This window comes from Variovorax boronicumulans, from assembly GCF_040544675.1.
Lineage (GTDB): Bacteria > Pseudomonadota > Gammaproteobacteria > Burkholderiales > Burkholderiaceae_C > Variovorax > Variovorax boronicumulans_D.
Genome location: NZ_JBEPKK010000002.1, coordinates 501,954 through 598,931 on the forward strand (window position 1 = coordinate 501,954; position 96,978 = coordinate 598,931).

A 96,978-nucleotide genomic window follows, 5' to 3' on the forward strand; every position below is an offset into this window, starting at 1 on the left:
TGATCACTCGCTGATCTCTCCGGTACTGACAGACATGGCCAAGATTTTTTGTGTTGCCAACCAAAAGGGCGGGGTCGGCAAGACCACCACCACCGTCAACCTTGCAGCCGGTCTGGCCAAGGTGGGCCAACGGGTGCTGATGATCGACCTGGATCCCCAGGGCAATGCGACCATGGGTTCGGGTATCGACAAGCGCGAACTGGAGCTCACGGTGTACGACGTGCTGCTCGAATCGGCCTCGGTGGCCGAAGCGCGCGTCAAGTCGGACAAGCTGATCGAAGGCGGTTGCAGCTACGACGTGCTGGGCGCCAACCGCGAGCTGGCCGGCGCTGAAGTCGAAATGGTCGCGCTCGACCGCCGCGAAAAGCGCCTGCGCACCGCACTGGCGGCCGTCGGCGCCGAGTACGACTTCGTGCTGATCGACTGCCCGCCGAGCCTGAGCCTGCTCACCCTCAACGGCCTGTGCGCCGCCCATGGCGTGATCGTGCCGATGCAGTGCGAGTACTTTGCGCTCGAAGGGCTGACCGACCTGGTCAACACCATCAAGCAGGTGCACGCCAACCTCAACAAGAACCTGCAGATCATCGGCCTGCTGCGCGTGATGTTCGATCCGCGCATCACGCTGCAGCAGCAGGTGAGCGAGCAGCTCAAGTCCCACTTCGGCGACAAGGTGTTCGACACCGTGATCCCGCGCAATGTGCGGCTGGCCGAGGCGCCGAGCTACGGCCTGCCGGGCGTGGTGTTCGACCCGGCCGCTCGCGGCAGCCAGGCTTTCATTGCGTTCGCGCAGGAGCTGGTCGAGAAGATGCCGCCGGCCAGTGCTTTCGCGACCGGCGCGGTGGCGCCGCCGATTGCGCCGGTCGAACGCATCGCGCCGGATCTGGCGATTCCCCAGGATGTGCTGGCGCCCGCGCCAGGCTCCACCAGTGAAAACAGCGCCTGACGCCTGCCTTGGCTTGGCCGGGCGCTATCAAGTTCGTAGCAAATGACAGTTTCTCGCATCCTGCTGCTGCCGGGTTGGCAGAACAGCGGCCCCGGCCATTGGCAAACCATCTGGGAGTCGACACACGGCGACCGCCGCGTCGAGCAGCATGAATGGATGCGGCCGCTGCGCGGCGACTGGTCCGCGCGCCTCGAAGAAGAAGTGCTGGCCGCGCCCGGCCCGGTGGTCTTTGCGGCGCACAGCCTCGGCTGCATCCTCGTCGCCGCCTGGGCTGCGCATTCGCGCAACACGCACAAGGTGCGCGGCGCACTGCTGGTGGCGCCCGGAGACCTGGAGCGAGACGACCTGCGGCAACTGATTCCCGGCTGGGCACCGATCGTGCGTCAGCCGCTGCCATTCCCGGCCGTGCTGGTCGCCGCCAACGACGATCCGTATTGCGACGCGTCGCGCTCGCAGCAGCTGGCGAAGGACTGGGGCGCCCGCTTCGTCGATGCCGGCACGGGCGGCCACCTGAACGCCGAATCCGGCCTGGGCGACTGGCCCGAGGGCCGGCAACTCCTGAACGACATTTCGAAAGACAAGAACTGATGGCGACCAAGAAACCCAAGGGCCTGGGCCGCGGCCTCGAGGCGCTGCTCGGCCCGACGGCCGCACCCGCCGCCGACCACGGCAACGCTTCAGCAGAAGAGGGCGGCGCGTCGCCAAATCCGACCACGCTGATGCTCGACCAGATGGTGGCCGGCGTCTATCAGCCGCGCACCCGCATGGACGAGGGCGCGCTCTACGAGCTGGCCGAAAGCATCAAGGTGCAGGGCATCATGCAGCCGATCCTGGTGCGCCGGCTCGATGCCGAATCGGCCGCCGCCAAGAACGCCGAATACGAAATCATCGCGGGCGAGCGGCGCTTTCGTGCCGCCAGGCTCGCGGGCCTGGACAGCGTGCCGGTGCTGGTGCGCGACGTGCCCAACGAGGCCGCGGCGGCCATGTCGCTGATCGAAAACATCCAGCGCGAAGACCTCAACCCGCTCGAAGAAGCCCAAGGCCTGCAACGCCTGGTCGCCGAGTTTGGGCTCACTCACGAAATGGCCGCGCAGGCCGTGGGCCGCTCCCGCAGCGCAGCCAGCAACCTGCTGCGCCTGCTGAACCTGGCCGAGCCGGCGCAGCTGATGCTGATGGCCGGCGACATCGACATGGGCCACGCCCGCGCGCTGCTCTCGCTGGACCGCGGCACGCAGATCACGGCGGCCAACCAGATCGCCGCCAGGAAGATGTCGGTGCGCGAAGCCGAGGCGCTGGTGAAGAAGCTGGCGGCCGAGTTCACCCTCACGCCGTCCCGCCGCGGCAACGCCGGCGAGAAGTCGCGCGACCTGCAGCGCGTGGAAGAAGAGCTGGCCGACCTGCTCACCGCCGAAGTCGAAGTGCGCATCAAGAAGCGCACGAAGCGTGGCGAAAGCGGCGAACTGGCGATCCACTTCGGCTCCATCGAAGCGCTCAATGGATTGATCGAGCGCATCCGCCGAACAGCCTAGTTTTGAAATCCGCCCATGTCATTCGTTTGATTGATTGCTGCAATCCTTTGCGCGTATCCTTCGGCTGGATTTTTGCTAACCAATATCTCTGACAAAGAGGGAGTCCGCTCATGAAGTTCACCAAGTTCCCGCTCGCGGCCGTCGCCGTCGGCGCGTTCCTCCTCACCGGCTGTGCGACCACCGACATGCAGATGGGCAGCCAGTCGGCCAAGACCATGGCCACCGGCAGCGCCGCAGGCTCGGCCACCGCCGGCGAAAGCAGCCAGCTGGAGCGCTGCGAATCGCCGCTCGGCACGGTGTCCCTCATCGAGAACGTCAACTCCGGCTGGTACACCATCCTGACCGGCGAGTACCGCCTTCCGCCTACTGCAAACCTGTTGCGTTTGCTGGTGCAGCAGTCGAACTGCTTCATCGTGGTCGAGCGCGGCGCGGCCGGCATGAACGCCATGACGCGTGAACGCGCGCTGCAGCAGTCGGGTGAAATGCGCGGCGGCAGCAACTTCGGCCGTGGCCAGATGGTCGCCTCCGACTACGGCCTGTCGCCCGAGATCGTGTTCAGCAACAGCGATGCCGGCGGCATCGGCGGCGCGCTCGGCGGCCTGGTGGGCGGCGGCCGTGGCCGCGCACTCGCCGCCATCGGCGGCAGCATGCAGACCAAGGAAGCCAGCGCGCTCCTGACCCTCATCGACAACCGCTCGGGCGTGCAGGTCGCGGCCTCCGAGGGCAGCGCCTCCAAGACCGACTTCGGCGCCTTCGGCGGGCTGGCCGGTCGCAGCGGCGCCGGTGGCCTGGGCGGCTACACCAACACGGCACAGGGCAAGGTGATTGCCGCCGCGTTCATGGACGCCTTCAACCAGATGGTTCGTTCGCTGCGCAACTACAAGGCGCAGACGGTTCGCGGCCAGGGCCTGGGCGGCGGTGGCCGGCTGGGCGTGGACGGCGGCGCCGCACCGTCGCAGACCTTCGTGCCGGCGGAGCAGGCACCGGCGCGTCGCCGCAGGTAAGTCGACAACGTCGGCCTTCGGGCCACGAAAAAGCCCGGGGCTCTTGCGAGCCACCGGGCTTTTTCTTGGGGTGCGCCTGAAAGGGACCGGCGCGCGATCAGAGCGCGAAGATCTTGCCGGGATTCATGATGTTCTTCGGGTCCAGCGCGCGCTTGATGGTGCGCATCATGTCGATGGCGCCCACACCGGCTTCGGTCACCAGGAAGTCCATCTTGTGCAGGCCCACGCCGTGTTCGCCGGTGCAGGTGCCTTCCAGCGCCAGCGCGCGGCTGACCAGGGCATGGTTCAGCGCCTCGGCCTTCACCCGCTCTTCGGGAATGTTGGGGTCCAGCAGATAGCCGAAGTGGAAATTGCCGTCGCCCACGTGGCCGACGAGGAAGTAGGGGATGCCGCTGGCATCGGCTTCGGCCACCGAGTCGAGCAGGCAATCGGCCAGGCGCGAGATCGGCACGCAGGTGTCGGTGGAGATCACGCGGCAGCCCGGGCGCGACTGCACCGCCGCAAAGTAGCTGTTGTGCCGCGCGGTCCACAGCCGCGTGCGTTCTTCCGGCGTGCTGGCCCATTCGAAGGCGTTGCCGCCGTGGCCGCTCGCGAGCTCCTGCACCGTCTCGGCCTGTTCCTTCACACCGGCCGGCGAGCCGTGGAACTCCATCAGCAGCATCGGCTCTTCGCGCAGGTTCAGCTTGGCGTAGGCATTCACCATGCGCACCGTGTTCACGTCGATCAGTTCCACGCGCGCGATCGGCACGCCCAACTGGATGGTTTCGATGGTGGTGCGCACCGCGGCCTCGATGCTCGGGAAGGAGCAGATGGCCGCCGACACCGCCTCGGGCAGCGGGTAGATGCGCAGCGTGACTTCGGTAATGACGCCCAGCGTGCCTTCGCTGCCCACCATGAGGCGCGTGAGGTCGTAGCCGGCCGAAGACTTCTTCGCGCGCGTGCCGGTGCGAATGACTTCACCGGCCGCGGTAACCACTTCGAGCGCCAGCACGTTTTCGCGCATGGTGCCGTAGCGCACCGCGTTCGTGCCGCTCGCGCGCGTGGCGGCCATGCCGCCGATGGACGCGTCGGCGCCCGGGTCGATGGGGAAGAAGAGGCCGGTGCTCTTGATCTCTTCGTTGAGCTGCTTGCGCGTGACGCCCGGCTGCACCGTCACCGTGAGGTCGTCGGCGTTGACCGAGACCACCTTGTTCATCCGCGACACGTCGATGCTGATGCCGCCCTGCACCGCCAGCAGGTGGCCTTCGAGCGAAGACCCGACGCCGAAGGGAATGACCGGCACGCTGTGCGCGCTCGCGAGCTTCACGGCATCGGCCACGTCCTGCGTGCTCTCGGCGAACACCACGGCCGAGGGCGGCGGTGCGTCGAACGAGGACTCGTCGCGACCGTGCTGCGTGCGCACCGCCATCGCCGTGGAACAGTTGTCGCCGAAGCGCGCCTTGAGGCCATCGATCAGGCTGGCAGGCACATCGCGCAGATGAAGCGCCGGCATCAGGTGCGAGGTTTGGGTGGGGGCGTTCATCGGGCATCTCCTGGGAGGCAACGGGGCGGGGCGGGAACGGGCATTTTACGGAGCGGGCACCATAATGCGCTTCGGCAAAAACATGAACCCTACGACCCTCAGTGCCCTGGTGGCCTTTCCGTCGCAACTGGAGGCCCACTACGCGGCCATTCCCGAAGCCTTCAGGCATTGGGCCCCGCCCTCGTGGGAGGGCGTGCCCAGCGAAGCCTTCACCGCCATCGAGCAGCTCTGCCATGTGCGGGACATCGAGATCGAGGGCTACCACGTTCGCTTTCGCCGCACGCTCGCGGAAAGCCGCCCGACGCTGGCATCGATCGACAGCGAGCCCCTGGCCATCGAACGCAACTACGGCGCTGCCGATGCGAAGAAGGTGCTGGCCGACTTCCGCCTTGCACGCGCGCAGACGATGGAGATCGTCTCGTCGCTCACCGATGCGCAACTCGCGCGCACGGCGGTGTTCGAGGGCTACGGCCCGCTCACGATGCGCAGCCTTATTCATTACCTCTGCAGCCACGACCAGCAGCATCTGGCAGGCCTGCAATGGCTGGCCGGCAAGATCGACGCATCGACCGTCGCGCAGTAAACACACAGGAGCGCCCATGGGCAACCGACTTTCACAGATCGCCACCCGCACCGGCGACGACGGCACCACCGGCCTCGGCGACAACACCCGCGTGCCCAAGGACCATCTGCGCGTGCATGCGATGGGTGACGTGGACGAACTCAACTCGCAGATCGGCGTGCTGCTGTGCGAGCCCATGCCCGAGGCGGTGCGCGAGCTGCTGGTCGACGTGCAGCACCAGCTCTTCAACCTGGGCGGCGAACTGTCGATGCCGGGTTTCACGCTGCTCAAGCCCGAGGCGCTGCTGCAGCTGGACAACGCACTGGCCGATCACAACGCCGCCTTGCCGCGCTTGGCCGAGTTCATCCTGCCGGCCGGCACGCGCGCGGCCTCGCTCGCGCATGTGTGCCGCACCGTGGCGCGGCGGGCCGAGCGCGCGGTGGTGGCCCTCGGCGCGACGGCGGAACTCAACGACGCCCTGCGCCAGTACCTCAACCGGCTCAGCGACCTGCTGTTCGTGCTTGCGCGCGTGCTCAACCGCATGGACGGCGGGGACGACGTGTACTGGAAGAGCGAGCGCATGGCGCGTGCGGCGGCACAAGCCGATGCCGACGCCAACGACGACGAAGGAAGCCCGTCATGAAGAAGATGCACATCCACACGTTGGCACTCGCGGCAGCGTGCCTCCTGCTGCCCACCGCCGCCGTCCACGCGCAGAGCGCAGACAACCCGCCCAAGGCACAGCCCGCCCACACGCTCAAGGCGCCGCCGCAGGGCAGCAAGGTCGTGAGCGGCGTGCAGCGCGGCACCAATGCAGCGGGCCGGGGCATCGACCGCGCGGACAACGCCACGCGGCGCGGTGTCAACAACGTCTCGGCCCGCGCGAGCCGGCCAGTGCGCAACGTGGGCGAGGCCTTCGGTCGCAAGCTCGCGCCGGGCTCCAGCGGGCGTGCCGCACCGCCTCCTGTGGGGCCGCAAGGTAGCGCGCCCTGAGGCTTGCTTTGCTCAGGGTGGCGGCTTGCCACCTCTGCTTCAGCGCCAGCCCGCGGCCTTGAACTGGTCGGCGAGCTGCTGCGCGACCTGGGCATAGCCCTGCGCATTGGCATGGATGCGGTCCGAGCGCAGCGATGCATCCGACAGCACGCTCGAATACACATTGGCCACCAGCAGCGCCTGCCCCGACTTCGCCACCTCTTCATAGAACGGCGCATCGCTCAGCGAACCGACGACCGCGCGCATCGCGTCGGGCGCGGGCGTGGCCAGCAGCGCGACATACGGCGTGTGTTCGCGCGCCTGGCTCACAAGGGCTGCGACGTTGTCGCGCGTGGCCGCCGGCGACACGCCGCGCAGCATGTCGTTGCCGCCGATGCCGATCAGGATCGCGTCATAGCTGCCCGCGCCCAGCAGTGACGGCAGGCGCTCCAGCGCACCGGCCGATGTGTCGCCGTTGACGCCCGCGTTCTCGATCTGCCAGCCGGTCAGCTCAGCCAGTTTCGCGGGCCAGGAAGCGTCGGGCGGCGCGCCGTAGCCGAAGGTGAGGCTGTCGCCCAGCGCCAGCACGCGGGCATCGGATTTCAGCGCGGCGGTGGATGCCTTGCGCTTGCCGCAGGCTGCGAGGGCGGCAGCAGCCGGCACGCTGCAGATCAGTTGGAGGAGGTGTCGTCGGTTCATGGGCGCGCAGCTTAAACGCGGGCGGCGTGCACGCCGGCATTGACCCCTTGTCGGCTCGGAGGACTGTGGCCCTAATTCACGGGCGCGCGGCTGACGGACAACGCGCCGCCCGGATACCGGTGCTTACCTGATTTCACCTGACCGCGACCTGAAGTGCCCGGGCTAGACACATGCGCGGCACACAATGGACTCGTCATCAACGCAAGAAGGAGTTCCAGATGATCATCAATTCGAAGAGCATGGCCGTCGCTGCTGCGGCGCTCGCGATGTGCATGAGCGCGGGAAGCGCCTTCGCGCAGCACAACACCGGACGCCCGGGCAATCCGATCTACGAGCAGGGCGCTCGTGGCGGCCCCGCGCGTGGCGGCCCCGTCGTCGCGCCACCTCGCGGCGGCCGTGACCACGGCGCTCGAGGCGACAACGGACACCGTGGCGGTCGCGACGTCAACCGTGGCTACCGCGGCAACCAGGACTTCCGCGATGGCCGCCATGTCGACCGCCGCGGCTTCCCGCAGCCGCGCACCGAATGGCGCCGTGGCGGCCGGGTCCCGGCCGAGTACCGTGGGCGCAACTATGTGGTGAACGACTACCGCGCCTACCGCCTGCAGCAGCCCCCGCGCGGCTACCAATGGGTGGGTGTGGGCGGAGACTACGTGCTCGCAGCCATTGCCACGGGCCTGATCGCGCAGATCATCGCGGGCCAGTAAGCCCGCAGTCGCCTTGGCGACAACGCAAAGCCGCCGCAGGTCACTGCGGCGGCTTTGTTTTTGGGATAAGGGCTTTCTAGACCAGCGCCGTGGGCGCCGACTGGGCGCACACATTGCGCCCGGTGATGGTGAGCCGCAGGCCGCCACCGTGCCACTCGAGCCAGTTGAGGCCGACATACGCGTCGATGTCGCTGTCGTCGATGCGGTCGGCCTGGCGGCTCTGCAGGAGCTCCACCGTGGCGGGCAGTGCCCGTTTCAACCGCTCCCGCTGTTGCGCTGCATTGGCCGCCTTGAGGGCGGCCCTGGTTTGCTGTTGCTGCTGCTGCGGGGTCGATGCCATTGCTGTTCCGTTCCGGAAGCCAAGGAATTAACCCGAATGTACGCCGGCTGTGTGAAGCCGCATGCTTCTTTTTGATCTTTCGCCTACCGGCAGTACATCCAGCGCAACAGTCCTAGATTTCGTAGTGCGAGGCCTTGGCATCGTCTCCCAGAGCGGTTTCGACGATGGCGCGAGTCAGCGTCGGTGCAAACGATTCGATGAAGGCATACACGTACTTGCGCAGGTAGTTGCCGCGCCGCACCGCGAGCTTGGTGAGGTTGATGCCGAACAGGCGCCCCGCATCGACGGCGCGCAATTGCGTGTCGCGCTCCGCTTCGTAGGCCACGCCGGCCACGATGCCGACGCCCAGGCCCAGATGCACATAGGTCTTGATCACGTCGGCATCCATGGCGGCGAGCACGATGTTGGGCTGAAGCCCGCGCTGCGCGAAGGCTTCGTCGATGCGCGAGCGGCCGGTAAAGCCCGTGTCGTAGGTGATCAGCGGATAGCGGGTGAGCGCCTCCAGCGACAGCGGCGCGTCCAGCAGCGGATGGCCCGGCGGCACGATCACCGAATGCGTCCAGCGGTAGCAGGGCAGGGCGACCAGCTGCGGGTAGTCGCCCAACGCCTCGGTGGCGATGCCCACGTCGGCCTCGCCGTCGATCAGCATCTGCGCGATCTGCTTGGGCGAGCCTTGATGCAGGCGCAGTTTCACGTGCGGAAACTGCACCCGGAATTCCTGCACCGCCACCGGCATCGCATAGCGCGCCTGCGAGTGCGTGGCCGCGATCGACAAGAGCCCGCTCTGCTGCGCGACGAACTCCTGCCCGGCCTGCCGCAGGTTGCTGCTCTCCATCAGCATGCGCTCGATGATCGGCAGCACATGTCCACCCGGCTCGGTGAGTCCGGTCAGCCGCTTGCCGGCGCGCACGAAGAGCTCGATGCCCAGTTCTTCCTCGAGTTCGCGGATCTGCCGGCTCACGCCGGGCTGGGAGGTGTGAAGGGTGTGTGCAACTTCGGTCAGGTTGAAGCCGCAACGAACGGCCTCGCGAACCGAGCGCAGTTGTTGGAAGTTCATCTGGCGCCGAGGTGTCATCCGGACCCTGAAGTGGGCCCGACCGGCGATTCTCCGCAGAAGCGCTGATGCAGGGAACGATGCGTTTGTTGGTTCCACATGAGCAAAACATCTGTGAGACCTCGCGATGCCCAAGCATTTGCAATTTCGCACGACTGTGCTAAAGTTTGCCGCATGGACGCCAAGACACAGAAAAGCGAGCTCACCCGCACCGCCATCGTCGGCGCGGCGATGGACCTTGCCCTGGTCGAAGGCCTGGACGCCATCACGCTGCAGGCCGTGGCGAGCCGGCTGGGGCTCTCCAAGAGCGGCGTGTTCTCGCGGGTGGGCTCGCGCGAGGCGCTGCAGAAGGCGGTCATCGAGGAATACGGCCGCGGCTTCCTGGCCGACGTGTTCGTGCCCGCCATGCAGAAGCCCAAGGGCCTTGCCCGCCTGAACGACATCGTCGCCCGCTGGATCGCCCGCACCCGCGACGTCGAGGTGCAGAACGGCTGCCTCTACGTGGCCGGTGCCTTCGAGTTCGACGATCGCGAAGGCGAGCTGCGGCAGGTGCTCCTGGACGAAATCACCCGCTGGCGCGCCGCGTTGCGCCGCACTGTGCTCCAGGCCGTGGAAACCGGCGAGCTCAAGCCCGACACCGAGCCCGCCCAACTCGTCAGCGAGGTCAGCGGGATCATGATGAACCAGCTGCACGACGCGCGCTTCCTGCGCGACCCGCACGCCGCCGACCGGGCCGCGCAGACCTGGCAGCGCCTTCTTTCAAGCTACCTCGCCTGAGCCGTGAAACACGGCTGATTCCTCTCGTCCTTGTTTGTCAAAATTTCGCACACGCGTGCGATAAATAGGAGAAGCACCATGCTGATCATTGCCCTGTGCCTTGCCGTCTATGCCGTCGCCATCGGCGTCGAAGCCACCCGCGACACACTGCGCGGCCTGCCCCGCAGCAACCAGGACTGGGTCTGGTACTGAGCCGCCAGGAGCCCCCGCACATGACGAGCACCCCCGCCCCCACGAACTACTACGGCGCCAGCCGGCTGATGCGCGCGATGCGCTTCGGCCTCGGTGCATCGCAGCGCCTCTGGCCCGCGCTGGGCGTGCGCGCGGCGTACCGCGTGTTCGGCACGCCGCTGCCGCCCAAGTGGCTGTACCGCGGCCAGCACCCCGGTGCCGACTGGCGCCACGAGGCGTGGTCCTTCGAGGACGCGAGCGTCGGCATCTACCACCTGGCGGCGCAGGACTCGGGCGCCGAATCCGCGCCGCTCGTGCTGCTGGTGCACGGCTGGGGCGGGCATGCGGGCCAGCTGCTGCCGCTTGCGCAGGCGTTGGCCGCGGCGGGCCTGCGCCCGGTGCTGCTGGAACTGCCTGCGCACGGCCGCAGCGAAGGCACGGCCACCAACGGCGCGCAATTTGCGCGCGCCATCGATTACGTCACTGCTCGCCTCGCTGCAGACGGCCGTGCGTTGCGCGCGGTGGTCGCGCACTCGCTGGGCGCCAATGCGCTGGCGTATGCCGCGGGGCGCGGCTTGCCGGCCGAGCGCATCGTGCTGCTCGCACCACCCGCTTCGCCGCGCGAATACACGCGCTACTTCGCGCATGCCTTCGGCCTCAGTGAGCAGACACGCGCCGCGATGCAGCGGATGTTCGAGGCGCGCGAAGGCGTGCTGATGCCGCAGTTCGAGCCCGCGCTGGCCGGCCCGCGCATCGCGCAGCCGACGCTGATCGTGCATGACCGCGACGACCGCGTGAATCGCTTCGCCGATGCCGAGGCTTACCGCGATGCGATTGCCGGCGCCCGGCTCTTTCCGACGCAGGGCTGGGGCCACCGCCGCATCCTCAAGGAGCAGGCCGTGCTCGCGCAAATCACGCAGTTCCTGATGCAGCCGCCGGCGGTCATGTGAGCGTGAGAGGGCGCCTCTAAACTGGGCGCCACCCGTGGCCTTCGCCATGGACGACACACGCACCGACCACACATGGGCAATCGTTCCTGGCTCTATCTCGAACACAGTCTTTCCAACACCGGCGATGGCGCTGACAGCGAAGAGGCATCGGCCAACGAAATCGCCGAAGCCAACAACAACTTTCCCGTGCTTTGGCAGCTCCTGCTGACCGACGGGGCAGCCAGCGACGCCATCGACGACCAGCGCGTCTTTGGCGACGCTGAAACCGAGAACCTTGCCAGCGACGCGCATGCCGCGCTCGCGCGCATCCGGCAGCTGCAGGCCTTTGTGGAACGGCATCCGATGCTGCACACGCTGCCGCAGATCGCGCTGCAGTTCGAGGCGCTGGCGCTGCACCTGGCCGAGCTGATCGACGAGACGCCGGACGATAGCGCGCCGCGCTTTTCCGCCAACCTGGACGAGCTGTCCTGGCTGGGCAACGATGCGGACGGCGAGGGCTTCATCGAACGCAGCCGCCGCGAGTGCAACGCGCGATGGGCCGAGGTGCGGCGCTGCATCGACAGCGGAAACCACCCCGGCGTGGACGCGGCGCTCGGCATCCAGCGCTTCGCGGACTGGGAGGCCTGGGCCTGGCAGTTCGGCTTCGGCGGCCTCTCGCATCCTTATTTCGACGGCTACGAGGTGCCGCGCGACGAGCGCTTTGCCGATTTCGAGCCGGAAGACGACCACAACGAAGACGATGATGAACGCCCCGACTGGGACGACCATCTGGGCGGCGAACTCTGGCGTTTCGAGGCCGACGGCCGCTGGGGCGTGATGCGCATCGCGCACGACGACGACGAAAGCAGCAGCCATCGCACCACCGTGGTCGAGCCTGCATGGGACGACATCCGCTGCGCCGGCGCGAGCGATCCGCGCCTGCTCTGGATCTCGCAGGGTGAACGCTCCGGCCTGCTGCTCGCCGACGCCGAGGCGCCGCGCGTGCTGCTCGATCCGCAGCTCGACGAGGTCTGGGCCTTCGAGGACGACATCGCCACGGCCCTGGTCGGCGACCACATCGGCCTGCTCCGCACCGACGGCAGCTGGCTGCTGGCGCCCTCGGTCGACGAGGTCTGGAGCTTTGTCGAAGGCCGGGTGCGCGCCCGCGTGGGCGAGCGCATCGGGTACATCGACCCGCAGGGTCAATGGGCCATTGCGCCGCGGTTCGAAGAGGCCGAAGACTTCACGCCCTTCGGCCTCGCTCCCGTGCGCGGCGACGAGGGCGGCTGGGGGCTGGTGCGCGCCGGCGGCGACTGGGCCGTGCCGCCGGGATTCGAAAGCCTTCAGTGGCGCCACGACTGGGAGGCCTTCGAAGCGACGCGCGACGGCAAGGCCGGGCTCCTCGATGCGCAGGGCCGCGTCGTGATCGAGCCGGTGTACGCGCAGGTCGACCTGCTCGAGGAATATCCCATCGAGCACCTGACGACCGAGGACAACGACCCGGCGAACGAGCGCGGCGCCCAGGCCCGGCCGAAGCGCTTTGCCGTGGAACGCGCAGACGGCCTGTGCGGCCTGATCGATGGGCAGGGCCGAGTGCTCGTGCCCTTCGACTACGGCCGCTTCGAAACCCTGGAGCCGCTGACCGGCCGGGAGCGCGCCCACGCCATGGTCCGGCGCGACCTGGTGCGCGTGGCGTCCAAGGGCGGGCGCACGGCGAAGAACGCGCCGTGGCTGCGCGGCATCTACGACGTGGCGGCCGGCCGCGAGCTGGTGCCCTGCCGGCACCGCACGCTCCTGCCGCTGGCTTGGGGCACGCAGGACATCGGCTGGCTGGTCGCCGATCCGGCGCCGCGCGGTGCGAAGGTCGAGAAGGGGCAACTCGCCGTGGGCGTCCTGCGCGCCGACGGCACGGTGCTGCACCCGCAGGCCTATCCGTGGATCTCCGCTGCGGCGTCGGTCGCCGACAGCTGGCTTGCCGCGGTGGTCTGCTCGGCGTTGTGCAAGTGCTGGAGCGCCGGCGAGCCGGTGAAGGCTGTGCGCAACGACACCGGCCTGTACGTCTGGCTGCATGCCGACGGCCGCGAGCAGGCGCACGCCGAGCACATGGCCGCGCGCAATGCCGCCGGCAACCTGCAGGCCGCCTACGAGCTGGCCAGCCATCTGCGCGACGGCGAGGGCATCGAGGCCGACCCGCGCGAAGCCCTGCGCTGGATGGCGCGCGCCGCCGGCGTGCGCGAGCCCGGCGACGCCCCCGCGACCGCGTCACCCGACGGCCTGCCCGCAGCGATGTGCGAACTCTCGAAGATGCTGCGCTGGGACACCGCGGGCCTCGGCGCCGACGCCCCTCTGGGGCGCGCGTGGCTGCTGCACGCCATCGCCCATGGCGGCGGGGACGACGCCGCCGCGCAGGCCCAGCTCGGCTACATGCTGTGCGAAGGCGAGGGTGGCGCGCGCGACCTGGAAGCCGGCATGCGGCACTACGAACTGGCCGCCGAGCAGAACAACACGATGGCGCTCTACAACCTCGGTCTGGCGCACAAGCTCGGCGAACCCGGGGAGCCCGACCTGGCGCGCGCGATCGGCTACTTTCGCCGTGGCCACGAGGCCGGCGACACCAGCGCCACGATGCAGCTCGGCCGCACGCTGTGCCAGCACGCAGGGGCGCTGGCCGAACAGGGCCATGGAGAAGCGGAGGTCAACGTCCTGTATGCCGAAGCCCTCTACGCGCTGCAGAAGGTGGCGGAAGACAGCACCCAGCGCCAGCAGGGCTGGGCCTGTCACGAACTGGGCTGGATGCGCTTTCAGGGCCAGGGCGCACCGGAAGACGCGGCGGCCGCGGAGCGCTGGCTGCTCACCGGCGCCGCGCTCGACGACTGCGAAGAAAACCTGGAGAGCCAGCGCGCCTGCATCGAGGTTCTGGCGCATACCTTCTACGGTGACCCCGACAGTCCGCTCTTCGACGAGGACAAGGCCCGCGCGTGGACGCAACGCCTGCTGGCGCTGCCCGCTGCCGCGCCGGACGCAACGGCGTGAACGCCGCCGGTGTGCCGTCGCTTCTTTCCTACCGGACAGGCGTCGGGTCGGGCAGCTCGATCTTGATGTCGAGCACTTCGAGGTTGTCCTGGGTTTCCAGGTGCACCTTGATGTCGTCGGGGTTGATCGACACGTACTTGGAAATCACCGCCACCAGCTCGCGCTGGAGTTCGGGCAGATAGTCGGGGCGCTTCTTGCCGCTGAGGCTGGAGCGCTCGTGCGCGAGGATGATCTGCAGGCGTTCTTTGGCGACGCTTGCAGTCTTCTTCTTCTCGCCGAGCAGGAACGAGAGAAACGACATGCCTACTTGCCTCCGAAGATCCGCTTGAAGAAGCCCGGCTTCTCGGCATCGACGAAGCGCATCGGCTTGTCTTCGCCCAGAAAGCGCGCCACCACGTCGGTGTAGGCCTGGGCCACGTCGGTGTCCTTGTCGTGGATCGCGGGCACGCCCTGGTTGGAGGCATGCAGCACGCTTTCGGACTCGGGGATCACGCCGATGAGCTTGATGCGCAGGATGTCCTGGATGTCTTCCAGCGAGAGCATCTGGCCGCCCGCCACCCGGTTAGGGTTGTAGCGGGTGATGAGCAGATGCTCCTTGATCGGCTCGCCGCCGTCCTTGGCGCGCTTGGTCTTGCTGCTGAGCATGCCCAGGATGCGGTCCGAGTCGCGCACCGAGGAGACTTCGGGGTTGGTCACCACCAGCGCCTCGTCGGCGAAGTACATCGCCATCATCGCGCCGGTCTCGATGCCGGCCGGCGAGTCGCAGATGATGTAGTCGAACTCCATCGCGGCCAGGTCGGTCAGGATCTTCTCGACGCCCTCTTGCGTGAGCGCTTCCTTGTCGCGGGTCTGCGAGGCGGCCAGCACGAACAGGTTGTCGCACTGCTTGTCCTTGATGAGCGCCTGGCTCAGGTTGGCCTCGCCCTGGATGACGTTGATCAGGTCATACACCACGCGGCGTTCGCAGCCCATGATCAGGTCGAGGTTGCGCAGGCCCACGTCGAAGTCGATCACGGCCGTTTTCTTGCCCGCAAGCGCGAGGCCCGATGCGAAGCTGGCGCTCGTGGTCGTCTTGCCGACGCCACCCTTGCCTGAGGTCACCACCACAATTTTGGCCATGGCCATTCCTTCTTGTTTCGATTCTGTTGTTGGTTTCAGAGCGCCGCGTCCGTCAGGGGATCGCGTCGATCACTAGCTTTTTGCCGTCGAGCCGCACCTGGGCGGACTTTCCGAGCACCGCATCCGGCAGCGGCACCTCGTTGGTGCGGTAGATGCCGGCGATGGCCACGAGCTGCGCTTCCATGCAGGTCGAGAAGATCCGCGCTTCGGTGTTGCCGCGCGCGCCTGCAATCGCCTTGCCGCGCAGCGGCGCGTACACATGCACGTTGCCGTCGGCGATGACCTCGGCACCAAAGCTCACCACCGCCGTCACCACCACGTCGCCGCCGCGAGCGTAGACCTGCTGGCCCGAGCGCAGCGGCTTGTCGATCAGCAGGGTGCCGTTGGCCGGCACCGGCACTTCGCGCACGATCTGCGGGGCTTGCGTCGCGGCCGGGGCCTCGGCCGGCGGGGCTGGCGGCCGGGGCGCGGGGGCCGAAGGCATGGCCGCCAACGAGAGGCCGGCGGCGCGCGCCGCGGCATTCTGCGAGGCATTGCCGCCGCGCACCGCGATCGGCTGGGTCTGGTGGCGCGCCAGGAGGCTGCGCAGGGCCGCGAAGTCCAGGTCGGGGGTGGCTTCGCCGTCCTCGTCCTGCTCGGGCAGCTGCGACAGGTCGATCACCACCGGCTCCTGCTCGAAAAAATCGGGCGAGTCGGCCAACTGGGCGTCGAGCGCCTCGGTCAGCACGTCCAGGTTGGACGTCTTCAGGATCACTGCAATCAGCGGCAGCGTGGCGCTCTTGAATTCGAAAACCGCCTTGGTGCGCGCGGCGGAGACATCGGCCATTGGAAAACGTCGGTGCGAAAAGCGTTGAAGTCTAACGGGCGTGGGCTTCGGGCCGGTCACCGGGCCCCGCTTGAGCCGCTCCAGACAACACTTCTTGCACCAGGTTTCACTTTTCAAAGGCTCAGGCGTTGCGCGATCTGCCCAGCAGTGCGTAGAGGATGATCGCGCCGAACGTCGCGGTCCCGATGCCGCCCAGCGCGAAGTCGCCGAACTTCAGCGTGAAGTCGCCGGTGCCGATGATCAGCGTGATCGCAGCCACGATCAGGTTCTTGTTCTGCGAGAAATCGACCTTGTTGTCGACCCAGATCTTGGCGCCCGCCACGGCGATCAGCCCGAACACCACGATGCTCACGCCGCCCATCACCGGCAGCGGAATCGCCTGGATCAGCGCGCCGAACTTGGGGCTGAAGCCCAGCACCAGCGCAATGACGGCCGCCACCACGAACACCGCCGTCGAGTAGATGCGCGTGGCCGCCATCACGCCGATGTTCTCGGCATAGGTGGTCACGCCCGTGCCGCCCGCCGCGCCGCTCACCACCGTGGCGATGCCGTCGCCGATGAAGGCGCGGCCCATGTAGGGATCGAGGTTGCGGCCGGTCATGGCCGTCACCGCCTTCAGGTGGCCGAGGTTTTCCGCCACCAGGATGATCGCCACGGGCGCGATCAGCAGCATCGCGTTGGCGGTGAACACCGGCGTGGTGAAGCTCGGCAGGCCGAACCAGGCCGCATTGGCGATGCCGCTCAGGTCCACCGGCTTGCCCATGCCCAGAAGGTTCGTGAGCACCGCGTAGACGATGGTGGCCAGGATCAGCCCCACCAGGATCAAAAGCCGCTGCAGCATGCCGCGCGCGAACACCGCCACCAGGCCCACGCAGAGAAAGGTCACGGCCTGCATCCACGCATCGAAGTTGCCGGCCGCCATGTTCTTGATCGGCACGTTGGCCAGGTTCAGCCCGATCACCGCCACCACCGAGCCGGTGACCACCGGCGGCATGAAGCGCTCGATCCAGCCCGTGCCGATGGCCTGCACCAGCGCCCCGATCAGGATGTAGACCACCCCGCAGGCCACGATGCCGCCCAGCGCCACCGCGATGTTGGCGTTGGGCCCCTTGCCCGCATAGCCGCTGGCCGCGATCACCACGCCGATGAACGCGAAGCTCGACCCCAGGTAGCTGGGCACCTTGCCGCCGGTGACGAAGTAGAAGATGAGCGTGCCGATGCCGCTCATCAGGATCGCGATGTTGGGGCTGAAGCCCATGAGGATCGGCGCCAGCACCGTGGCGCCGAACATCGCGATCACGTGCTGGATGCCCATCGCGCCGGTCTGCAGCCAGGGCAGGCGCTCGTCGGGGCCGATGACGGCGCCGTTGGCCAGCGCGGACGCGGGCCTTTCTGTCCAGGTGAACATTTCTTCGTCTCCTCTTGTGGGTTGTGGCGGCGCGCCCCGGCGCACGCTGGGGCGTGATTGTGGTCGATGAACCGCCCCGGGGCCTCAGCGCGGCTGCAGCACCGCCATCGTGATCCGCGACACGCAGGTCAGCTCGCCCGCTTCGTTCGTCATCTCGATCTGCCACACCTGGGTGCTGCGCCCCCGGTGCACTGGCCGCGCGGTGCCGATGACCCAGCCGCCGGTGACCGAGCGGATGTGGTTCGCGTTGATGTCCAGCCCCACGGCGCGGTCGCCTTCGGGGGCCGAGTAGTGCGCGCCGCAGGAGCCCAGCGTCTCGGCCAGCACCACCGACACGCCGCCGTGCAGGATGCCGTAGGGCTGGCGGGTGCGTTCGTCGACCGGCACGCGGGCGCGGATGAAGTCGTCGCCCACCTCCAGGAACTCCATGCCCAGCGTGGACACGGCCGTGCCGACGTGGTTGCGGGTCAGTTCTTCAACCGAGATGTCTTTCTTCCAGATACGCATTCGTTTGTCTCCGGTACAGGGGGTGCGGGAAACTATAGCGACGGCGGCTGACAACCGCAGTCGCCTTTGCGTGCTAACTTGGGCCGATGAAGCATCCCGTTCGACGTTGGCTCCTCGGCATTGCCGCAGCCCTGCTGCTGGGCGCCGGCGCGCTGGTGCTGTTGGTGAGCGCGCGCCTGCCCAGCGACGACGAAGTGGCCGCGCGGATCTCCGAGACCTTCGAGAAGCGCTTCGGCGTCGGCCTGAAGGTCGGCAACGCCGACTGGTCGCTGCTGCCGACGCCCATGCTCGTGCTCTCCGACATCGCGACCGACCAGCCGCGCCCCATCACCCTGCGCCGCGTGAAGGTGCAGCTGCAACTCGCGCCGCTGTTGCGCCGCGTGGTCGCCGTCGACGCGCTCGAGGTCGACAGCCTGGTGCTGCCGCGCGAGTCGGTGAGCGCCTTCCGCGGCAAGGGCCCCAAGCCGCATGAAGGCGCCAACGTCGTCGCGTTGCCCGCACCCTGGACGCTGGCGCCCGTGCCGCTGGAACAGGTGCGCTGGCGCGACGTGGTCTGGATCGACCGGCGCGACATCGCGCTCGCCTACGACGGCGAGATCGCCTTCGACACCGGCTGGCGCCCGCGCCAGGCCCGCATCGAGCGTGCCGGCCTTGCGCCCGGGTTGCCCCCCGCGCGCCTGCGCCTGGACCGCGAAGCCGGGCAAGACAGCTGGCGCACCCTCATCGACGTGGGCGGCGGCACGTGGAACGGCGTCACCCGCTTCGAGATGCCCGCCGAAGGCAAGCTTCGGTTCTCGGCCGAACTGGAGCCGCGCGAGGTCGATATCCAGCAACTGGTGCAGTCCTTCGGCCGCAACGCGTCGGTGGCCGGCAAGGTCTCGGGCCGTTCCATGCTCGTGGCCGAGACCGAGGAGGTGGGCGCACTCATGAACAGCCTGCGCACCCGCACCACCTTCACCGTCAGGCCCGCCACGCTCACCAAGCTGGACATCGCCAAGGCCGTGAGCACCGCCGGCCTCAGCCGCGGCGGCACCACGCCACTGGACGAGCTCTCGGGCACCCTGGACACCCAGGGCACCAAGGACGGCGTCGTGATGCGCTACACCAACCTCAAGGCGCGCTCGGGCGTGCTCACCGCCAGCGGCAACCTGCGGCTCTTCAACCGCGCGATGGACGGCGACATTGCGGTGGACATCGTCGACGGCGTGGTCGGCGTGCCGCTGAAGATCGGCGGCACCGTGAGCGATCCCGTGGTGTCGCTCACCGGCGGCGCGCTGGCGGGCGCGGCCGTCGGCAGCGCGGTGCTGCCGGGCGTGGGCACCGCCATCGGCGCGCGCATCGGGCAGCAGGTGGAAAAGATCTTCGGCGGCGGCGAGCCCGAGAAAAAACCGGCACCCAAGCCCTCCGCACCGCAGCGCTGAGGGCGCGCGTCAGATGGAGTCGGGCTCCGCTTCACCCGCGGGTTCGACGAGGGCAACGGTCTCGGCTTCGTGCCCCCGCGGCACCGGCCGCTCGCCGATCTGCTGGCGCCACATCGCGTAGTACAACCCCTTTCCTTCGACGAGCGCCGCATGCGTGCCGCTCTCCACGATGCGCCCCTTCTCCAGCACATGGATGGTGCCCGCATGCATGATCGTCGAGAGCCGGTGCGCGATGAGGATGGTGATCTGCGTGCTGCGCGCCGAGATCTCGCGCACCGTGGCGGTGATCTGCTCTTCGGTCAGCGAGTCCAGCGCCGAGGTGGCCTCGTCGAAGATCAGCAAGCGCGGCTCCCGCACCAGTGCCCGCGCGATCGACAGCCGCTGCTTCTCGCCGCCCGACAGCTTCATTCCGCGCTCGCCGATGGCCGTGTCCAGCCCCTCGGGCGACTGCTCGGCGAGGTAAGCGCACGAGGCCTGGCGCATGGCGGCGAGGATCTCTTCATCGGTGGCTTCTGGCTTCACCAGCTGCAGGTTCTCGCGGATCGTGCCCGCGAACAGGTGCGTTTCCTGCGTCACGAAGCCGATCTGCCGGCGTGCCTGGTTGTAGCGCAGGTCGCGCGTGGAAATGTCGTTGTAGAACACCTCGCCGCTCGCAGGCGTGTACAGCCCCACCAGCAGTTTCACCAGCGTGGACTTGCCCGAACCCGAGGGGCCGACGAAAGCAACGGTGTCGCCCAGGCCCGCCTCGAAAGACACCTCGTCCAGCGCGTTGTCCGCCGCGCCTTTGTGGCGAAAGCTCACGTCCGCAAAGCGCAGGTGCGTGACCGGCCCGATGTCGATCGGCGACTCCGGCCGCCGCTCGATGGGCTTCTGCATCAGCGCCTCGAAGTTCAGCAGCGATGCCTCGGCCTCGCGGTACGCCACGATGATGTTGCCCAGCTCCTGCAGCGGCGCGAAGATCGCGACCGAGATGAACTGCATCGCGATCAGCTCGCCCGTGGTCAGCACGTCGCGAAAGATCAGCCACAGCAGCGCGAACAGCACCGCCAGCTTCAAGAGGCTCAGCGTGGTGCCCTGCAGAAACGACAGCAGCCGGATGCGCTTCACCTTCTGCATCTCCAGCGCAAAGATGCGCGTGGTCTGCGCCTGCAGCCGCCGTATCTCGGGGAAGGTCAGCCCCAGGCTCTTGATGAGCTCGATGTTGCGCAGCGACTCGGTGATGAAGCCGGAGTTGCGGTTGGTCTCGCGCGTGATCGAGCGCTGCTGGCTCTTGATCTCGCGGCTCAGCAAACCGGTGAGCCCGCCCAGCACCAGCACGCCGATCAGGAAGACCGGCACCAGCAGCCAGTGCTTGGTCACCGCGTACCAGACCAGGAAGCCGATGCCCACGATGGCCGCGAACGCGGTGTTGATGAAGGCGTTGATGAAGCGCTCGCTGTCCGCGCGCACCTTCTGCAGCATCGAGAGTGTTTCGCCGCTGCGCAGGTCCTCGAACTCGGGAAACTTCAGGCGCAGCACCTGCCGCAGGCCGTCGTTGAAGATCTGCGTGCCGAATTTCTGCACCACCAGCCGCGTCACGTATTCCTGCATCGCCTTGGCCAGGCGCGACGCAATGGCCACAGCCACGGCGAGCGCCAGCAGGCGCAGCACGCCGGAGACCAGCTCTTCTTCTGTCTTGCCGCCGCGGTGGATGGCGTACTGGTCGATGATCTTGCCGAAGATGATCGGGTCGACCAGCGCCAGCACCTGGCTGATGCCAGCCAGCAGCAGGGCGAGCAGTGCGAGGCGCGCATGGGGGCGCAGGTAGGTCCAGAGGATGTGCATGGCGCCAGTATGCGGCGCTAATCTTCAGCTTGGATTCGACACAGGTTTCACGCGGGTTGCGCTTCAATGTCGGCGCGATGGCCGGTCCGCGCTTCGCACGCGCTTCATCCCTTGAAGTTGCCGTGCCGCCCCGCGCCGCCGGCAAAGCGCGCGGCGCCGGCTTCGCCTTCGGCAAAGACGATGGGCACGCCCTGCATGCCTTCGCGCCGCAGTGCGTCGGCCAGCGGCAGGTCCCACTGTTCGTAGGCGGAGCGGCGGTCGGCCAGCGTGCATTGCTGCGGAAACGCGGCGATCTGCAAGGCCAGTTCCTGCGCCGCGGCCAGCGCCCCGCCCGGCGGCGTCACGCGGTTGACCAGGCCCATCGCCAGCGCCTCGGTCGCGGAGACGGGCCGTCCGGTGAGGATCATGTCCAGCGCCCGCCCCATGCCCACGAGGCGCGGCAGTCGCACCGTGCCGCCGTCGATCAGCGGCACGCCCCAGCGGCGGCAGAACACGCCGAACACCGCGTCGTCGTCGGCCACGCGCAGGTCCGCGAGCAGCGCGAGTTCGAGGCCGCCCGCCACCGCATAGCCGTTCACAGCCGCGATCAAAGGCTTGGACAACGCCATGCGCGTCGGTCCCATCGGCCCGCTGCCGCCGCCTTCGGGGTCGAGTTCGTTGCGCTCGTCCGGGTTGCCGACTGCGCCCAGGTCGGCGCCGGCGCAGAAGTGTCCGCCCGCGCCCGTGAGGATCGCCACGCGCAGCGCGTCGTCGGCCTCGAAGCGCTCGAAGGCCTCGCGCAACTCGGCGGCCACGATGCCGTCGACCGCGTTGCGCTTGTCCGGGCGGTTCAGCGTGATGGTGCAGACCGAGCGGTCTGCAGTGATGGTCACGTGGTGCAGGGTCATGGCGCGGATTCCTTTCGCGGCCAAGTTACAGGGTTCGGCCGGCGCTGGCAATCGCTGCCCTGACCGAGCCGCCCCGATCAAGCGCGCAGGCGCAGCACCTGCAAGTCGTCGTCGGCGCCGTCATGCAGCCGCGCCACATCGGCCGCGCGGCGCGTGAGCACCGCGCGCTGGTTGATGTAGCCCTTGTCGGTGATCTCGCCCGCGTCCAGGCTGGGCGGCTCGGCCAGCACCAGCGCGCGGGCCGGGCATTGGGAGGAGCCCGCGCCTTCGTCGCGCAGCGCGCGCAGCACGCCGGCGATGCGCTCGGCGAGGGCTTCGGGCGCAAGCGCCGCGGCTTGCGGGCCGGGAAACACGAGCATGCCGATCTCGTCGCGGTCGTGGCCGGTGAGCACCACGTCCTGCACATGCGGCGCGAGCATCGACACCAGCTTGACGCGCAGCGTGCCCACCGACACCCAGGTGCCGGTCGAGAGCTTGAAGTCTTCGGCCACGCGGCCGTTGAAGATCACGCCGCGCGCCGGCTGTGTCGCATCGGCAAGAAAGCCGGCATCGCCGATGCGGTAGTAGCCTTCTTCATCGAACGCCTCCGCCGTTTCGCGCGGTGCATCGCGGTAGCCCGGGAACACCGAGACGCCCTTGACCCGCATCTCCAGCTTCTGGCCGTTGGGCACGAACTTGAGTTCGAGCCCCGGCAGCGGCGCGCCGATGCAGCCGGCACCGTCGAGTTGCCAGTGCGCGGAGGTGATGGCGGGCGAGGTTTCCGTCGCGCCCCAGGAGGTGGTGAGCCACAGCGGGCGCGTGGGCCGCACGCGCCGGGCCACCGCCTCCAGCCGTTGCCATGTCGATGGCGCGAGCGCCGCTGCCGCATAGAAGGCCAGCCGCAGCCGCGAGAACACCTCCGTCGCCAGCGCGTCGTCAGCCTCGAGAAAGGGCAGCAGCATGTCGAAACCGCGCGGCACGTTGAACAGCAGCGTGGGCTTGACCTCGCGCAGGTTGCGCACCGTCTTGTCGATCAGGCCGGGCGCGGGCCGGCCCTCGTCGATGTAGAGCGCGCCGCCATGGCACAGCACCATGTGCAGGTTGTGGTTCGCGCCGAAGGTGTGGCTCCACGGGAGCCAGTCGACCAGCACCGGCTTCTCGTGCGCGAGAAAGCGCCAGGTCTGCGCCATCATCTGCTGGTTGGCGCAGAGCATGCGGTGCGTGTTGATCACCACCTTGGGCTTGCCGGTGGAGCCGGAGGTCAGCAGGTACTTGGCGTGGGTGTCGGGGAGGATGGTGGCGAAAGCTTCCATCACCGCCGGCGTTTCCCTGGCCGCAAGCAATCGGTCGAAGGCCATCGCATCCGGATGCACGTCGGCATTGCGGCTGAACACCGTGACGGCCTCGACACCGCAGCCCGCCAGCGCGCCGCCGTACACCTTGGCGTCCGATGCGTAGATCAGCGAAGGCCCGAGCGCCTTCAGCATGCCGTGCAGCCGCGACGGGTCCTTGGCCATGCGCGAGTACGCGCTCGACAGCGAGCAGGCGGTGCGGCCGATGTGCATCGCCGCGAGCATCAGCACCGCGTGGTCAATCGCGTTGTCCGAGAGGATCACGATGGGCTGGGTCGGCGGCAGCTTCAGGTCGAGCAGGCCCTGCGCCACCGCACCGACAGCATGGCGCAGCGCGCGGTAGTCCAGCTTGCGCCAGCCTTCGCCGCTCTCGTCGCGCTCCGCGAAGGCCAGTGCGTTGGGTGTTTCACGTGCCCAGCGCTCGATCCATTCGCCGATGCAGCGCGCATAGGGCTTCAGCGTCTGCGGCGAGCGCAGCGCGAAGGAGCCGTCGTCGAAGTCGATGCGCACCGTGCGGGGCCGGGCGATCAAGCTTTCGTCATTGAGGAAATCGGTCATATGTGGTCGCTGCCGGCCCGCCCCAAAGCGAACCACGCCTCACCCATGGGGGGTGGCGAAGCACACGAAGTGGCAAGCCGGGGGGCAGTCATTTCAGTCGAGTTTGCCGGTGTCGGACTTGGCGCGAATCAGGTTTAACAGCAGGGTGTCGCGTGCGGCTTCGAGGTCGGCCGTGCGGCGCGCGCCCAGTTCCTCCGCGACGCCCTCGGTCACCTTCCGCTTGAGCTCGGCCGTCATCGCCGGCGCACCCAAATCCTTCCACCAGTCCTCGATCGGCCCGCCCAGATGCGCGAGCACATGCTCGATGCCGCCCGCGCCGCCCGAGAGGTGCAGGTTCATGAACGGCCCCATCACCGCCCAGCGCAGGCCGGGGCCGTGCGCGATGGCGGTATCGATGTCCGCCACGCTCGCCACGCCTTCGTTGACGAGGTGGAAGGCCTCGCGCCACAGGGCAGCCTGCAGGCGGTTCGCGATGTGGCCCTTGACCTCCCGCTTCACGTGGATCGGCCGCTTGCCGATGGCGGCATAGAACGCCATCGTGCGTTCGATGGCGTCGGCGGATGTCTGTTCGCCGCCGATCACCTCCACCAGAGGAATCAGGTGCGGCGGATTGAAGGGATGCCCCAGCACCACACGCTGCGGATGCGCGCAGCCCGACTGCACGCCGCTGATCGCGAGGCCCGACGAGCTCGACGCAAGGATGGTCTCCGGCGGCGCGGCCGCGTCCATGCGGCGGAACAGGTCGATCTTGAAGTCCATGCGCTCGGGCCCGTTCTCCTGCACGAAGTCGGCCACGGACACCGCATCTTCCAGGCTGTCGTGAAAGCGCAGCCGGTCCACCGAGGCACCTTCGGCAAGGCCGAAACGCTGGAGCGTGGGCCAGTGCTGCGCCACCGCGTCGCGCAGCCGGCCTTCGGCGCCGGGCGATGGATCGGTCGCGTTCACATCGAGCCCGTGCGCGAGGAAGTACGCGGCCCAGCTCGCGCCGATCACGCCGGTGCCGACGACCGCGACACGCTTCACATCCACGATGGCATTGCTCATGACTTCCACCGCGCGCAGCGGCTCTCGGCCTTCGTCGTCCATGCGGCCTCGCCGCGGATGGGCTCCACCACCTTGTAGTAGTCCCACGGCTCCTTCGACTCGTCGGGCGTCTTCACCTGCATCAGCTGCATGTCGTGAACCATGAGGCCGTCGTCGCGCAGCCAGCCGCCTTTGACGAACATGTCATTGAACTTCGTCTTGCGCAGTTGCGCCATGACCTTGTCTGCATCGTCGCTGCCGGCCGCCTTGACCGCCTGCAGGTATTGCAGCGCGGCCGAGTAGTCGCCGGCATGGAAGGAGGAGGGCATGCGCTTGTGCTTGTCGAAGAAGCGCCGCGCCCAGGTGCGCGCCTCGGGGCTCTGGTTCCAGTACCAGCTGTCGGTGAGGTACATGCCCTGCGAGCTCTTGAGGCCCAGCGCATGCACGTCGTTGATGGTGATGATCATGCCGGCCAGCTTCATGTTCTTGCTGATGCCGAACTCGGCCGCCGACTTGATGGCGTTGACCGTGTCGCCGCCCGCATTGGCCAGCGCCAGCACCTGCGCCTTGGAGCCTTGCGCCTGCAGCATGAACGACGAGAAATCGCTCGCGCCCAGCGGGTGCTTCACCGAGCCGGCCACCGTGCCCCCGCTGGCGTTGATGACCTTGGTTGCATCGTTTTGCAGCGCGGCGCCGAAGGCGTAGTCGGCTGCGACGAAGTACCAGCTCTTTCCTCCCGCCTTGACCACCGCGCTCGCGGTGCCGCGCGCCATGGCCACCGTGTCGTAGGCGTAATGCACCGTGTAGGGCGAGCAGTACTCGTTGGTGAGGCTCGATGCGCCCGAGCCCACCACGAAGTACGGCTTCTTCTTGTCGGCCGCGACGCCCGCCATGGCAATGGCCGCGCCGGAGTTGACGCCACCGATCAGCATGTCGACCTTCTGCACGTCGAACCATTCGCGTGCCTTGGCCGCGGCGATGTCGGGCTTGTTCTGGTGGTCGGCGGTGACCAGTTCGATCTTCTTGCCGTCGATGGCGCCGCCCATGTCGGCGATCGCCATGCGAATCGCTTCCGCGCCGGCGGGGCCGTCGTAGTCGCGGTAGATGCCCGACATGTCGCTGATGAAGCCGATGCGGATGGTGTCGTCCGACACCTGCGCCGAGGCGCCGGTGGTGGCAAAGGCCGCGCCGAGTGCGATGGCCAGCGCGGTGCGCGAGAGGTGGTGGGTGTTCATGGTCTTGTCTCCTTCGTTGTCGTTTGTTCGTTCGATCAGCCCAGCGCGAACTCGGGCCGCGGGCCGCCCACGCGCGGCAGCCCCATCATCTGCCGTGCCTCGGCGGGCGTGGCCACTTCCATGTCCAGCTCGCGGATCACGCGAACGATGCGCTCGGTGAGCTGCACATTGGTGGCCAGTTCGCCCTGGCGGAAGTAGAGGTTGTCTTCGAGCCCCACGCGCGCATGGCCGCCCAGCAGCAGCGCCGCCACGTTGGCTTCCAGCTGCGACACGCCGATGCCGCTCACGCCGAAGATGGCGCCCTTGGGCAAGGTGTCGACCATCATCTGCAGGTTGCGCGGCGAATACGGCATCGCGTTCTGGAAGTTGCGGTGCACGTTCATCACCAGGTTGATGAAGTAGGGCTCGTCGTCGTGGCCCTCGCCGATCAGCGTGGCCGTGTCCTGCAGGATGTGCGTGGGGCTGAACACTTCCCACTCGGGCTTGATGCCGCGCGCCTTCATGCCGGCGGCGAGCTCGCGGCCCTTGGTGATCGGCGTGTCCATCAGGATCTGCTTGCCCTCGAAACTCAGGTTGAGCGTGGTCGCGTCCAGCGTGCACATCTCGGCGCCGGCGTCCATGCCCTTGATGCGCTCTTCCCACGCGATCTCCCAGCGATCGCCGGCCAGCGGCTTGACCATGTCGCCGTGCACGCCGCCGCCGGTGGAGTTGTTGATGACGATGTCGCTGCCGCCCGCGCGGATGCGGCTGTTGATGTCGCGGTACACCTGGGCATCGCAGGTGGCGCCGTCGTCGGGCCGGCGCGCATGGATCGCCACCACGCTCGCGCCGGCGTTCCAGCAGCGCAGCACGTCGGCGGCGATCTCGGCGGGCTGGGTGGGAAGGTGGGGGTTCTGCGACTTGTGCGCCATGCCGCCGGTGGGGGCGATGGTCACGATCACTTTGCGCTTGGACGACATGGGATGTTCCTGGTGTCTTGCATGAGGGGCGCGCTATTATTTTTGGCAGCGCAGGCACACTCAGTCATCGCGACGACATTTGGGCTCAGGGTTTACGCACCCGGGCCTCCAGGAGCTTTCATTCCATGCCCACCAAGAAGGCGGAGCCGGCCATCCAGGCGGCATCGCTGACGATCCCGCAACTGCTGCAAGGCTCTGCCTGGTTTCCGCTGCTCGACGCGGCAGCGGGCGAGCGCGTGCTCGACGAGATGCGCGAGGTCCATGTGGCTGCCGGCGCCGCGCTGTGCCGGCGCGGCGACACGCCGCTGCACTGGTACGGCACGTTGGAAGGGCTGCTCAAGTGGTCGATGACTTCCAGCGACGGCCGCTCGGTGACCTTCGGCGGCCTCTCGGTCGGCAGCTGGTTCGGCGAGGGCACGCTGCTGCGCGCGGTGCCGCGCTCGGCCGACATCATTGCGCTGCGCGCGAGCCGCGTGGCGCAACTGCCGCTGGAAACTTTCGAATGGCTGCACCGCACGCAGCGCGGCTTCGATCATTTCCTGCTGCAGCAGATCAACGAGCGGCTGCACTGGTTCATGGGCAACTACGCGGCGCACCGGCTGCTCGACGCCGACAGCCAGGTGGCGAGGGCGCTCGCGGGGCTGTTCCATCCGTGGCTGCATCCTGGGAGCGAGCCGCATCTGCAGACCTCGCAGGAAGAGATTGCGAACCTCTCGGGCGTGTCGCGGCAAAGGTGCAATGCGGCGTTGAACCGGTTGAAGGACGCGGGGTTTCTGCGGATCGAATATGGGGGGATCACCGTGATCGATCTGGAAGGGCTGCGGCGGTTCATCGAATAGGCCGCAGCCCTTGTCTTCACTGCGGCTTTTTCACGCCCTCCGCCAGCCGCTTGCGGTACTCGGTGGTCGTCACCCCCGCGAACCCCCAGTCGTCCGTATCGATCTCCTCGATCACGATGTGCGTCCACTCCGGCGGCTTCTTCAGCACGCGTTCCAACACTTCGGTGAACTCGGCGATGACCTGGGTCTTCTGCTCGCGCGTGACGCCGTCGCGGGTGATCTTCAGATTGATGAAAGGCATGGTGTGCTCCTTGGTGGTGTGAACGAACGAGGCGATTACCAGGTGCCGGCGCTCGCGCCGCCGTCCACTGGCAGCACCACGCCCGACGTGAAGCGGGCGCCCGTGAGGTAGAGCACCGCGTCGGTGATCTCGCGCACGGTCGCGATGCGGCCGGCGGGCGCCAGGCCGCTGAGAAAGCCGTGCGTCTCGGACGGGTGCATCGGCGTGTCCACGATGCCGGGCGCCACCGCATTCACCTGGATGTTGTGCGGCGAGAGTTCCAGCGCCAGCGCGCGCGTCGCGGCGTTGATGCCGCCCTTGACCAGCACCGGCACCAGGGCCGGCACCTTCAGGTTCGGCTGCAGCGCGATGCCCGCGGTGATGTTCACGATGTGGCCCTTGCGGCGCGGGATCATGTGCCTTGCGGCGGCCTGCGAGGCGTAGACAAAACCCTTGAGGTTGGTGGCCACCAGCAGGTCGAGTTCTTCCTCGGTGTAGTCGACGAAGGGCTTGGCGTTGAAGATGCCCGCGTTGTTGATGAGCACGTCGACATGGCCGAAGCGCTCCACGGCGCGGTCGATGAGCTGCTGCGCGGCTGCGCGCTGGCCGATGTCGCCCGCGACGCCGAGAAAGCGCGCCGGGTTGCCCAGTTGCTTCGCGGCAGCGGCGAGCCGCTCGTCGGTGCGGGCACCGGCGACCACGTTGAAGCCGCGTTCGAGGTACGCCTGCGCAAGGCCCAGGCCGATGCCGCTCGAGGCGCCGGTGATGACGACGGTGGATGAATTGCTGTCTTGCATGTCGGTTCTCCAGAAAAAAAGTTGATGACGTGGGGAGAACTGTATTGATGACACGGCGACAGATAAATCACTAGACTCGTACTTCACTTGATACGCAAGGTAATCAATCCATGCAACGGCAGTTCGGCGACATCCTTCTCGGCAGCATCGAACTCTTCTGTCTCGCGGCGGAGACGGGCGGCTTCACTTCGGCGGCACTCGCGGCGGGCGTGACGCCGGCGGCCGTGAGCCGCTCGATCTCGCGGCTGGAGAAGCGGCTGGGCCTTCGCCTGTTCGTGCGCACCACGCGCAGCGTGCGGCTCACCGATGCGGGCCGCTCGTACTTCGCGCAATGCCGCCAGGCGCTCACCCAGCTGGCCGAAGCCGAGCGCGAAGTGATGGGCCAGCAGGCGCAGCCTTCAGGCACGTTGCGCATCAGCGTGCCGACCACCTATGGCCATCACCGCATCCTGCCGATGCTGCCCGCGTTCCGCGAACGCTTCCCCGACATCCGGCTGCATGTGCACCTGAGCAACCGCAACATCGATTTCGTGGAAGAGGGCTACGACATGGCTGTGCGCGTGCGCGCCCAGCCCGACTCCACGTTGATCGCGCGGCACCTGGAAGACGCGGCGCTGGTGGTAGTCGCAACGCGTAATTACCTGAAGAAGGCGGGCACGCCGAGAACGCCCGACGACCTGGCCGGGCACGAGTGCATCCAGTTCGAACTGCCCAGCAGCGGCCGCCGCATCTCGTGGCTCTTCAAGGAAGACGGCCAGGACCGCGAGGTCTTCGCGGACAGCGCCTACAGCTGCTCGGACGATGTGCTCGGCGGCGTCACGCTCGCCAGGAGCGGCGCCGGACTGTTCCAGACCTACCGCTTCGTGGTGGAGAAAGAGATCGCCGACGGCACCCTGGTCGAGGTGCTCAAGCCGTTCGCAGGTCGCTCGCGGCCGTACACGCTGCTGTACCCGGACGGGCGGCATGTGCCGCTGCGCATGCGGGTGTTCATCGATTTCCTGATGGCGCAGCGGGCTGCTGCGTAAGCCTCACACCCCCAGCAGCTCTTCCAACGCCTGCGGCTCCGCCAGCAGATCGGCCGAGGCCCCATGCCGCACGATCTGCCCCTTTTCCATCACCACCGCGAGGTCGGTGTGCGCGAGCACCTTGCGGTAGTCGCGGTCCACGATCAGCGTGGCGATGCCGGTGCTGCGGATCTCGCCGATCACGCGCCAGATCTCGGCCACGATCAGCGGTGCGAGGCCTTCGGTCGCTTCGTCGAGGATGAGCAAGCGCGGGTTGGTCATCAGCGCGCGGCCGATGGAGAGCATCTGCTGCTCGCCGCCCGAGAGCTGCTGCCCGCCGTGCGAGAGCCGCTCGGCCAGCCGCGGAAAGGTGGTCATCACGCGGTCGAAGGTCCAGGCGCGCTGTCCGTCGACGCCCGCGCGCTCGCTCATCACGAGGTTCTCGCGCACGGAAAGATTCGGGAAGATGCCGCGGCCCTCGGGCACGTAGCCGATGCCCAGGCGCGCCATCTTCTCCGGCGGCCAGCCGGTGACGGTGCGGCCGTCGACCTGCACTTCGCCGGAGGCGGGACGCACGTAGCCCATCATGGTGCGGATCAGCGTGGTCTTGCCCATGCCGTTGCGCCCGAGCAGGCCCACCGACGTGGCCGTCGGAATGCCGGCATGCACGCCGCGCAGGATGTGGCTGTTGCCGTAGTAGGTGTTGAGGTCGCGGACGATGAGCATCAGTGGTCTTCTCCGAGATAGGCTGTACGCACCTCCGGGTTCTCGCGAATCGACGTCGGGTCGCCGGTGGCGATGACGGTGCCGTTCACCATCACCGTGATGCGATCGGCGATTCGGAAGACCGCGTCCATGTCGTGCTCCACCAAGAGGATCGCGTGCGTGGCCTTCAGCCGCGCGAGCAGCGTGAGCATGCGGTCGGTTTCCTCGGCGCCCATGCCGGCGAGCGGCTCGTCGAGCAGCAGCACGCGCGGGTTCGTGGCCAGGCACATCGCCACTTCGAGCTGGCGCTGTGCGCCGTGGCTCAGCGTGCCGGCGATGCGCAGTGCCTCGTTCGACAGGCCTGCGGCTTCGAGCGCCGCATCGGCCGCCGCGTTGCTGGTGGCGCAGCGCTGCGACGACTGCCAGATTGCCCATGGCCGCGCGGTGGCGGCCTGCGCCGCGAGCCGGCAGTTCTCGTGCACGCTGAACTCCGGAAAGATCGTCGTGCGCTGGTAGCTGCGGCCCACGCCGTCGCGCGCGCGCTTCGATTGCGCGCGCTGCGTGATGTCGATGCCGTCGAGCGCGATGCGGCCTTCGGAGGCCTCGATCTCGCCCGAGAGCATGTTAATGAGCGTGGACTTGCCCGCGCCGTTGGTGCCGATCACTGCGTGGACTTCGCCGATGTGCAGGTCGAGCGTGACGGCGTTGACGGCGGTGAGGCCGCCGAAGCGGCGGGTGAGGCCTTGGACGGAAAGCAGTGCGGTGGTGTTCATGGCATTGCTCCTTCCCCTTCCGGGGGAAGGTTGGGATGGGGGCTCGCGGCGCCGGGGGAGGCGCTGCTTGTGCAAAGGCCGCGTGCCCCCACCCCAGCCCTCCCCCAGAGGGGGAGGGAGGAAGACAGCCGGAACATCTGCAGTTGCTGCATTTGTATTGCTCCTTCCCCCTTTGGGGGAAGGCTGGGATGGGGGCAAGCGACGCTGGCGGAGGCGCTGCTTGTGCGAAGGCCGCGAGCCCCCACCCCAGCCCTCCCCCGGGAGGGGAGGGAGGAAGAAGACAGGGTGCGGGTCATGCAGCCTCCTTCGGCGAGATGCGCTTCACGAGGCCGATGAGCCCCTTGGGCAACCACGCCACGAACACGATGATCGCGATGCCCAGCGTCAGCTGCCAGTGGTCCGCGAGCGGCCCCATCACCGCGTGCGTCGAGAAGATTTCCTTGAGCAGCGTGAATGCAATGGCACCGATCACCGCGCCGCGCAGGTGGCCCAGGCCGCCCAGGATCACCATCAGCAGCACCTCGCCCGAGTTGTGCCAGGCCATCAGTTCAGGATTGACCACGCCGTCGCGCGAGGCGAGCAGGAAGCCCGCGAGCCCCGACAGCGCGCCCGCCAGCACGAAGGCCGCGAGCTTGTAGCCATACACCGGAAACCCCGCCGCCCGCATGCGCTGCTCGTTCACGCGGATGCCCGCGAGCGCCGCGCCGAAGCGGGAGCGCCGGATCAGCGCGAGCAGCCCGTAGGTGAACACCAGCGACGCGAGCACCACGTAGAACAGTACCGTGCGGTTCTCCATGTCGAGCGCGCCGATGGCCGGCCGCACGTACATATAGATGCCGTCGCTGCCGCCACCCACCTTGGTGTCGTGAAACACGAAGAAGGCCATTTGCGCAAAGGCCAGCGTGACCATGATGAAGTACACGCCGCGCGTGCGCAGGCTGAGTGCGCCCACGAACAACGCATAGAGCGCCGCAGCCCCCATGGCCATCGGCAGCAGCAGCGCGAAGTTGCCGCCCTCGCTGCCCGAAGCCAGCACCGTCACGTAGGCACCGATGCCGTAGAACGCCGCATGGCCCAGGCTCACGAGGCCGGTCATGCCGACCAGCAGTTCCAGGCTCAGCGCGAAGATCGAGAGGATCATCACCTTCACGACGAAGTCCGAGGCGTAGTTGCCCATCAACGGGCCCGCAATGCCGATGAGCACCGCGCAGGCCACGGGCACGAGGAATGCACCCTTTTTCATGGCCGTCTCCCCATCAGCCCTTCAGGCTTCCATATCAGCACGATGGCCATCAAGAGGTAGATGCCGATGCCGCTCAGGTCCGCGAAAAAGACCTTGCCGAAGGTGTCGACAAAACCCACCAGCAGCGAGGCCAGCAGCGCACCGGTGATCGAGCCGATGCCGCCGATCACCACCAGCACGAAGCAGATGATGAGCACGCTCGCGCCCATGTTCGGGTACACCGAGGACATCGGCGCCGCGATCATTCCGGCCAGTGCCGCGAGCGCCACGCCGGCCGCGAACACGATGCGGTAGAGCCGTTTCACGTCGATGCCCAGGCCCCGCACCATGTCGCGGTTGCTCGCGCCGGCGCGGATCATCATGCCCAGGCGTGTGCGGTTGACCACCCAGTACAAGCCCACCGCGAGCACGATGCACGCGGCCGAGGCGAAGAGGCGATACCAGGGGTAGCTCATGACGTTGCCCAGCGCGAAGCTGCCGTCCAGCCACGCGGGCACCTTCACGCCGTGCACGTCGTTGCCCACGAAGATGGAGCGCAGTTCCTCGAACACCAGGATGAGCCCGTAGGTCATCAGCACCTGCTGCAGGTGGTCGCGCTGGTAGAGGTAGCTGAAGAAGGCCCATTCGAGCAGGTAGCCGAAGATGGCCGCAAGCACCACGCCCGCCACCAGCATCAGCAGGAACTGATCGCCGAACAGCGGCGAGAGCGTGAACGCCATGTAGGCGCCGATCATGTAGAAGCTGCCGTGGGCGAGGTTGATCACGCCCATGATCCCGAAGATCAGCGTAAGGCCCGACGCCACCAGGAAAAGCAGGAGTCCGTACTGAACGGAGTTCAGGCACTGGACGAGGAAGGTTCCGAAATCCACTGTGGGAGATCCCAGTTGGTCCATGCGCCGTTCGCCCTGAGCCTGTCGAAGGGCCTGCGTGCATTGCGCACCGGCTTCGACAGGCTCAGCCCGAACGGTCCATGAGGAGAGAGAAAAAGAAAGCGAGCCTGGTGAAAGGCTTACATGCGGCAACCGCGAGCCGGATCGGCAAGGCCCTTGATCGCCGTGCTCACCAGCTTGTTCTCCTTGCCCTCCACCTTGCGCAGATAGATGTCCTGCACCGGGTTGTGCGACTTGCTCATCGTGAAGGTGCCGCGCGGGCTGTCGATCTTCGCCTTCTCGATGGCGGCGGTGAACTCGGCCTTCTTGCCCATGTCGCCCTTGGCGGCGGCCAGGCCCACGCCCAGCATCTGCGCGGCGTCGTAGCCCTGCACCGCATACACGTCGGGCTGCAGCTTGAACGACTTGGCATACGCCACGCGGAACGCGTTGTCGCGCGCGGTGTTCAGGCCGTCCGCGTAGTGCAGCGTGGTCAGCATGCCTTGGGCGGCTTCGCCCTGTGCATCGAGCGTGCCGTCGGTCAGGAAGCCGGGGCCGTAGAGCGGAATGGTCTTGTTCAGGCCCGCGGCCTGGTAGTCCTTGACGAACTTCACCGCGCCGCCGCCCGCGAAGAAGGCATACACCGCATCGGGCTTGGCCGCCGCGATCTCGGTCAACAGCGCCTGGAATTCCACGTTGGGGAAGGGCAGGGTGAGTTGCTTGTCGACCTTGCCGCCGGCCTTCTCGAAGCCTTCCTTGAAGCCGTTGACCGACTCTTCGCCGGCCGCGTACTTCCAGGTGATGGTCATGATCTTCTTCTTGCCCTGCTGCTTGGCCGCGACCTCGCCCATGGCGTAGGCGGGCTGCCAGTTGCTGAACGAGCTGCGGAAGATGTTGGGCGCGCACATCGGGCCCGTGACGGCATCGGCGCCGGCATTGGGCACGATCAGCACGGTGCCGCTTTCCTTGGCGGCCTTGGCCATGGCCATCGCAACACCCGAATGCACGGTGCCCACGATCACATCGACGTTGTCGCGCTTGATGAGCTTGTTGACGTTGTCGGTCGCCTTGGCGGGATCGGATTCGTCGTCGACCTTGAAGTATTCGATCTCGCGGCCCGAGAGCTTGCCGCCCTGTTCGTCGACGTAGAGCTTGAAGCCGTTCTCGATGGCGACGCCCAGCGCGGTGAAGGTGCCGCTGTAGGGCAGCATCAGCCCGACCTTGAGCTTGCCGGTGCCCTGGGCGCCGGCGGCCGTCGCGAAGGCGGCAAAGGCAATGGCCGTGAGCGCAAGGCGCGCTGTGTGGATGGTCGTCATGGTGTCTGTCTCCTGTTGTTGGTGATGAAAGAAGCGGTAGCGACGGTGACACGTTCCGGCTGATCGCGATGTGGGGAATGCCCGCATTCAGGGATTTCGAGCAGCTCGCAACCACCGACGCGCGCCGCGATACCGCGGACCTGCGCGAGCGTGCCGTACTCGTCGTCGATGCCCTGGATGGCGAGCACCGGGCAGCGGATGGCATCGAGCTCGGCCTCGATGTTCCAGTCGCGAAAGGGCGGGTGCAGCCAGATGCGGTTCCAGCCCCAGAAGGCGGAGTCGGCGCTGTCGTGGTAGCGGCCCAGCTTCTTCGGCAGGTCGGTCGAGAGGTAGGCGGTGCGCGCCAGCTCGATGTTCGCGACGGTGATGTCTTCCACGAAGATGTGCGGGGCCAGCACCACGAGCCCGGCCACGCGATCGGGAAAGCGCGAGGCATACAGCAGCGAGATCGAGCCGCCGTCGCTGTGGCCGAAGAGCCAGGGCTTTTCATCGTCGAGATTCAGGGCGGAGAAGAGGGCGGGCAGCACCTCGTGCGCCTGGCGGTGCATGAAGTCGACGTCCCAGATCTCGTCGTCGCCGCGCGGTGTGGAGCGGCCATAGGCGGGGCGCGAGAACACCAGGCCGCGGGCGTTGGCGGCTTCGCAGACTTGCGCGGGGAAGTCCTTCCACATCGCGACGGAGCCCAGGCCTTCGTGGAGGAAGACGATGAGCGGTGCGTGAGTGCGCTCCGGGGCTATCCACGCGCACTCGATCTGCACGGCGCGGCCGCGCCAGTCGATGGTGGCGAAGTCGGTGCTCATCGCATTGCTCCTTCCCCCTTTGGGGGAAGGTTGGGATGGGGGCAAGCGGCGTTGGCAGAGGCGGTACTTTTGCGAAGGCCGCGTGCCCCCACCCCAACCCTCCCCCAGAGGGGGAGGGAGCAAGAGAAAGATGCGCGGTGGCTCATGCTTGCTTCTCTCTCTCGCGCAGCCTGAACCGCTGAATCTTCCCCGTCGCCGTCTTCGGCAGCTCACTCACGAACTCCAGAAACCGCGGGTACTTGTACGGCGCCAGGCGCTCCTTCACGAAGGCCTTGAGCTCGTCCTCGGTCGCCGTGCTCCCGTCCTTCAGCACGACGAAGGCCTTGGTCTTGGTCAACCCTTCGGCATCTTCCTTGCCGATCACCGCAGCCTCGAGCACCGAAGGATGCTGCATCAGCGTCGCCTCGACCTCGAACGGCGACACATAGATCCCGCTCACCTTCAGCATGTCGTCGCTGCGCCCGGCATAGGTGAAGTAGCCGTCGGCATCGCGCGTGTACTTGTCGCCGCTCTTGGTCCAGCCACCCTGGAAGGTGTCGCGCGACTTCTCGCGGTTGGTCCAGTACATGAGGGCCGAACTCGGCCCGCGGATGTAGAGATCGCCCACTTCGCCGTCGGGCACCGGGCGGCCGTCTTCGCCGCGCAGCTCGACCTCGTAGCCGTCCACCGGCTTGCCGGTGGTGCCGTACCGGATGTCGCCGGGGCGGTTGGAGATGAAGATGTGGAGCATCTCGGTCGAGCCGATGCCGTCGATGATCTCGCAGCCGTAGTGGACCTTGAAGCGCTGGGCGATCTCGCCGGGCAGTGCTTCGCCGGCCGACGAGCACATGCGCAATGCGACCGCGTCGCGCGCCGGCAACTTCGGCGAGGCGAGCATGCCGGCAAAGCCGGTGGGTGCGCCGAAGAACACCGTCGGCTTGTGCTCTGTCCAACGGCGGAAGGTGGCATCGGGCGTGGGCCGCTCGGCCATCAGCACGACCGTCGCGCCAACACTGAGCGGAAAGGTCAGCGCGTTGCCCAGGCCATACGCGAAGTACAGCTTGGCGGCCGAGAAGCACACGTCGTCTTCGGTGAGCGCGAGCACCGGCTTGCCGTAGAGCTCGGCCGTCCACCAGAGGTTGGCGTGCGTGTGCACCGTGCCCTTGGGCTTGCCGGTGGAGCCGGAGGAATAGAGCCAGAAGCCGGGGTCGTCGGACGCGGTGCTGACCGGCGCGGCCAGGGGCTCGACGCTGGCGAGCGCGGCATCGAACGCTTGCGCGTTCTGCGGCAGCGGGCCGGTGGGTTGCGAGACGATCAGCGCTTGCAGCTCGTGCGCCCCGCGCCCCATCGCATCCTGCAAGGTCGGCAGCAACGCGCCCGACACCAGCGCGGCCTGCGCGCGGCTGTGGTCGAGCATGTAGGCGTAGTCGTCGGGCGTGAGCAGCGTGTTGACGGCGACGGGAACGATGCCGGCGTAGAGGCAGCCGAGAAAGCTCACGGGCCAGTCGCTGCTGTCCAGCATCAGCAGCAGCACGCGCTCTTCGCGGCGCACGCCAGCGGCCTTGAGCGCGGCGGCCAGGCGGCGCGCGCGGTCTTCGAGCTGGCCGTAGCTCAGCGTGCCGCGGTCGTCGATGTAGGCGGTGCGATCGGCCCGGCCGCGGTTGAGGGCGAACAGGTGTTCGGCGAAATTGAAGCGTGCGGGCAGGCTCATCGTGGTGTCTCCTGGGGCCTGTTGTTCTTCTAGAGTCCGAGGGCGGCGAGCACGCCGGGGCTCGCCTGCACCGCGCTCTTGCGGTGATAGAAATCGAGTGCGCGCAGGCCGCCCAGTTCGGCGCCGCCGCCCGCGCGGCCGGGACCGCCGTGCATCGACATCGGCATCACGTTGCCGTGGCCGGTATGGGCCTGTGCGACCTCGGGCGTGATCACATGGACGCGGCCGTGGCTCGGTGCGACGGCGAGCGCGGCCTGCGCGAGCGCTGCGTCGTCGCTGCCATACAAGGACGTGACGAGCGAACCCTGGCCACGGTGCGCCAGCGCGATGCCGTGCGCCAGATCGCGGTACGGCAGCAGCGTGGCGACCGGCCCGAACACCTCCACGTCATGCACGCGCTGCGCCGCATCGGCATCGCGCGCGCCCAGCAGCACCGGGCCGATGCAGGCGGCAATGGCTGGGTCCGCATCGATCAGCGGCTTGTTGCGGCTGTCGTGCAGCACGGTGGTTTGCGCGGCGAGCGCATCGAGTCCGTCGCGCACGGCGTTGAGCTGCGCGCGGCTCACGAGCGAACCCATGCGCACGCCCTCGTTGCGCGGATTGCCGACGGTGACGCCCGCGAGCTTGGCGCCGATGGCTTCGGCGGCAGCGTCGTACACCCCGGCCGGCACCAGGATGCGGCGGATCGCGGTGCACTTCTGGCCCGACTTGACCGTCATCTCGCGCACCACTTCGCGCACGAGCAGGTTGAAGGCCTCGCCGCCGGGCGCGGCGCCGGGCAGGAGCAGGGCGCTGTTGAGGCTGTCGGCCTCGATGTTCGCGCGCACCGAGCGCGCGGCCACGGCCGGGTGCGAGCGGATCACCGCCGCCGTCTCGGCCGAACCGGTGAACGAGACCACGTCGAATGGCTGCAGCTGGTCCATCAGCCCGGCCGAGCTGCCGCAGATGACCGAGAGCGCGCCGGCAGGCAGCACGCCCGCATCGACCACGTCCTTCACCATGCGCTGCGTGAGCCAGGCGGTGGCTGTCGCGGGCTTCACGATCACCGGCACGCCCGAGAGCAATGCCGGTGCCGCCTTTTCCCACAAGCCCCACGACGGGAAGTTGAAGGCATTGATGAACAGCGCCACGCCGTGCGTCGGCACCTGCAGGTGCTGCGACAGGAACACCGGCTCCTTGCCGAGCTTGACCGCATCGCCGTCGCGCAACGCACGCACGTCGCCGAGCGCATCGCCCCACCTGGCGTACTGGCCGAGCGTGAAGATCGCGCCGTCGATGTCGACGGCCGAATCGTTCTTCACCGTGCCGGAGTTCGCGGTGGCGATCTCGTAATAGGCATCGCGGTGGGCCTGCAGCACCTTCACGATGGCGCCGAGCAGCCCGGCGCGTTGGCGGTAGGTGAGGGCGCGCAGCGCGTTGCCGCCCTGTTCGCGTGCGAAGGAAAAAGCTTCGGGCAGGTCGAGCCCGGTGGCATCGACGCGCGCGAGCTCGGTGCCCAGCACCGGATCGAAGAGCGGCGTGCCGGCGCCCGAGCCGCTTTGCCAGCGGCCGGCGACGTGATTGGAAAGGAGTTCGGTCATGCGGTGAACTTGATCTGCCCTTCGGGCAGCAGGTAGAGAACGAGCGCGCGGCCTTGCGCGACGGTCGGGCGGTGCGCGGTGCCGGGTCCGTAGACGCACCAGCCTGCGGGCCGGCTGTCGAAGGTGGCGCCGGGGCTGTCGTCCAGCGGCATGATCAGGTCGATCTCGCCGTTCGGATGGGTGTGGTGGGGGCCTGCGATGTCCTGCATGTCGACCACGTCGACCGAAAAGCGGTGCAGCGCGTCTTCGGGCTTGAACACGCGGCCGTACTTGATGCCGCCACCTTCGCGCTCGCACAGCCACCCTTCGGCAACGCCGCCGATGCAGGCCTGGCGCAACTGTTCGAAGCTGGCGCTGCCGGCGCCGTGGGTGGCGTTGAGCCACTGGTCGAGTTGCGCGTCCAGCGGCCTGCCTGCGATTTCGGCGGTCAGGCCGGCGATCAACTGGTGAAATGCTTCCTTGCTGGACATCGTGGCGGGCTTTCTGCGTGGGGGCTGGCTGGCATGCTGGCCGCAGCGAACTTATGAACTACCTTGCAGGAATACTTCGCGTGCAGTATCTTGCTTGTGATCGAACAATAAGCACCACGTCATTGGGTGTCAAGCAATATAGTGCATATATGGTGTTTACCCTGAGCGCGCACAATCCCGCACAAGAACGAGGACTTGCATGAACGAGCACGTAGACGCGGTGCTGGCCACCGCGCCAGAAAACACCGCCACCGCACCGGCCGGGGAGGCCAGAAATCCGCTGCTGGCCGCACTGGGCGACCGCGTGCGCAACCTGCGCGCGCAGCGCGGGCTCACGCGCAAGGCGGTGGCCGTTTCGGCCGATGTGTCGGAGCGGCACCTGGCCAATCTGGAGTACGGCATCGGCAACGCGTCGATCCTGGTGCTGCAGCAGGTGGCCGGCGCTTTGCATTGCTCGCTGGCCGAGCTGGTCGGCGACGTCACCACCAGTTCGCCCGAGTGGCTGCTGATCCGCGAGCTGCTCGAGAACCGCAGCGAAACCGACCTGCGCCGCGTGCGCGTGGCACTGGGCGAGCTGCTGGGCACCGCCTCGGTCGATCCGGCGCGGCACCGCCGCATCGCGCTCGTGGGGCTGCGCGGTGCGGGCAAGTCGACGCTGGGGCAGATGCTGGCCGAAGACCTCGAGCTGCCCTTCATCGAACTGAGCCGCGAGATCGAGAAGCTCGCGGGCTGCAGCGTGCGCGAGATCCACGACCTGTATGGCACCAACGCCTACCGCCGCTACGAGCGCCGCGCGCTCGAAGAAGCCGTGCAGATCTACAGCGAGGTGGTGATCGCCACGCCGGGCGGCATCGTGTCCGACCCCGCCACCTTCAACGAGCTGTTGGCCCATTGCACCACCGTGTGGCTGCAGGCCGCGCCCGAAGAACACATGGGCCGCGTGGCTGCGCAGGGCGACACCCGCCCGATGGCCGCCAGCAAGGAAGCCATGGAAGACCTGCGCCGCATCCTGAACGGCCGCGCCGCCTTCTATTCGAAGGCCGATCTGTCGGTGGACACCAGCGGCAAGACGCTGGCACAGAGCTTCCAGGCCCTGCGTGGGGTAACCCGGCAGTCGATGGGCCTGGGCGCCTGAGCTGACATCTGAAAAAAAGCACAACAGGCATTGACTTGCCTGTATGCATGCAGCATGATGCATGTCATCGGAGCAAGAGAGTGCATTATCTTTCCTGTTCACGGTTTCCGAACACAGCCCCCCAGGAGACTTCTGCATGACCGACACCACCACGCTCCAGACGCCGCCCCGCGTCGACTACCGCACCGAACCCGGCCAGTACCGCCATTGGTCCCTGAGCTTCGACGGCGCCATCGCCCGCCTGGTGCTTGACATTGCGGAAGACGGCGGCATCCGCCCCGGCTACAAGTTGAAGCTCAACAGCTACGACCTGGGCGTGGACATCGAACTGAACGACGCGCTCAACCGCGTGCGTTTCGAGCATCCCGAAGTGCGCAGCGTGATCGTCACCAGCGGCAAGGACCGCATCTTCTGCTCGGGCGCCAACATCTTCATGCTGGGCGTCTCGGGCCATGCCTGGAAGGTGAACTTCTGCAAGTTCACCAACGAGACCCGCAACGGCATCGAAGACTCGTCGAAGCACTCGGGCCTGAAGTTCCTCGCGGCCGTGAACGGCGCCTGCGCCGGCGGCGGCTACGAGCTGGCGCTGGCCTGCGACGAGATCCTGCTGGTGGACGACCGCTCCTCGGCCGTCTCGCTGCCCGAAGTGCCGCTGCTCGGCGTGCTGCCCGGCACCGGCGGCCTGACGCGCGTGACCGACAAGCGCCATGTGCGCCATGACCTCGCCGACATCTTCTGCACCAGCGTCGAAGGCGTGCGCGGCCAGCGCGCCGTCGACTGGCGCCTGGTCGACGCCGTGGCCAAGCCCGCGCAGTTTCCCGCCGCCGTGCAGGAGCGTGCCTCGCAACTCGCCGCAGGCAGCGACCGCCCCGCCAACGGCAAGGGCGTGGCGCTCACGCGCCTCGAACGCACCGACAGCGCCGACGGCATCAGCTACTCGCACGTCGACATCCAGATCGACCGCAGCAAGCGCACCGCGACCATCACCGTGAAGGCGCCCACCGGCGCGCAGCCGGCCGACATCGCCGCCATCGAAGCCGCGGGCGCCGCCTGGTGGCCGCTCGCGATGTGCCGCGAACTCGACGACGCGATCCTCAACCTGCGCACCAATGAGCTCGACGTGGGCACCTGGCTGCTCAAGACCGAAGGCGATGCCGCTGCCGTGCTCGCCTCCGACGCCGTGATGTTCGCCAACAAGGACCACTGGCTGGTGCGCGAAACCATCGGCGCGTTGCGCCGCACGCTGGCGCGCCTGGATGTGTCGTCGCGCAGCCTGTTCGCGCTGGTCGAAGCCGGTTCGTGCTTCGCCGGCACGCTGGCTGAGTTGGCCTTCGCCGCCGACCGCACCTACATGCTCGCGCTGCCCGACGATGCCGAGCGCGCACCGAAGCTCGTGCTGAACGAATTCAACTTCGGCTTCTTCCCGATGGTGAACGACCAGAGCCGCCTGCAACGCCGCTTCTACGAAGAAGCTGCGCCGCTGGAGGCTGCACGCGCGGCAGCCGGCAAGCCGCTCGACGCGGACGAGGCACTCAAGCTCGGCCTGGTCACCGCCGCGCCGGACGACATCGACTGGGAAGACGAGATCCGCATCGCCATCGAAGAGCGCGCAGCCATGTCGCCCGACGCGCTCACCGGCCTGGAAGCCAACCTGCGCTTCGCGAGCAAGGAGAACATGGCCACCCGCATCTTCGGCCGGCTCACCGCCTGGCAGAACTGGATCTTCAACCGCCCCAACGCCGTCGGCGAAAAGGGTGCGCTCAAGGTCTACGGCACCGGCGAGAAAGCCGGCTTCGACATGAACCGCGTCTGATAACCGCAGCCCGTACAACCCAAGGAACAACGATGAGCACGATCAACTACAGCGAGAAGATCCCCAACAACGTCAACCTCGGCGAAGACCGCACGCTGCAGCGCGCGCTCGAAGGCTGGCAGCCCAACTTCATCAACTGGTGGGACGACGTGGGCCCCGAGGGCTCGACCAACCACGACGTGTACCTGCGCACCGCAGTGAGCGTCGATCCGCAGGGCTGGGCGCAGTTCGGCCACGTGAAGATGCGCGACTACCGCTGGGGCATTTTCCTGAACCCGGGCGATGCCAACCGCGAGATCCACTTCGGCGACCACAAGGGCGAGAAGGCCTGGCAGGACGTGCCCGGCGAACACCGCGCCAACCTGCGCCGCATCATCGTGACGCAGGGCGACACCGAGCCGGCGTCGGTCGAGCAGCAGCGCCACCTGGGTCTCACGGCGCCGTCGATGTACGACCTGCGCAACCTGTTCCAGATCAACGTGGAAGAAGGCCGCCACCTGTGGGCCATGGTCTACCTGCTGCAGAAGCACTTCGGCCGCGATGGCCGCGAAGAGGCCGATGCACTGCTGCAGCGCACCTCGGGCGACGAGAACAACCCGCGCATCCTGGGTGCGTTCAACGAGAAGACGCCCGACTGGCTCGCGTTCTTCATGTTCACCTACTTCACCGACCGCGACGGCAAGTTCCAGCTGGCCGCGCTGGCCGAAAGCGCCTTCGATCCGCTGGCGCGCACCACCAAGTTCATGCTGACCGAAGAGGCGCACCACATGTTCGTGGGCGAGAGCGGCGTCTCGCGCGTCATTGCCCGCACCGCGCAGGTCATGAACGAGCTGAAGACCGACGACGCGCAGAAGATCCGCGCCGCGGGCTGCATCGACCTGGGCACCATCCAGCGCTACCTGAACTTCCACTACAGCGTGACCATCGACCTGTTCGGCGCCGACCAGTCGAGCAACGCCGCCATCTTCTACAGCTCGGGCCTGAAGGGCCGCTACGAAGAAGGCAAGCGCACGGACGACCACATCCTCAAGGGCCAGACCTACAAGGTGCTGGAAGTGAAGGACGGCCAGCTCGTCGAGAAGGACGTGCCGATGCTCAACGCGCTCAACGAAGTGCTGCGCGACGACTTCATCAAGGACTCGGTGGCCGGCGTCGGCCGCTGGAACAAGGTGCTCGAGAAGGCCGGCATCCCGACCCGCCTGGCCGTGCCGCACAAGGCCTTCAACCGCCAGATCGGCGCGCTCGCCGGCATCAAGATGTCGCCCGAAGGCCGCGTGGTGAACGACGTGGAATGGGCCGCCAAGCGCGATGAGTGGCTGCCCAGTTCCGAAGACTTCGCTTTCGTGGCATCGTTGATGGGCCGCGTGGTGGAGCCGGGCAAGTTTGCCGGCTGGATTTCGCCGCCGGTGATGGGCATCAATCGCCAGCCCGTCGATTTCGAATACGTGCGCTTCGGCTGAGCGCCTGGATATGAATCCCTCGCCCCCACGGCGAGGGGATGGAGAACAACATGGACATGGCCGTTGAAGCCGGAGTCATCAAGCAGCACCTGATCGACCCCGAGATCTGCATCCGCTGCAACACCTGCGAGGCCACCTGCCCCGTCAACGCGATCACGCACGACGACAACAACTACGTCGTGCGGGCCGATGTCTGCAATGGCTGCATGGCCTGCATCTCGCCTTGCCCGACGGGCTCCATCGACAACTGGCGCACGATGCCGCTGGTGCGCGCGTACACCATCGAAGAACAGCTCACCTGGGAAGAGCTGCCTGCGGAGCTGACGCCCGAAGAGCTCGAAGCGGCGGGCGTTTCCGCCGACGCGGGCGATGAAGCCGGCGTTGCCGCGGCACCTGCGCTGACGCAAGCGCAAGCGGCTGCCGAGTCCATCGAGGCCGTCTTCAATTCCGCGCAGTACGGCGCCACCGTGCCGCCGTGGTCGGCCGCACACGCCTACACCAACCTGTTCCCGCCGAAGACCCCGACCACCGCCACGGTGGTCGGCAACTTCAACTGCACCGAAGCGGGCTTCGACAGCGAAACGCATCACATCGTGCTCGACTTCGGCGTGGTGCCGTTCCCGGTGCTCGAAGGCCAGTCCATCGGCATCGTGCCGCCGGGCGTCGATGCCATTGGCAAGCGCCACCATGCGCGCCAGTACTCGGTGGCGAGCCCGCGCAATGGCGAGCGGCCCGGCTACAACAACGTCTCGCTCACCGTGAAGCGGGTGACCGAAGACCACCAGGGCGACCCGGTGCTCGGCGTGTGCTCCAACTATGTGTGCGACCTGAAGGTGGGCGACACGGTGCAGGTGGTGGGGCCCTTCGGCGCCTCGTTCCTGATGCCGAACCATCCCAAGTCGCACATCGTGATGATCTGCACCGGCACCGGCAGCGCACCGATGCGCGCAATGACCGAATGGCGTCGGCGCCTGCGCAAGAGCGGCAAGTTCGAAGGCGGCAAGCTGATGCTGTTCTTCGGCGCGCGCACGCAGCAGGAGCTGCCGTACTTCGGCCCGCTGCAGTCGCTGCCCAAGGACTTCATCGACATCAACCTCGCGTTCTCGCGCACGCCGGGGCAGCCTAAGCGCTACGTGCAGGACCTGATGCGCGAGCGCGCTGCCGACCTGGCCGCACTGCTCAAGGACGGATCGAGCCACTTCTACGTGTGCGGCCTCAAGAGCATGGAGGAGGGCGTGGTGCTCGCGCTGCGCGACGTGGCCACCGAAGCGGGGCTCGACTGGGACACCGTCGGCGCTTCGCTCAAGCGCGAAGGCCGTCTGCACCTGGAAACCTACTGAGCCGGGGCGAATGAAGTTCGCCGACTTCCATGCGGGCCAGGTCATCGAGGCCGGACCCTATGTGCTCAGCGAAGCCGAGCTGGTGCAGTTCGCGAACGCGTACGACCCGCAGTGGTTCCACACCGACGCCGAAGCGGCCGCGGAGAGCGCCTTCGGCGGACTGATCGCGAGCGGCTGGCAAACCTGCGCGATCGCGATGCGCCTTGTGGTCGATGCGGCATTGAAGGGCTCGGAGTCGTTCGCTTCGCCGGGGCTCGAACATGTGCGCTGGCCCAACCCCGTGCGGCCCGGCGATGCCCTGCGGCTGGTAGCTGACGTGATCGAGGTGCGGCGCTCCGAGAAGCGCCCCACGCTGGGCATCCTGCGCTGGCGCTGGCGGCTGTTCAACCAGCGCGAGCAGATGGTCCTCGACGTCGACGTGACCAGCCTGTTCAGGCTCGAAGCGCCGCACTCACACGCGTAAAAAAGCCCGCAACGCTTGAGCGCTGCGGGCTCTCGGGGGCAAAGCCTTACTTCGTGATGTTGACTGCGCCCGAACCCTGGGCCTTGCCGTCGGCCTTGGCGCCCACACCACCGGTGGACGGCTTCAATGCACTGCCTGCCGAGCCCGCGGCACCGGTCGCGCTGTTCAGCGTGCCGCCCACCGTGTTCGTGAGCCCGCCTGCCGCGCCGCCCGCTGCACCCGTCGTGCCCTTCACGGCACCGGTGGCCCCGCCGACCGTGCTGGTCGCGTTGCCCACGGCGCCTGTCGCGCCGCCGACCACACCACCCACTGTGTTGCCCAGGCCGCCTGCTGCGTTGCCGACACCGCCGTTGGCCGATGTGCCTGCACCCGCCGCGGCGCCAGTATTTGCACCGGCGCTGCCTTGCGCCGGTGCGGCCTTGACCGTGCCCGATGTATTGACATCGGCATTCACGCCCACGCCGACCCCCACGCCCTGTGCCTGAGCGAAGCCGCTCAATGCAAGAAGGCCTGCGAGCAAGGCGCCGGCGAAGATGGATTTGTTTTGTTGTTGCTTCATGGGTGACTGTTCCTTTCGTTTGAATGGTCACTGACTGACAAGAACCGGCTTGGGGCCAGTTCGGTGCTCACCGTGACCACCTTCTTGCATGTCGCCGTGTGCGCGGCCGTCGGACGTGTGCGTAGGACAGCGCCGACGTGCGGAGCGCCGCGATGTGCCGCGGCGGCGCGTGAAACAGTGGGCCGGAAACCTCTTGGGCGGCAGGGTCAAGAAACCCGTCGACGGCCTCCGGGATTTCACGCAACTAATAATGTTGCATGAAAAGAGACAGCAAGCTTTCAGGCGTTCTCCATGTGCTGCTGCACATGGCCGAGATGGACGGGCCCATCACTTCCGAGTCGCTCGCGGCGGCGATGCACACCAATCCCGTCGTGGTGCGGCGGCTCATGGCGGGCCTGCGCCAGGCCGGCTTCGTGAGTTCGGCCAAGGGCCATGGCGGCGGCTGGGTGCTGTCGTGCTCGCTGTCGCGCGTGACGCTGGGCGACATCCACAACGCGGTCGGCGCGCCCGCGCTGCTGGCCATGGGCAACCGCACCGAGAGCCCGGGCTGCGTGGTCGAGCAGGCGGTGAACGCAGCGCTCGATGGTGCGTTCCAGGAGGCCGAGGCCCTGCTGCTCAAGCGCTTCAACAGCATCACGCTGGCGGATCTCTCCAAGGACTTTCACCGCCGCATGACGCACGGCGGCTTCACACAGAAGGACATCGAACATGCGCTATGACGCTCTTGTCGTGGGCGGCAGCTTTGCCGGCCTTTCCGCTGCCATGCAGCTCGCGCGCGCACGAAAGAACGTGTGCGTGGTCGATGCGGGCGCGCCGCGCAACCGCTTCGCCGCCGCGGCGCACGGCTTCTTCGGCCAGGACGGCGTGCCGCCGTTGAAGATGATTGCCGACGCGCGCGCCAAGCTGATGGCCTATCCGAGCGTCACCTTCATCGAAGGCCGCGTGGTCAGCGCCCGTGCCGACGAAAGCGGTGGCTTCATCGCGTCGCTCGACGGCGACCGGCAACTGTTGGCCGGCAAGCTCCTGCTGGCCTTCGGCGTGCAGGACGGTTTTCCGGACGGCATTGCCGGCGTGCGCGAGCGCTGGGGCACCAGCGTGCTGCACTGCCCCTATTGCCACGGCTACGAATTCAGCGGCCGCAGGCTGGGCGTTCTGGTCGAGGCCCCGCATCCGCCGACGCACGCGATGCTGATCGCCGAATGGGGGCCGGTCACGCTCTTCCTCAACGGCAACAACACCGTGGACGACGAGGCGCGCGCCAGGCTGCAGGCGTGCGGCGTGGCCATCGAGCCGGGCCGCATCGTGGCGCTGGAGGGGCCGGGGCAGGATCTCTCGGGCGTGCGTTTGCAAGACGGCCGTGTCGTGCCGGTCAACGCGCTGTTCATGGTTCCGCGCACGCGTCCCGGCAGCCCCATCGCCGAGCAACTGGGGTGCGCGTTCGACGACGGTCCGGCAGGCCCGGTGATTCGCATCGACGCGATGAAGATGACCACCGTGCCCGGCGTGTACGCGGCGGGCGACGCGGCCATGCCGATGCACAACGCCACGCTGGCCTCGGCCGATGGCGTGATGGCCGGCACGTCCATGCACCGCGCGATGGTGTTTGGCGCTTGACCCCACTTTTTTCTCGGACCTGGAGAAAACGGGCTCCGAGCCCCCTATAATTCGACGCTCGAAATGCGGGAATAGCTCAGTTGGTAGAGCGCAACCTTGCCAAGGTTGAGGTCGAGAGTTCGAGACTCTTTTCCCGCTCCACATTTCATGCAAAAGGCCACCTCACCGGTGGCCTTTTCTTTTGGAACGCGGATTCAGCCCTTCGCCGGCAACACCGTTCCGCGGCTCTCGCCGAATCCGATGCGCGCATGCCCCGGCTTCTCGCACCAGCCGCGCAGCAGCACCGCGTCGCCGTCTTCCAGGAACCCGCGCTGCTCGCCGTTGGCCAGCGTGACCGGGCTCTGCCCCGCGCGCGTCAGCTCGATGATCGCGCCCGCTTCACCCGGACCCGGCCCCGAGATCGTGCCGCTGCCGAACAGGTCGCCCGCGTTCAGCTGGCAGCCGCCCATGGTGTGGTGCGCCACCATCTGCGCCACGCTCCAGTACTGGTGCCTGAAGCTTGTGCGCGACAGGCGCGAAGGGCCGCTCTTGTCATCGCGTGCCTTCCCGCTTTCGAGCCACACCTCCAGGCTGATGTCGATGGCACCGCTCTCGCGGTTCGCCTGGCTCTCCAGGTAGTCGAGCGGCTGGGGCTCGTCGGCCGGACGCGCCCAAGCCTGGCGATAGGGCGCCAGCGCTTCCATCGTCACGATCCACGGCGAGATCGTGGTTGCGAAGTTCTTCGCGAGGAAGGGGCCGAGCGGCGCCATCTCCCAGAACTGGATGTCGCGCGCCGACCAGTCGTTGAGCAGGCAGATGCCGAAGATGTGTTCCTCGGCGCGTTCGAGCGGAATCGGCTCACCGGCCGCGTTGCCTTCGCCGATCCACACGCCGAGTTCGAGCTCGTAGTCGAGCCGCGCGCAGGCGTGGTACGTGGGCGCCTTCGCGCCGGGCGCCATCGTCTGCCCCATCGGCCGGTGAAAGCGCTGGCCGCTCACGCCGATGGTCGAGACGCGCCCGTGGTACGCCGTCGGAATCCAGCGGAAGTTCGGCGTCACGTCGCCCTCGGGGTTGAACAGGCGCGTGATGTTCAGCGCATGGTCGATCGATGTGTAGAAGTCGGTGTAGTCGCCGATGCGCGCGGGCACGGTGTATTCGACGTCGGCTTGCGGCACGAGGCACTTGCGCAGGTCGTCCCTCGTGGCGGCAGGCGCATCGCTTCGCAGCAGCGCGAAGACCGCGTGGCGCAGCGCCTTCCATGCGGTGGGGCCCAGCGCGAAGAAATCGTTGAGCGCGGGCAGGGCGGCCACCCGTGCCGCATCGAGCGCAAGGCCGTCGACATGCTGGCCGGCAGCCAGCGCCGCCAGGTCGAGCACCTGGTCGCCGATGGCCACGCCGCCGCGAAAGGGCTCGGGGCTGCCGACGCGGCGGAACTCCGCAAACGGCAGGTTCTGGATCGGAAAGTCGCTGCCCTCGGCATTGGCGCTGTCGACCCAGCTGCGGGCGGCGGCGTCGTGCGTGTGGTTGAGTTCGATCATGGCCGTGGTTTTCCTTCGCTCAAACCGACGCCATCAGCGCGTCGTCGAAGATCGCGACCGCGCGCGTCCAGCCCGCCGAAGCGCCGCGTATCTTGTGCGGGAAGCAGCTGATGAAGAAGCCCGTGGGCGGCAGCACCTCCAGGTTGTGCAGCTTCTCGATGTGGCAGTAGCCGATGTCGCGGCCGGCCTTGTGGCCTTCCCAGATCAGCGAGGCGTCCTGCGTCTCGCCGTACTTCTTGGCGGTGTGCACGAAGGGCGCGTCCCAGCTCCATGCGTCGGTGCCTGTGAGGCGCACGCCGCGTTCCAACAGATACATCGTCGCTTCGTAGCCCATGCCCGCGCCGGCTGACACGTAGTCGTTGCTGCCGTAGCGCTTGCCGGCGCGCGTGTTGATCACCACGATCTCCAGCGGGCTCAGCGTGTGGCCGATGCGCTTCAGCTCGGCCTCGACGTCGGCGGCGGTAACCACGTAGCCGTCGGCGAAGTGCCGAAAGTCCAGCTTCACGCCCGGCTGAAAGCACCATTCAAGCGGCACGTCGTGGATGGCGATGGCGGGCTTCTTCTCGCCGAGCGCGTTGTCCATGGTCGAGTGAAAGTGATAGGGCGCATCGAGGTGCGTGCCGTTGTGCGTGGAGAGCTGCACCAGTTCCACCGCCCAGCCTTCGCCGTCGGGGAGGTCCTCCTTCTTCAGGCCGGGAAAGAAGGGCTCGATCTGCTCGTAGGTCTGCTCGTGCGTGAAGTACTGGATCTTCGGCGCGAAGGCGGGCGGGTCGGAGAGCACATCGTTCTCAAGAAAGATCGAGAGGTCGACGAATTTGCGCGGCATGGGTGGGGCTCCTTGTGGGGTGTGTTGGTGTTGGCTTGAAGGAATGGATCAGGGCCGCTGCCAGCGCAGCAGCCTTTTTTCGGCGAAGGCCAGCAACGCATTGCTCACGAAGCCGATGAGCCCGAGCAGCACGATGCCGGCGAAGAGGTCGCTGGCGCGAAAGGCGCGCGCGGCCAGAAGAATGGCCTGGCCCAGGCCGCTCTGCGAGGCGATCATTTCACCCACCACCGCGACGATGAGCGCAATGGTCAGCGCGAGCCGCATGCCGGCGAGGATGTCGGGCATGGCATTGGGCAGGCCCATCTTCCAGATGTACGCGGCGCGCGACATCTGCAGGCAGCGCGCAACTTCCGCCAGACGCGGCTCCACCGCCGCGAAGCCGTGCACCGTGGCCAGCAGCACCGGCCACATCGCGCCGAAGGCGACCACGAACAGCACCATGCCGGGGTTGAGACCGAAGATCGAAATGGCGAGCGGCAGCAATGCCGATGCGGGCAGCGGCCGGATGAATTCGAGGGTCGGCTGCACCCACGCGCGCACCGCGGGCGACACCCCGATGGCCGCGCCCAGCACCACGCCGAAGAGCGAGGCCAGCAGCCAGCCCTCGACCATGCGGCCGACCGTGGCCTGCGTGAAGGCGAGCAGTTCGCCGTTGCCGGAATCACCCGAAAGATTGAGCCCTTCGAGCAGGCTCGCGAAAGTGGCTTGCGGCGTCGGCAGGAACACGCGGCTGACCCAGCCCGCGTTGCTCGCGATCCACCAGAGCGCGACGAGCGCACACAGCACGGCAAATGAACCGAGCCAGTTCAGGCCCGATGGCGCGCGGTCGTTGCCGTTCATGGCATCACCCCCATGCGCCTGGAGACAACGCGCTGCAGCGCCACCATGGCCGCGTTGACCGCAAAGCCCACCACGCCGATCCAGCCCAGCCAGGCAAGCATCAGCGCGGGGTCGAAGCTCTGCTGCGCAATCATCATCGCGTAGCCCATGCCGTTGGGGTTGGCGGCGATCTCCACCGTCACGGCCACCACCAGCGCCACCGCCACGCCGAGCCGCAGCGCGACGAACAGGCGCGGCACGATCGCCGGCAGCACGATCTTGAAGGCCCGCTCGCGCGCCGACAGCCCGAGCACGCGGCTCACTTCGAGCAGCCGCGGCTCGATCTGCTGCACCGCCGACTGCACCAGCACCAAGAGCGGCCAGAAGGTGGCGAAAGCGACGATGGCCAGTTCCATGCGCACGCCGAAACCGAAGGCCAGCATGGCCAGCGGAATCAGCGCCACTGAAGGCACGGGCCGCAGCACCTCGATGGACATCGAGCCCAGCTGCGCCGCACGGCGCGAGAGCCCGAGCACCAGGCCGAGCGCGATGCCGAACACCGCGCCCAGCAGCAGACCCAGCGCCGCAGTGCCCAGCGTGAAGCCGGTGGCCTGCCACAGCGAACCATCGAGCGCCGCGCCGACGAAGGCCTTGGCGGCCGCGCTGGGCGGCGCAAGTGCGTCGCTGCCCAGTGCCGCCGCGCGCCGCGCATACCACTCGAAGGCGCCGACCAGCACCGCAGGAAACACCCACGGCCGCAGCCAGCGGAACAGGCGGCCTTCAGTCATGGCCCTGCTCGATGAATGCGAACAGCTCACGCCGCAACTGCAGGTATTCGGGATGCTCCTTGGTGGTGAGCTGGTCGCGCGGGCGTGGAATCTTCACGTCGATCATTCGCGCGAGGCTGGGCCGTCCGGGGCCAGGGTTGGCCTGCAGCGCGATCACGCGGTCGCCGAGGTAGATGGCCTCTTCGAGGTCGTGCGTGACGAAGAGCACCGTGAGCCCGTCGTCGCGCACCAGCCGCGCGAGCTCGTCCTGCAGGCTCTGGCGCGTGAGCGCGTCCAGCGCGCCGAAGGGTTCGTCCATCATCATGAGTTCGGGCTTCTGCGCAAGGCAGCGTGCGATCTGCGCGCGCTGCTGCATGCCCCCCGAAAGCTGCACCGGAAACTTCTGCGCATGTTTCGCGAGGCCGACCTTGCCGAGCACCTCGGCGATGCGCGGCGCGCGTTCCGCTGCGGGCACACCGGCTGCTTCGAGCGCGAGGCTCACATTGCCTTCCACCGTGCGCCACGGCAGCAAGGCGCGACCGTAGTCCTGGAACACGAAAGCCACTTCGCGCGAAGGCTCGGTCATCTTCACGCCGTTGCGCCGCACCTCGCCTGCACTCGCGGTGACGAGGCCGCTGGCCGCGCGCAGCAGCGTGGTCTTGCCGCAGCCGCTCGGGCCGACGATGCAGACGAACTCGCCGCGCGCCACGTCGAACGATGTGGGAGACAGAATCTCACGTCCACCGAGGCGGATGGCGACGCCGTCGAAGCGCAGGAAGGGCGTGGCTTGCATCGTGGAACTCGCTGGCGTTCGCGCGGCGCTTGCCGAAAGCACGGCGCGCGCGGTGATCGGGGCGGGTGAGGAAATCACTTGGCGATCAGCTTCGCAACGTCGATGTTCGTCCTGAGCATGTCCTGCTCCTTCATCAGCCCGGTCCAGTAGCCCAGCTGCTTTTCGGTCACGACCGGGCCGGGCGGCGAGACCTGCACCTTGGCCAGCACCTCGGGCGGCAGCTTGATGTATTTGCCGATGGCCGCGCGCACCTTGGCGTCGTTCTTCGCCTGCTGCATGAAGCCGCCGGACTCGACCAGCGCTTCGCGAAAGGCGCGCGCCGTCGCGGGGTTCTTCGCGACCCACTCGCGCTTGGCCGCGTGCACGATGGTCTGGTTGTTCTCGGGCAGGAAGGTCGAGTAGTAAGAGGCCACGTAGCCCGCGCCGGTCTCGGTGATGCGGCTCATGAACGGATCGGCCGACACCACCGCATCCACCGAGCCGCCGCGCAGCAGGTCGGCATGCTGCGGGAACGAGGCTTCGACGAAGTTGACCTTGCGGTAGTCCACGCCGCTGTCTTTGAGCCATGCGCGGAAGGTCACGTGCAGGAACGCACCGAGCCCCGGCACGCCGATCTTCTTGCCCACGCAGTCCTGCGGGCTCTTGATGCCCGAGCCCGCGCGCGCCACCAGCCCGAAGCCGGTGATGGTCTTCGAGGTGAGGCCGCCGCCGGCCACCAGCACCAGGTCGAGCCCGCCGTCCACCGCCTGCAGGAACACCGAGGGCGTGGGGCCGCCGATCTGCAGCGAATCGGATTGCAGCGCGGCGGGAATCGTTGAGTTGAGCGGAATGAACTTGAGCTCGACCTCGAGGTTGCGCTTCTTGAAGTAGCCCTCTTCGGCGGCCACGAAGACAGAGGCGAAGTCGGTCACGGCGGTGTAGCCGAACACGATCTTCGGGTGCGACTGTTGCGCGCGCGCGGGCAGCGCGGCGGCGGCAGCCGATGCGGCCGCGAGCGCCGACAGCAGGGTGCGTCTTTTCATCATGGCTTTTGTCTCCTGGTGGGGTTTTTTTGCAGGCGGGGCGTCCTGGGACGCGGCAGCGCGGCGCGCAGGCCACCGACGATGAAATTCACCAGCATCGGTGCCACCGCGGGGTCGGCGCGCTTGTTCTCGCCGCGCGAGAGCCGTTCGATGCGGCTGTCGTTCAGGTGATGCAGCAGCGCGCCCAGTGCGAACTGGTAGCCCCATGCCACCTGCCCGCGCGTGGCATGCGGCAGCGCCAGGTGCAGCGCGTCGATGTAGGCGGTGGCCAGCGGGTCGAAGTAGCCGCGCAGCACGCGGTCGGCTTCCTCGGTCGCGTGGTAGAGCTCGCGCGCCACCAGCAGCGCGTAGTACTCGCCCTCGGCGCTGGCGCGCAATGCGAGCACAGGCGCGGTGAAGGCTTCGATGATGCGCGGCAGCGTCTGCGGATCTTCGGGGTCGTTGGCCACTTCGGCCAGGCGCGTGAGCCGCTCCTCGATGGTGTGGCTCCAGTGTTCGAAGATGGCGTGGAAGAGCTCCTGCTTCGGACCGAAGTAGTAGCCCACCAGCGCCAGCGGCACGCCGGCCTCTTCGGCGATCTGCCGGATGGTGACCGCGTGGTAGCCGTGCTGGGCGAAGAGCTTTTCGGCCGCCAGCAGGATGGCCTGTCGGCGGTCGGGCCGGCTTGCATCCACGGTGATGGCGGCTGCCCGTGGGGTGTTGCCGCTGCGTCTGGCGGTCGGGGAGCGGGCGTTCATGGGAGCGTATTGAACGCTTGTACAAAAATGTTGAACACGCGTACAAACCCTGAGGTCAACCCCGATTGAGCACGCCCGTTCACAGCGCTACGCTTGCCTCATGCCCGCTCCCAACATCCCCCAGATTCGGCTCTATCAAAACTGGCTGCGCGAGACACGCGGCCTCTCGTTCGACACCTACGACGCGCTGTGGCGCTGGTCCGTCACCGACCTCGATGCGTTCTGGCAAAGCATCTGGGACTACGCCGATCTGCAGTCGCCCACGCCGCACACCGCGGTGCTCGCCGAAGCCCGCATGCCCGGCGCGCGCTGGTTCCCCGGCGCGCAGGTCAACTATGCGCGCGAGGTGCTGCGTCATGCCGATGCCGCGCACGCCGCCGGCATGCCCGCCATCGTGAGCGACAACGAACTCGGCCAAGTGCGCGAGATGTCGTGGCCCGAGATGCGCCGCCAAGTCGCCGCCGTGGCGCTCACGCTCAAGTCGCTCGGCGTGCGGCGCGGCGACCGCGTCGCGGCCTACATGCCCAACGTGCCCGAGACGATGGTTGCTTTTCTCGCGTGCTCCAGCATCGGCGCGATCTGGAGCGTGTGCGCGCCCGACATGGGCACGGCCGCCGTGGCCGACCGCTTTCGCCAGATCGAGCCCAAGGTGCTGATCGCCGTCGACGGCGTGCACTACGGCGGCAAGCCGCTCGACCGCAGCGCCGTTCTGCAAGAGCTGCGCGGGCAGTTGCCGAGCGTGCAGAAGCTGCTGCTCGTGAAGACGCCCTTTGCCGCAAGCCCCGTTGCGCACGACATCGACTGGACCGGAGCCACCGCACGCGACGACGCCGAGGTCGCCGCCTTCGAACCCGAGTGGCTGCCCTTCGACCACCCGATCTGGATCGTCTATTCGAGCGGCACCACCGGCCTGCCCAAGCCCATCGTGCACGGGCAGGGCGGCATCCTCTTGACCATGCACGCCTGCGGCCTGCACAACGACGTGGGCGCGAGCTACGGCGCCAACAACTTCGGCGAGCGCTACCACTGGTACAGCTCCACCGGCTGGGTGATGTGGAACTCGCAGCTCTCGGGCATGGCCTTCGGCGCCACCATCTGCATCTACGACGGCAACCCGGCGGGCAGCAAGGAGAAGCCCGACTGGGGCGTGCTGTGGCGTTTTGTCGCGCGGCACAAGGTCAGCTTCTTCGGCGCGGGCGCGGCCTACTTCACCAACTGCATGAAGGCCGGCATCGTCGCGAAGGAGTGCGGCGATCTCTCGCGCGTGCGCGCGCTCGGCAGCACCGGCTCGCCGTTGCCCGACGAGGTCCAGCGCTGGGGCTCCAAGCAGATCCTCGATGCGGGCTCCAAGGAGGTGTGGTGGTGCAACATCTCCGGCGGCACCGACTTCTGCGGCGCCTTCGTCGGCGGCAACCGCGAACTGCCCGAAGTGCCGGGCCAGATGCAATGCCGCGAACTCGGCCATGCGGTCGAGGCGTGGAACGAGCAGGGCCATCCGGTTGTCGGCGAGGTCGGCGAGCTGGTCTGCACACAGCCCATTCCCTCGATGCCGCTCTACTTCTGGGGCGACGAGGGCAATGCGCGCTACGTGTCCAGCTACTTCGACACCTACCCCGGCGTCTGGCGCCACGGTGACTGGATAAAAATTGGCGAAGACGGCGGTTGCATCATCTACGGCCGCAGCGACGCCACCATCAACCGCCAGGGCCTGCGCATGGGCACCAGCGAAATCTACAGCGCGGTCGAAGGCCTGCCCGAAGTGCTCGACTCGATGGTGGTCGATCTCGAATACCTGGGCCGCGACAGCTACATGCCGCTGTTCGTGGTGCTGCGCCCGGGCATCGCGCTCGACGAGGCGATGCGCAGCCGCATCGACCACGCGATCAAGACCTCGCTCTCGCCGCGCTTCGTGCCCAACGACATCTTCCAGGTGGCCGAGATCCCGCGCACCCTCTCGGGCAAGAAGCAGGAGCTGCCCATCAAGAAGTTGCTGCTGGGCCAGCCGATCGAGAAGGTGGTCAACCGCGAAGCCATGGCCAATCCCGGCAGCCTGGACTGGTACGTGGCCTTTGCCGCGCAGCGTGCGGCGCAGGCGTCGGTGGTGCCGGCCTAAGGCGTCATCACCTCGTGGAGCACCATGCGCGTCTGGCGGCCGCGCAGCTCCACCAGTTCCTCGATGCGGCGGGTGCGCAGGCGCCCCCTCAGGCCCGCGAAGGTGGCTTCCGACACCAGCGTCTGCGTGCCCAGTTGCTTGTTGATGCCCTCGATGCGGCTGGCCACGTTGATCACGTCGCCGAACGCGGTGTACGACAGCCGGTCGTTCGACCCCAGCACCCCCGCGACCACCATGCCGGTGTGGATGCCGATGCGGGTGCGGAACTCCGGCAGCCCGCCGGCGCGCCACTTCCGGTTGAGCACGTCCATCTCCACATGCAGCTGCAGCGCGGCCAGGCAGGCGCGGTACTCCGCGTCCTTCAGGTCCGCGGGCGCGCCCCACAGCACCATGATCCCGTCGCCAATGAACTTGTCGATCACGCCGCCGTAGCGCGCGAACACGCGCGTGGCCAGGTTGAAGTACTCGGTCAGCATGCCGACCAGCACGTCGGTGTCCAGCGATTCGGAGACCGAGGTGAAGCCCTCCACGTCGGTGAACATCACCGTCACGCGGCGCGACGAGCCGTTGGGCGCGAGCGCATGGCCTTCGGCCACCAGCTGGTTGATCACGTCCACCGGTACGAACTTGCTGAACGCCTTCAGGCTGCGCGCCGAGTCGTCCAGCGCCTGGTCCAGGTGCTGGATCTCCAGCACGCGGCTAGGCTCGCGCGGCAGGTTGTCCAGTTGCAACAGGCCGATGCGGCGCGCGATGAGCGAGAGGTTTTCGACCGGCGCGGTCACCAGCCGGGAGAGCTTGAGCGACATGAACAACGCCAGCGCCAGGAACACCAGCGCCAGCAGCAAGCCCCAGAGCACCGCGCGGCGCAGGTCGCCCAGCACCATGTCCTCGGGCACCCAGCTCACCAGCTCCCAGCCGGTGGCCGGAATCAGCGAGGTCTGCACCAGGTAGCGCTTGCCCTCGAAGTCGAAGGAGAAGGTCGAGTCGCCGCTGCCGTTCGCGGTTTCGCCGGCCGCCATGTGCGCGTGCATCCGCGTGTGCAGCGTGCCCAGCAAGCCCGCGGGCGGCTCCAGCCGGTGCAGCACGCCCGGCATGTCGCTGCGTGCCAGCACCTTGTGGTCGGCGCTCAGGAGGGCGCTGTGGCCGGAGCCGTTGCTGCTGAAGAGCCGCACGAACTCCGACAGGCGCCCGAGCGACACGTCGCCCGCCACCACCAGCGACTCGGGGCTGCGCTCGTCGTGGCGGCGCTCGCTGGGCAGCGCGTAGGTCACGCCCAGTTCCTGCGCCGCGGCGAACACATAGGGCTGCGTCCAGATCGGCCCTCCCATCCTGTTGGCTTGCTGGAACCAGGCGCGCTGCGTCGGGTTGTAGCTGCTGTGAACGGACTCGGTGCGCTGCGTGGCGAAGCGCTGCTGCGCATTCAGCTCGGCCCCCAGGGGGCGCTTGTATTGCCAGGTCTCGGTGGTGAAGGCCGGGCCGTGCGCGATGTGGCGCACGGCGGGCACCGGGTAGCGCAGGGTCATCAGCATCTGGCCGCTTTCGTTGGCCACGTAGATGCTGTCGAGCTCGGGCGACTGCAGCAGGAGTGTCCAGAGCAATTCGGCCGTGCGGTCGGCGTACTCGCCCGTGGGGCTCAGGTTGGGCGCGCTGCTCACCGCGCCCACCACCGACTCGGCCTTCGCGAGAAAGGCGAGCACCTTGTCCTCGGTCCGGTCGTGGGCGGCCCTGTGCGCCGAGGTGCCGATGTTCGACACCAGCCGTTGCGAGCCCCAATAGCCCAGCGACACCAGCAGCAGCGATTGCGTCAGCGCGACGACGCTGACGATGGTGCCCACATCGACCCTGAAGCGGCGCGACCGCCGGCTGGCGGGATCGGGCTCGCCCGCTGTCGGCGGCAACCGCGCGGCGGAAGAGGCTTCAGACGGCGCTTGCGCCGCCACATCCGGCGGGCCGGACGAGTTCATGTTCATACAGCTCCCTGTAGCTCGCTCGAACGCATCCGCTGCGGGTCGGCCGCGGATCGGCGTCCGGGGGGTGCCGTTCCGATCTTTGAATGTCGGGAATGCTGGCGGCCGCACCGGATGCGGGAGGGATTTTGCGCGACTTCGGCCTTCTTCTGCTCAGCGCGTGGCCGAGCGGGCGCCGGGCCTTGGCCGGGGCGCGTCAGCGCGCGTCGTGAAAGATGAGGCCCAGCGTGTGCCGCCGCCCCGAGCGCAGGCGGCTCACGCCGTGGCGCATCGTCACGCGGTAGGTGCCGCGCGTGCCAGCCATCGGCCGCTGGTTGACCGCGAAGATCACCGCTTCGCCCTGCGCGAGCGACACCACCTCGGCGCGCGACTGCATGCGCGGTCGCTGCTCGGTCAGCACGAACTCGCCGCCGGTGAAGTCCTCGCCCGGCCGGCTCAAGAGCACCGTGAGCTGCAGCGGAAACTGCAGCTCGCCGTACAGGTCCTGGTGCAGGCAGTTGTAGTCGCCCTCGTCGTAGCGCAGCAGCAGCGGGGTGGGGCGCAGCTGGCCCGCCGCGTGACAGCGCGCGAGGTAGGCCGCGTGATCGGCGGGGTAGTCCGCCGGCTGGCCCATGGCGCTCGCCCAGGCGTTGGCCAGCGGCGCGAGGCGTTCGTACAGCGCACTGCGCCAGGCCGTGAGCAACGGCGGCAGGGGGTTCGCGAAGTACTGATACTCGCCCTGGCCGAAGCCGTGGCGCTGCATCACCACGCGGCTGCGGAAATGGCCGCCCTGGTCGTACATTGCGGCGAGCTGGGTGCATTCCTTCGGGGTGAAGAGTTGGCCGGTGGTGGCACAGCCGCGGGTGGCGAGGTCGGTTTCGATGCGGGGCCAGTCGAGGGTGTCGACCGTACGGGCAGGGGTGGCGGGAGGGTGCATGGAGCCAGTGTCCTTGCACCGGGCTGGCAGTGCTGGCCGTTTCCGGACGCGATTCCAGCAAAGAAGCGCCTCGCGCTCCGGGCGCTCGTTCAGTCGAGGTCGCCGCGCTTCCCGCGTGGCGCCCTGGGAAACAAGGCCTTGATGTGCTTGCGCAGCAACGCCGGTGGGACCCACGGCGTCATCTGCAGCATTTCCATGCACCGTTCCATGCGGCCAGGCCGCTGCAGCAGTGCATCGGCCGCCTTTGCGAGGTCGGCGTCGATGCTGTCGCCGTAGGCCAGTCGGGCCTTGTCTGCCGCGCGCTGAAGCAGGGCCCTGCCGGGCTGCATCATGGCCAGATCGATCAGGTCGCGGCTGAACACACTGTCGTCGGCCCAACGGTCGGAATTGGCGAGCAGTTTGCTTGCGGCCATGTCCACAGGCGTGAGCGTGGCGATGTCGCCGATGCGGTCGGCCGCGCTCGGCGCCTGGAGCGAGATGCGCGCCTCGAGCACGATCTCGAACTTGATCTCCGTGTCCTCCACGCGAACGAGGGTACGGATTCCATATTGGTCGGCGCGGACTTCGCGTGCCTGCTGCAGCTGCGCGCCGTCTCGGGCGAATGCACGCAGGCCTTCGCTGCCGGTTGCCAGTTGGCGCAGGCAACGGTAGCCCGCCACATCGGACACGAGGAAGTCGATGTCCACGGATTCGCGGAACTCGCCGTACCGGAGTGCGATGGCGGTGCCCCCACCGAACAGGCAATGGTTGTCTGCCAGCAGATGTGGGTTCAGCGCCGAGAGCACCTGGGCCACGCGACGATGGTGCGCGCGTTCAAACATCGAGTGCCTTGCGACCCAGCGTGCGGGCCAGCTCCGCCAACAGCTGGCGTTCGTTGTCTTCCAGGGCAGACGGATCGGCGTGACGCCAGTTGCGCTCGTAGGTGCCCCACGCCTCTTCGGGCGTGAGTTCTGCGGTTGCAGGCAGCTGCCAGGCAAGGCGGCGCAGCTGTGCGAAGTCGGCAATCCGAATGGCTTTCGTCCGTGCGGTCGGTGCCGCAGCCTGCTTGCCGGCGGCCTCGGCGGAGGCAATCACTTCGACATCCAGTCCCAATGCCGCCAGGGCGTTCATGTAGGCCCCCATCGTGACGGAGGGCTCTCCGCGCTCGATGCGGTGCAGCGTCATGCGCGACATGCCGGCCGCCTCGGCCGTCGTGGTCGCGCTGATCTTCAGTGCCTTCCGGCGGGCGTGGATACGCCGGCCGAAAACTTCAAGGCCTCGGCTTGCTGTTGGAAGAGTTGGAGGTGCTGCAGTCTGCATATGTATCTCATATTAGACATATCTTTAAAAATGTCTAGTATGAGATGCGTTTTAAGAAGAGCGCTTTGGTTGTCTTGGCATGTCGCGCATTCTCAACTTTGGCGAGCCTGCTCCAGCAACCAGTCGCTGAAGAACCTCAAAAGCGGCCGCTGGTCGGCCCGCTCAGGCGTCACAAGGTAATAGTTGCGCTCACCCGACAGCGGCCGCGCGCAGGCCACCACCAGTTCGCCGCGCGCCAGCTCATCGGCCACCAGCATCGTCGGCATCAGCGCCACGCCCAGGCCGTGCGAGGCGGCCGCGGCCAGGATCGAGAACAGCTCATAACGCGGCCCGCCGCGCGCATTGGGCGCGTCGATCTGCTGCGCATCGAACCACTGACGCCAGCCGTCGGGCCGCGTGCTCTGCTGCAACAGCGGCATCTTCGCGATGACCGCCGGGGCCACGGCCTTGCCGCGCGGCAAGAGGGAAGGGCTGCACACCGGCACCACGTCCTCGTGCATCAGCAGCAGCGCGCGCGTGCCCGCCCAGTTCTCGACCTGTGCGGGCGTGCCGGCGTACAGGGCCGCGTCGAACTCCGCATCGGCAAAGAGAAAAGGGCGGGTGCGCGTCTCGATGTGCACCACCACGTCGGGCTGCAGCGCGGCGAAGCCCTTCAGGCGCGGCATCAGCCAGCGCGTGGCGAAGGTGGGCACGGCCGCCAGCGAGAGCGAGCCGCCTTCGCCTTGATGGGCCATGGCATCGAGCGTGTCGCGCTCCATCGCTTCGAGCCGCTTGGTGATCTGCCGCGCATAGGCCGCGCCGCTGGCGGTGAGCGCCACGCCGTGCCGTGTGCGCCGGAACAGCGCCACGCCCAGGAAGGCTTCGAGCGTGCCGATCTGCCGCGACACCGCGCTCTGGGTGAGCGCGAGTTCCTGCGCGGCGCGGGTGTAGCTCTCGTGGCGCGCGGCGGCGTCGAAGCACACGAGGGTTTGCAGGGGGGGGATCTTGCGGCGCATGTATGCCTCGGGTGTATGTATGGAGACGGGGCTTCGCCAATGGCGGAGCCGCTCGAACATCTTGCAAGACATTCTACAAACGCATATCTGGGTGAGGATTCATCGTTTGCGCCCGACCCCTCGCGTGGCTAGGATGGCTCCCATCCCCCTCTTTTCTCTTTTCCCCTTCATTCCGGAGACAGCACATGGCCGCCAAAGCGCAATTCCACTGGGACGATCCCCTTCTTCTCGACCAGCAACTGACCGACGAAGAACGCATGATCCGCGACGCGGCCAATGCCTACTGCCAGGAGCGCCTGGCGCCCCGCGTCATCGAGGGCTTCCGCAGCGGCGAGACCGACCCCGCCATCTTTCGTGAGATGGGCGCGCTCGGCCTGCTCGGCCCCACGATCCCCGAAGCGTACGGCGGCCCCGGCCTCAACTACGTGGCCTACGGCCTGATCGCCCGCGAAGTCGAACGCGTCGATTCGGGCTACCGCTCGATGGCCAGCGTGCAGAGCTCGCTGGTGATGGTGCCGATCTTCGAATTCGGTACCGAGGCGCAAAAGCAGAAGTTCCTGCCCAAGCTCGCCACCGGCGAATGGATCGGCTGCTTCGGCCTGACCGAGCCCGACCACGGCTCCGACCCCGGCAGCATGGTCACCCGCGCCAAGAAGGTGCCGGGCGGCTATTCGCTCAGCGGCGCCAAGATGTGGATCAGCAATTCGCCCATCGCCGACGTGTTCGTGGTGTGGGCCAAGGAAGTCAGCGAAAGCGGCACGGTCGGCCCGATCCGCGGCTTCGTGCTCGAGAAGGGCATGAAGGGCCTGTCGGCTCCCGCGATCCACGGCAAGGTCGGCCTGCGCGCCAGCATCACCGGCGAAATCGTGATGGACGGCGTGTTCTGCCCTGAAGAAAACGCTTTTCCCGAAGTGCAGGGCCTGAAGGGCCCGTTCACCTGCCTCAACAGCGCCCGCTACGGCATCTCGTGGGGCGCCATCGGTGCCGCCGAAGACTGCTGGCACCGCGCCCGCCAGTACACGCTGGACCGCAAGCAGTTCGGCCGCCCGCTCGCCGCCAACCAGTTGATCCAGAAGAAGCTGGCCGACATGCAGACCGAGATCACGCTGGGCCTGCAAGGCAGCCTGCGCCTGGGCCGCATGAAGGACGAAGGCACCGCCTCGGTCGAGATCACCTCGATCATGAAGCGCAACAACTGCGGCAAGGCCCTGGACATCGCCCGCCTGGCGCGCGACATGATGGGCGGCAACGGCATCAGCGACGAGTTCGGCGTGGCGCGCCATCTGGTGAACCTCGAAGTGGTCAACACCTACGAAGGCACGCACGACATCCACGCGCTGATTCTTGGCCGCGCCATCACCGGCATCGCAGCTTTCGCCAACTGAACGAAGAGCGAATGACCGCCAAGCCCGCAGCCCTGGACGGCATCAAGGTCCTGGATCTGTCCCGCGTGCTCGCGGGCCCGTGGTGCACGCAGATCCTCGCAGACCTGGGTGCCGACGTCGTCAAGATCGAGCGCCCGGGCGTCGGCGACGACACCCGCACCTGGGGCCCGCCGTTCATCAAGGACGCCGACGGCAACGACACCGACCAAGCCAGCTACTTCACCGCCTGCAACCGCAACAAGCGCTCGGTCACGGTCGACATGGCCACGCCCGACGGGCAGGCGCTGCTGCAGCAGATGGCGGCGCAGGCCGACATCGTGGTGGAGAACTTCAAGACCGGGGGCCTGAAGCAATACGGCCTCGACCAGGAGAGCCTGCGTGCGGCCAACCCGCGCCTCATCTACTGCAGCGTGACCGGCTTCGGCCACGACGGCCCGTATGCCGAGCGCGCAGGCTACGACCTGATGATCCAGGCCATGACCGGCATGATGAGCATCACCGGCCGTCCCGACGACGTGCCCGGCGGCGGCCCGCTGCGCGTGGGCGTGGCGCTCACCGACCTGTTCACCGGCGTCTATGCGAGCACCGCGATCCTCGCGGCGCTGCAGGTGCGCGACCGCACCGGCGAAGGCCAGCACATCGACATGGCGCTGCTCGACGTGGGCATGGCCATCCTCGCCAACCAGGCGAGCGCATTTCTGAATACCGGCAAGGCGCCGCAGCGGCAGGGCAACACGCACCCGAGCCTGGCGCCTTATCAGGACTTTCCGACGCTCGACGGTTCGATGCTGCTGGCCGTCGGCAACAACGGCCAGTTCGCGCGTTTCTGCGAAGCGGCCGGCCATGCCGAATGGGCGGCCGACGCGCGCTTTGCGACCAACACGCTGCGCGTGAAGCACCGCGGCGTGCTGATTCCGATGATGGAAGAACTCACCCGCACCCGCACCACCGCCGACTGGGTCACGCTGCTCGAAGACAAGGCCGTGCCCTGCGGCCCGATCAACGACATCGCGCAGGCCTTCGACGATGCGCAGGTCAAGGCGCGCGGCCTGGCGGTCACGCTGCCGCGCGATGCGGGCGACGGCATCGCGCGCATCACCGGCGTGGCGAGTCCGCTCCGCCTCTCGGCCACGCCGCCCGTGCTGCGCCATGCGCCGCCGGCGCTCGGGCAGCACACGCGCGAAGTGCTGGCCGAGTTCGGCATCGACGCGGCGCGCTTCGACGCGCTGCGCTCGGCGGGCGTGGTCTGAAGAAAGACAGCCGGCCATGACGGATCCGATGCGCAGCCCACCGTTCTCGGTGCTGCGCATCGACCATGTGGTGTTGCGCGTGAAGGACATCGAACGCGCGATCGCCTTCTACTGCGACGTGCTGGGCTGTGCGATCGAGAAGCGCCGCGACGACCTGGGGCTCGTGCACTTGCGCGCCGGCACAAGCCTCATCGACCTGATCACGCCCGATGGCCCCTTGGGCAAGCAAGGCGGCGCATTGGCCGGCAAGGAAGGCCGCAACGTCGATCACCTGTGCCTGCGCATCGAGCCCTTCGATGAAGCGGCGATTCGCACCTTGATGGCCCGGCACGGCGTGCCGGTGCACGGCGAGGTGCGGAACAACTTCGGTGCCGAGGGCAACGGGCCTTCGATCTACATCAGCGACCCCGACGGCAACAGCGTCGAGATCAAGGGCGCGGCCGGCTGAGCGCCGGCCCTTCGTCCATCCCTTTTCCGAATCGCAGCGTGGCCCGCGCGGGCCGATTTGTACGCCACTGTGTCCGCACGGCGAAGCGCACACACGCGCATGCAAAACGGCACCTGTCTCGACACATCGCGGATACAGCCGGCCGATGTAATTCATTCATCGCCACCCGGCACACCGACGTAGCGATGAATGTCCCGACAGATCAATTGTTCACTCCTTCACTTCTTTTGAAAGCCACTGCCATGAAGACCACCAAGCTCCTTTTCGCCGCCGCCGTTCTCTCTGTTTTCGCCGTTGGCGCCAGCGCCGAGGAATACCAGGGCGTGCTGCAGTTCCAGTCGACGGCGAGCCGCGCCGCCGTGCACGCCGATGCGATCGCCGCGGCCCACAGCGTCGACCCCTATGCCGAAGGCGCATCGGCCGGTGTGCCCGTTGCCATTGCCAGCGCCACGGACCGCGCCGCGGTGCACACCCAGGCCGTGGCAGCCGCCCGTGCCGGCGACCTGTATGCCGAAGCCGCGTCGGCCGGCACCGCGCCGCGCCTGTCCGGCACGCTGGCGCGCGCTGCTGTTCACGCCGAAGCCGTGGCGGTTGCGCACGGCATCGGCAGCCTCGGGCTGTAAAAGCCCTTGGACGGCGCCGTGCCCGGCGCGCGTCGAACAGGCCTAGCTCGCGCGCCCAAGAATCGCGACGGCGAACACCGCCACGCCGAGCGCGAGGTTCAGGCTCACCAGCTTGCGCACCATGTCGAGCCGCGCGGCCGCCACCGGCCACGCGCTTTCCTCGACGGAACGGCGCAGCGCCCTGAACACCGAGGCGCGGATGTACACATAGATCGCCGCCATCACGATGGCGATGCCCATCATGGCCTCGACGCGCCAGTGCACGCCGCGAAAACCGCCCGTCATCAGGATCATCGCGACCCCGCTCACGAACAGCAGCGTCACGGACGCGTCCACGCCGACGAAGAAGCGCCGCAGCGCCGCGGCCATCGTGCGCAGGCGCAACGGCGGCTCCAGCGTGGCGACGGCGGCGGGGCGCACCGCGAAATGCAGGGTCGCCATGCCGCCGACCCAGAAGGCGGCGCAGAGCAGATGAACGAGGAGCAGGAGGAGATAGGACATGGGGTCCGATCAGAACACCGAACGATGCGGGCGCGCGCAATGTCCCTGTGCTTGCGTTAAAACCGCAACCTTGCGCCACTTCGCCCACTCCAGGAAAGCCGAGGCCCCATGACCCGCACCGTCGCCCAGAAACGCGCCGCCTTCCGCGCGCTCCACGAACAGGGCTGCTTCGTCATCCCCAACCCCTGGGACACGGGCAGCGCGCGCTACCTGCAGGGCCTGGGCTTCAAGGCGCTGGCCACCACGAGCTCCGGCCATGCGTGGTCGCAAGGTCTGCCCGACGGCGCGCAATCGCGCGACGCCGTGCTGGCCCATCTGCGCGAGATGGTGGCGGCCACCGACCTGCCGGTGAACGCGGACTTCGAGAACGGCTTCGGCAAGGACGCCAAGGGCGTCGCCGACAGCGTGCGGCTCGCGGTGGAAACCGGCGTGGCAGGCCTGTCGATCGAGGACTCGACGGGCGATGCGGCGCATCCGCTCTTTGCGATCGAGGTCGCCGTCGAACGGCTGCGCGCCGCGCGCGGCGCCATCGATGCGGCCGGCGGCGACACGCTGCTGGTGGGCCGCGCCGAAAACTTCTTCGTCGGCCGGCCGGACCTGGACGACACCATCGCGCGGCTCAAGGCCTATGCCGAGGCCGGTGCCGATTGTCTTTACGCGCCCGGCATCAAGACGCGCGAACAGATCGCCACGGTGGTCGCGGCCGTGGCGCCCAAGCCCGTCAACCTGCTGGTCGGCGGGCCCAGCGACCTCACGATGAAAGACATTGCCGAACTCGGTGTGCGGCGCGTCAGCGTGGGCGGTGCGCTGGCACGCGCGGCGTGGGGCGGCTTCGATCGCGCCGCGCGTGCGCTCGCCGAACACGGACGCTTCGACGGTTTCGAGGGCGCCGCCTCGGGCGGCGAGCTCAACGGCTTTTTCGCTCGACCGTGAGGCTCGCAGCCTTCTTGCGCGCCGCGGGCCGACGTGGCGGCTTCGTTTCGAGCACGAGCTCGGCCGGCAGCGTGTCGTTCCACGATTCGGTGAAGTAGGCGCGGTCGCTGGGCACCAGCTGCGGCAGCGCTTCGCGCAGCAGATCCAGCGATTGCCCGGCCGCCTGCAGGTCGCCCGCATGCGCCGCATACCAGGCGTGCTCGAAGAGCAGGCTGCAATGCTGCAAGCCCGGGTAGCGCCGCCGCCCCGCCTGGTGATCGGCCAGCCGCGCCTGCGCCACCTCGACCCAGCGCGCCGGCCAGTGCGCGGCATCGAAGGCATCGGCCAACGGACCGGCGAGCGTGGAGATCGCGGCCGGGTCCAGCGGCTCCTGCGCGCGGAACTGCGCGAGCGTGGGTTGCTGCTCGGGCCGGCACGGGCCGCGCGCGATGCGCATCAGGTAGATCGCGTTCCATGCCGACCGGCCCTGGCCGTCGGTGTGGCCGCAGAGCCATTCGCTGAAGGCGATCCATTGCACGGCGCGGCGCAGGGTGTCGGCGTGGCCGTCGTGCGCGAGCGCCGGAAGATCGGAGAGGCCCACGCGATCGAACAGCCACGCGGCCATGCCCATGTTGGCGGCCACGTGCTGCGCCGCGTCGAAGGAATGCGATTCGAAGGCCGCGGCCAGCGCCTCGCCGAAGCGCTGCAGCGACTCTTCGGCGAGCGCGGCGGCGGTGGGCTTGTCGTCGGCCGAGAGGCCGAGCGCGCGCGAGCGGCACACCAGCGCCCAGAGGTTGCACCACTCGAAGCGCACGTCGGGGTGGTGCCGCAGCACCAGTCCGCGCGCCGCGTCTTCGGCCATCCCGCTCAAGAGCGACTGCGCCAGCGGCAGATCGCGCGCGGTGTAGGCGCACCAGGCCGAGACGATGCACTCCATCGCGCCCAGGTAGTCGTTGCCCGCCACGTGGTGGGCCAGGCGCTGCTTCTTGAGCGCCTGCAGCCGCCGGCGCGCCTGCTCGTTGTCGCCCAGGCGGCGCCACAGCATCGCCTCGTTGAGCGTGACCAGCGCGCGCTGGAAGTCGGTGGCGGCCAGCGTGCCGGCCAGGCGGATGGACTCCAGCGCACTCGCCGGTTGGCCGCTCGCACCGTCCCCCGCCACCGATGCCATGAGACGCCCCTGCCGCGCCGCCTGCTGCGAGGCGACCAGCTGTTTCCAGAAGGCGGCGTCCTGCAGGTGCACTGCATCGGGCGGCGGCGAGCCGGGTTTTGCCGCGCGCCGCTTTCGCGAACGCAATCCGAGGAAGGAAGCCACCTCGGCGGCGGTGGCCGCGCGCCCGCCCACCAGCATGCGCACGCGTTTCGCCTCGGCGGCCGGCAGCCAGAAGGGACCCTGGCTGCGCCGCTCTGCATTCAGGAAGCGCGGCTCCCGCTGCGTGTCTTCGCCCCAGCCGACGTCGATGTTCCAGGCCTTGAAGTCGCGGAAGGCGCGGCTCACGACCATGCGCAGCGTGTTCGCATCGGAGACTTCGCCGCGCAGATCGGCCAGCCGCACCAGGCCCTGCTCGACGGCGTGCGCATGCTGCATGCGCACCAGCAGCCAGAGCGACTGAAAGGCCGCGCGCCGGCCGTTGACCGACTGCGGCGAGGTGAGTTCGACAAAGAGCGGGGCGGGTGTCTTGAGTTGGGGCACGCCCCGGATTGAACCTCAGATTCCGGGGCAGGGGCTGAAGGCCGATGCCGTTTCTTTTTTTCTCCTTTCAGTACCTGTTGCGGTCGATCAGCTCGGGCACCTCGCTGCGTCCGATGCCCAGGTCGCGCAGCTCGTGCTCGCTCATGCCGGCCAGATGGCGCGAGTCGGCACGGGTGCGGCGGCGCTGCGCGGCGCGGCGGCGCCAGTCGTGCAGCGCATGCATCAGGCGTTGATGAAAGGTCGAGGGCTTGGGCGCTGTCACGGGGGGCTCCTTGTTGGGAGCGCTCATCTTCTGGCGCTGCGTGCTATTGTGGAAGTTGAGATTCCTGAACCACACAATCAGCATTCCTGATGCGACAGCTCAACCTCGACCAACTGCGAACGCTCGTCGCCATTGCCGACCTGGGCACCTTCTCTGCGGCCGCCAAGGCGCTGCACCTGGCGCAGCCCACGGTGAGCCTGCACATCAGCGAACTCGAATCGCGCCTGGGCGCGCAGCTGGTGGTGCGCGGCAGCCGCAACGTCACGCCCACGGCGGCCGGCGCGGCGCTGGTGGAGCGCGGGCGCAGGCTGCTGCGCGACACCGACGAGGCCATCGATGCCGTCAAGCGCCAGGCCGAAGGCCGCACCGGCCGCGTGCGGCTGGGCACCTCCACCGGCGTGGTGGTCGACCTGCTGCCGCAGGTGCTCGAAGCGCTGGGCTCGGTGCACGCGGGCATCGATGTCGAGGTGAGCATCCTCGGCTCGTCCGAGGCGATGGCGCGGCTGGCCGCCGGCACGCTCGACATCGGACTGGTCGCGATGCCCCAGCCGCCGCTGCGCGACCTGGTCGTCACGCCATGGCGCGACCAGTCGATGATGGCTTTCGTGCCGCAGCGCTGGAAGGCGCCGAAGCGGGTGACGCCCGCGTGGCTCGCGGCGCAGCCGCTGATCTTCAACGACGCCACGACGCACATGTACCGGCTCACGATGGAGTGGTTCGCCGAGGCCGGCTTCGCGCCGCGCGCGCGCATCGAGCTCAACTACGACGCCGCGATCCAGAGCCTGGTCGCCGCGGGCTATGGCGCGGCACTTCTGCCAGCGCAGCAGACCGCCGACGAAAGGCTCAACGAGCGCATGCAGGTGCTGCCGATCACGCCGAAGCTCACCCGCCGCCTGGGCATAGCGCACCGCCTGCCCGGCGTGATCGATGGTGCGACGCAGAGCGTGCTGAAGGTGCTGACGACCTTCCGTCAGCTCTGATTCGTGTCGTTCGGAAGCCCCTCGATCGGGCACTCGGCCGTGCCGATCGTGCGGCGCGTGATCGACTCCGCCCGCTCGCGCGCGCCTTCGGGGTCGTTGATCCACTGCGTGTAGAAGTCGAAGGGGCAGGTCGCCACGCCCTTGTCGCCGTCGCCTGAATTGATGACGCCGGTGTAGCCGCGGTGCATGAGCTTGAAGAGGTGGTTTTGCGACTGGCCGTTCTTGCGCGCGTCGCGGATGAGGCCCATCGACAGTTCGGCGTAGTTGATGCCCATCTCTTCCTCGCCGCATTCGCCCAGCGTGCGGCCGTCGAAGCCGATGAGCGCCGAGTGGCCGAAGTACGAATACACGCCGTCGAAGCCCGCCGCATTCGCCACCGCCACGTAGGTGTTGTTCATGAAGGCCATGGCCTTGGACACCAGGATCTGCTGCTCCTTGGCCGGGTACATGTAGCCCTGGCAGCGGATGATGAGCTCTGCGCCGCGCATCGCGCAGTCGCGCCAGATCTCGGGGTAGTTGCCGTCGTCGCAGACGATCAGGCTGATCTTCATGCCCTTGGGGCCATCGCTCACATAGGTGCGGTCGCCGGGGTACCAGCCTTCGATGGGCACCCACGGCATGATCTTGCGGTACTTCTGGACGATCTCGCCCTGGTTGTTCATGAGGATCAGCGTGTTGTAGGGCGCCTTGTTCGGATGCTCCTCGTGGCGCTCGCCGGTCAGCGAGAACACGCCCCACACGTTGGCGCGGCGGCAGGCGTCGGCAAAGATCGCCGTCTCCTCGCCGGGCACCGTGGCCGCGGTGTCGTACATCTCCTTGGCGTCGTACATGATCCCGTGCGTGGAGTACTCCGGAAAGATCACCAGGTCCATGCCCGGCAGGCCCCGCTTCATGCCGACCAGCATCTCGCCGATCTTGCGGGCGTTGTCCAGCACCTCGGCCTTGGTGTGAAGGCGGGGCATCTTGTAGTTGACGACCGCGACGCCGACGCAATCGCTGCTGCTCGAAATATCACCATGTCTCATGAAGCTGCTCCTGGATAGAGGGGATGAAGAAGGAGCGAACCAACGAGAAGGCCCGAACCGGCGTTGAAACCGATTCGGGCCTTGTTGTCCGGCCTCTCTCTCGTCAGGAGCGGATTCTTCTCGCCTCGCCCGAGGGCGGCCATACGTTGTTCCGCGTATTGGCGAGGTGGGCGCAGCGCCCGTTCAGCGCGGGCGCGCGAAGTCGGCTTCGATCCAGGCGGTGGCGCTGCCAGAGCTGAGCTTGAAGGTCGGCGAGACATTCACGCTCGCCAGCTCGCTGTCGTCCTCGTCGTCGTGCGCGCTCAGCGTGGCCGAGGGGTTGTCCTCGTCGGGCACGATGGCCAGCGAGACGCGGATGCGCCGTCCGTCGCGGGCGGTGACGGTCACGCTCTTGTTGAGCGCGGCGTGCAGCTGCTGCTCGTGGCGGCGGATCACTTCGGCGGCGGTCTTCACCAGCGTGGAGAAGGCGGGGCCGTCCAGCGGCTTGGGATTCTTCTTGTCGCGGCCCATGGTCCAGGGCCCGACCAGCGCGGGCTCGGGATCGCCGTGGCGGGTCATCTCGACGGCCCAGCCGTCGTCTTCCTCGTTCTTGATCACGCGGGCTGTCCAGAGGCCGTCGCGCCAGAGGCGGGGCTCTTGCAGGGGGAGGTTGTCTGTGTCGGTGGCTTCGGTCATTCGTTGGCTTGTGTTCGTGCGCGGGCCATTTTCCCCTGTGCGGGGGCGGCGATGTATTTCTGCAGTCCGTCGACCAGCGCGTCGAAGGCGACGCGGCAGCGCGGGCTGTTGCGCAGGTCTTCGTGCATCGTGACCCAGGTCTCCAGTTTCATCGCGAAGGCGCGCGGCATCAGGCGCACCAGATCGGCGTCGCGCCGGGCGAGCCCGACCTGGCAGATGCCGACGCCCGCGCCGGCGCGGATCAGCGCCAGCTGCGCAAGGTCGCTGTCGGTGCGCAGCGAGAAAGCCTCGCGGCCGTAGCCCGGGAGCGCCTTGCCCGCGTTGCGCACGAAGGCCGAGGGCTGGTCGTAGCCGATGACGGCGTGGGTTGCGAGGTCTTCCATCCTGCGCGGCGTGCCGTGGCGGGCCAGGTAGTCCTTGCGGGCGTGAAAACCCAGCTCGATCGCGCCGACCTGGCGCGCGACCAGCTGCTCCTGCTTGGGCCGCACCATGCGCACGGCGATGTCGGCCTCGCGCCTCAGCAGGTCCTGCACGCGGTTGGTCAGCACCAGTTCGACCTTGAGCGCCGGGTGCGCCTCGCGCAATCGCGCGACGATGGGCGGCAGCACCTCGACGCCGATCACCTCGCTGGCGGAGATGCGCACCACGCCCCGGATTCGTCCTCCCTCGCCTTCGCCCTGGCTGGTGGCGACACGCGCCAGCGACGCGGCGGTGCTTTCCATGGCCTCGGCGTGCGTCTGCAACGCCAGCGCCACTTCGGTGGGCATGAGCCCCACCTGCGAGCGCGTGAAGAGCACCACGCCCAGCGCGGCTTCGAGCGCGGCGACATGGCGGCCCGCCGTGGGTTGAGTGATGCCCAGCCTGCGCGCCGCGCCCGAGAGCGAGCCTTCGCGAAGGACGCTGAGGAACGAGCGGTAGAGCTCCCATCCGATATTTGAAGTCATGCATAAATGTATAGCCGCTGCACCCTGTTCGGTAATTCCAATGGAACAGGCATCGGCCCAGAATCGATCCATCGACAACGCTTCTGGAGCATTTCATGACACGCAACAACACGGTTCTGGTTCTGGGCGCCACGGGTGGCATCGGCGGCGAGATGGCGAGGCAACTCCGCCAGGCGGGGTGGACGGTGCGGGCGCTCAAGCGCGGCATGGCGCAAGCCGCTTTGCAAGAGGACGGCACCACCTGGATGCGCGGCGATGCGATGGACCGGCAGGCCGTCATGCAAGCCGCCAAGGGCTGCTCGGTCATCGTGCATGCAGTCAACCCGCCGGGCTATCGCGGATGGGCGCAGCTGGTGCTGCCGATGCTCGACAACACCATCGCCGCCGCCAAGGCCGAGGGCGCGACCATCGTGCTGCCGGGCACGGTCTACAACTACGGGCCCGATGCGTTCGGCGAGCTGCTCGCCGAAGACGCGCCGCAGCACCCGGTCACCCGCAAGGGCGCCATCCGGGTCGAGCTGGAGCGGCGTCTCGAAGAGGCCAGCCGCCATGGCGCGCGGGTGCTGATCGTGCGTGCCGGCGACTTCTTCGGTCCCAAGGCCGGCAACAACTGGTTCTCGCAAGGGCTGGTGAAGGCGGGGCTGCCGGTCAAGGCCGTGAGCTACCCGGGTCGCGTCGACACGGCGCACCAATGGTCGTACCTGCCGGACGTGGCCCGCACCATGATCGCGCTGCTGGCGCGCCGCGACAGGCTCGAACCCTTTGCGTGCTTTCACATGGCCGGCCACCGCGATGCAGACGCCACGCAGATGAGCGGCGCGATCCGCAAGGTGGTGGCGCGGCGCACGGGCACCGAGCCGCGCGTGTCGGCCTTTGCGTGGTGGCTGCTGACGCTGGCCTCGCCCTTCGTCACCACGCTGCGCGAAATGCGCGAGATGCGCTACCTGTGGCAGACGCCGGTGCTGATGGACAACGCGAAGCTGGTGGCCTTTCTCGGACACGAGCCGTACACGCCGCTCGACGAGGCGGTCGAGGCTTCGCTGGAAGGCATGGGTTGCCTGGGCACGGCGCCGGCGGCCGTGGCCGCCTGATCGATCAGAAAACCGAGAGCCCCGTGCGATTCACGAACAGCTCCAGCGCCTTCATGCCCAGCAGCGAGTTGCCGGTGGCGTCCAGCGCCGGCGACCAGACGCAGAGCGTGAGCTTGTCGGGCACCACCGCCACGATGCCGCCGCCCACGCCGCTCTTGCAGGGCAGGCCGATGGAGAACGCCACGTCGCCGGCGGCGTCGTAGGTGCCGCAGGTGAGCATCAGGGCGTTGATGCGCCGCGTCTGGCGCTCGCCGGTGATCTTGGGCTGGCCATCCATCGGATGGGCGCCGTCGCGGCACAGGAAGGCGGCCGCGCGTGCGAGCTGGCGGCAGCTCATTCGCAACGCGCACTGATGAAAGTAGGTGTCGAGCACCGCGCCGACGTCGTTGTCGAGCTTGCCGAAGCTCTTCATGAAATTTGCCAGCGCGATGTTGCGAAAGCCGGTGTCGGCTTCGGATTGCGCCACCTCGCTGTCGAAGCCGACCGGCTCGCCGCACAGGTGGGTCATCAGCGCGAGGATGTCGGCCTTTGCGCTGCCTCCGTTGGCGGCGGCCTGGCTCACGAGCCGGTCGGCCACGGCGATGGCGCCTGCATTGATGAACGGGTTGCGCGGCTTGCCCTGTTCGTTCTCCAGTTGCACCAGCGAGTTGAACGGGTTGCCCGAAGGCTCGCGCCCGATGCGTTCCCACAGCGCATCGCCCATGCGCTGCATCGCGAGCGTGAGCGTGAAGAGCTTGGAGACGCTCTGGATCGAGAACGGCACGTCGCCGTCGCCCGCCGAGGCCTCCGCGCCGTCGCAGGTGCGCAGCGCGATGCCGAACTGCCGCGCATCGACGCGCGCCAATGCGGGGATGTAGCTGGCTACCTTGCCGCCCTGGCCGAGTTGCGGACGCAGCGTGGCGACGATCTCGTCGAGCACGGGCTGGAAGTTCATGGCTGTACGCCTGCCGCGTGTTGGACCGCAGGGCGCCGGTTGACCAGGACGATGCCCAGCGCAACGCCCGCGAGCGCCACCATCAGTTGCAGCGTCAGCGGCTCCTTCAGCAGCACCACGCCGAACACCAGCGCGAAGAGCGGCGTGAGAAAGGTGAAGGACGACATCTGCGTGGCCGGGTAGTGCCGCAGCAGCCACATCCAGGTGAGGTAGCTGGCGAACGCGCCGATCACCGTCTGCAGCGCGATCGAGGTCCAGGCCCATGTCGAGTATGAGAAGCCCCAGCGCTCGCCGAGCGCGAGCGACAGCAGCGGGCACACCGCGGCGGTCACCGCCACTTGATAGAACAGGGTCTTCTCGGCACTGGCCGTGGCGAGCTTGGTGGTGCGCAGCGTCAGCGTGGTCAGGCCCCAGAGCATGCCGGCCGCCAGCGCCATCGCGTCCCCGATGAGTTGCGACGAACTCATGTGGCCGAAGCCCTCGCTGAACGCCAGCACCACGCCCGCGAAAGCAATGAAGAGCCCCAGCCACTGAAAGCCGCGCAGCCGCTCGGCAGGCACCCAGCGCGGCAGCAGCAGCGAGACCCAGAACGGCGCCGTGTACAGGAACACCGTGAGCCGCGAGGCGCTGGTGTGCTGCAGGCCGAGGTAGATGCCGGCGAACTCGCCCGCGAAGAGCGCCCCGGCGAGCAGGCCGTGCCACAGCGTGCCGTCGCGCTCGAACAGCCGCACGCCGCGCGAGGCGCACCACAGCCACAGCAGCACGGTCGCGCCGACCATGCGGATCGAGGCCTGCCACATCGGCGGCACTTCGGTCACGGTGGTCTTGATCAGGATCTGCTGCAGGCCCCAGAACGCGCAGCACGCGATGAGAAGGCCGATGGCGAGGGAGTCGAGGTGGGTCTTGCGCTGGATCATTCGTTCCGCTGTTCTTGTTTGTCCATCGGCCGGCTGCCGGATGCGGCAGCGCGCCTCACAAGGGATGTTCGGTGTAGAACCGCCCGCCGTGAAACAGCAGCGGCGAGGCGCCCGCGTTGTGGGTGCAGCGCTCCACCTCGCCGACAAAGATCACATGGTCGCCTTCGTCGTAGCGGCTGCGGTTGAAGCATTCGAAGCTCGCCGCGGCGCCCACCAGAACCGGTGCGCCGCCCAGGCCTTCGGTGAATTCCACATCGGCCCAGCGGTCGATGTTCTTGGTGGCGAAGCGCTCGGCCAGCGGCTTCTGGCTCGCGGCCAGGATGTTGACGGCGTAGTGCGAGCCGGCGCTGAGCGCGGGCATCGAGCCCGCGGCACGGGCCAGGCTCCACAGCACCAGCGGCGGCGCCAGCGACACCGAATTGAAGGAGTTGGCCGTGAGTCCGACCAGCGTGCCGTCGGCCGCGCGCGCGGTGACGATGGTCACGCCCGTGGCGAACATGCCGAGCGCATCGCGAAACTCGTCGGGCGAAAAGGTGGGCGGCTTGGCCCGGCGGGGAGTGGTCACAAGAGAGGCTGTGCGGTGGTCGGCAGGAAGGCCATTTTGGCTCAGTGCCTGGCTTGCTGCATCAACTCGGTCGCAAGGCGGGTATAGACGGTGGCAGCCGCCGAGGGCGTTCGGCCCGCGAGCGTGACCAGGCTGTAGTGCGTCCGCATGCGGGCGAAGCCGGTGATCGGCAGGGGCACGAGGGCGTCGGTATCGGTGTGCAGCGCGGGCGCATGCGGCGCCAGGATGACCGCGTTGGCAGTGAGGGCGAGGTGGCGCAGCGTGCCCGCATCGTCGCAGGTGATGTTGAACACGCCGCGGTCGGCGCGGTGGGTCTGGCGGTCGAAATACGCCGCCACTTCGGCGGGGAGGTTGGGGCCGGCCACGGGGTAGTCCATGGCCTTTTCCAGCGTCACCTGCTTCAGCCGGCGCAGCGGGTGCTTCGGCTGCACGAAGAACGACACCGGCAGGTCGGGCAGGCGCACGAGCTTGAGCCCGGGTTGCTTCTTCAGGTCGCGGGTGTCGGCGATGAACAGGTCGAGTTGCCGCCGGTGCAGGCGCTCGCTGAGCGTGGCGGTGTCGGCCACTTCCATGCGCATGAGCAACTGCGGGTGGCGCTGCGTCATCAGCGACAGCGCCATGCGCCCGAGCGTGCTGGCGGCGAAAGGACCCAGCCCCACGGCCAGGCTGCCGATGGCCAGGCCCTCGAGCTGCAGCACGTCGCGCTGGATCTGCTGCGCATCGGCAATAAGCTCGCGGGCTCGCGCGAGCACCAGTTCGCCCGCCTGCGTGAAGCGCACGGTGCCGTAGGCGCGGTCGACCAGGCGCGCCTGCAGGTTGTCTTCGAGGGTGTCGATGCTGCGCGAGAGCGCGGGCTGCGACAGGTGCACCGCCTGCGCAGCACGGCCGAAGCTGCCGTGCTCGGCAAGTGCGACGAGATGCTGGAGCTGGCGCAGCTGCATTTTGCGTTTTCCGTAAAAAGGATCTGCACATTTTGCATTTGCCAATGCTTCGGGCGGTTCGGAGAATCGGGCGCTGTTCCTGCTCCACCGAAGACAAAGAGACACCGATGACCCCTTCTTCTTCCGTCTGCACTGCGCTCATGGCGCTGGCGTGCGCGCTAGGCGGCGCCCCGGCCCTCGCGCAGATCGCGCCCAAGCCGCCCGAGGCCGCCACGCTGAAAGCCAACGCCGACATGGCCAGGACGCTGCCTTTCGCCAACCGGCAGGACTTCGAGGACGCGATGCGCGGCTTCATTGGCACCGTGCCCGATGCGCTGGTGCCCGGCGCCGGCCCGCGCCCGGCGTGGAACATGAAGCCCTACGACTTCCTGAAGGCGAGCGAGCCCGCCGACACCGTCAACCCGAGCCTGTGGCGGCAGGCGCAGCTCAACGCGATCCACGGCCTTTTCAAGGTGACCGATCGCGTCTACCAGGTGCGCGGCTTCGACATCGCGAACATGACCATTGTCGAAGGCGACAACTCGCTGATCGTCATCGATCCGCTGCTCGTCGCCGAGACGGCGCGCGCCGCGCTCGAGCTCTACTACCAGCACCGCCCGAAGAAGCCGGTGGGCACCGTGATCTACACGCACGGCCACGTCGACCATTTCGGCGGCGTGAAGGGCGTGGCGAGCGAAGCCGACGTGGCCGCGGGCAAGGTGCAGGTGATCGCACCTTCGGGCTTCATGGAAACCGCGGTGGCCGAGAACATCCTCGCGGGCAACGCGATGAGCCGGCGCTCGCAATACCAGTTCGGCTCGTTGCTGCCGCCGGGCGTGCGCGGGCAGGTGGACACGGGCCTGGGCAAGGCGCTCGCGCGCGGCACCATCACGCTGATCGCGCCGACCTCGACCATCGACAGGCCGACGGAGGAGCGCACCATCGACGGCGTGCAGTTCGTGTTTCAGCTGGTGCCGGGCTCCGAGGCGCCGTCGGAAATGCTCATGTACCTGCCGCAGTTCCGCGTGCTCAACATGGCCGAGGACGTGACGCACACCATGCACAACCTCTACACCATCCGCGGCGCCGAGGTGCGCGACGGCAACCTGTGGTCCAGGTACATCGACCAGGCGCGCGTGGCCTTCGGCGACAGGACCGACGTGCTGATCGCCCAGCACCACTGGCCGACCACCGGACGCGAGCGCATCGCCGACCTGCTGAAGAAGCAGCGCGACATGTACAAGTTCATCAACGACCAGTCGCTGCGCCTGCTGAACCGGGGCTACACCGCGGCCGACATCGCCGAGACGCTGCGCATGCCCGCGAGCCTGGAACAGGAATGGTCCGCGCGCGGCTACTACGGCACGCTGCGGCACAACGCCAAGGCGGTCTATCAGAAGTACCTGGGCTGGTACGACGCCAATCCGGCCAACCTGAACCCGCTGCCGCCGGTGGATTCCGCAAAGAAGGCCGTGGAATACATGGGCGGTGCGGATGCGGTGCTCGCGCGTGCGCGGGACGACTTCAAGAAGGGCGAGTACCGCTGGGTCGCAAGCGCGATGAGCCAGGTGGTCTTCGCCGACCCTACGAACCGCGCGGCCCGCGAACTCGGCGCCGATGCGCTCGAGCAGCTCGGCTACCAGTCGGAGGCCGGCACCTGGCGCAGCGCCTACCTGGTGGGCGCGATGGAGCTGCGCAATGGCGTGCCGAAGATCCCGGGCGGCAGCAGCGCGAACGCCGACACGCTCAAGGCGGTGAGCAACGATCTCTTCTTCGACTTCCTGGGCGTGCGGCTCGATGCGGCCAAGGCCGAGGGCCAGACGATGGCCATCAACTGGAACTTCACCGATTCGAACCAGCAGTTCGTGCTGACGCTGGAGAACTCGGCGCTCACGCACATCGCCGGCCAGCAGCCGGGTGCCGACGCGACGGTGACGCTGAGCCGCGCCACGCTCGATGCGGTCACGCTGAAGGAAACGAGCTTTCCCGCGGCGGTGCTGGCGGGCAAGGTGAAGATCGAGGGCAACCGCGCCAAGCTCGGCGAACTGATGTCGATGCTCGACACCTTCGAGCCGATGTTCCCCGTGGTCGAGCCGCGCAAATGAGCCCTGGCTACCCGAAGAACCAGTAGCACACCGCGATCGCCGCCACCACGCCGGCCAGCTCGGCCAGCAGCGCGCAAGTGACGGCATGCCGCGCACGCTGGATGCCGACCGCGCCGAAGTACACGGCCAGCACATAGAACGTGGTTTCGGTGCTGCCCTGGATGGTGGCGGCCACCAGCGCGGGGAAGCTGTCCACGCCCTGGGTCTTCATGGTCTCGATCAGCATCGCGCGCGCCGCGCTGCCCGAGAAGGGCTTGACCAGCGCGGTGGGCATGGCGTCGACGAAGCGCGAATCCCAGCCGCCCGTGGCCACCAGCCAGCTCAGGCCGCTGAGGATGAAGTCGAGCGCGCCCGAGGCCCGCAGCACGCCGACCGCGCACAGCATGGCCACCAGGTAGGGCAAGAGGTTCTTCGCGATGTCGAAGCCTTCCTTCGCGCCCTCGATGAAGCATTCGTAGACCTTCACCCGCCGTATCGCGCCGGCCGCGAGAAAGACAAGGATCACACCGAAGAGCGCCAGGTTGCCCATCAGCGACGAGAGCGAGGCGATCGCCGCCGCCGACAGCGTGCCCAGCAGCGCCATGAAGCCGCCCAGCAGCAGCGCGCCCGGGATCAGGTAGGCCAGCACCACAGGGTCCCACAGCCGCAGGCGCTGCGCGATGGCCACCGTGAGCAGCCCGACCAGCGTCGATGCGCTGGTGGCAAGGAGGATCGGCAGGAACACCATCGTCGGGTCGGCCGCGCCCTGTTGCGCGCGGTACATGAAGATGGTGACCGGCAGCAGCGTCAGCGACGAAGCATTGAGCACGAGAAAAAGAATCTGCGCGTTGGTGGCGGTGCCGGGGTCGGGGTTCAGCCGCTGAAGCTCGCGCATGGCCTTCAGGCCGATGGGCGTGGCGGCGTTGTCCAGGCCCAGGGCGTTGGCCGCGAAATTCATCGTGATCAGCCCGAGTGCGGGGTGGCCTTCAGGAACGCCGGGCATGAGCCGCCGGAACAGCGGCCCGAGCAGCCTGGCAAGCCAGCCCACGAGCCCCGCCGCTTCGGCGATGCGCAAGAACCCCAGCCACAGCGTGAGCGTGCCGAAGAGCAGCACCATCACCTCGACCGCGAGCCGCGCCATCGCGAACAGGCTCTCGACGATGGCCGCGAACACCGCCGGGTCGCCGCCGACGAGCCACCGCGCGAACGCCGCGAGCGCCGCCATCCCGAAGAAACCCAGCCACAAGCCGTTGAGCACGCTTTTTTCCTTTTTTGCCGGCGCGATCATAGGCTGCGCGCCCGCGTGCGCCGCGCTACAGTCCGGGCCATGCGCGCCTCCATCGTCCGCAGATTCGCCGCCCTCATGGGGGTGCTCGCGGCCGCATGGCTGACCGGTTGCGCCAGCCTGCCGCCGCCGCAGCCGCATGCGCCGGTCACGGCTTTTACCGACGTGGCGCACACCGAACTCGCGCAGCTGGCGGCCAAGGATGTACCGGGCAACTCCGCCGCGCTCTCGGGTTTCCGGCTGCTGCCCGAGGCGGCCTTCGCATTCGATGCGCGCATCTCGCTCGCGCGCCACGCCGAGAAATCGCTCGACGTGCAGTACTACCTGATCCAGAAGGACGACGTGGGCCTGCTGTTCCTGAAGGAACTGCGCGAGGCCGCGGCGCGCGGTGTGCGGGTGCGCCTCCTGGTGGACGACCTGTACACGGCCGGCGAGGACGAGGTGTTCAGCACCTTCTCGGCGTTTCCCAACGTGGAGGTGCGGCTCTTCAATCCGCTGCCCTCGCGGGCCGACTCGCTGACCACGCGGCTGCTGCTTTCCCTTACCGATTTCGGCCGCATCAACCACCGCATGCACAACAAGATGCTGATCGCGGACAACAGCTTCGCGGTCTCGGGCGGGCGCAACATCGGCAACGAGTACTTCATGCGCAGCACGGCCGCGAACTTCATCGACCTGGACGTGATTTCCAGCGGCCCGGTGGTGCGGCAGATGTCCGCAGGCTTCGACCGCTACTGGAACAGCTCGCACGCCTGGCCCATCGAGCGCCTCGCGCCGCTGCGCACCACGCCCGAGGCCGGGCAGCGTCGCTTCGACGAGATCGTGCGCACCGCTGTGCCCGACGTGCCGATCCGCCCGCGCGATGTGCTGAACAAGTCGCCCGTCGGCGAACAGCTCATCACCGGCAAGCTCGACCGCTACTGGTCCACAAGCACGCTGTTCGTGGACGATCCCGAGAAGATCACGCGCACGGCCGAGGAGGCCATGGTCGGCAGCGTGACCGAGGGCGCGCTGAACGTCATCAACGCGGCCAGGCACGAGGTCAAGATCGGCTCGCCGTACTTCATTCCGGGCGCGCGCGGCATGGCGATGATGAAAAAGGCCATCGAGCGCGGCGGCCGCATCACCGTGGTCACCAACTCGCTGGGCGCGACCGACGAGCCGTTGGCCTATGCGGGCTATGAGCGCTACCGCGCCGACATGCTGAAGATCGGCGTGACCATCTACGAGATCGCGCCCACGCTCACCGGGCGCTCGGGCCAGTTCGGCGACTTCGGCAAGTCGATCAGCCGGCTGCACGCCAAGCTCGCGATCGTCGACAACGAGCGCTTTTTCGTCGGCTCGATGAACCTCGACCACCGCTCGGCCGCGGTCAATACCGAAGTCGGCCTCGTGATCGACAGCCCCGAACTCGTGGGCGACTACAACAGGCTCATGAGCGGCGAGCGCATCAACCTCGGCTACCGGCTGCGCCTGGGGCCCGACGGCCGGCGCGTGCAGTGGCTCGAGTACGACGACGCCGGCGGCGACATCGTCCACGAGGACGAGCCCGGCGAATTCCTCTGGCTGCGCTTCAAGAACTGGCTGCTGCTGCCCATCGTGGGCGAAGAACTGCTGTAGCCGTGCCGGCCGGCGGGGCCGACTGTCATCTCCGGATGGGTGACGTACGTTACATTTCTGTTTGAAATGTGTATTTCTGTTACCGAATTCTGGAGACCCCTGACCATGACCGTTCCCGAGCAGCGCGTGCCTTTTGCGCAGCCCACCCCCAGCCGTCGCCGTGTGCTGACCGGCCTGGCCGCCACCGCCGCCGCGGGCCTGGGCATGCCGGCCTTCGCGCAGGGCAAGCCGATCCGCATCGGGACCACCTTCGACAACAGCAGCGTCGAAAAGGCCAACGGCCAGGGGCTGTTCCAGGGTTCGAGCGCTTTTTTCAATGCGCTGAACAAGTCGGGCGGCCTCAACGGCACCAAGGTCGAGCTGGTCATGGCCGACGACACCTTCAAGCCCGATGTGGCCAAGGCCAACGCGCTGGCCTTCGAGAAGGACAGCTCGGTGCTCGCGCTGCTGCACCCGCTGGGCACCCGCCAGACCTCCGAAGTGATGGACGCCGTGCCCGGCATGGCCGTGGTGGGTCCGGTGACCGGCACCGTCTCGCTGCGCAAGAAGACCTCGCCCAACACCTTCTGGGTGCGCGTGAACTACGACCAGGAAGTCGAAAAGCTGGTGACCACGGCGGCCGTGCTGGGCCAGAGCCGCATCGGCCTCGTGCATTCGAACGATCCGCTGGGCCAGTCGGTGCTGGCCGCGTTCAAGGCGGCGCTGGCCAAGGCCAAGCTGGAGCCGGCGGTCATCGCGACCACGCCCAACACCACCAGCATGGAAGTCGGCCCCGCGGCCGAAGCCATTGCCAAGGCCAAGCCGCAGGTCGTGATCATCGGTCTGGCCGGCACGGCGCCGGTCTTCATGAAGGCGCTGCGCGACGCCGGAGGCACCAGCTCGGCCTACGGCCTGTCGATCACCGCGAGCGCGCTGGCCGCCATGGGCGACCTGGCGCGCGGCCTGGGCTTCGTGATCGTGGTGCCGTCGCCGTACTCGACCAAGTTCGAGATCGTGCGCCGCTACCAGGCCGACATGGTGGCCAACGGCACCAAGGATTTCTCGCTCACCAGCCTGGAGGGCTACATCAACGCCGCCGTGCTCGCCGAAGGCCTGCGCCGCGCCGGTGCCGCACCCACGCGCGCGGCGGTGATGGCGGGCCTGGCCAGCATCGAGAACTTCGACCTGGGCGGCCTCAAGATCAGCTACGGCCGCACGAACCGTGAAGGCGGGCACTTCGTGGACGTGGCCGTGATCGGCAGCCGCGGGCAGATGCTGAGCTGAGCTGCGCGGTAGCGTCCACCGGTACTTCGGTGGATGCCGGGGTCGCTTCCGGAAGGCGCGACCTTACAGTGCAGCCATGGTCCTCGACTTCTGCATCTCCTTCGGCCTGGCCGCACCCGTGGCGCTGAGCGTCGTCCTCTTTCAGGTCGGGCACCGCGCCGTCGCGCAAGGGCGCGTGGGCCCGGTGACTGCCAGCCTCGTCTATGGACTGTGCGTGGCGGCGTTGCCGCTGGCCGTGTGGTGGGGCGTCCACGCCCTCACGGAGTTCTACGTCGTCGGCGAGGGCACCTCGTTCTTGAAGTCGGTACTGCAGATCGGGCTGGCCTTCCTCATGTATGCGTACCTCTGCATCTCGTGGGCGCTGAGCTTCGCGGCCGCCTGCCTGGCCGCATGGCGGTTCTCTGTCTGCGCGAAGCGGTTGAAATGAAGCCCGCCGTCCCGATACGATCCGCAGGCACTTCATCAAAACTTCAGGGGGATTCGTGCAGAAAAAATCGCATACCGGCAGGCCCAGGCGGCTCGGCGGAGTTGTCATCTTGTTTGCCGTATTGCTTGCGGGGTGCGCAGCGCCGCGGCAGACATCGACCAAATACGCGTTGACCGAAAAGGATGCGTCCAAGGGCGTCGTCGTCGGAACCGTCTTCGAGCGTTCCGTATTCACGCCGTACGGGGCCTACTTCTACCTGCAGTCCCCGGACAAGGAGCGCATCGTCGTCGCCAGCGGTGGAAATTCCGGCGCTTACACCATCGTCAATGCGCCACCGAAGTTACCCAAGGGCGTGGGCAGCACGTTTGCGCTGCAATTGCCGCCCGGCAAATACCAGGTGACGGGCTGGGCGCTGGACTACGGGCGGGCGAACAAGCGATCCGAGCCCTTTGAACAGCCGATCGAGTTCGAAGTCGTTGCCGGGCAAGTGCAATATCTGGGGCGGTTCGATGCCAACAGATTCATGGAGCTTGCCTCCATCGGCGACAACTTCGCCGAGGACCTGCCGCTGTTGAAGAAGATCCCAGCGCTTTCCACCGCGGAAATCACCAACAGGTCGCTTGGCGTGAAGGGCTGGTGGCTGCCCAATCCCGCCGGCAGAGAAATGCTGCAGCGCCTCAATGGCGGCAGCACCAAGTGCGAGCAGTGCTGACCGGCTGCATCGGCTGACGCAACTCAGCCTGCCGCGGCCTCGGCGATCCCCACGCCCAGCAGTCCTTCGAGCAGCCCCTTGTCGGCGGCAAGCCCCGCGCTCGGGCCGGCGTGCACCACGGTGCCGCGCTCCAGCACGATGGCCTGGTGCGTCATCTCCAGCGCCAGCACCGGGTGCTGCTCGACCACGATCGATGCCAGGCCTTCCGACTCGCAAAGGCGACGGATCGCTGCGGCCAGCTCCTCCACGATGATCGGCGCGAGGCCTTCCATGGGCTCGTCGAGCAGCAGCAGTTTCGGGTTGGTCATCAGCGCACGGCCGATGGCCAGCATCTGCTGTTCGCCGCCCGAGAGCTGGCTGCCGTAGTTGCCGCGGCGCTCGCGCAGGCGCGGAAAGAATTCGTAGACGCGATTCAGGTTCCAGCCGCCCGGCCGCGCAATCACCGTGAGGTTTTCTTCGACGGTGAGCGAGGGGAACACCTCGCGCTCCTGCGGCACCCAGCCCAGGCCCGCGCGCACGCGCCGGTACGAGGGCCAGCGCGTGATGTCCGCGCCTTGCCAGCGGATCGCGCCCTGCATCACGCGGGTGTTGCCCATCAGCGTTTCGAGCAGCGTGGTCTTGCCCACGCCGTTGCGCCCGAGGATGGCCAGGCTCTCGCCCTGCCGCAGCGAAAAGGCCAGGCGGTCGAGCACCACGGCGTTGCCGTAGCCGGCGGTGACGTGGTCGAAGACCAGCGCTTCTTCGTTTCTTGCTTCAGGCATGGCGATGCGAACTCCCCAGGTACACCTCGCGCACGCGCGGGTCGGCGCCGATCTCGGCGGGCGTGCCTTCGGTGAGGATGCGCCCGCCCACCAGCACGGAGATGCGGCGGGAGAACCGGAACACGAGCTTCATGTCGTGCTCGATGAAGAGCACGCTGATGTCGTCGGGCAGCGCCGCGATGGCTTCGAAGAGCTCGCCGCTTTCGTCCTCGGGCACGCCGGCAGCCGGTTCGTCGAGCAGCAGGATGCGGGGCTTGGCGGCGAGCGCGAGCGCGATTTCAAGCAGCCTTTGCTTGCCATAGGCCAGTTCCGAGACCGGCACGTCGGCCAGGCTGTCGAGCTTGAGCTTGGCGAGCAGCGCATGCGCCTCGTCGAACACCGCGGTGCAGCCCTTGAGCGGCCGCCACCAGGTGGCGCCCAGCCCTTCGCGCTCGCTGATCGCCAGCACCACCGACAAGAGCGGGGTGAGGCTGGGGAACAGCGTGTTGATCTGGAAGGTGCGCGCCAGGCCCATGCGGGCGCGCTTGTCACCCGACAGGCGCGTGATGTCGCGCCCGCCCATGTGGATCGATCCGCTCGTGGGCTTGAACACGCCGGTGAGCAGGTTGATGAGCGTGGTCTTGCCCGCGCCGTTGGGGCCGATCAGCGCCTGCCGCGCGCCGGGCACCAGTGAGAGGTTCACTTCGCTCACTGCCTGGAAGGCGCCGAAGCGGATGCCCAGGTCGCGGGTGCACAGGGTGTGCGTGGTCGTCGTGGAAGTCATCGCGCCTTCCCCGTCCGCACGAAGCGCGCGAGCGCGCCCATGATCCCGCCGCGCCCCAGCATGACCGCCGCGATCAAGAAGATGCCGAGCCAGAACATCCAGTACTGCGGGTTCATGTCCGCGAACCAGTCGTGCACCAGCATGTAGACGATGGCGCCGATCATCCCGCCGTACAGGCGCCCGGTGCCGCCCAGCACCAGGATGATCAGCACCTCGGCCGAGCGGTTGAAGCCTATGGATTCGATGCCGACGAACTGCGTGGTCTGCGCCAGCAGCGCTCCTGCCACGCCGGCCACCGCGGCCGAGAAGGCGTAGGCCATGCGCAGGCGCGCTTCCACCGGCGAGCCGATGGCCGTCATGCGCTTGCGGCTGTCGTGGATGCCGCGCAACGCCAGGCCGAAGGGCGAGCGCAGCACCAGCCGCACGAGCAGGAACATCGCGAGCACCACGCCGAAGGCATAGCAGAAGGCGGTCTTGCCGTAGAGGTCGAAGTCGAAGAAGCCGAGCACCGGCGCAATGACCACGCCCTGCAGCCCGTCGGTGCCGCCGGTGATGCCCGAGAGCCGGTTCGCCAGTTCGTACAGCAGCACGCACACGCCGATGGTGATCATCAACCGCGTGAGGTCGGCGCCGCGCACCACCAGATAGCTCAGCGCGTAGCCCAGCAGGCCGCTCACGACCAGCGCGAACGCGAGGCCCGTGAAGGGCTCGCTCCAGCCGTACTTGGCGAGCAGGCCGGCCGCATAGGCGCCCGCGCCGAAGAAGGCCGCATGGCCGACGGTGAGGATGCCCGCGTAGCCGAGCGCCATGTCGAGCGACACGGCGAACAGGCCGAAGATCATGATCTGGCTCATCAGCGTGAGCTTGTCGGGCAAGAGGAAGAAGCTGGACGCGAGCGCGAGCCAGAAGGCGACTTCGGCGATGCGCAACTGCGCCGGAGAGACGGTGAGCGCTTTCATGCGAGCCCCTTCTTCGCCACGATGCCGTTCGGCCGCACCAGCAGCATGACGATCATGAAAACGTAGATGAGAAAGGCGCCCGCTTCGGGCCAGTAGTACTTGCCTGCCACATCGACGATGCCCACCAGCAGCGCCGCGATGAACGGCCCGGTGACGGTGCCCGCGCCGCCCACGCACACCACCATCAGAAAGTAGACGAGGTACTTGAGCGGGAACGAAGGCTCCAGTCCCAGCATGCCCAGGCTCAGCGCGCCGCCGAGGCCCGCCAGGCCGCAGCCCAGCGAGAAGGTGAGAAAGAAAAGACGCTGCACATGGATGCCGGTGCCGCCCGCCACGCGCTGGTTATCCACCGCCGCGCGCACCATGGCGCCGTAACGCGTCTTGCCCAGCACCAGCAGCAGCGCGGCCAGCACGGCCACGCCGCAGACGATCAGGAAGAGGCGGTAGCGGCCCACTTCGAGCCCGCCGATGGCCACCTGTCCGTCGAGCGCCGGCGGCAGGGTGAAAGGCTGCATCGTCGGCCCGAAGAACCAGGTGAACGCCGCGATCGACACGAACACCACGCCGATCGACAGCAGCACCTGGTCCAGCGGATGCGCGCGGTACAGCCTCCGGTAGAACACGAACTCCAGCACCGCGCCCACCAGCGCCGCGGACACAAAAGCCGCCGCGAGAGAGAGCCCGAAGCCCAGCCCCCAGTGGTTCATCAACACGCTCGCCGCATAGCCGCCCACCATCGCGAAACTGCCGTGCGCGAGGTTGACGAAGTTCATCAAGCCCATGGTGATGGACAGGCCCACGCCGATGAGGAACAGGAGCATGCCGTAGGCCACCCCGTCGAAGATCACGATGCCCATGGGCCTCCTGTTGCTGGCTGCGCTGCTTGCTGGCGTGCCGATGTGCTTGTTACTTCGAGCTTTCCTTGGCCGGGTCCTTCACGCGGTCGAACTTGTCGAACTCCACGTTCACCAGCTGGCCATTCACGCGCTCGGTCTTGCGGATGTAGACCGTCTGCACGATGTCGCGGGTGAGCGGGTCCACCTCGATCGGGCCGCGCGGGCTTTCGAAGCGCAGGCCGCGCAGGGCGTCCATGAACTTGTCGCCGGCGGTGTCGCCCTTGGTCTTGGCGAGCGAAAGGTCGATGGCGGCCATGGCGTCGTAGGCGGTCACGGCGAAGTAGCTGGGGCGCAGCTTGGCGCCGTTGTCGGCGGCGAAGTCTTTCACGAACTTCTGGTTCTTCGGCGAGTTGTGCGCGAACGAGTAGTGGTGGCTGGTGACCAGGCCCAGCGCCACGTCGCCGGTGGCGTCCAGGTAGCTGTCGTCGGTGGCTTCGCCGGTCGCGTAGAGCTTGATGCCGGCCTGCTCCATGCCGCGCTCCTTCCACACCTTGAGGAAGGCCGGCGGCATCACGCCCGAGGGAAAGAAGAAGAACACGGCCTGGGGCTTGGCGTCCTTGATGCGCTGCACGTAGGCCGAGAAGTCGGGGTTGTTCATCGGCGTGCGCACTTCGCCCGAGACCTTGCCGCCGCCAGCGGTGAAGGTCTTCTTGAAGGCGGTTTCCGCATCCACGCCCGAGGCGTAGTCGGCGACCACGGTGTAGGCGTCCTTGATGCCTTCCTTGAGCATGAAGCGCGCCATCGGGTCGGTGACCTGCTGCACGGTGAACGACAGGCGCGCCACGTAGGGCGAGGCGTTGGTGATGGCCGACGATGCCGCGTTCATCACGATGGTCGGGATCTTGGCCTGCGTGGCGATGGCGGCCACGGCGTAGGCGTTGGGGCTGAAGTCCAGGCCGGTGAGGATGCTCACCTTGTCGCGCACGATCAGCTCCTGCGCGATGCGCTTGGCGGCGTCGGGCGCGGGGCCGGCGGTGTCTTTCTTGATGATCTCGACGGTGCGCCCGCCCAGCTTGCCGCCGTGCTCCTTGAGGTACAGCGCGATGCCGGCGTCGAACTGGCGGCCGTAGTCTGCGTAGGGGCCGGAGTAGGTGGCAATGAGACCGATGCGCAGCGGCTCGTCGGCGGCCTGTGCGGCCACGGTGCCCAGCATGCCGAAACCGGCGAGCAGGAGGGTCGAGAGAACGGTTCTTTTCGTCATCGTCGTCATGGAAAAACGCCTTTCAGGTGGAATGGATGCGGAGCGGGCGAGTGAGTGTGCGTGAGACCCGTCAGACCTGCGTCTGTGGAACACGCACGGTGAGGCCGTCGAAGGCCGCGGTCACGTTGAGCTGGCAGCTCAGCCGCGAATTGGGTTGGCGCTCGGCCGCGACGGCGTCGAGCAGCGCGCTCTCCATGTCGTCGGGCGGTGGCAGCAGGCCGGCGAAGGCCTCGTCGACGTAGACGTGGCAAGTGGCGCAGGAGCAGCAGCCGCCGCATTCGGCATCGATGCCGCGCACGTTGCCGCGGATGGCGGTTTCCATGACGCTGGCGCCGATCTTGGCGTCGACCGCGCGCGTGGTGCCGTCGTTGAGGATGTAGTGGATCGTGGGCATGTGGAGCAGGGGGTCAGAACATGTCGAAGTACTCGCGGTGTTCCCACTCGCTGACTTCGAGGTTGAAACGGGCGATTTCCGCTTCCTTGATGTGGCAGAGGTAGTCGATGAAGACCTTGCCCATCTGCGTGTTGAGCATCTCGTCGCGGCGCAGGCACGCGAGGGCGTCGCTCAAAGAACGGGGTAGGTGCTCTGCCGGCGTTTCGTACGGCGCATCGGCCGAGGGACCGGGGTCCGTCTTGTGGCGGATGCCGTCGAGCCCCGAGAACAGCTGCGATGCGAGGTACAGGTACGGATTGGCCGTCGGCTCGCCCACGCGGTTCTCGATGCGCGAGGCGCTCTGGCCCACGCCGCCGAGCACGCGCAGCATCGCGCCGCGGTTGTCCCGCGCCCAGATCGCGCGGTCGGGCGCGAGCGAGAAGGGGCGATAGCGCCGGTAGCCGTTGATCGTGGGGCTCGCGAGCGCGGCCGCGCCGCAGGCGTGCGCCTTCAGGCCGCCCAGGTAGTGCATGCCGATCTCGCTCAGGTCCTGGCCTTCGGTCTCGGGCATGAACGCGTTGACGCCGTCGCTCTTGCGCCGCAGCGACTGGTGCAGATGCCAGCCGCTGGACATCACGTTCGGGATCTTCGGCCGGCACATGAAGCTGGCGTGCAGCCCGTTGCGCTGGCAGATCTGCTTGATCGCGCTGCGCAGCAGCACCATGGTGTCGGCGGGCATCACGCCGGCCGTGGGGCCGAAGGTCAGCTCGAACTGGCTCGGTCCGAATTCGATTTCGAGCGAGCGCAGCGGCAAGCCCAGTGCGATGAGGTTGGAGCGCAGCAACTCCATCAGGCCGTCGACGCGGTCGTAGCGCAGCTCGGTGAGGTACTGGTGGCCGTGCGAGAGCAGCGACACGCGCGGCGGTTCGCCGGGCTGGCCCGAGTCGGCCAGGCCCATGCGCGCATCGTCGAGCTTGAAAACGTGGAACTCCACCTCGAGGCCGGCGATGAAGTCCAGCCCCAGTTCGTCGAGCTGGCGCACCGCGCGCTGCAGGATCTGCCGCGTCGCGAAGGGGCAGGGCTTGCCGTCGGCCATGTAGGCGTCGCACAGGATCCAGCCGGTGCGCGGCGCCCACGGCAGCACCTTGAAGGTGGCGGGGTCGGCCACGATGGTGAAGTCCGCGCCGCCCTGCAGGCCCTCGATGGCGAAGCCGCCGTTGGTGGTGAAGACCGGGAACACGGTCTTGTGCGAGGTGTCCTTGGCGAGCAGCGTGGAGGTGAGGTTCACGCCCTCCCACAACGCCGAGCGCGCCTCGGTGGCGACCAGCGTCTTGCCGCGCAGGATGCCGTGCTGGTCGGGCCAGGCGAAGCGGACCAGGTCGACCTCGCCGCTGTCGATGCGGCGCACCAGCTCGCGCGCCTGTGCATGCTGGTCGTCGGACCAGAGGCCGAAGCGGTCGACGAACGAGTTCTTGTTGTTGCTGCTGCTCATGGCGCGCGTGCTCAGGCGGCCAGCCGTGCGGAGGCCCAGTCGGACTTCAGGCGGCGCGCGCGGTCGGCCTCCTGCCAGTAGGTCTCGGTGGCGGCTTCGTCCACCACCTGGCCGATGCCGTCGATGGAGGGCGGGCCGGTCATGGCGCTCGCCTGTGCGGCGTCGATGAGCATCGGCGCGGTCTCGCCGGCCAGCGTGGCTTCGATGGCCTTCACCAGCACGCGGCGGTAGGCAATGATTCCCTTGTCGGTGCTGCCCAGGTGCTCGCGCGTGCGGTCCTGGATGGCGCCCTGCGATTCCACCGCCCACTGGTCGTGCACGTTGATGTCGTCGCCCATGCCGGTGTAGGTTTCGGTCAGCTGTTCGTCGATGCTGTAGCCGTAGTTGTTGCGCTTGTTCTTGCGCGAGGTGTAGTCGGGCAGCTCGTAGAGCTTCAGGCGCTGGTCGCGCATCTGCTGCTTGTCGACCGGGCCGGTGAAGCTGGTGAAGATGGCGTACCAGTAGCAGTGCGTGTCATCCACCGGCACATGCCATTGCGAGATGGTCATCTCCGCGCTCATCGGGATCACGAAGGCCTGCGGGAACACCACGTTGGTCACGCGCACGTGGGTGGTGTCTTCGGACAGCTTGCGCAGCGCCTTCAGGCGGAAGCCGTAATCCGTGGGCTCCACGCTGATCTCGGGCCGGTCGTATTCGCGAAGCACCTTGGTGATCGGCATGTCGGAGTCGGCCGAGGCGCCGCGGAACTGCTTGCCGTAGCTCTCGGAGGTGTCTTCGTCTTCGAAGAAGCGGTGCAGGTAAGAGGCGTGCGCGGGGTCGATGCCCACTTCGAGCGCCTGCAGCCAGTTGCATTCGAACAGGCCCTTGAACGCGAAGGTGTGGGTGTCGGGGGCGACGAAGCAGTCGAAATCGGGGAAGGCCGGGGGCTCGCCCTCGCCGATGTACGCGAAGACCACGCCGGCCTTCTCGACCACCGGGTAGGCCGACTGCTTGATGCGGCTGCACAGCTTGCTGGTGGCGGGTTCGGCGGGGGTTTCCAGGCAGTTGCCCTTGGCGTCGAACAGCCAGCCGTGGAAGGCGCAGCGGATGCCGCCGTTTTCCAGCCGACCGAAGGCGAGGTCGGCGCCGCGGTGCGGGCAGTCGCGGTCGAGCATGCCTAGCTGGCCGTTTTCGTCTCGGAACAGCACGAAGTCTTGCCCCATGAGCTTCACAGGCTTGACGGGGCGCGGGCCCGCCAGTTCGTCGGCCAGGGCCACCGGCTGCCAGTAGCGGCGCAGCAGCTTGCCGGCGGGGGCGTCGCGTCCGACGCGGGTGATGAAATCATTCTGCTCGGCGCTGATCATCGTGCGGGCTCCATCGTGGGTGCTTCGGGAAGAGGTCTGCAGGCATTGCATGCAACTGTATGCATTGTCTTGGTGATCCTCGATCCCGGTCAAACTTTCGTCGGCTCATTTGCCCTGATTTGGTGCTTTTGAAGCTTTTAACCAGGGTTAATGCTGAGTATGGCGTGTGTTTTTGACACTTCTTGTGACTCAATGCATGCAACAAGCGAGCCAGGGTAAATATGCTGCGTGCAATCGCCGTTGCCTCTCCTAGAATCCGCTCATTTCCTGCCCAGGCCCCCTTGATGGACTCTCAACAATCCCGCGTGCTCGTGCAACTGCGCGACATGATCCTCAAGGGCGAATTCGTGCCCGGAGAGCGGCTGGCCGAGATACCGCTCGCCGAGAAGCTCGAAGCCTCCCGCACCCCGGTGCGCCTTGCCTTGGCCAGCCTCGAGCACGAGGGCCTGATCGAACAATCGCCCAGCGGCGGCTACCAGATGCGCCGCTTCACCTCGCAGGAAGTGGCCGACGCCATCCGCGTGCGCGGTGTGATCGAAGGTTTTGCGGCACGTTTGCTGGCCGAAGACGGTGCGCCGCGCCAGCTGCTGCGGGACCTGAAGGATTGCCTGGACGCCGGCGACAGGGCGGTGAACAAGCCAACGATGGAAATCGACGACTACGCCGCCTACGTCGAGATGAACGACCGCTTCCACAAGCTCATCCTCGAAGGCTGCGGCAACCTCGCCCTCAAGCGGGTGATGGACATGCTCGGCGGCCAGCCTTTTGCCGCGCCCAGTGCAATGCTCCCGATGCAGTCGTCGATGGAAGAAGGGCAGCAGTGGATGCGCCAGGCGCACCGCACGCACCATGCGATGGTGCAGGCGATCGAGCGCGGGCAGGGCTCGCGGGCCCAGGCGCTGGGCGAGGAGCACGTCGAGATTGCGCGCATGAATCTCGATTACGCGCTGGAGCGGCCCGAGCTGGCGGCCGAGCTGATGCCGGGAATCCGTCTGGTTTCCAAGGGCCGCAACGCCTGACTGGAACTGCCCGGTCTGCAAAAGACTGGACGGTATTTCCGCGCGCACCCTGTTTGGTTGGCGACGGGCGCGACTAGAATTTCTGCATGAACACCGCCGCCCCCGCCAAGACTTCGTTCAAGGAACAGATGCTGCAGGCGCGCGAAGAAGCCATCGTGCAAACCGCGAACCGCCTGCTGGCCGAAAAGGGCTTCGAGCTGATGACGGTGGACGAGGTGGCTGCCTCCGTCGGGATTGCCAAGGCCAGTCTCTACAAGCACTTTCCCAGCAAGGAAGACCTGGCCGCCGCCGCCATGGTGCGGCTGATGCAGCGCACGCAGGACTTTCTTGTTTCGGTGCCCGTCGACGGCATGCCCATCGACAAGCTGCGCGCCGTCGTGCGTTGGTCCATGCAAGTGCAACTGGCCGGCGAGATGCCTTCGCTGCCGCATCAAAACTCCAGCCTGCGCGCCGCATTGATGAACAACCGCGGCTACCTCGATCGGCTGGTGGCCATCAGCGATGTGCTCGGAGGCTGGATCCAGGCAGCCCAGAAGGACGGCACGCTCAACCCCAAGCTCCCGGCGATTGCCGTGCTTTACACGCTGTTCGCGCGTGCTTGCGATCCGGTGCTGGGTTTTCTGCAGGCCGGCGGGCTGCAGAGCGACGAGCAGATCGTCGACTTGGTGCTCGCTACCTGCTTCGACGGGCTCGCGTCGCGCTGAACGGCTTGGGTCAGCACACCTCGATCAGCAGGTCGGGGCGATAGCCTTCCTGCTCGCCGTTGCGCTTGTAGCCCAGCGGATTGGCGACCACGCGGCAGCCGTCCTTCACATAGTCGAAGGGACAGTGCAGATGGCCGTGCAGCCACAGGTCGGCATGCGGCAGCAACGCGTCGAGCGAGTTGCAGAAACCGGCCGTGCCGGGCGTCAGTCCGTAGCGCGGGTCAGCGCTCGCGAGCGTCGGGGCGAAGTGGGTGATGGCAACCGTGGTGCCGTCGAAGGGCTCGGCCAGCGCCTGCTGCAACCAGGCCTGGCACAGCAGCGCGTGCTCGCGCATCGGGGCGGCCAGGAAGATCTCGCCGTTGCGCAGGGTGGCGGCCTTCTCCAGATAGAAATCGGCTGCGCGCATCGCCTTGCCGCGCTTCTTGAGGGCCTCGGCCAGGCCGTCGGTGGGCTCGACCAGCGCGTCGAAGTCGGCCCAGAGGGTGGTGCCGATGAAGCGGATGCCGTCGATGACCAGGGTTTCGCGCTCCAGCCACTGGATGTCGAGTTCCTTGCAGAGCCGCTGCAGCCGCTCGTGCGTTTCGTCGAAGTCGGCGCTGTCGTATTCGTGGTTGCCCGGCACATAGAGCACGGGCGTCGGCCAGCCGTTGCGGGGGGAGAAGCGGCCGAGTCCGAAGTCGGTGTCGGTGAGGCGCGAGCCCTGCTGGTAGGAGCCGATGTCGCCTGCCAGCACCAGCAGATCGGCGCCCGGAACGGGGTCGGCGTGGAAGCGGGGGTGGGACTCCAGATGCAGGTCGGAGAGCAGTTGCAACTTCATCGTCGGGGCAGTCTAGGCGAATTACCCTATGCGCGAAGTGCATAAGGTTGGGGTTGTTTTACTAGGGATAACCCTTAATCTTGGAGCATCAACCACTCAGAGCACGGCCACAAGCCGCGCAACACCATGTTCAGCCTCATCGCCCAAGTGGCACGTTTCTTCCGCTCCTCCACCGTCAACGCCCCCGCCAGCCATGCGTCGGCCCTGATGGAAAGCGCCGACATCCGCGCCGGTCGCGGAGCTCACCACGCACAGGAGCTGCGCGCCGCCGCCAGCGCCTGGCTCAGCGTCGTTCGCTGACTGACTCACAGACAGAGATAGCGTCGGTCAGTCGGGCACCTTCTGCCCGAGGACCGACCCCGCGAAGGCCGCCGCGGCCGATCGCAACAGCGCGTCTCGCAGCCACTCGTGCGAATGCGCATGCTGGGCGCGCCGGTGCCATATGGCATCCACGTGCACCGGCGGCTGGTCGAAGGGCAGGTCGCGCAGCACCAACTGGTCGTCGATGCCGGTCACCGTCACGAAGTGGCGCGGCAGCACGGTCAGCAGGTCTGAATTGGCGACCACCCGGCCCGCCGTGAAGAACTGGTTCACCGTGATCACGATGCGCCGCTCGCGCCCCATGGCGCCGAGCGTCTGGTCGATGAAGCCGTACGGCCTTCCTGAAAAGCTCACCAGCAGGTGCCGCGCCGCGCAGTAGTCGTCGAGCGTGAGCGGCGCATCGGCCAAGGGATGGCCGCGTCGCATCACGCATACATATTGGCCCAAATAGAGCCGCTGGGTCTCGAACGGCACGCCCACGCCGGACTGCCCGCGTGCCGCAAGGCTGGCGATGACGGCCGGGAAGTAGCCGATGGCCATGTCGACCTCTTCGTTTTCCAGCATGCGGCGCGGATCGCGCGTGGTCAGCGGCAGCACGCGCAGCGAAATGGCGGGGGCCTCTTGTTCGGCGATCTGCACCAGGCCCGGGATCAGCTCCGCAGCGGTGGCGTCGGCCATGGCCAGCAGGAAAGTCGTGTCGGCAACTGCCGCGTCGAACTCGCCGGGCGCGAGCGTGTGCTGGAGCTGCCGCAGCGCGTCGCGCACCGTGGGCCAGAGCGCCAGCGCCCGCGGCGTGGGTTCCACGCCGGCGCCGGCGCGCCGCACCAGTTCGTCACCCAACACTTCGCGCAGGCGCCGCAGCGCGTTGCTGACCGCAGGCTGGGTGATCGACAGGTTGCGGGCCGCGCGCGTGAGGTTGCGCTCCGCCATCACCTCGTCGAAGACGCGGAGCAGGTTGAGGTCGAGCGTGCGAAAGTTGACATCCATAAGTACTGTGAATGATAAACATCAGAAAGATAAAGTGGCAAAGCACTAGGGTAACCCCTAATATCACGGCATCGGCACTCGTTGCCATTCATCCCCGAAGGGATCGCACCATGACCAGCTTTGTCCACGTTGACCAACCCACCGTCCATCCCGGCGTCCGTCGCGCCGAAGTTCTTTTCGGCCAGATCGAGGCCGCACGCACCGGCGCCGAAGGCGGCCGTCCGCTGATCGCCCTGTTCATCGTGGCCATCGCCTCCGCCGTGCTGGTGGTGGCCGATACGCTGGTGACCAACTGGACCGAAGGCTCGCTGCTCGCCGCATGGATGATCTTCTGCCTTGTCGCGATCGGTCTTTTCGCGCTGTTTGCCGGTTCGGTTCGTGAAAGCCGTCTCGCTACTCTTTGGCAAGCCGCAGCAAAGCGCCGTGCCGCAGCCAGCGCCGACGCTCGTTTCATGGAAACCGCGAAGAACGACCCCCGCGTGATGCAGGAACTGCAAGCCGCTGTGTGGCGCCAGCAATCCGAAGGCACCGTGACGCCCGCTGCGGTCGCGAAGATTGACGCCCTGGCCAAGATGAGCAGCCGCTCGAATGAAGCGCGCATGCCCACGCTGTACGAAGCGATGCGCCGCATGAACAGCTCGCGCTACTATTGATTTGGGTAGCGGCCCGATTTGATGTGAAGCCGCCTTCGGGCGGCTTTTTCTTTGGCTGTCGCAACCCCTGGTGCCCAAGTGACCGCGCGGATCCCATCTGTATATCTAAGTAGGGCTCTGGTTCCCTCCCGGCCTTCAAAGGCATGCAGGGGACATGCAACGAGCGGCGCCTGGATGGAAGCAAAAACTTCAGATCCGTAATGCGGAGTGAAAAAACCGTTGTATACTCGTGGGCTCGACTGACAACGCAGCGATGCGTAGTTCAGGTGATGTGTCCTTTGGGGCTGATTGCTTGAACGGGTTGGTTGAAAAAACTTCCTTCGAAGTTGACCGGATTGCAAAAAACGGTGCATAATCGAAGGCTGCGCTGAAACA

99 protein-coding genes and 1 tRNA gene (1 of these 100 cut by a window edge) are annotated in these 96,978 nt (G+C 67.6%); 40 read left to right on the top strand and 60 right to left on the bottom strand.

What is annotated here, in order from left to right:
• The 5 genes from ABIC90_RS05385 to ABIC90_RS05405 form a co-directional block, all read left to right on the top strand.
• On the top strand, positions 1 to 3 hold the final stretch of the coding sequence (locus ABIC90_RS05385; protein ID WP_354353026.1) for a LysE family transporter. The gene continues 612 nt to the left of window position 1, outside the view; the window shows 3 of its 615 coding nt (coding positions 613-615); its start codon lies beyond the left edge, outside the window; the stop codon is at positions 1 to 3.
• A gap of 31 nt (positions 4 to 34) precedes the next feature.
• Positions 35 to 943: a ParA family protein gene (locus ABIC90_RS05390; RefSeq protein ID WP_354353027.1), complete on the top strand. Its 909-nt coding sequence runs from the start codon at positions 35 to 37 to the stop codon at positions 941 to 943.
• Between the two features lie 42 nt (positions 944 to 985).
• Positions 986 to 1,531 (top strand): RBBP9/YdeN family alpha/beta hydrolase, encoded by a 546-nt coding sequence (locus ABIC90_RS05395; protein WP_354353028.1) that lies wholly within the window; start codon positions 986 to 988, stop codon positions 1,529 to 1,531.
• Positions 1,531 to 2,472 carry a ParB/RepB/Spo0J family partition protein gene (locus tag ABIC90_RS05400; RefSeq protein ID WP_354353029.1) on the top strand — a complete coding sequence of 314 codons (942 nt, stop codon included), beginning with the start codon at positions 1,531 to 1,533 and terminating at the stop codon, positions 2,470 to 2,472. The genes ABIC90_RS05395 and ABIC90_RS05400 overlap by 1 nt, the downstream gene beginning before the upstream one ends.
• Positions 2,473 to 2,582: 110 nt before the next feature.
• Positions 2,583 to 3,476 carry a CsgG/HfaB family protein gene (locus ABIC90_RS05405; protein WP_354353030.1) on the top strand — a complete coding sequence of 298 codons (894 nt, stop codon included), beginning with the start codon at positions 2,583 to 2,585 and terminating at the stop codon, positions 3,474 to 3,476.
• Between the two features lie 97 nt (positions 3,477 to 3,573).
• Here ABIC90_RS05405 and ABIC90_RS05410 read toward each other — a convergent pair whose 3' ends face one another.
• Positions 3,574 to 4,998: an FAD-binding oxidoreductase gene (locus ABIC90_RS05410; protein WP_354353031.1), complete on the bottom strand. Its 1,425-nt coding sequence runs from the start codon at positions 4,996 to 4,998 to the stop codon at positions 3,574 to 3,576.
• An 82-nt stretch (positions 4,999 to 5,080) separates the two neighbouring features.
• On the opposite strand from ABIC90_RS05410, the gene ABIC90_RS05415 reads away from it, so the two are divergent.
• The 3 genes from ABIC90_RS05415 to ABIC90_RS05425 are packed head-to-tail and all read left to right on the top strand — an operon-like array spanning position 5,081 to position 6,553.
• The gene (locus tag ABIC90_RS05415; protein WP_354353032.1) at positions 5,081 to 5,581 is read left to right on the top strand and encodes a DinB family protein; all 501 of its coding nucleotides are present in this window, start codon (positions 5,081 to 5,083) and stop codon (positions 5,579 to 5,581) included.
• A 16-nt stretch (positions 5,582 to 5,597) separates the two neighbouring features.
• Positions 5,598 to 6,203, top strand: a complete 606-nt coding sequence (locus ABIC90_RS05420) for a cob(I)yrinic acid a,c-diamide adenosyltransferase (protein ID WP_354353033.1) — start codon at positions 5,598 to 5,600, stop codon at positions 6,201 to 6,203.
• Positions 6,200 to 6,553, top strand: a complete 354-nt coding sequence (locus ABIC90_RS05425; RefSeq protein ID WP_354353034.1) for a hypothetical protein — start codon at positions 6,200 to 6,202, stop codon at positions 6,551 to 6,553. The genes ABIC90_RS05420 and ABIC90_RS05425 overlap by 4 nt, the downstream gene beginning before the upstream one ends.
• A 39-nt stretch (positions 6,554 to 6,592) precedes the next feature.
• On the opposite strand, the gene ABIC90_RS05430 is transcribed toward ABIC90_RS05425, so the two are convergent.
• Positions 6,593 to 7,231, bottom strand: coding sequence for a GDSL-type esterase/lipase family protein (locus tag ABIC90_RS05430; protein WP_354353035.1), 639 nt, complete (start codon positions 7,229 to 7,231; stop codon positions 6,593 to 6,595).
• A 218-nt stretch (positions 7,232 to 7,449) separates the two neighbouring features.
• Between ABIC90_RS05430 and ABIC90_RS05435 the strand changes: the two genes are divergently transcribed.
• The gene (locus tag ABIC90_RS05435; RefSeq protein WP_354353036.1) at positions 7,450 to 7,938 is read left to right on the top strand and encodes an RcnB family protein; all 489 of its coding nucleotides are present in this window, start codon (positions 7,450 to 7,452) and stop codon (positions 7,936 to 7,938) included.
• A gap of 76 nt (positions 7,939 to 8,014) precedes the next feature.
• On the opposite strand, the gene ABIC90_RS05440 is transcribed toward ABIC90_RS05435, so the two are convergent.
• Positions 8,015 to 8,278, bottom strand: coding sequence for a hypothetical protein (locus tag ABIC90_RS05440; protein WP_354353037.1), 264 nt, complete (start codon positions 8,276 to 8,278; stop codon positions 8,015 to 8,017).
• A 112-nt stretch (positions 8,279 to 8,390) separates the two neighbouring features.
• Positions 8,391 to 9,335, bottom strand: coding sequence for a CysB family HTH-type transcriptional regulator (locus tag ABIC90_RS05445; RefSeq protein WP_354353038.1), 945 nt, complete (start codon positions 9,333 to 9,335; stop codon positions 8,391 to 8,393).
• 171 nt (positions 9,336 to 9,506) lie between these two features.
• Here ABIC90_RS05445 and ABIC90_RS05450 point away from each other — a divergent pair, with 171 nt between their 5' ends.
• From ABIC90_RS05450 to ABIC90_RS05460, 3 genes are all read left to right on the top strand, one after another.
• Entirely contained in the window at positions 9,507 to 10,109 is a 603-nt protein-coding gene (locus ABIC90_RS05450; protein ID WP_354353039.1) for a TetR/AcrR family transcriptional regulator, read from the top strand.
• 212 nt (positions 10,110 to 10,321) lie between these two features.
• Positions 10,322 to 11,230, top strand: coding sequence for an alpha/beta fold hydrolase (locus ABIC90_RS05455; RefSeq protein WP_354353040.1), 909 nt, complete (start codon positions 10,322 to 10,324; stop codon positions 11,228 to 11,230).
• A 72-nt stretch (positions 11,231 to 11,302) separates the two neighbouring features.
• Positions 11,303 to 14,242 carry an SEL1-like repeat protein gene (locus ABIC90_RS05460; RefSeq protein WP_354353041.1) on the top strand — a complete coding sequence of 980 codons (2,940 nt, stop codon included), beginning with the start codon at positions 11,303 to 11,305 and terminating at the stop codon, positions 14,240 to 14,242.
• Between the two features lie 28 nt (positions 14,243 to 14,270).
• On the opposite strand, the gene minE is transcribed toward ABIC90_RS05460, so the two are convergent.
• The 5 genes from minE to ABIC90_RS05485 all read right to left on the bottom strand — a co-directional run bounded on the left by minE (position 14,271) and on the right by ABIC90_RS05485 (position 18,102).
• Positions 14,271 to 14,543: a cell division topological specificity factor MinE gene (minE, locus tag ABIC90_RS05465; RefSeq protein ID WP_354353043.1), complete on the bottom strand. Its 273-nt coding sequence runs from the start codon at positions 14,541 to 14,543 to the stop codon at positions 14,271 to 14,273.
• Between the two features lie 2 nt (positions 14,544 to 14,545).
• Positions 14,546 to 15,361, bottom strand: coding sequence for a septum site-determining protein MinD (minD, locus tag ABIC90_RS05470; RefSeq protein ID WP_354353044.1), 816 nt, complete (start codon positions 15,359 to 15,361; stop codon positions 14,546 to 14,548).
• A gap of 52 nt (positions 15,362 to 15,413) precedes the next feature.
• Positions 15,414 to 16,187: a septum site-determining protein MinC gene (gene minC / locus ABIC90_RS05475; protein ID WP_354353045.1), complete on the bottom strand. Its 774-nt coding sequence runs from the start codon at positions 16,185 to 16,187 to the stop codon at positions 15,414 to 15,416.
• 121 nt (positions 16,188 to 16,308) lie between these two features.
• Positions 16,309 to 17,595 carry a solute carrier family 23 protein gene (locus ABIC90_RS05480; RefSeq protein ID WP_354353046.1) on the bottom strand — a complete coding sequence of 429 codons (1,287 nt, stop codon included), beginning with the start codon at positions 17,593 to 17,595 and terminating at the stop codon, positions 16,309 to 16,311.
• 84 nt (positions 17,596 to 17,679) lie between these two features.
• Entirely contained in the window at positions 17,680 to 18,102 is a 423-nt protein-coding gene (locus ABIC90_RS05485; RefSeq protein ID WP_354353047.1) for a hotdog fold thioesterase, read from the bottom strand.
• 86 nt (positions 18,103 to 18,188) lie between these two features.
• Here ABIC90_RS05485 and ABIC90_RS05490 point away from each other — a divergent pair, with 86 nt between their 5' ends.
• A complete protein-coding gene (locus ABIC90_RS05490; protein WP_354353048.1) occupies positions 18,189 to 19,523 on the top strand; it encodes a hypothetical protein in 1,335 nt (444 codons plus the stop codon).
• A 9-nt stretch (positions 19,524 to 19,532) separates the two neighbouring features.
• Here ABIC90_RS05490 and ABIC90_RS05495 read toward each other — a convergent pair whose 3' ends face one another.
• The 6 genes from ABIC90_RS05495 to ABIC90_RS05520 all read right to left on the bottom strand — a co-directional run bounded on the left by ABIC90_RS05495 (position 19,533) and on the right by ABIC90_RS05520 (position 27,340).
• Positions 19,533 to 21,347, bottom strand: coding sequence for an ABC transporter ATP-binding protein (locus tag ABIC90_RS05495; protein WP_354353049.1), 1,815 nt, complete (start codon positions 21,345 to 21,347; stop codon positions 19,533 to 19,535).
• 104 nt (positions 21,348 to 21,451) lie between these two features.
• A complete protein-coding gene (locus tag ABIC90_RS05500) occupies positions 21,452 to 22,234 on the bottom strand; it encodes a crotonase/enoyl-CoA hydratase family protein (RefSeq protein WP_354353050.1) in 783 nt (260 codons plus the stop codon).
• A gap of 77 nt (positions 22,235 to 22,311) precedes the next feature.
• The gene (locus ABIC90_RS05505) at positions 22,312 to 24,123 is read right to left on the bottom strand and encodes a feruloyl-CoA synthase (protein ID WP_354353051.1); all 1,812 of its coding nucleotides are present in this window, start codon (positions 24,121 to 24,123) and stop codon (positions 22,312 to 22,314) included.
• Between the two features lie 93 nt (positions 24,124 to 24,216).
• A complete protein-coding gene (locus ABIC90_RS05510; protein WP_354353052.1) occupies positions 24,217 to 25,209 on the bottom strand; it encodes a 3-hydroxyacyl-CoA dehydrogenase NAD-binding domain-containing protein in 993 nt (330 codons plus the stop codon).
• On the bottom strand, positions 25,164 to 26,381 hold the full coding sequence (locus ABIC90_RS05515; RefSeq protein WP_354353053.1) for an ABC transporter substrate-binding protein: 1,218 nt from the start codon (positions 26,379 to 26,381) through the stop codon (positions 25,164 to 25,166). The genes ABIC90_RS05510 and ABIC90_RS05515 overlap by 46 nt, the downstream gene beginning before the upstream one ends.
• A gap of 35 nt (positions 26,382 to 26,416) precedes the next feature.
• Positions 26,417 to 27,340, bottom strand: a complete 924-nt coding sequence (locus tag ABIC90_RS05520; RefSeq protein WP_354353054.1) for a 3-keto-5-aminohexanoate cleavage protein — start codon at positions 27,338 to 27,340, stop codon at positions 26,417 to 26,419.
• A gap of 125 nt (positions 27,341 to 27,465) precedes the next feature.
• On the opposite strand from ABIC90_RS05520, the gene ABIC90_RS05525 reads away from it, so the two are divergent.
• Complete coding sequence (locus ABIC90_RS05525; protein WP_354353055.1) at positions 27,466 to 28,179, top strand: Crp/Fnr family transcriptional regulator; 714 nt, start codon at positions 27,466 to 27,468, stop codon at positions 28,177 to 28,179.
• Between the two features lie 16 nt (positions 28,180 to 28,195).
• Here ABIC90_RS05525 and ABIC90_RS05530 read toward each other — a convergent pair whose 3' ends face one another.
• Entirely contained in the window at positions 28,196 to 28,420 is a 225-nt protein-coding gene (locus ABIC90_RS05530; RefSeq protein WP_354353056.1) for a tautomerase family protein, read from the bottom strand.
• 35 nt (positions 28,421 to 28,455) lie between these two features.
• Positions 28,456 to 29,196: an SDR family NAD(P)-dependent oxidoreductase gene (locus ABIC90_RS05535; RefSeq protein WP_354353057.1), complete on the bottom strand. Its 741-nt coding sequence runs from the start codon at positions 29,194 to 29,196 to the stop codon at positions 28,456 to 28,458.
• Between the two features lie 110 nt (positions 29,197 to 29,306).
• On the opposite strand from ABIC90_RS05535, the gene ABIC90_RS05540 reads away from it, so the two are divergent.
• Positions 29,307 to 30,221, top strand: a complete 915-nt coding sequence (locus ABIC90_RS05540; RefSeq protein WP_354353058.1) for a LysR family transcriptional regulator — start codon at positions 29,307 to 29,309, stop codon at positions 30,219 to 30,221.
• A 3-nt stretch (positions 30,222 to 30,224) separates the two neighbouring features.
• Here the strand turns inward: ABIC90_RS05540 and ABIC90_RS05545 are convergent, their stop codons facing one another.
• From ABIC90_RS05545 to ABIC90_RS05585, 9 genes are all read right to left on the bottom strand, one after another.
• Entirely contained in the window at positions 30,225 to 30,926 is a 702-nt protein-coding gene (locus tag ABIC90_RS05545; protein WP_354353059.1) for an ABC transporter ATP-binding protein, read from the bottom strand.
• On the bottom strand, positions 30,926 to 31,678 hold the full coding sequence (locus ABIC90_RS05550; RefSeq protein ID WP_354353060.1) for an ABC transporter ATP-binding protein: 753 nt from the start codon (positions 31,676 to 31,678) through the stop codon (positions 30,926 to 30,928). Before ABIC90_RS05550 ends, ABIC90_RS05545 begins: the two co-directional genes overlap by 1 nt.
• Positions 31,679 to 31,970: 292 nt before the next feature.
• The gene (locus ABIC90_RS05555; RefSeq protein WP_354353061.1) at positions 31,971 to 32,921 is read right to left on the bottom strand and encodes a branched-chain amino acid ABC transporter permease; all 951 of its coding nucleotides are present in this window, start codon (positions 32,919 to 32,921) and stop codon (positions 31,971 to 31,973) included.
• Positions 32,918 to 33,790 (bottom strand): branched-chain amino acid ABC transporter permease, encoded by an 873-nt coding sequence (locus tag ABIC90_RS05560; protein ID WP_354353062.1) that lies wholly within the window; start codon positions 33,788 to 33,790, stop codon positions 32,918 to 32,920. Before ABIC90_RS05560 ends, ABIC90_RS05555 begins: the two co-directional genes overlap by 4 nt.
• 140 nt (positions 33,791 to 33,930) lie before the next feature.
• Positions 33,931 to 35,106: an ABC transporter substrate-binding protein gene (locus tag ABIC90_RS05565; protein ID WP_354353063.1), complete on the bottom strand. Its 1,176-nt coding sequence runs from the start codon at positions 35,104 to 35,106 to the stop codon at positions 33,931 to 33,933.
• Positions 35,103 to 35,906, bottom strand: coding sequence for an alpha/beta fold hydrolase (locus tag ABIC90_RS05570; protein WP_354353064.1), 804 nt, complete (start codon positions 35,904 to 35,906; stop codon positions 35,103 to 35,105). The genes ABIC90_RS05565 and ABIC90_RS05570 overlap by 4 nt, the downstream gene beginning before the upstream one ends.
• Before the next feature lie 142 nt (positions 35,907 to 36,048).
• Positions 36,049 to 37,596: a benzoate-CoA ligase family protein gene (locus ABIC90_RS05575; protein ID WP_354353065.1), complete on the bottom strand. Its 1,548-nt coding sequence runs from the start codon at positions 37,594 to 37,596 to the stop codon at positions 36,049 to 36,051.
• A gap of 29 nt (positions 37,597 to 37,625) precedes the next feature.
• Positions 37,626 to 39,176 (bottom strand): 3,4-dehydroadipyl-CoA semialdehyde dehydrogenase, encoded by a 1,551-nt coding sequence (locus ABIC90_RS05580; RefSeq protein ID WP_354353066.1) that lies wholly within the window; start codon positions 39,174 to 39,176, stop codon positions 37,626 to 37,628.
• Positions 39,173 to 39,646, bottom strand: coding sequence for a DUF4863 family protein (locus tag ABIC90_RS05585; RefSeq protein ID WP_354353067.1), 474 nt, complete (start codon positions 39,644 to 39,646; stop codon positions 39,173 to 39,175). The genes ABIC90_RS05580 and ABIC90_RS05585 overlap by 4 nt, the downstream gene beginning before the upstream one ends.
• A 199-nt stretch (positions 39,647 to 39,845) precedes the next feature.
• Between ABIC90_RS05585 and ABIC90_RS05590 the strand changes: the two genes are divergently transcribed.
• The 5 genes from ABIC90_RS05590 to ABIC90_RS05610 all read left to right on the top strand — a co-directional run bounded on the left by ABIC90_RS05590 (position 39,846) and on the right by ABIC90_RS05610 (position 45,857).
• Entirely contained in the window at positions 39,846 to 40,781 is a 936-nt protein-coding gene (locus tag ABIC90_RS05590; RefSeq protein WP_354353068.1) for a helix-turn-helix transcriptional regulator, read from the top strand.
• A gap of 136 nt (positions 40,782 to 40,917) precedes the next feature.
• Complete coding sequence (gene boxC / locus ABIC90_RS05595) at positions 40,918 to 42,594, top strand: 2,3-epoxybenzoyl-CoA dihydrolase (RefSeq protein WP_354353069.1); 1,677 nt, start codon at positions 40,918 to 40,920, stop codon at positions 42,592 to 42,594.
• Positions 42,595 to 42,626: 32 nt separating this feature from the next.
• Positions 42,627 to 44,054, top strand: a complete 1,428-nt coding sequence (gene boxB / locus ABIC90_RS05600; RefSeq protein WP_354353070.1) for a benzoyl-CoA 2,3-epoxidase subunit BoxB — start codon at positions 42,627 to 42,629, stop codon at positions 44,052 to 44,054.
• A 50-nt stretch (positions 44,055 to 44,104) separates the two neighbouring features.
• Positions 44,105 to 45,394, top strand: a complete 1,290-nt coding sequence (boxA, locus tag ABIC90_RS05605) for a benzoyl-CoA 2,3-epoxidase subunit BoxA (protein ID WP_354353071.1) — start codon at positions 44,105 to 44,107, stop codon at positions 45,392 to 45,394.
• Positions 45,395 to 45,404: 10 nt separating this feature from the next.
• Complete coding sequence (locus ABIC90_RS05610) at positions 45,405 to 45,857, top strand: MaoC family dehydratase (protein ID WP_354353072.1); 453 nt, start codon at positions 45,405 to 45,407, stop codon at positions 45,855 to 45,857.
• A gap of 46 nt (positions 45,858 to 45,903) precedes the next feature.
• Here ABIC90_RS05610 and ABIC90_RS05615 read toward each other — a convergent pair whose 3' ends face one another.
• Positions 45,904 to 46,416, bottom strand: a complete 513-nt coding sequence (locus ABIC90_RS05615) for an adhesin (protein WP_354353073.1) — start codon at positions 46,414 to 46,416, stop codon at positions 45,904 to 45,906.
• A 257-nt stretch (positions 46,417 to 46,673) separates the two neighbouring features.
• Between ABIC90_RS05615 and ABIC90_RS05620 the strand changes: the two genes are divergently transcribed.
• The 3 genes from ABIC90_RS05620 to ABIC90_RS05630 all read left to right on the top strand — a co-directional run bounded on the left by ABIC90_RS05620 (position 46,674) and on the right by ABIC90_RS05630 (position 48,171).
• On the top strand, positions 46,674 to 47,135 hold the full coding sequence (locus tag ABIC90_RS05620; RefSeq protein ID WP_354353074.1) for an RrF2 family transcriptional regulator: 462 nt from the start codon (positions 46,674 to 46,676) through the stop codon (positions 47,133 to 47,135).
• Positions 47,125 to 48,030, top strand: a complete 906-nt coding sequence (locus tag ABIC90_RS05625) for an NAD(P)/FAD-dependent oxidoreductase (RefSeq protein WP_354353075.1) — start codon at positions 47,125 to 47,127, stop codon at positions 48,028 to 48,030. Before ABIC90_RS05620 ends, ABIC90_RS05625 begins: the two co-directional genes overlap by 11 nt.
• Positions 48,031 to 48,095: 65 nt before the next feature.
• Positions 48,096 to 48,171, top strand: a tRNA-Gly gene (locus tag ABIC90_RS05630).
• Positions 48,172 to 48,224: 53 nt separating this feature from the next.
• Here ABIC90_RS05630 and fahA read toward each other — a convergent pair.
• Genes fahA through ABIC90_RS05665 form a run of 7 tightly spaced genes read right to left on the bottom strand, consistent with a single transcriptional unit; the run spans position 48,225 to position 54,511 of the window.
• The gene (fahA, locus tag ABIC90_RS05635) at positions 48,225 to 49,547 is read right to left on the bottom strand and encodes a fumarylacetoacetase (RefSeq protein WP_354353076.1); all 1,323 of its coding nucleotides are present in this window, start codon (positions 49,545 to 49,547) and stop codon (positions 48,225 to 48,227) included.
• A 19-nt stretch (positions 49,548 to 49,566) separates the two neighbouring features.
• On the bottom strand, positions 49,567 to 50,373 hold the full coding sequence (locus ABIC90_RS05640) for a cyclase family protein (RefSeq protein ID WP_354353077.1): 807 nt from the start codon (positions 50,371 to 50,373) through the stop codon (positions 49,567 to 49,569).
• Positions 50,374 to 50,421: 48 nt separating this feature from the next.
• Positions 50,422 to 51,213, bottom strand: coding sequence for an ABC transporter permease (locus ABIC90_RS05645; protein ID WP_354353078.1), 792 nt, complete (start codon positions 51,211 to 51,213; stop codon positions 50,422 to 50,424).
• Positions 51,210 to 51,980 carry an ABC transporter permease gene (locus ABIC90_RS05650; protein WP_354353079.1) on the bottom strand — a complete coding sequence of 257 codons (771 nt, stop codon included), beginning with the start codon at positions 51,978 to 51,980 and terminating at the stop codon, positions 51,210 to 51,212. The genes ABIC90_RS05645 and ABIC90_RS05650 overlap by 4 nt, the downstream gene beginning before the upstream one ends.
• The gene (locus ABIC90_RS05655; protein WP_354353080.1) at positions 51,973 to 52,830 is read right to left on the bottom strand and encodes an ABC transporter ATP-binding protein; all 858 of its coding nucleotides are present in this window, start codon (positions 52,828 to 52,830) and stop codon (positions 51,973 to 51,975) included. The genes ABIC90_RS05650 and ABIC90_RS05655 overlap by 8 nt, the downstream gene beginning before the upstream one ends.
• On the bottom strand, positions 52,827 to 53,777 hold the full coding sequence (locus ABIC90_RS05660) for an ABC transporter substrate-binding protein (RefSeq protein ID WP_354353081.1): 951 nt from the start codon (positions 53,775 to 53,777) through the stop codon (positions 52,827 to 52,829). Before ABIC90_RS05660 ends, ABIC90_RS05655 begins: the two co-directional genes overlap by 4 nt.
• Positions 53,774 to 54,511: a TetR family transcriptional regulator gene (locus tag ABIC90_RS05665; protein WP_354353082.1), complete on the bottom strand. Its 738-nt coding sequence runs from the start codon at positions 54,509 to 54,511 to the stop codon at positions 53,774 to 53,776. Before ABIC90_RS05665 ends, ABIC90_RS05660 begins: the two co-directional genes overlap by 4 nt.
• Before the next feature lie 100 nt (positions 54,512 to 54,611).
• On the opposite strand from ABIC90_RS05665, the gene ABIC90_RS05670 reads away from it, so the two are divergent.
• Complete coding sequence (locus tag ABIC90_RS05670) at positions 54,612 to 56,624, top strand: acetoacetate--CoA ligase (RefSeq protein ID WP_354353083.1); 2,013 nt, start codon at positions 54,612 to 54,614, stop codon at positions 56,622 to 56,624.
• Here ABIC90_RS05670 and ABIC90_RS05675 read toward each other — a convergent pair.
• The 5 genes from ABIC90_RS05675 to ABIC90_RS05695 form a co-directional block, all read right to left on the bottom strand.
• Entirely contained in the window at positions 56,621 to 58,588 is a 1,968-nt protein-coding gene (locus ABIC90_RS05675; protein WP_436318169.1) for an adenylate/guanylate cyclase domain-containing protein, read from the bottom strand. The two genes, ABIC90_RS05670 and ABIC90_RS05675, sit on opposite strands and share 4 nt — an antisense overlap.
• A gap of 199 nt (positions 58,589 to 58,787) precedes the next feature.
• Positions 58,788 to 59,507 (bottom strand): 2OG-Fe(II) oxygenase, encoded by a 720-nt coding sequence (locus ABIC90_RS05680; RefSeq protein WP_354353085.1) that lies wholly within the window; start codon positions 59,505 to 59,507, stop codon positions 58,788 to 58,790.
• Positions 59,508 to 59,596: 89 nt separating this feature from the next.
• Entirely contained in the window at positions 59,597 to 60,328 is a 732-nt protein-coding gene (locus tag ABIC90_RS05685; RefSeq protein ID WP_354353086.1) for a nucleotidyl transferase AbiEii/AbiGii toxin family protein, read from the bottom strand.
• Complete coding sequence (locus ABIC90_RS05690) at positions 60,321 to 60,806, bottom strand: helix-turn-helix domain-containing protein (protein ID WP_354353087.1); 486 nt, start codon at positions 60,804 to 60,806, stop codon at positions 60,321 to 60,323. The genes ABIC90_RS05685 and ABIC90_RS05690 overlap by 8 nt, the downstream gene beginning before the upstream one ends.
• A 92-nt stretch (positions 60,807 to 60,898) precedes the next feature.
• A complete protein-coding gene (locus ABIC90_RS05695) occupies positions 60,899 to 61,801 on the bottom strand; it encodes a LysR substrate-binding domain-containing protein (RefSeq protein WP_354353088.1) in 903 nt (300 codons plus the stop codon).
• Positions 61,802 to 61,986: 185 nt separating this feature from the next.
• Between ABIC90_RS05695 and ABIC90_RS05700 the strand changes: the two genes are divergently transcribed.
• The 4 genes from ABIC90_RS05700 to ABIC90_RS05715 all read left to right on the top strand — a co-directional run bounded on the left by ABIC90_RS05700 (position 61,987) and on the right by ABIC90_RS05715 (position 65,507).
• On the top strand, positions 61,987 to 63,186 hold the full coding sequence (locus ABIC90_RS05700; RefSeq protein ID WP_354353089.1) for an acyl-CoA dehydrogenase: 1,200 nt from the start codon (positions 61,987 to 61,989) through the stop codon (positions 63,184 to 63,186).
• 11 nt (positions 63,187 to 63,197) lie between these two features.
• Positions 63,198 to 64,436, top strand: a complete 1,239-nt coding sequence (locus ABIC90_RS05705) for a CaiB/BaiF CoA transferase family protein (protein ID WP_354353090.1) — start codon at positions 63,198 to 63,200, stop codon at positions 64,434 to 64,436.
• A gap of 16 nt (positions 64,437 to 64,452) precedes the next feature.
• On the top strand, positions 64,453 to 64,884 hold the full coding sequence (locus ABIC90_RS05710; RefSeq protein WP_354353091.1) for a VOC family protein: 432 nt from the start codon (positions 64,453 to 64,455) through the stop codon (positions 64,882 to 64,884).
• Positions 64,885 to 65,126: 242 nt separating this feature from the next.
• Positions 65,127 to 65,507: a helicase SNF2 gene (locus ABIC90_RS05715; protein WP_354353092.1), complete on the top strand. Its 381-nt coding sequence runs from the start codon at positions 65,127 to 65,129 to the stop codon at positions 65,505 to 65,507.
• A 42-nt stretch (positions 65,508 to 65,549) separates the two neighbouring features.
• On the opposite strand, the gene ABIC90_RS05720 is transcribed toward ABIC90_RS05715, so the two are convergent.
• A complete protein-coding gene (locus ABIC90_RS05720) occupies positions 65,550 to 66,008 on the bottom strand; it encodes a CopD family protein (protein WP_354353093.1) in 459 nt (152 codons plus the stop codon).
• A 108-nt stretch (positions 66,009 to 66,116) separates the two neighbouring features.
• On the opposite strand from ABIC90_RS05720, the gene ABIC90_RS05725 reads away from it, so the two are divergent.
• Positions 66,117 to 66,941: an isocitrate lyase/PEP mutase family protein gene (locus ABIC90_RS05725; protein WP_354353095.1), complete on the top strand. Its 825-nt coding sequence runs from the start codon at positions 66,117 to 66,119 to the stop codon at positions 66,939 to 66,941.
• Here the strand turns inward: ABIC90_RS05725 and ABIC90_RS05730 are convergent.
• Together ABIC90_RS05730 and ABIC90_RS05735 are read right to left on the bottom strand one after the other, a co-directional pair.
• Entirely contained in the window at positions 66,916 to 68,610 is a 1,695-nt protein-coding gene (locus tag ABIC90_RS05730; RefSeq protein ID WP_354353096.1) for a hypothetical protein, read from the bottom strand. The two genes, ABIC90_RS05725 and ABIC90_RS05730, sit on opposite strands and share 26 nt — an antisense overlap.
• Positions 68,611 to 68,677: 67 nt before the next feature.
• The gene (locus ABIC90_RS05735) at positions 68,678 to 68,872 is read right to left on the bottom strand and encodes a DUF1127 domain-containing protein (RefSeq protein WP_354353097.1); all 195 of its coding nucleotides are present in this window, start codon (positions 68,870 to 68,872) and stop codon (positions 68,678 to 68,680) included.
• 89 nt (positions 68,873 to 68,961) lie between these two features.
• Here ABIC90_RS05735 and ABIC90_RS05740 point away from each other — a divergent pair, with 89 nt between their 5' ends.
• Positions 68,962 to 69,852, top strand: coding sequence for a LysR family transcriptional regulator (locus ABIC90_RS05740; RefSeq protein ID WP_354353098.1), 891 nt, complete (start codon positions 68,962 to 68,964; stop codon positions 69,850 to 69,852).
• Here the strand turns inward: ABIC90_RS05740 and ABIC90_RS05745 are convergent.
• The 3 genes from ABIC90_RS05745 to ABIC90_RS05755 all read right to left on the bottom strand — a co-directional run bounded on the left by ABIC90_RS05745 (position 69,843) and on the right by ABIC90_RS05755 (position 72,496).
• Positions 69,843 to 70,877, bottom strand: a complete 1,035-nt coding sequence (locus tag ABIC90_RS05745) for an aliphatic amidase (RefSeq protein WP_354353099.1) — start codon at positions 70,875 to 70,877, stop codon at positions 69,843 to 69,845. The two genes, ABIC90_RS05740 and ABIC90_RS05745, sit on opposite strands and share 10 nt — an antisense overlap.
• Positions 70,878 to 71,060: 183 nt before the next feature.
• The gene (locus tag ABIC90_RS05750; RefSeq protein ID WP_354353100.1) at positions 71,061 to 71,552 is read right to left on the bottom strand and encodes a hypothetical protein; all 492 of its coding nucleotides are present in this window, start codon (positions 71,550 to 71,552) and stop codon (positions 71,061 to 71,063) included.
• Positions 71,549 to 72,496, bottom strand: coding sequence for a LysR family transcriptional regulator (locus ABIC90_RS05755; RefSeq protein ID WP_354353101.1), 948 nt, complete (start codon positions 72,494 to 72,496; stop codon positions 71,549 to 71,551). The genes ABIC90_RS05750 and ABIC90_RS05755 overlap by 4 nt, the downstream gene beginning before the upstream one ends.
• Positions 72,497 to 72,591: 95 nt before the next feature.
• On the opposite strand from ABIC90_RS05755, the gene ABIC90_RS05760 reads away from it, so the two are divergent.
• On the top strand, positions 72,592 to 73,587 hold the full coding sequence (locus tag ABIC90_RS05760) for an NAD-dependent epimerase/dehydratase family protein (protein WP_354353102.1): 996 nt from the start codon (positions 72,592 to 72,594) through the stop codon (positions 73,585 to 73,587).
• Between the two features lie 4 nt (positions 73,588 to 73,591).
• On the opposite strand, the gene ABIC90_RS05765 is transcribed toward ABIC90_RS05760, so the two are convergent.
• Genes ABIC90_RS05765 through ABIC90_RS05780 form a run of 4 tightly spaced genes read right to left on the bottom strand, consistent with a single transcriptional unit; the run spans position 73,592 to position 76,944 of the window.
• Positions 73,592 to 74,521 carry a glutaminase gene (locus tag ABIC90_RS05765; protein ID WP_354353103.1) on the bottom strand — a complete coding sequence of 310 codons (930 nt, stop codon included), beginning with the start codon at positions 74,519 to 74,521 and terminating at the stop codon, positions 73,592 to 73,594.
• Positions 74,518 to 75,438 carry a DMT family transporter gene (locus ABIC90_RS05770; RefSeq protein ID WP_354353104.1) on the bottom strand — a complete coding sequence of 307 codons (921 nt, stop codon included), beginning with the start codon at positions 75,436 to 75,438 and terminating at the stop codon, positions 74,518 to 74,520. Before ABIC90_RS05770 ends, ABIC90_RS05765 begins: the two co-directional genes overlap by 4 nt.
• A 55-nt stretch (positions 75,439 to 75,493) precedes the next feature.
• Positions 75,494 to 76,003 (bottom strand): flavin reductase family protein, encoded by a 510-nt coding sequence (locus ABIC90_RS05775; protein WP_354353105.1) that lies wholly within the window; start codon positions 76,001 to 76,003, stop codon positions 75,494 to 75,496.
• Positions 76,004 to 76,044: 41 nt separating this feature from the next.
• Positions 76,045 to 76,944 (bottom strand): LysR family transcriptional regulator, encoded by a 900-nt coding sequence (locus tag ABIC90_RS05780; RefSeq protein WP_354353106.1) that lies wholly within the window; start codon positions 76,942 to 76,944, stop codon positions 76,045 to 76,047.
• 107 nt (positions 76,945 to 77,051) lie between these two features.
• On the opposite strand from ABIC90_RS05780, the gene ABIC90_RS05785 reads away from it, so the two are divergent.
• Positions 77,052 to 79,028, top strand: a complete 1,977-nt coding sequence (locus ABIC90_RS05785; RefSeq protein WP_354353107.1) for an alkyl/aryl-sulfatase — start codon at positions 77,052 to 77,054, stop codon at positions 79,026 to 79,028.
• 7 nt (positions 79,029 to 79,035) lie between these two features.
• Here the strand turns inward: ABIC90_RS05785 and ABIC90_RS05790 are convergent, their stop codons facing one another.
• Positions 79,036 to 80,265: a nucleoside recognition domain-containing protein gene (locus ABIC90_RS05790; protein ID WP_354353108.1), complete on the bottom strand. Its 1,230-nt coding sequence runs from the start codon at positions 80,263 to 80,265 to the stop codon at positions 79,036 to 79,038.
• Positions 80,266 to 80,334: 69 nt separating this feature from the next.
• Here ABIC90_RS05790 and ABIC90_RS05795 point away from each other — a divergent pair, with 69 nt between their 5' ends.
• The 4 genes from ABIC90_RS05795 to ABIC90_RS05810 all read left to right on the top strand — a co-directional run bounded on the left by ABIC90_RS05795 (position 80,335) and on the right by ABIC90_RS05810 (position 84,314).
• Positions 80,335 to 81,912, top strand: coding sequence for a phospholipase D-like domain-containing protein (locus ABIC90_RS05795; RefSeq protein ID WP_354353109.1), 1,578 nt, complete (start codon positions 80,335 to 80,337; stop codon positions 81,910 to 81,912).
• A 105-nt stretch (positions 81,913 to 82,017) separates the two neighbouring features.
• Entirely contained in the window at positions 82,018 to 83,175 is a 1,158-nt protein-coding gene (locus ABIC90_RS05800; protein ID WP_354353110.1) for an ABC transporter substrate-binding protein, read from the top strand.
• 76 nt (positions 83,176 to 83,251) lie between these two features.
• A complete protein-coding gene (locus ABIC90_RS05805) occupies positions 83,252 to 83,602 on the top strand; it encodes a hypothetical protein (RefSeq protein ID WP_354353111.1) in 351 nt (116 codons plus the stop codon).
• A gap of 109 nt (positions 83,603 to 83,711) precedes the next feature.
• Positions 83,712 to 84,314 carry a hypothetical protein gene (locus ABIC90_RS05810; RefSeq protein ID WP_354353112.1) on the top strand — a complete coding sequence of 201 codons (603 nt, stop codon included), beginning with the start codon at positions 83,712 to 83,714 and terminating at the stop codon, positions 84,312 to 84,314.
• Between the two features lie 23 nt (positions 84,315 to 84,337).
• Here the strand turns inward: ABIC90_RS05810 and ABIC90_RS05815 are convergent, their stop codons facing one another.
• From ABIC90_RS05815 to ABIC90_RS05850, 8 genes are all read right to left on the bottom strand, one after another.
• The gene (locus ABIC90_RS05815; protein WP_354353113.1) at positions 84,338 to 85,075 is read right to left on the bottom strand and encodes an ABC transporter ATP-binding protein; all 738 of its coding nucleotides are present in this window, start codon (positions 85,073 to 85,075) and stop codon (positions 84,338 to 84,340) included.
• Positions 85,068 to 85,838 (bottom strand): ABC transporter ATP-binding protein, encoded by a 771-nt coding sequence (locus tag ABIC90_RS05820; protein ID WP_354353114.1) that lies wholly within the window; start codon positions 85,836 to 85,838, stop codon positions 85,068 to 85,070. The genes ABIC90_RS05815 and ABIC90_RS05820 overlap by 8 nt, the downstream gene beginning before the upstream one ends.
• Complete coding sequence (locus ABIC90_RS05825) at positions 85,835 to 86,797, bottom strand: branched-chain amino acid ABC transporter permease (RefSeq protein ID WP_354353115.1); 963 nt, start codon at positions 86,795 to 86,797, stop codon at positions 85,835 to 85,837. Before ABIC90_RS05825 ends, ABIC90_RS05820 begins: the two co-directional genes overlap by 4 nt.
• On the bottom strand, positions 86,794 to 87,654 hold the full coding sequence (locus ABIC90_RS05830) for a branched-chain amino acid ABC transporter permease (protein WP_354353116.1): 861 nt from the start codon (positions 87,652 to 87,654) through the stop codon (positions 86,794 to 86,796). Before ABIC90_RS05830 ends, ABIC90_RS05825 begins: the two co-directional genes overlap by 4 nt.
• A 49-nt stretch (positions 87,655 to 87,703) precedes the next feature.
• Positions 87,704 to 88,903, bottom strand: coding sequence for an ABC transporter substrate-binding protein (locus tag ABIC90_RS05835; RefSeq protein ID WP_354353117.1), 1,200 nt, complete (start codon positions 88,901 to 88,903; stop codon positions 87,704 to 87,706).
• A 61-nt stretch (positions 88,904 to 88,964) separates the two neighbouring features.
• Complete coding sequence (locus ABIC90_RS05840) at positions 88,965 to 89,288, bottom strand: 2Fe-2S iron-sulfur cluster-binding protein (protein WP_354353118.1); 324 nt, start codon at positions 89,286 to 89,288, stop codon at positions 88,965 to 88,967.
• A gap of 13 nt (positions 89,289 to 89,301) precedes the next feature.
• Positions 89,302 to 90,759: a glutamine synthetase family protein gene (locus tag ABIC90_RS05845; RefSeq protein ID WP_354353119.1), complete on the bottom strand. Its 1,458-nt coding sequence runs from the start codon at positions 90,757 to 90,759 to the stop codon at positions 89,302 to 89,304.
• A gap of 11 nt (positions 90,760 to 90,770) precedes the next feature.
• On the bottom strand, positions 90,771 to 92,102 hold the full coding sequence (locus ABIC90_RS05850) for an aromatic ring-hydroxylating dioxygenase subunit alpha (protein WP_354353120.1): 1,332 nt from the start codon (positions 92,100 to 92,102) through the stop codon (positions 90,771 to 90,773).
• Between the two features lie 284 nt (positions 92,103 to 92,386).
• Between ABIC90_RS05850 and ABIC90_RS05855 the strand changes: the two genes are divergently transcribed.
• On the top strand, positions 92,387 to 93,121 hold the full coding sequence (locus tag ABIC90_RS05855) for a GntR family transcriptional regulator (protein ID WP_354353121.1): 735 nt from the start codon (positions 92,387 to 92,389) through the stop codon (positions 93,119 to 93,121).
• Positions 93,122 to 93,207: 86 nt separating this feature from the next.
• Positions 93,208 to 93,825, top strand: coding sequence for a TetR/AcrR family transcriptional regulator (locus tag ABIC90_RS05860; protein ID WP_354353122.1), 618 nt, complete (start codon positions 93,208 to 93,210; stop codon positions 93,823 to 93,825).
• A gap of 10 nt (positions 93,826 to 93,835) precedes the next feature.
• Here ABIC90_RS05860 and ABIC90_RS05865 read toward each other — a convergent pair whose 3' ends face one another.
• Positions 93,836 to 94,642, bottom strand: coding sequence for a metallophosphoesterase (locus ABIC90_RS05865; RefSeq protein WP_354353123.1), 807 nt, complete (start codon positions 94,640 to 94,642; stop codon positions 93,836 to 93,838).
• Positions 94,643 to 94,768: 126 nt separating this feature from the next.
• Here ABIC90_RS05865 and ABIC90_RS05870 point away from each other — a divergent pair, with 126 nt between their 5' ends.
• Positions 94,769 to 94,942, top strand: a complete 174-nt coding sequence (locus ABIC90_RS05870) for a hypothetical protein (RefSeq protein WP_354353124.1) — start codon at positions 94,769 to 94,771, stop codon at positions 94,940 to 94,942.
• A gap of 27 nt (positions 94,943 to 94,969) precedes the next feature.
• Here ABIC90_RS05870 and ABIC90_RS05875 read toward each other — a convergent pair whose 3' ends face one another.
• Positions 94,970 to 95,950 (bottom strand): LysR family transcriptional regulator, encoded by a 981-nt coding sequence (locus tag ABIC90_RS05875; protein ID WP_354353125.1) that lies wholly within the window; start codon positions 95,948 to 95,950, stop codon positions 94,970 to 94,972.
• An 11-nt stretch (positions 95,951 to 95,961) separates the two neighbouring features.
• Between ABIC90_RS05875 and ABIC90_RS05880 the strand changes: the two genes are divergently transcribed.
• Positions 95,962 to 96,603, top strand: coding sequence for a hypothetical protein (locus ABIC90_RS05880; RefSeq protein WP_354353126.1), 642 nt, complete (start codon positions 95,962 to 95,964; stop codon positions 96,601 to 96,603).
• Positions 96,604 to 96,978: the final 375 nt, after the last annotated feature.

Excerpts from the sequence above, each read along its gene's own strand:
- ABIC90_RS05390 (WP_354353027.1), top strand. The coding sequence starts at position 35 with ATGGCCAAGATTTTTTGTGTTGCCAACCAAAAGGGCGGGGTCGGCAAG.
- ABIC90_RS05395 (WP_354353028.1), top strand. The coding sequence starts at position 986 with ATGACAGTTTCTCGCATCCTGCTGCTGCCGGGTTGGCAGAACAGCGGC.
- ABIC90_RS05400 (WP_354353029.1), top strand. The coding sequence starts at position 1,531 with ATGGCGACCAAGAAACCCAAGGGCCTGGGCCGCGGCCTCGAGGCGCTG.
- ABIC90_RS05405 (WP_354353030.1), top strand. The coding sequence starts at position 2,583 with ATGAAGTTCACCAAGTTCCCGCTCGCGGCCGTCGCCGTCGGCGCGTTC.
- ABIC90_RS05410 (WP_354353031.1), bottom strand. The coding sequence starts at position 4,998 with ATGAACGCCCCCACCCAAACCTCGCACCTGATGCCGGCGCTTCATCTG.
- ABIC90_RS05415 (WP_354353032.1), top strand. The coding sequence starts at position 5,081 with ATGAACCCTACGACCCTCAGTGCCCTGGTGGCCTTTCCGTCGCAACTG.
- ABIC90_RS05420 (WP_354353033.1), top strand. The coding sequence starts at position 5,598 with ATGGGCAACCGACTTTCACAGATCGCCACCCGCACCGGCGACGACGGC.
- ABIC90_RS05425 (WP_354353034.1), top strand. The coding sequence starts at position 6,200 with ATGAAGAAGATGCACATCCACACGTTGGCACTCGCGGCAGCGTGCCTC.
- ABIC90_RS05430 (WP_354353035.1), bottom strand. The coding sequence starts at position 7,231 with ATGAACCGACGACACCTCCTCCAACTGATCTGCAGCGTGCCGGCTGCT.
- ABIC90_RS05435 (WP_354353036.1), top strand. The coding sequence starts at position 7,450 with ATGATCATCAATTCGAAGAGCATGGCCGTCGCTGCTGCGGCGCTCGCG.
- ABIC90_RS05440 (WP_354353037.1), bottom strand. The coding sequence starts at position 8,278 with ATGGCATCGACCCCGCAGCAGCAGCAACAGCAAACCAGGGCCGCCCTC.
- ABIC90_RS05445 (WP_354353038.1), bottom strand. The coding sequence starts at position 9,335 with ATGAACTTCCAACAACTGCGCTCGGTTCGCGAGGCCGTTCGTTGCGGC.
- ABIC90_RS05450 (WP_354353039.1), top strand. The coding sequence starts at position 9,507 with ATGGACGCCAAGACACAGAAAAGCGAGCTCACCCGCACCGCCATCGTC.
- ABIC90_RS05455 (WP_354353040.1), top strand. The coding sequence starts at position 10,322 with ATGACGAGCACCCCCGCCCCCACGAACTACTACGGCGCCAGCCGGCTG.
- ABIC90_RS05460 (WP_354353041.1), top strand. The coding sequence starts at position 11,303 with ATGGGCAATCGTTCCTGGCTCTATCTCGAACACAGTCTTTCCAACACC.
- minE (WP_354353043.1), bottom strand. The coding sequence starts at position 14,543 with ATGTCGTTTCTCTCGTTCCTGCTCGGCGAGAAGAAGAAGACTGCAAGC.
- minD (WP_354353044.1), bottom strand. The coding sequence starts at position 15,361 with ATGGCCAAAATTGTGGTGGTGACCTCAGGCAAGGGTGGCGTCGGCAAG.
- minC (WP_354353045.1), bottom strand. The coding sequence starts at position 16,187 with ATGGCCGATGTCTCCGCCGCGCGCACCAAGGCGGTTTTCGAATTCAAG.
- ABIC90_RS05480 (WP_354353046.1), bottom strand. The coding sequence starts at position 17,595 with ATGTTCACCTGGACAGAAAGGCCCGCGTCCGCGCTGGCCAACGGCGCC.
- ABIC90_RS05485 (WP_354353047.1), bottom strand. The coding sequence starts at position 18,102 with ATGCGTATCTGGAAGAAAGACATCTCGGTTGAAGAACTGACCCGCAAC.
- ABIC90_RS05490 (WP_354353048.1), top strand. The coding sequence starts at position 18,189 with ATGAAGCATCCCGTTCGACGTTGGCTCCTCGGCATTGCCGCAGCCCTG.
- ABIC90_RS05495 (WP_354353049.1), bottom strand. The coding sequence starts at position 21,347 with ATGCACATCCTCTGGACCTACCTGCGCCCCCATGCGCGCCTCGCACTG.
- ABIC90_RS05500 (WP_354353050.1), bottom strand. The coding sequence starts at position 22,234 with ATGACCCTGCACCACGTGACCATCACTGCAGACCGCTCGGTCTGCACC.
- ABIC90_RS05505 (WP_354353051.1), bottom strand. The coding sequence starts at position 24,123 with ATGACCGATTTCCTCAATGACGAAAGCTTGATCGCCCGGCCCCGCACG.
- ABIC90_RS05510 (WP_354353052.1), bottom strand. The coding sequence starts at position 25,209 with ATGGACGACGAAGGCCGAGAGCCGCTGCGCGCGGTGGAAGTCATGAGC.
- ABIC90_RS05515 (WP_354353053.1), bottom strand. The coding sequence starts at position 26,381 with ATGAACACCCACCACCTCTCGCGCACCGCGCTGGCCATCGCACTCGGC.
- ABIC90_RS05520 (WP_354353054.1), bottom strand. The coding sequence starts at position 27,340 with ATGTCGTCCAAGCGCAAAGTGATCGTGACCATCGCCCCCACCGGCGGC.
- ABIC90_RS05525 (WP_354353055.1), top strand. The coding sequence starts at position 27,466 with ATGCCCACCAAGAAGGCGGAGCCGGCCATCCAGGCGGCATCGCTGACG.
- ABIC90_RS05530 (WP_354353056.1), bottom strand. The coding sequence starts at position 28,420 with ATGCCTTTCATCAATCTGAAGATCACCCGCGACGGCGTCACGCGCGAG.
- ABIC90_RS05535 (WP_354353057.1), bottom strand. The coding sequence starts at position 29,196 with ATGCAAGACAGCAATTCATCCACCGTCGTCATCACCGGCGCCTCGAGC.
- ABIC90_RS05540 (WP_354353058.1), top strand. The coding sequence starts at position 29,307 with ATGCAACGGCAGTTCGGCGACATCCTTCTCGGCAGCATCGAACTCTTC.
- ABIC90_RS05545 (WP_354353059.1), bottom strand. The coding sequence starts at position 30,926 with ATGCTCATCGTCCGCGACCTCAACACCTACTACGGCAACAGCCACATC.
- ABIC90_RS05550 (WP_354353060.1), bottom strand. The coding sequence starts at position 31,678 with ATGAACACCACCGCACTGCTTTCCGTCCAAGGCCTCACCCGCCGCTTC.
- ABIC90_RS05555 (WP_354353061.1), bottom strand. The coding sequence starts at position 32,921 with ATGAAAAAGGGTGCATTCCTCGTGCCCGTGGCCTGCGCGGTGCTCATC.
- ABIC90_RS05565 (WP_354353063.1), bottom strand. The coding sequence starts at position 35,106 with ATGACGACCATCCACACAGCGCGCCTTGCGCTCACGGCCATTGCCTTT.
- ABIC90_RS05570 (WP_354353064.1), bottom strand. The coding sequence starts at position 35,906 with ATGAGCACCGACTTCGCCACCATCGACTGGCGCGGCCGCGCCGTGCAG.
- ABIC90_RS05575 (WP_354353065.1), bottom strand. The coding sequence starts at position 37,596 with ATGAGCCTGCCCGCACGCTTCAATTTCGCCGAACACCTGTTCGCCCTC.
- ABIC90_RS05580 (WP_354353066.1), bottom strand. The coding sequence starts at position 39,176 with ATGACCGAACTCCTTTCCAATCACGTCGCCGGCCGCTGGCAAAGCGGC.
- ABIC90_RS05585 (WP_354353067.1), bottom strand. The coding sequence starts at position 39,646 with ATGTCCAGCAAGGAAGCATTTCACCAGTTGATCGCCGGCCTGACCGCC.
- ABIC90_RS05590 (WP_354353068.1), top strand. The coding sequence starts at position 39,846 with ATGAACGAGCACGTAGACGCGGTGCTGGCCACCGCGCCAGAAAACACC.
- boxC (WP_354353069.1), top strand. The coding sequence starts at position 40,918 with ATGACCGACACCACCACGCTCCAGACGCCGCCCCGCGTCGACTACCGC.
- boxB (WP_354353070.1), top strand. The coding sequence starts at position 42,627 with ATGAGCACGATCAACTACAGCGAGAAGATCCCCAACAACGTCAACCTC.
- boxA (WP_354353071.1), top strand. The coding sequence starts at position 44,105 with ATGGACATGGCCGTTGAAGCCGGAGTCATCAAGCAGCACCTGATCGAC.
- ABIC90_RS05610 (WP_354353072.1), top strand. The coding sequence starts at position 45,405 with ATGAAGTTCGCCGACTTCCATGCGGGCCAGGTCATCGAGGCCGGACCC.
- ABIC90_RS05615 (WP_354353073.1), bottom strand. The coding sequence starts at position 46,416 with ATGAAGCAACAACAAAACAAATCCATCTTCGCCGGCGCCTTGCTCGCA.
- ABIC90_RS05620 (WP_354353074.1), top strand. The coding sequence starts at position 46,674 with ATGAAAAGAGACAGCAAGCTTTCAGGCGTTCTCCATGTGCTGCTGCAC.
- ABIC90_RS05625 (WP_354353075.1), top strand. The coding sequence starts at position 47,125 with ATGCGCTATGACGCTCTTGTCGTGGGCGGCAGCTTTGCCGGCCTTTCC.
- fahA (WP_354353076.1), bottom strand. The coding sequence starts at position 49,547 with ATGATCGAACTCAACCACACGCACGACGCCGCCGCCCGCAGCTGGGTC.
- ABIC90_RS05640 (WP_354353077.1), bottom strand. The coding sequence starts at position 50,373 with ATGCCGCGCAAATTCGTCGACCTCTCGATCTTTCTTGAGAACGATGTG.
- ABIC90_RS05645 (WP_354353078.1), bottom strand. The coding sequence starts at position 51,213 with ATGAACGGCAACGACCGCGCGCCATCGGGCCTGAACTGGCTCGGTTCA.
- ABIC90_RS05650 (WP_354353079.1), bottom strand. The coding sequence starts at position 51,980 with ATGACTGAAGGCCGCCTGTTCCGCTGGCTGCGGCCGTGGGTGTTTCCT.
- ABIC90_RS05660 (WP_354353081.1), bottom strand. The coding sequence starts at position 53,777 with ATGATGAAAAGACGCACCCTGCTGTCGGCGCTCGCGGCCGCATCGGCT.
- ABIC90_RS05665 (WP_354353082.1), bottom strand. The coding sequence starts at position 54,511 with ATGAACGCCCGCTCCCCGACCGCCAGACGCAGCGGCAACACCCCACGG.
- ABIC90_RS05670 (WP_354353083.1), top strand. The coding sequence starts at position 54,612 with ATGCCCGCTCCCAACATCCCCCAGATTCGGCTCTATCAAAACTGGCTG.
- ABIC90_RS05675 (WP_436318169.1), bottom strand. The coding sequence starts at position 58,588 with ATGAACTCGTCCGGCCCGCCGGATGTGGCGGCGCAAGCGCCGTCTGAA.
- ABIC90_RS05680 (WP_354353085.1), bottom strand. The coding sequence starts at position 59,507 with ATGCACCCTCCCGCCACCCCTGCCCGTACGGTCGACACCCTCGACTGG.
- ABIC90_RS05685 (WP_354353086.1), bottom strand. The coding sequence starts at position 60,328 with ATGTTTGAACGCGCGCACCATCGTCGCGTGGCCCAGGTGCTCTCGGCG.
- ABIC90_RS05690 (WP_354353087.1), bottom strand. The coding sequence starts at position 60,806 with ATGCAGACTGCAGCACCTCCAACTCTTCCAACAGCAAGCCGAGGCCTT.
- ABIC90_RS05695 (WP_354353088.1), bottom strand. The coding sequence starts at position 61,801 with ATGCGCCGCAAGATCCCCCCCCTGCAAACCCTCGTGTGCTTCGACGCC.
- ABIC90_RS05700 (WP_354353089.1), top strand. The coding sequence starts at position 61,987 with ATGGCCGCCAAAGCGCAATTCCACTGGGACGATCCCCTTCTTCTCGAC.
- ABIC90_RS05705 (WP_354353090.1), top strand. The coding sequence starts at position 63,198 with ATGACCGCCAAGCCCGCAGCCCTGGACGGCATCAAGGTCCTGGATCTG.
- ABIC90_RS05710 (WP_354353091.1), top strand. The coding sequence starts at position 64,453 with ATGACGGATCCGATGCGCAGCCCACCGTTCTCGGTGCTGCGCATCGAC.
- ABIC90_RS05715 (WP_354353092.1), top strand. The coding sequence starts at position 65,127 with ATGAAGACCACCAAGCTCCTTTTCGCCGCCGCCGTTCTCTCTGTTTTC.
- ABIC90_RS05720 (WP_354353093.1), bottom strand. The coding sequence starts at position 66,008 with ATGTCCTATCTCCTCCTGCTCCTCGTTCATCTGCTCTGCGCCGCCTTC.
- ABIC90_RS05725 (WP_354353095.1), top strand. The coding sequence starts at position 66,117 with ATGACCCGCACCGTCGCCCAGAAACGCGCCGCCTTCCGCGCGCTCCAC.
- ABIC90_RS05740 (WP_354353098.1), top strand. The coding sequence starts at position 68,962 with ATGCGACAGCTCAACCTCGACCAACTGCGAACGCTCGTCGCCATTGCC.
- ABIC90_RS05745 (WP_354353099.1), bottom strand. The coding sequence starts at position 70,877 with ATGAGACATGGTGATATTTCGAGCAGCAGCGATTGCGTCGGCGTCGCG.
- ABIC90_RS05750 (WP_354353100.1), bottom strand. The coding sequence starts at position 71,552 with ATGACCGAAGCCACCGACACAGACAACCTCCCCCTGCAAGAGCCCCGC.
- ABIC90_RS05755 (WP_354353101.1), bottom strand. The coding sequence starts at position 72,496 with ATGACTTCAAATATCGGATGGGAGCTCTACCGCTCGTTCCTCAGCGTC.
- ABIC90_RS05760 (WP_354353102.1), top strand. The coding sequence starts at position 72,592 with ATGACACGCAACAACACGGTTCTGGTTCTGGGCGCCACGGGTGGCATC.
- ABIC90_RS05765 (WP_354353103.1), bottom strand. The coding sequence starts at position 74,521 with ATGAACTTCCAGCCCGTGCTCGACGAGATCGTCGCCACGCTGCGTCCG.
- ABIC90_RS05770 (WP_354353104.1), bottom strand. The coding sequence starts at position 75,438 with ATGATCCAGCGCAAGACCCACCTCGACTCCCTCGCCATCGGCCTTCTC.
- ABIC90_RS05780 (WP_354353106.1), bottom strand. The coding sequence starts at position 76,944 with ATGCAGCTGCGCCAGCTCCAGCATCTCGTCGCACTTGCCGAGCACGGC.
- ABIC90_RS05785 (WP_354353107.1), top strand. The coding sequence starts at position 77,052 with ATGACCCCTTCTTCTTCCGTCTGCACTGCGCTCATGGCGCTGGCGTGC.
- ABIC90_RS05795 (WP_354353109.1), top strand. The coding sequence starts at position 80,335 with ATGCGCGCCTCCATCGTCCGCAGATTCGCCGCCCTCATGGGGGTGCTC.
- ABIC90_RS05800 (WP_354353110.1), top strand. The coding sequence starts at position 82,018 with ATGACCGTTCCCGAGCAGCGCGTGCCTTTTGCGCAGCCCACCCCCAGC.
- ABIC90_RS05805 (WP_354353111.1), top strand. The coding sequence starts at position 83,252 with ATGGTCCTCGACTTCTGCATCTCCTTCGGCCTGGCCGCACCCGTGGCG.
- ABIC90_RS05815 (WP_354353113.1), bottom strand. The coding sequence starts at position 85,075 with ATGCCTGAAGCAAGAAACGAAGAAGCGCTGGTCTTCGACCACGTCACC.
- ABIC90_RS05820 (WP_354353114.1), bottom strand. The coding sequence starts at position 85,838 with ATGACTTCCACGACGACCACGCACACCCTGTGCACCCGCGACCTGGGC.
- ABIC90_RS05825 (WP_354353115.1), bottom strand. The coding sequence starts at position 86,797 with ATGAAAGCGCTCACCGTCTCTCCGGCGCAGTTGCGCATCGCCGAAGTC.
- ABIC90_RS05830 (WP_354353116.1), bottom strand. The coding sequence starts at position 87,654 with ATGGGCATCGTGATCTTCGACGGGGTGGCCTACGGCATGCTCCTGTTC.
- ABIC90_RS05835 (WP_354353117.1), bottom strand. The coding sequence starts at position 88,903 with ATGACGACGATGACGAAAAGAACCGTTCTCTCGACCCTCCTGCTCGCC.
- ABIC90_RS05840 (WP_354353118.1), bottom strand. The coding sequence starts at position 89,288 with ATGCCCACGATCCACTACATCCTCAACGACGGCACCACGCGCGCGGTC.
- ABIC90_RS05845 (WP_354353119.1), bottom strand. The coding sequence starts at position 90,759 with ATGAGCAGCAGCAACAACAAGAACTCGTTCGTCGACCGCTTCGGCCTC.
- ABIC90_RS05850 (WP_354353120.1), bottom strand. The coding sequence starts at position 92,102 with ATGATCAGCGCCGAGCAGAATGATTTCATCACCCGCGTCGGACGCGAC.
- ABIC90_RS05855 (WP_354353121.1), top strand. The coding sequence starts at position 92,387 with ATGGACTCTCAACAATCCCGCGTGCTCGTGCAACTGCGCGACATGATC.
- ABIC90_RS05860 (WP_354353122.1), top strand. The coding sequence starts at position 93,208 with ATGAACACCGCCGCCCCCGCCAAGACTTCGTTCAAGGAACAGATGCTG.
- ABIC90_RS05865 (WP_354353123.1), bottom strand. The coding sequence starts at position 94,642 with ATGAAGTTGCAACTGCTCTCCGACCTGCATCTGGAGTCCCACCCCCGC.
- ABIC90_RS05870 (WP_354353124.1), top strand. The coding sequence starts at position 94,769 with ATGTTCAGCCTCATCGCCCAAGTGGCACGTTTCTTCCGCTCCTCCACC.
- ABIC90_RS05875 (WP_354353125.1), bottom strand. The coding sequence starts at position 95,950 with ATGGATGTCAACTTTCGCACGCTCGACCTCAACCTGCTCCGCGTCTTC.
- ABIC90_RS05880 (WP_354353126.1), top strand. The coding sequence starts at position 95,962 with ATGATAAACATCAGAAAGATAAAGTGGCAAAGCACTAGGGTAACCCCT.